The 114,355-nt window shown below is 71.0% G+C and carries 93 protein-coding genes, 1 other RNA gene and 4 pseudogenes (2 of these 98 only partly in view); 28 read left to right on the top strand and 70 right to left on the bottom strand.

Annotated features, from left to right (window positions below; genetic code table 11):
* The 7 genes from H9L41_RS22545 to H9L41_RS22575 all read left to right on the top strand — a co-directional run.
* On the top strand, positions 1-1,397 hold the 3' portion of the coding sequence (locus tag H9L41_RS22545) for an Ig-like domain-containing protein (protein ID WP_028447546.1). The gene continues 271 nt to the left of window position 1, outside the view; 1,397 of the gene's 1,668 nt are visible here — the last part of the coding sequence; its start codon lies off the left edge, out of view; the stop codon is at positions 1,395-1,397.
* Between the two features lie 188 nt (positions 1,398-1,585).
* Complete coding sequence (locus tag H9L41_RS22550) at positions 1,586-2,233, top strand: hypothetical protein (RefSeq protein WP_187523603.1); 648 nt, start codon at positions 1,586-1,588, stop codon at positions 2,231-2,233.
* Positions 2,200-2,766: a hypothetical protein gene (locus tag H9L41_RS22555; RefSeq protein WP_187523604.1), complete on the top strand. Its 567-nt coding sequence runs from the start codon at positions 2,200-2,202 to the stop codon at positions 2,764-2,766. The genes H9L41_RS22550 and H9L41_RS22555 overlap by 34 nt, the downstream gene beginning before the upstream one ends.
* A gap of 43 nt (positions 2,767-2,809) precedes the next feature.
* Complete coding sequence (locus tag H9L41_RS22560) at positions 2,810-3,235, top strand: hypothetical protein (protein WP_187523605.1); 426 nt, start codon at positions 2,810-2,812, stop codon at positions 3,233-3,235.
* A 17-nt stretch (positions 3,236-3,252) separates the two neighbouring features.
* Positions 3,253-3,765: a hypothetical protein gene (locus tag H9L41_RS22565; RefSeq protein WP_187523606.1), complete on the top strand. Its 513-nt coding sequence runs from the start codon at positions 3,253-3,255 to the stop codon at positions 3,763-3,765.
* A 73-nt stretch (positions 3,766-3,838) separates the two neighbouring features.
* Complete coding sequence (locus H9L41_RS22570) at positions 3,839-4,861, top strand: heme-binding protein (protein WP_028447543.1); 1,023 nt, start codon at positions 3,839-3,841, stop codon at positions 4,859-4,861.
* A 26-nt stretch (positions 4,862-4,887) separates the two neighbouring features.
* A complete protein-coding gene (locus tag H9L41_RS22575) occupies positions 4,888-5,832 on the top strand; it encodes a hypothetical protein (RefSeq protein WP_028447542.1) in 945 nt (314 codons plus the stop codon).
* Between the two features lie 406 nt (positions 5,833-6,238).
* On the opposite strand, the gene H9L41_RS22580 is transcribed toward H9L41_RS22575, so the two are convergent.
* The gene (locus tag H9L41_RS22580) at positions 6,239-9,178 is read right to left on the bottom strand and encodes a sensor domain-containing protein (RefSeq protein ID WP_084300532.1); all 2,940 of its coding nucleotides are present in this window, start codon (positions 9,176-9,178) and stop codon (positions 6,239-6,241) included.
* Between the two features lie 252 nt (positions 9,179-9,430).
* Between H9L41_RS22580 and H9L41_RS22585 the strand changes: the two genes are divergently transcribed.
* From H9L41_RS22585 to H9L41_RS22595, 3 genes are all read left to right on the top strand, one after another.
* Positions 9,431-10,342 carry a LysR family transcriptional regulator gene (locus H9L41_RS22585; protein WP_028447541.1) on the top strand — a complete coding sequence of 304 codons (912 nt, stop codon included), beginning with the start codon at positions 9,431-9,433 and terminating at the stop codon, positions 10,340-10,342.
* A gap of 317 nt (positions 10,343-10,659) precedes the next feature.
* Positions 10,660-11,055, top strand: coding sequence for an alpha-pore-forming tripartite toxin MakABE regulator (gene makC, locus H9L41_RS22590; RefSeq protein WP_028447540.1), 396 nt, complete (start codon positions 10,660-10,662; stop codon positions 11,053-11,055).
* 94 nt (positions 11,056-11,149) lie between these two features.
* Positions 11,150-11,515: a DUF8788 domain-containing protein gene (locus H9L41_RS22595; protein ID WP_028447539.1), complete on the top strand. Its 366-nt coding sequence runs from the start codon at positions 11,150-11,152 to the stop codon at positions 11,513-11,515.
* Positions 11,516-11,596: 81 nt separating this feature from the next.
* Here H9L41_RS22595 and H9L41_RS22600 read toward each other — a convergent pair whose 3' ends face one another.
* The 18 genes and pseudogenes from H9L41_RS22600 to mraZ all read right to left on the bottom strand — a co-directional run bounded on the left by H9L41_RS22600 (position 11,597) and on the right by mraZ (position 30,444).
* Positions 11,597-11,779 (bottom strand): hypothetical protein, encoded by a 183-nt coding sequence (locus H9L41_RS22600; protein WP_028447538.1) that lies wholly within the window; start codon positions 11,777-11,779, stop codon positions 11,597-11,599.
* 185 nt (positions 11,780-11,964) lie between these two features.
* Positions 11,965-12,882, bottom strand: a complete 918-nt coding sequence (gene lpxC / locus H9L41_RS22605) for a UDP-3-O-acyl-N-acetylglucosamine deacetylase (protein WP_028447537.1) — start codon at positions 12,880-12,882, stop codon at positions 11,965-11,967.
* Positions 12,883-13,162: 280 nt separating this feature from the next.
* Complete coding sequence (gene ftsZ / locus H9L41_RS22610) at positions 13,163-14,347, bottom strand: cell division protein FtsZ (RefSeq protein WP_051319303.1); 1,185 nt, start codon at positions 14,345-14,347, stop codon at positions 13,163-13,165.
* Positions 14,348-14,427: 80 nt separating this feature from the next.
* Positions 14,428-15,665: pseudogene (gene ftsA, locus H9L41_RS22615) on the bottom strand (cell division protein FtsA).
* A gap of 100 nt (positions 15,666-15,765) precedes the next feature.
* Positions 15,766-16,503: a cell division protein FtsQ/DivIB gene (locus H9L41_RS22620; protein WP_028447534.1), complete on the bottom strand. Its 738-nt coding sequence runs from the start codon at positions 16,501-16,503 to the stop codon at positions 15,766-15,768.
* A 170-nt stretch (positions 16,504-16,673) separates the two neighbouring features.
* A pseudogene (locus H9L41_RS22625) lies at positions 16,674-17,560 on the bottom strand (D-alanine--D-alanine ligase).
* A gap of 134 nt (positions 17,561-17,694) precedes the next feature.
* Complete coding sequence (gene murC / locus H9L41_RS22630) at positions 17,695-19,113, bottom strand: UDP-N-acetylmuramate--L-alanine ligase (RefSeq protein ID WP_028447532.1); 1,419 nt, start codon at positions 19,111-19,113, stop codon at positions 17,695-17,697.
* The gene (murG, locus tag H9L41_RS22635; protein WP_034607757.1) at positions 19,110-20,171 is read right to left on the bottom strand and encodes an undecaprenyldiphospho-muramoylpentapeptide beta-N-acetylglucosaminyltransferase; all 1,062 of its coding nucleotides are present in this window, start codon (positions 20,169-20,171) and stop codon (positions 19,110-19,112) included. The genes murC and murG overlap by 4 nt, the downstream gene beginning before the upstream one ends.
* A gap of 122 nt (positions 20,172-20,293) precedes the next feature.
* Positions 20,294-21,454, bottom strand: coding sequence for a putative lipid II flippase FtsW (gene ftsW, locus H9L41_RS25315; protein ID WP_034607874.1), 1,161 nt, complete (start codon positions 21,452-21,454; stop codon positions 20,294-20,296).
* A gap of 46 nt (positions 21,455-21,500) precedes the next feature.
* Positions 21,501-22,874 (bottom strand): UDP-N-acetylmuramoyl-L-alanine--D-glutamate ligase, encoded by a 1,374-nt coding sequence (murD, locus tag H9L41_RS22640; protein ID WP_028447529.1) that lies wholly within the window; start codon positions 22,872-22,874, stop codon positions 21,501-21,503.
* Positions 22,875-23,037: 163 nt separating this feature from the next.
* Positions 23,038-24,123, bottom strand: a complete 1,086-nt coding sequence (gene mraY / locus H9L41_RS22645; RefSeq protein ID WP_028447528.1) for a phospho-N-acetylmuramoyl-pentapeptide-transferase — start codon at positions 24,121-24,123, stop codon at positions 23,038-23,040.
* Position 24,124: 1 nt separating this feature from the next.
* On the bottom strand, positions 24,125-25,525 hold the full coding sequence (locus H9L41_RS22650; RefSeq protein ID WP_211236916.1) for a UDP-N-acetylmuramoyl-tripeptide--D-alanyl-D-alanine ligase: 1,401 nt from the start codon (positions 25,523-25,525) through the stop codon (positions 24,125-24,127).
* Positions 25,522-26,019 carry a glutamate ligase domain-containing protein gene (locus tag H9L41_RS26350; RefSeq protein ID WP_265584075.1) on the bottom strand — a complete coding sequence of 166 codons (498 nt, stop codon included), beginning with the start codon at positions 26,017-26,019 and terminating at the stop codon, positions 25,522-25,524. Before H9L41_RS26350 ends, H9L41_RS22650 begins: the two co-directional genes overlap by 4 nt.
* Complete coding sequence (locus tag H9L41_RS22655; protein ID WP_265583884.1) at positions 25,920-27,032, bottom strand: Mur ligase family protein; 1,113 nt, start codon at positions 27,030-27,032, stop codon at positions 25,920-25,922. Before H9L41_RS22655 ends, H9L41_RS26350 begins: the two co-directional genes overlap by 100 nt.
* Entirely contained in the window at positions 27,029-28,789 is a 1,761-nt protein-coding gene (locus H9L41_RS22660) for a peptidoglycan D,D-transpeptidase FtsI family protein (RefSeq protein ID WP_028447525.1), read from the bottom strand. Before H9L41_RS22660 ends, H9L41_RS22655 begins: the two co-directional genes overlap by 4 nt.
* A pseudogene (gene ftsL / locus H9L41_RS26355) lies at positions 28,789-29,063 on the bottom strand (cell division protein FtsL). Before ftsL ends, H9L41_RS22660 begins: the two are co-directional and overlap by 1 nt.
* Entirely contained in the window at positions 29,060-30,001 is a 942-nt protein-coding gene (gene rsmH / locus H9L41_RS22670; RefSeq protein WP_028447523.1) for a 16S rRNA (cytosine(1402)-N(4))-methyltransferase RsmH, read from the bottom strand. Before rsmH ends, ftsL begins: the two are co-directional and overlap by 4 nt.
* Positions 29,998-30,444 carry a division/cell wall cluster transcriptional repressor MraZ gene (mraZ, locus tag H9L41_RS22675; protein WP_028447522.1) on the bottom strand — a complete coding sequence of 149 codons (447 nt, stop codon included), beginning with the start codon at positions 30,442-30,444 and terminating at the stop codon, positions 29,998-30,000. Before mraZ ends, rsmH begins: the two co-directional genes overlap by 4 nt.
* Before the next feature lie 270 nt (positions 30,445-30,714).
* Between mraZ and H9L41_RS22680 the strand changes: the two genes are divergently transcribed.
* The 3 genes from H9L41_RS22680 (at position 30,715) to msrP (ending at position 32,465) form a co-directional block, all read left to right on the top strand.
* A complete protein-coding gene (locus H9L41_RS22680) occupies positions 30,715-31,056 on the top strand; it encodes a hypothetical protein (protein ID WP_157462095.1) in 342 nt (113 codons plus the stop codon).
* Positions 31,057-31,063: 7 nt separating this feature from the next.
* The gene (locus H9L41_RS22685) at positions 31,064-31,249 is read left to right on the top strand and encodes a protein MIGRI (RefSeq protein WP_028447520.1); all 186 of its coding nucleotides are present in this window, start codon (positions 31,064-31,066) and stop codon (positions 31,247-31,249) included.
* Positions 31,250-31,538: 289 nt separating this feature from the next.
* Positions 31,539-32,465 carry a protein-methionine-sulfoxide reductase catalytic subunit MsrP gene (gene msrP / locus H9L41_RS22690; RefSeq protein ID WP_028447519.1) on the top strand — a complete coding sequence of 309 codons (927 nt, stop codon included), beginning with the start codon at positions 31,539-31,541 and terminating at the stop codon, positions 32,463-32,465.
* Between the two features lie 217 nt (positions 32,466-32,682).
* Here msrP and rnpB read toward each other — a convergent pair.
* Positions 32,683-33,170: RNase P RNA component class A (rnpB, locus tag H9L41_RS22695), an RNA gene on the bottom strand.
* 153 nt (positions 33,171-33,323) lie between these two features.
* Positions 33,324-34,358, bottom strand: coding sequence for a dihydroorotase (gene pyrC / locus H9L41_RS22700; RefSeq protein WP_028447518.1), 1,035 nt, complete (start codon positions 34,356-34,358; stop codon positions 33,324-33,326).
* Between the two features lie 82 nt (positions 34,359-34,440).
* Here pyrC and H9L41_RS22705 point away from each other — a divergent pair, with 82 nt between their 5' ends.
* Positions 34,441-34,893 carry an SRPBCC family protein gene (locus H9L41_RS22705; protein WP_169730226.1) on the top strand — a complete coding sequence of 151 codons (453 nt, stop codon included), beginning with the start codon at positions 34,441-34,443 and terminating at the stop codon, positions 34,891-34,893.
* Positions 34,894-35,056: 163 nt separating this feature from the next.
* Here H9L41_RS22705 and H9L41_RS22710 read toward each other — a convergent pair whose 3' ends face one another.
* The gene (locus tag H9L41_RS22710) at positions 35,057-35,293 is read right to left on the bottom strand and encodes a sulfurtransferase TusA family protein (protein WP_028447516.1); all 237 of its coding nucleotides are present in this window, start codon (positions 35,291-35,293) and stop codon (positions 35,057-35,059) included.
* A 35-nt stretch (positions 35,294-35,328) separates the two neighbouring features.
* On the bottom strand, positions 35,329-35,916 hold the full coding sequence (locus tag H9L41_RS22715) for a HutD/Ves family protein (RefSeq protein ID WP_051319301.1): 588 nt from the start codon (positions 35,914-35,916) through the stop codon (positions 35,329-35,331).
* Positions 35,917-36,072: 156 nt separating this feature from the next.
* Here H9L41_RS22715 and pip point away from each other — a divergent pair, with 156 nt between their 5' ends.
* The gene (gene pip, locus H9L41_RS22720; protein ID WP_028447515.1) at positions 36,073-37,032 is read left to right on the top strand and encodes a prolyl aminopeptidase; all 960 of its coding nucleotides are present in this window, start codon (positions 36,073-36,075) and stop codon (positions 37,030-37,032) included.
* 267 nt (positions 37,033-37,299) lie between these two features.
* Here the strand turns inward: pip and H9L41_RS22725 are convergent, their stop codons facing one another.
* From H9L41_RS22725 to glnK, 6 genes are all read right to left on the bottom strand, one after another.
* Positions 37,300-38,676 (bottom strand): EAL and HDOD domain-containing protein, encoded by a 1,377-nt coding sequence (locus H9L41_RS22725; RefSeq protein ID WP_028447514.1) that lies wholly within the window; start codon positions 38,674-38,676, stop codon positions 37,300-37,302.
* Between the two features lie 289 nt (positions 38,677-38,965).
* Positions 38,966-39,844 carry a phosphoribosylaminoimidazolesuccinocarboxamide synthase gene (locus H9L41_RS22730; RefSeq protein ID WP_157462093.1) on the bottom strand — a complete coding sequence of 293 codons (879 nt, stop codon included), beginning with the start codon at positions 39,842-39,844 and terminating at the stop codon, positions 38,966-38,968.
* Positions 39,845-39,918: 74 nt separating this feature from the next.
* Entirely contained in the window at positions 39,919-41,055 is a 1,137-nt protein-coding gene (locus H9L41_RS22735) for a 5-(carboxyamino)imidazole ribonucleotide synthase (protein WP_028447512.1), read from the bottom strand.
* Positions 41,055-41,522 (bottom strand): 5-(carboxyamino)imidazole ribonucleotide mutase, encoded by a 468-nt coding sequence (purE, locus tag H9L41_RS22740; RefSeq protein WP_034607755.1) that lies wholly within the window; start codon positions 41,520-41,522, stop codon positions 41,055-41,057. Before purE ends, H9L41_RS22735 begins: the two co-directional genes overlap by 1 nt.
* Before the next feature lie 328 nt (positions 41,523-41,850).
* Positions 41,851-43,416, bottom strand: coding sequence for an ammonium transporter (locus tag H9L41_RS22745; RefSeq protein WP_028447510.1), 1,566 nt, complete (start codon positions 43,414-43,416; stop codon positions 41,851-41,853).
* Between the two features lie 22 nt (positions 43,417-43,438).
* Positions 43,439-43,777 carry a P-II family nitrogen regulator gene (glnK, locus tag H9L41_RS22750; RefSeq protein ID WP_028447509.1) on the bottom strand — a complete coding sequence of 113 codons (339 nt, stop codon included), beginning with the start codon at positions 43,775-43,777 and terminating at the stop codon, positions 43,439-43,441.
* Positions 43,778-44,015: 238 nt separating this feature from the next.
* Between glnK and H9L41_RS22755 the strand changes: the two genes are divergently transcribed.
* Positions 44,016-44,297, top strand: a complete 282-nt coding sequence (locus H9L41_RS22755; RefSeq protein WP_028447508.1) for an accessory factor UbiK family protein — start codon at positions 44,016-44,018, stop codon at positions 44,295-44,297.
* A 170-nt stretch (positions 44,298-44,467) separates the two neighbouring features.
* Here H9L41_RS22755 and hemL read toward each other — a convergent pair whose 3' ends face one another.
* From hemL to H9L41_RS22785, 6 genes are all read right to left on the bottom strand, one after another.
* Complete coding sequence (hemL, locus tag H9L41_RS22760; protein ID WP_028447507.1) at positions 44,468-45,748, bottom strand: glutamate-1-semialdehyde 2,1-aminomutase; 1,281 nt, start codon at positions 45,746-45,748, stop codon at positions 44,468-44,470.
* Positions 45,749-45,845: 97 nt separating this feature from the next.
* The gene (locus H9L41_RS22765; protein ID WP_028447506.1) at positions 45,846-46,316 is read right to left on the bottom strand and encodes a CYTH domain-containing protein; all 471 of its coding nucleotides are present in this window, start codon (positions 46,314-46,316) and stop codon (positions 45,846-45,848) included.
* Positions 46,317-46,374: 58 nt separating this feature from the next.
* On the bottom strand, positions 46,375-46,785 hold the full coding sequence (locus H9L41_RS22770; protein ID WP_028447505.1) for a CopD family protein: 411 nt from the start codon (positions 46,783-46,785) through the stop codon (positions 46,375-46,377).
* A 2-nt stretch (positions 46,786-46,787) separates the two neighbouring features.
* Positions 46,788-47,615, bottom strand: coding sequence for a M48 family metallopeptidase (locus H9L41_RS22775; RefSeq protein WP_028447504.1), 828 nt, complete (start codon positions 47,613-47,615; stop codon positions 46,788-46,790).
* Between the two features lie 61 nt (positions 47,616-47,676).
* A complete protein-coding gene (locus H9L41_RS22780) occupies positions 47,677-48,537 on the bottom strand; it encodes a J domain-containing protein (RefSeq protein WP_028447503.1) in 861 nt (286 codons plus the stop codon).
* Between the two features lie 61 nt (positions 48,538-48,598).
* Positions 48,599-48,763 (bottom strand): rubredoxin, encoded by a 165-nt coding sequence (locus tag H9L41_RS22785; protein WP_028447502.1) that lies wholly within the window; start codon positions 48,761-48,763, stop codon positions 48,599-48,601.
* 75 nt (positions 48,764-48,838) lie between these two features.
* Between H9L41_RS22785 and thiD the strand changes: the two genes are divergently transcribed.
* The gene (thiD, locus tag H9L41_RS22790; RefSeq protein WP_028447501.1) at positions 48,839-49,687 is read left to right on the top strand and encodes a bifunctional hydroxymethylpyrimidine kinase/phosphomethylpyrimidine kinase; all 849 of its coding nucleotides are present in this window, start codon (positions 48,839-48,841) and stop codon (positions 49,685-49,687) included.
* Positions 49,684-50,310 (top strand): thiamine phosphate synthase, encoded by a 627-nt coding sequence (gene thiE / locus H9L41_RS22795; RefSeq protein WP_028447500.1) that lies wholly within the window; start codon positions 49,684-49,686, stop codon positions 50,308-50,310. The genes thiD and thiE overlap by 4 nt, the downstream gene beginning before the upstream one ends.
* Before the next feature lie 398 nt (positions 50,311-50,708).
* On the opposite strand, the gene ybgF is transcribed toward thiE, so the two are convergent.
* Positions 50,709-51,467 carry a tol-pal system protein YbgF gene (gene ybgF, locus H9L41_RS22800; protein WP_028447499.1) on the bottom strand — a complete coding sequence of 253 codons (759 nt, stop codon included), beginning with the start codon at positions 51,465-51,467 and terminating at the stop codon, positions 50,709-50,711.
* Between the two features lie 115 nt (positions 51,468-51,582).
* Positions 51,583-51,921 carry a peptidoglycan-associated lipoprotein Pal gene (gene pal / locus H9L41_RS22805; RefSeq protein WP_308419674.1) on the bottom strand — a complete coding sequence of 113 codons (339 nt, stop codon included), beginning with the start codon at positions 51,919-51,921 and terminating at the stop codon, positions 51,583-51,585.
* Here pal and H9L41_RS25330 point away from each other — a divergent pair.
* Complete coding sequence (locus H9L41_RS25330) at positions 51,841-52,158, top strand: hypothetical protein (RefSeq protein WP_265583886.1); 318 nt, start codon at positions 51,841-51,843, stop codon at positions 52,156-52,158. The genes pal and H9L41_RS25330 overlap by 81 nt on opposite strands.
* Here H9L41_RS25330 and tolB read toward each other — a convergent pair.
* The 8 genes from tolB to ruvC all read right to left on the bottom strand — a co-directional run bounded on the left by tolB (position 52,133) and on the right by ruvC (position 58,940).
* Positions 52,133-53,440 (bottom strand): Tol-Pal system beta propeller repeat protein TolB, encoded by a 1,308-nt coding sequence (tolB, locus tag H9L41_RS22810; RefSeq protein ID WP_034607754.1) that lies wholly within the window; start codon positions 53,438-53,440, stop codon positions 52,133-52,135. The genes H9L41_RS25330 and tolB overlap by 26 nt on opposite strands.
* Positions 53,430-54,263 (bottom strand): energy transducer TonB, encoded by an 834-nt coding sequence (locus H9L41_RS22815; RefSeq protein ID WP_051319299.1) that lies wholly within the window; start codon positions 54,261-54,263, stop codon positions 53,430-53,432. The genes tolB and H9L41_RS22815 overlap by 11 nt, the downstream gene beginning before the upstream one ends.
* Positions 54,263-54,670 carry a protein TolR gene (gene tolR / locus H9L41_RS22820; RefSeq protein ID WP_028447497.1) on the bottom strand — a complete coding sequence of 136 codons (408 nt, stop codon included), beginning with the start codon at positions 54,668-54,670 and terminating at the stop codon, positions 54,263-54,265. Before tolR ends, H9L41_RS22815 begins: the two co-directional genes overlap by 1 nt.
* 10 nt (positions 54,671-54,680) lie before the next feature.
* Positions 54,681-55,565 carry a TraB/GumN family protein gene (locus H9L41_RS22825; RefSeq protein WP_028447496.1) on the bottom strand — a complete coding sequence of 295 codons (885 nt, stop codon included), beginning with the start codon at positions 55,563-55,565 and terminating at the stop codon, positions 54,681-54,683.
* Positions 55,562-56,248, bottom strand: coding sequence for a protein TolQ (gene tolQ, locus H9L41_RS22830; RefSeq protein ID WP_084300527.1), 687 nt, complete (start codon positions 56,246-56,248; stop codon positions 55,562-55,564). The genes H9L41_RS22825 and tolQ overlap by 4 nt, the downstream gene beginning before the upstream one ends.
* A gap of 109 nt (positions 56,249-56,357) precedes the next feature.
* The gene (gene ruvB, locus H9L41_RS22835; RefSeq protein ID WP_028447494.1) at positions 56,358-57,398 is read right to left on the bottom strand and encodes a Holliday junction branch migration DNA helicase RuvB; all 1,041 of its coding nucleotides are present in this window, start codon (positions 57,396-57,398) and stop codon (positions 56,358-56,360) included.
* Between the two features lie 91 nt (positions 57,399-57,489).
* On the bottom strand, positions 57,490-58,089 hold the full coding sequence (ruvA, locus tag H9L41_RS22840; protein WP_028447493.1) for a Holliday junction branch migration protein RuvA: 600 nt from the start codon (positions 58,087-58,089) through the stop codon (positions 57,490-57,492).
* 284 nt (positions 58,090-58,373) lie between these two features.
* The gene (gene ruvC / locus H9L41_RS22845; RefSeq protein ID WP_034607753.1) at positions 58,374-58,940 is read right to left on the bottom strand and encodes a crossover junction endodeoxyribonuclease RuvC; all 567 of its coding nucleotides are present in this window, start codon (positions 58,938-58,940) and stop codon (positions 58,374-58,376) included.
* Positions 58,941-59,009: 69 nt separating this feature from the next.
* On the opposite strand from ruvC, the gene H9L41_RS22850 reads away from it, so the two are divergent.
* A complete protein-coding gene (locus H9L41_RS22850; RefSeq protein ID WP_028447491.1) occupies positions 59,010-60,443 on the top strand; it encodes a PAS domain-containing protein in 1,434 nt (477 codons plus the stop codon).
* Between the two features lie 265 nt (positions 60,444-60,708).
* Here H9L41_RS22850 and H9L41_RS22855 read toward each other — a convergent pair whose 3' ends face one another.
* The gene (locus H9L41_RS22855) at positions 60,709-61,605 is read right to left on the bottom strand and encodes a cell envelope integrity TolA family protein (RefSeq protein WP_028447490.1); all 897 of its coding nucleotides are present in this window, start codon (positions 61,603-61,605) and stop codon (positions 60,709-60,711) included.
* A 182-nt stretch (positions 61,606-61,787) separates the two neighbouring features.
* Between H9L41_RS22855 and H9L41_RS22860 the strand changes: the two genes are divergently transcribed.
* Together H9L41_RS22860 and dksA are read left to right on the top strand one after the other, a co-directional pair.
* A complete protein-coding gene (locus tag H9L41_RS22860) occupies positions 61,788-62,093 on the top strand; it encodes a c-type cytochrome (protein WP_028447489.1) in 306 nt (101 codons plus the stop codon).
* Between the two features lie 185 nt (positions 62,094-62,278).
* Entirely contained in the window at positions 62,279-62,695 is a 417-nt protein-coding gene (gene dksA, locus H9L41_RS22865; protein WP_028447488.1) for an RNA polymerase-binding protein DksA, read from the top strand.
* 114 nt (positions 62,696-62,809) lie between these two features.
* Here the strand turns inward: dksA and H9L41_RS22870 are convergent, their stop codons facing one another.
* The gene (locus H9L41_RS22870; protein WP_028447487.1) at positions 62,810-63,019 is read right to left on the bottom strand and encodes a hypothetical protein; all 210 of its coding nucleotides are present in this window, start codon (positions 63,017-63,019) and stop codon (positions 62,810-62,812) included.
* 115 nt (positions 63,020-63,134) lie between these two features.
* On the opposite strand from H9L41_RS22870, the gene aroG reads away from it, so the two are divergent.
* Positions 63,135-64,193, top strand: a complete 1,059-nt coding sequence (aroG, locus tag H9L41_RS22875; RefSeq protein WP_034607751.1) for a 3-deoxy-7-phosphoheptulonate synthase AroG — start codon at positions 63,135-63,137, stop codon at positions 64,191-64,193.
* 266 nt (positions 64,194-64,459) lie between these two features.
* Here aroG and H9L41_RS22880 read toward each other — a convergent pair whose 3' ends face one another.
* The 6 genes from H9L41_RS22880 to H9L41_RS22905 form a co-directional block, all read right to left on the bottom strand.
* Positions 64,460-65,116, bottom strand: coding sequence for an amino acid ABC transporter permease (locus tag H9L41_RS22880; RefSeq protein WP_028447485.1), 657 nt, complete (start codon positions 65,114-65,116; stop codon positions 64,460-64,462).
* A gap of 403 nt (positions 65,117-65,519) precedes the next feature.
* Positions 65,520-66,305, bottom strand: a complete 786-nt coding sequence (locus H9L41_RS22885; protein ID WP_028447484.1) for a transporter substrate-binding domain-containing protein — start codon at positions 66,303-66,305, stop codon at positions 65,520-65,522.
* A 54-nt stretch (positions 66,306-66,359) separates the two neighbouring features.
* Complete coding sequence (locus tag H9L41_RS22890) at positions 66,360-67,511, bottom strand: trans-sulfuration enzyme family protein (protein ID WP_028447483.1); 1,152 nt, start codon at positions 67,509-67,511, stop codon at positions 66,360-66,362.
* Between the two features lie 269 nt (positions 67,512-67,780).
* Positions 67,781-69,148 carry a pyridoxal-phosphate dependent enzyme gene (locus tag H9L41_RS22895; protein ID WP_034607749.1) on the bottom strand — a complete coding sequence of 456 codons (1,368 nt, stop codon included), beginning with the start codon at positions 69,146-69,148 and terminating at the stop codon, positions 67,781-67,783.
* 228 nt (positions 69,149-69,376) lie between these two features.
* Entirely contained in the window at positions 69,377-69,892 is a 516-nt protein-coding gene (locus H9L41_RS22900) for a hypothetical protein (protein WP_028447481.1), read from the bottom strand.
* Positions 69,893-70,067: 175 nt separating this feature from the next.
* Positions 70,068-70,784 (bottom strand): autoinducer binding domain-containing protein, encoded by a 717-nt coding sequence (locus H9L41_RS22905; protein ID WP_028447480.1) that lies wholly within the window; start codon positions 70,782-70,784, stop codon positions 70,068-70,070.
* Between the two features lie 278 nt (positions 70,785-71,062).
* Between H9L41_RS22905 and H9L41_RS22910 the strand changes: the two genes are divergently transcribed.
* Together H9L41_RS22910 and H9L41_RS22915 are read left to right on the top strand one after the other, a co-directional pair.
* Positions 71,063-71,509: a DUF4902 domain-containing protein gene (locus tag H9L41_RS22910; protein ID WP_211236915.1), complete on the top strand. Its 447-nt coding sequence runs from the start codon at positions 71,063-71,065 to the stop codon at positions 71,507-71,509.
* Positions 71,510-71,637: 128 nt separating this feature from the next.
* The gene (locus tag H9L41_RS22915) at positions 71,638-72,210 is read left to right on the top strand and encodes an acyl-homoserine-lactone synthase (RefSeq protein ID WP_028447479.1); all 573 of its coding nucleotides are present in this window, start codon (positions 71,638-71,640) and stop codon (positions 72,208-72,210) included.
* Between the two features lie 179 nt (positions 72,211-72,389).
* On the opposite strand, the gene H9L41_RS22920 is transcribed toward H9L41_RS22915, so the two are convergent.
* The 3 genes from H9L41_RS22920 to H9L41_RS22930 form a co-directional block, all read right to left on the bottom strand.
* The gene (locus H9L41_RS22920; RefSeq protein WP_028447478.1) at positions 72,390-72,848 is read right to left on the bottom strand and encodes an Hsp20 family protein; all 459 of its coding nucleotides are present in this window, start codon (positions 72,846-72,848) and stop codon (positions 72,390-72,392) included.
* A gap of 168 nt (positions 72,849-73,016) precedes the next feature.
* A complete protein-coding gene (locus tag H9L41_RS22925; RefSeq protein WP_028447477.1) occupies positions 73,017-73,775 on the bottom strand; it encodes a LytR/AlgR family response regulator transcription factor in 759 nt (252 codons plus the stop codon).
* Between the two features lie 46 nt (positions 73,776-73,821).
* Positions 73,822-74,919, bottom strand: a complete 1,098-nt coding sequence (locus H9L41_RS22930) for a sensor histidine kinase (RefSeq protein WP_051319297.1) — start codon at positions 74,917-74,919, stop codon at positions 73,822-73,824.
* 114 nt (positions 74,920-75,033) lie between these two features.
* Here H9L41_RS22930 and H9L41_RS26360 point away from each other — a divergent pair, with 114 nt between their 5' ends.
* Positions 75,034-75,438 (top strand): DUF1761 domain-containing protein, encoded by a 405-nt coding sequence (locus H9L41_RS26360; RefSeq protein ID WP_084300525.1) that lies wholly within the window; start codon positions 75,034-75,036, stop codon positions 75,436-75,438.
* 1,866 nt (positions 75,439-77,304) lie between these two features.
* The gene (locus tag H9L41_RS22940) at positions 77,305-79,074 is read left to right on the top strand and encodes an EAL domain-containing protein (protein WP_051319296.1); all 1,770 of its coding nucleotides are present in this window, start codon (positions 77,305-77,307) and stop codon (positions 79,072-79,074) included.
* A 149-nt stretch (positions 79,075-79,223) separates the two neighbouring features.
* On the opposite strand, the gene H9L41_RS22945 is transcribed toward H9L41_RS22940, so the two are convergent.
* The 14 genes and pseudogenes from H9L41_RS22945 to H9L41_RS23020 form a co-directional block, all read right to left on the bottom strand.
* Positions 79,224-80,975, bottom strand: coding sequence for an FAD-dependent monooxygenase (locus H9L41_RS22945; protein ID WP_051319295.1), 1,752 nt, complete (start codon positions 80,973-80,975; stop codon positions 79,224-79,226).
* Positions 80,968-82,605, bottom strand: coding sequence for a cyclic peptide export ABC transporter (locus H9L41_RS22950; RefSeq protein WP_028447475.1), 1,638 nt, complete (start codon positions 82,603-82,605; stop codon positions 80,968-80,970). The genes H9L41_RS22945 and H9L41_RS22950 overlap by 8 nt, the downstream gene beginning before the upstream one ends.
* A gap of 6 nt (positions 82,606-82,611) precedes the next feature.
* Positions 82,612-83,751: an alpha/beta fold hydrolase gene (locus tag H9L41_RS26365; RefSeq protein ID WP_373282130.1), complete on the bottom strand. Its 1,140-nt coding sequence runs from the start codon at positions 83,749-83,751 to the stop codon at positions 82,612-82,614.
* Between the two features lie 98 nt (positions 83,752-83,849).
* Positions 83,850-86,966 (bottom strand): annotated as a pseudogene (locus H9L41_RS22960) (AMP-binding protein); the annotation flags it as partial.
* The gene (locus tag H9L41_RS22965) at positions 86,963-92,830 is read right to left on the bottom strand and encodes a non-ribosomal peptide synthetase (RefSeq protein WP_187523609.1); all 5,868 of its coding nucleotides are present in this window, start codon (positions 92,828-92,830) and stop codon (positions 86,963-86,965) included. The gene H9L41_RS22965 and the pseudogene H9L41_RS22960, both read right to left, overlap by 4 nt.
* Positions 92,770-99,036, bottom strand: a complete 6,267-nt coding sequence (locus H9L41_RS25345) for a non-ribosomal peptide synthetase (RefSeq protein WP_265584077.1) — start codon at positions 99,034-99,036, stop codon at positions 92,770-92,772. Before H9L41_RS25345 ends, H9L41_RS22965 begins: the two co-directional genes overlap by 61 nt.
* Positions 98,919-100,604, bottom strand: coding sequence for a condensation domain-containing protein (locus H9L41_RS22985; RefSeq protein WP_187523610.1), 1,686 nt, complete (start codon positions 100,602-100,604; stop codon positions 98,919-98,921). Before H9L41_RS22985 ends, H9L41_RS25345 begins: the two co-directional genes overlap by 118 nt.
* Positions 100,605-100,673: 69 nt before the next feature.
* Positions 100,674-101,618, bottom strand: coding sequence for a TauD/TfdA family dioxygenase (locus H9L41_RS22990; RefSeq protein WP_028447473.1), 945 nt, complete (start codon positions 101,616-101,618; stop codon positions 100,674-100,676).
* Entirely contained in the window at positions 101,618-108,133 is a 6,516-nt protein-coding gene (locus H9L41_RS22995) for a non-ribosomal peptide synthetase (RefSeq protein ID WP_187523611.1), read from the bottom strand. The genes H9L41_RS22990 and H9L41_RS22995 overlap by 1 nt, the downstream gene beginning before the upstream one ends.
* Positions 108,134-108,210: 77 nt before the next feature.
* A complete protein-coding gene (locus H9L41_RS23000) occupies positions 108,211-110,070 on the bottom strand; it encodes a non-ribosomal peptide synthetase (RefSeq protein WP_051319293.1) in 1,860 nt (619 codons plus the stop codon).
* A gap of 22 nt (positions 110,071-110,092) precedes the next feature.
* Positions 110,093-111,277 carry an acyl-CoA dehydrogenase family protein gene (locus H9L41_RS23005; protein ID WP_051319292.1) on the bottom strand — a complete coding sequence of 395 codons (1,185 nt, stop codon included), beginning with the start codon at positions 111,275-111,277 and terminating at the stop codon, positions 110,093-110,095.
* Positions 111,278-111,299: 22 nt separating this feature from the next.
* On the bottom strand, positions 111,300-112,445 hold the full coding sequence (locus tag H9L41_RS23010) for an acyl-CoA dehydrogenase family protein (protein WP_028447470.1): 1,146 nt from the start codon (positions 112,443-112,445) through the stop codon (positions 111,300-111,302).
* 200 nt (positions 112,446-112,645) lie between these two features.
* Positions 112,646-112,864 (bottom strand): MbtH family protein, encoded by a 219-nt coding sequence (locus H9L41_RS23015; protein ID WP_028447469.1) that lies wholly within the window; start codon positions 112,862-112,864, stop codon positions 112,646-112,648.
* 485 nt (positions 112,865-113,349) lie between these two features.
* Positions 113,350-113,928: a hypothetical protein gene (locus H9L41_RS23020; protein ID WP_051319291.1), complete on the bottom strand. Its 579-nt coding sequence runs from the start codon at positions 113,926-113,928 to the stop codon at positions 113,350-113,352.
* Between the two features lie 140 nt (positions 113,929-114,068).
* On the opposite strand from H9L41_RS23020, the gene H9L41_RS23025 reads away from it, so the two are divergent.
* Positions 114,069-114,355, top strand: partial view of a helix-turn-helix transcriptional regulator gene (locus tag H9L41_RS23025; protein WP_028447467.1) — the 5' end (the start) only. It continues 709 nt past the right edge of the window; the window shows 287 of its 996 coding nt (coding positions 1-287); it begins with the start codon at positions 114,069-114,071; the stop codon falls past the right edge of the window.

Consider the following 114,355-nt stretch of genomic DNA (forward strand, 5'->3'; position numbering starts at 1 on the left):
GCGACGTGCCGCTCGGCGGCGACCCGGCGCAACGGGCCGCACTGCGCCGCACGCTCGACGAGGAGCGCTTCAAGCTGGTCTGCACCCGCAACGACGGCACCGACCTGTCGACCTCGTGGGTCGCGGTGACGGCCGACGACCGGCTGGTCAGCTCGCTGCCCGACCATACCGAAAGCTATCCGCCGGCCTTCCTCGCCGGCGTCCATCCGATCAAGGCCATCCTCGGCGACGCGGTGCGCGGCTTCGCGCTGACCGAGGACGGCCACGTCCGCGCGTGGTACCGCGCCGGCACCGACCAGCCGCTGCCGGACGACTTCCCGCAGGGCCGGGTGCGCGCCATCGCCGGCTCCTTCTTCGAATACCAGGCGCTGCTCGACGACGGCACCGTCTACGAATGGTGGCGCGCCGGCGTCAACACCGGCGGTTTCGTCGAACTCGACGGCCGCCGGCTCGACCGGGTGCGCGAGATCGCCGGCAGCACCGCACTGCGCGAGGACGGCAGCGTGGTGGCCTGGCTGACCATGTACGACATCAAGCCCCACGTGGTCGGCGGCCTGCCGCCGATCGCCGCGCTGGCCGGCAACTATGGCCTGCTCGAGGCCGACGGCACGCTGCACCTGCTCGAAGCCGCGGCGCGGCGCTACCGCAAGGCAGGCGGGCCGGTCGCCGGCAAGCGGGTGCTGCGCTTCCACGGCACCGGCGATTTCCGCGGCCGCGGCCAGCTCGACGGCCGCGGCATCGGACTGGCGCTGGCCGTCGTCGCCCGGCCGCGCATCGCCCGGCTGGCGGCCGCCGGCGGCATCGACGGCCAGCAGGCCGCGATCGGCCGGCCGTTCGCGCAGCCCTTGCGGGTGCAGGCGCTCGACGCGCACGGCGCAGCGCTGGCCGGCCGCGCGGTGCGCTTCTGCGTGCGCAGCCTGACCGGCAGCGGCTTCGACGGCGCGCCCTCGATCGCCGGCCTCGAGGTGGTCACCGACGCCGCCGGCTACGCCACCCCGCCGCTGCTGCACGCCGGCCCCGTCGCCGGGCCGGTGCAGATCGAGCTGGCCGACGCCGACGGCGGCGGCGTGCTGCTGACCCTGCAGGCGACGGTCATCGCGGCGCGGCCGGCGACCGACTGGATCGCCGGCGCGGCGATCGAGCGCCACGCCGGCGGCGACCGGCAACTGGCCGCCAAGCCGGGCGGCCCTCGCCACGCAGCGCCTCCCGGACCGTTCCGCATCAACCTCGACGGCAGCGCCGACGGCGGCATCGAGCTGCGCGCGCAGTTCGACCAGCGGGTGAAGCCCGGCGCGGCCTACCACGACGTATGCCACGCGGCGCATCCCTCGCCCGCCTATCGCCGCGAGGGCGACGGCGAAGAAGCCGGTCCGCGGCACTGCGCCATCGCGACCTGAAGCCGGCGGCAGCGCGGCGCAAGCCCGGCCGCCGAGGCCCAGGCCACGGCCGCCCTCGCGTCGTTCTTCGCGCCGATCGATTCAAACCATGACAGGCCGCTGCTCCATGGAGCAAGGGCCGGGGACGGCGCGCGCCTGCTGCCGCCCCGATGCCTGGCGGCGGGTATTCGAAGGAAGGAAGGGACGGAATGCGCAATACCCCGGCCCATGTTCGCAAGGCATTCGATCGGCGACGGCGAGACGGCCCGGCGCCGAGGCGGCACCAGCAGCAAAAAGCCGGCGTTCCGCAGATTCGACGCGGACTCGCAGGTTTTCCCAGGCAGCGGAATCAATCGACAGGAATGGAGCAAGAGATGGCAAACGAAAGCTTCGACGTCAATCAGCTCGAATATCTCAAGCAAATGATCGGTACCTGGAAAGGGCGCGGTTTCAGCCAGATCCAGCTACCCGAAGACGGCAAGACCCAGGCCAGCCGCGACAGGCTGAATGCGCAAAACGCATACCTGAAATCGACTACGCCGGCACATCGGAGCAAGTTCAACACCACGCAGGAAACGCTGACCTTTTCGGCGGTCGATCACCCGTTCTCCCGGATCGGGAGCGGCGACGAGCAATCGCCGCTGTTCGCGCTGCGCTACCTGCAGGACATCGTCGATCCGGACCCGCGGCTGAACGACCCGCTGTTCAAGGATCACCTGCACCACGAACCCGGCTATTGGCTCTATGCCCGGGCGCCGGTTCGATCCGGCTGCCCGCCGATCTGGACGGCCGGACGCCCAACAAGACCAAACCCGGCTTTTCCATGCGCAACGGCCACGTCGTCCGCCAGGCGATGATTCCGCACGGCAATGCCCTGGTCGCGATCGGCAATATCGCGGGTTTCACCGGCGCACCGGATTTTTCCGCGCTTTCGACCCAGCCGAGCGATCCGAACAACGGAGCCAACGTACCGGTCAGCGGAGATCAACTGAAGCTGCTGGACCGGTATGCGGTGGAAGTGCTCGAGACCAATTCCTTCCCCGCCGAAATGACCACGGCCGAAAAGATCGAATTGGCCGGCAACCCGGCAAAACTGCTCGAGCACGACCTGGCCCGGCTCAAGCTCGGCGGGGACACCGTCGTCAGCACGCTGCAGATCCACATGGTGGCCGCGAGCACCGGCATTTCGAACATTCCTCATCTGCAGAGAAATGCCAACGTGCAGGCCAACCGGGGCACGGCCCGTTTCAGCGCGACCTTCTTCCTGGAATCGATCCAGACGAAGGAAGGCCACCAGCGCCTGCAATTGCAGTATTCGCAAACGCTCTTCCTCGATTTCACCGGCTTTTCCTGGCCGCACCACACGGTCGGCACGCTGATCAGGCAATGAGCCGATCGCCGCGCATCCCCGCATTCATTTCAAAGGAATCAACATGGCCGAATCTCCCCTCCGCCCGGATCTCGGCGCCTTGGCCGACCTGCCCGGCGTATGGCGCGGCACCGCGCTGTCGATCGTGACCCTGCCGAGCTCGACGCCCCAGCCGCCCTTCGTCGTCAGCCTGGAGCGCAGCAAGGAAACCCTGCAGGTCGAGCGCATCCCGGATACGCCGAACAGAAGCAATGTCACGCTGATCACCACGACCGGGCGGGCGGCCAATCCCGACCTCGACATCGCCATCGGCGGGCTCAGCTACCGCAAGACCTGCGAAATCGCTTCGCTCGGCGTGGCGGGAAAAGCCGCAAGGACGAAGAGACCGGGCTCCTGCTCGGGATTCCCAAAGCGATCTCCGCCAGCGAGACCACGGCCGACCGGCCCGACGAATTCGCCGTTTCTCCCTACCTGGTTCGGCACGCGCTGATTCCGGACGGCTATGCCTTGAGCCAATGGGGCCGCGACAGCCGGACCGACAAGAAGCCCGACATCCCGAACCTCGCCTGGACGGCCAACGGGATCGCGATCACCGACGGCAGCCTGGCCGCATACCGGCACGACCTGGCGGTGCCGGTGGGCAAGCAGATCGACGACCTGGTCGACAGCGTCGATGGATTCCTGACGAATCCCAATCATTACCTGCAGCACGCGGTCGGCAAGAGCGGCCACGACCTGTCGTCAACCGTCACCGTCGACCTGGCGCTGCGGGCGGCGGCGCAAGCCGCCACCTTCGCCGCGAACGTGCAGGTCCGCAGCGCCAGGATCAGCTACTGGATCGAAACCGTGCACGGCGGACCGGACCGCATGGTGGTCGCCCGGCAGTTGCTCTACTCGCAGACCGTGACGCTGAGCATCGACGGCAAGGACTACGACCAGGTCACGGTCGGGGTCCTGCTCAAGGACGCCGAATCGGCGCCGCCGGCCAGCCAGGCCAGCCAGGCCAGCCGCAGGCGCTAGCCGAGGGCCGGCTTCCGCCGGGCGTTCACGGCCCGGCGGAGCGCATTCCATTCCGCGGACAAGGAGCAGGAAAGTGGCAAACGAGACATTCGACAAAGCCCGGCTCGGCGGCCTGGCCGAGCTGGCCGGCAGTTGGGCGGGAGAGGGCTTCAGCCAGATCCAGCTGCCGGAGAATCCCAACGTCGACCAGGCCAGCCGGGATCGATTCGAGGCACAGCGCGCCTTCCTCGGGAAAAAGGGCCTGCAGCCGCCGACCCGCCACCGCAGCAAATTCAATGCGACGGACGAGACCCTGGCCTTTGCCATGGTCGAGCATCCGATCGCCTGGCTCGGCGAGGGCAGCGACGCCCCTTCGCTGTTCGGCCTGCGCTACCTGCAGAACATCCGCGACCCCGGGCTGGACGAAACCATCCACCACGAGCCCGGCTATTGGCTCTACGCCAGCGGCGCAGCGCCGTTCGCCTTTCCCGACCATCGGCTCGAAGCGCCCAACCGGGGCCGGTCGGACCGGCTGGGCTTCCAGTTCCTGCCCGGCCACGTCGTCCGCCAGGCCATGATCCCGCACGGCAACGGCGTGCTGGCCAGCGGCACGCTGGCCGCCTTCAAGGGCGCGCCCGAATTTCCCAGGCTGTCGACCATCGGCCTGGCGGCGCCGGGCGTCGGCGTGCCCGGCGCGCAGACGATGAGCGTCGAGCAGATGGAAGCGCTGAACGAGCAGGCGCTGACGCTGGCGACCAATACCTTTCCCGCCGGCATGGACGACACGGACACGCTGGCCATGCTGGCCGATCCGAACCTGTTCCTGGCCCGCGCGCAGCAGACGCTCGCAGCCAGGCGGCACCAGGTCCAGCACACGCTGCAGCTGCACGTCGTGGCCACGCCGAGCGGCATGTCGAACATCCCCTACCTGATGCGCAACGCCGTCGTGCCGAGCAAGGCGCAACCCTTCTCCGCCACCTTCTGGCTGCAGCAGGTGGTCGACGAGCACGGCAAGCCCTACGCCCTGCTGCAGTACTCGCAAACCATCTTCCTGCAGTTCGCCGGCTTCAACTGGCCGCACCACGTGGTCGCCACGCTGACCCGCAACGCCGCCTGACCGCGCAACAGACGAGGAAACCCGCCATGTCCGACACCTTCCCCACGCCGACCCTGGGCGCGCTCGCCGATCTGCCCGGCGCCTGGCAGGGCAGCGGCCTGATCGTCGCCACCCGGCCCGATCCCGCGAAGGCGCATCCTTTCCTGGTCACCATCCGCCAGGTCGACGAGAAGCTCGATATCGAACGGATCCCGGACACGCCCAACCGCAGCAACCGCAACCTGGTCGCCAGCGGCCCCAGCGATCCGGTCAGCCGGGACACCGACATCCTGTTCGGCGGCCTGCGCTACCGGCGCCTGATCGAATCGCGCGAGCCGGGCCTGCCTGCCCGGCGCACCGACGAGGAAAGCGGCCTGCTGCTCAATATCCCGCAGGCGGTCGAAACGCTGCCCGAGGGCGAGACCTGCGAGGGCTATACCGTCTGCTCCTACCTGGTACGCCACGCGCTGATGCCCAACGGCTACAACCTGACGCAGTGGGGCCGCGAGAGCCGCTACCAGCGCAAGCCCGACATCCCCGATCTCGCCTGGTCGGTCCAGGGCCGTTCGATCGCCGATGCCGACCTGGCCGCCTACCGTACCGAGCTGGCGGCGACCTTCGGCAAGGAGATCGACGGCTTCGAGGCGCTGCTGCGCAATCCGCACCGGCTGCTCCAGCAGCGGGTCGACAAACCGGGCGGGATCGCCGTGCCCGCCACCGTGGCGCTGAACCTGTCGGCCGACAGCTCGGCCGACGGCGATCCAACCGTCGCCCGGGATTCGCGCCAGATCGCCACCCTGCCCAACCAGGCGATCACCGTCGTCAAGGCGACCACGGCCTACTGGCTCGAGACCGCGCAGCAGGGCACGGCCGACACGCTCTTGTACTACTCGCACCAGACCTGGTTCCGCATCGGCGGCGTCGACTACCCGCAGATCACGGTCGGCGTACTGAGCAAGCCGGCGTCGCGTGTCACGCGGCGGCTGCACTAGCAGGCCGGTGAGAAACTCCGCCAGCCGATCACCAGGGGGAAAACCAGCCAAACCGGGCAGAGCCGCTCGAAAGAAAGACGCTCCGGACGCCAATTTCGTCACCGCGCCGGAAATCATCGACTACGAAAAGCACTACAGAAGCTTGAGGGCGGACGAGCAGAACAAGGCAGGCCAGGAGCGACGGGGCATATTCTTCGCGCAATCCCTCGCGTTCTGGAACAAGGCCCATGCCCCCGTGGCGCCGCTCAGGCGCCGGGAGAACAAGAAACGGAAATGGGCCGATCCAGCACGGCCGGGGCGGCGGCGCGGATGCATCCGGCATCCGCGCCGAGCCGGGATCGCGTGGCGGGCCGTCGCGGTGCCGGGGCAATGCACGGCATCCGACTCGTTCGCGGCACCGCGGACGCTACCCGGCCACCATCCCGCTGCCCTCCGCCAGCGCCGGCGACACGCCGGCCAGCCAGTCCTCCAGCTGGTCGGCCGGCATCGGCCGCGCAAAGTGATATCCCTGCGCCACCTCGCAGCCCTCCTCGCGCAGGAAGGCCAGTTGCTCGGCCGTCTCCACCCCTTCGGCCACCACTGTCAGGCTCAGGCTCTGGCCGATGCGCACCACCGCGCTGGCCAGCGCCCGATCCTGCGGATCGTCGCCGAGCGCGCGCACGAAGCTCTGATCGAGCTTGAGCTCGCGGACCGGGAAGCGGCGCAGGTAGCTGAGGCTCGAATAGCCGGTGCCGAAATCGTCGACCGCCAGCGTCACGCCGCTCGCCACCAGCCGCTGCAGCGCCTCCAGCGTGCCCTCGTCGCGCATCATCATCAGGCTCTCGGTGATCTCCAGCGTGAGGCATTCGGCCGCCACGCCGTTGCGCGCCAGCGTGTCGGCCACCATGGCCGGCACGTCGTCGTGGCGGAACTGGCGCGCCGACAGGTTGACCGCCACCCGCGGCACCGCCAGCCCGGCCGCCTGCCACTGCGCCAGCTGCCGGCAGGCCTGGTCGAGCACCCAGCGGCCGATCGCGTCGATCAGCCCGCTCTCCTCGGCCACCGGGATGAACTGGGCCGGCGACACCATGCCCCACTCGGGATGGCGCCAGCGTACCAGCGCCTCCAGCCCGTACAGCCGGCCGTCCGGGATGCCGGTCTGCGGCTGGTAGTGCAGCAGCAGTTGGCCCAGCGCCAGCGCGTCGCGCAGCGCGGCCTCGATCTCGAGCCGGCGCGCGGCGCCCTCGTTCATGTCGCGGCGGTAGAAGCAGTAGGTGTCGCGGCCCTTCTCCTTGGCCCGGTACATGGCGGCGTCGGCGTGGCGCAGCAGGGTGTCGTAGTCGCCGGCGTCGGCCGGGTAGAGCGCAATGCCGACGCTGGCCGAGGCCGTCAGCGTCAGCCCGTCGAACGCCATCTTCTCGGCCACCGCGCCGATCAGCTTCTCGGCCACCGCGGCCGCGCCGGCCATGTCGCAGTCGGGCAGCAGCAGCACGAACTCGTCACCGCCGAGCCGGCAGACCGTGTCCGACTCGCGCACCGTGTCCTCGAGCCGGCGCGCCACCGTGCGCAGCATGCGGTCGCCCACCGCGTGGCCGAGCGAGTCGTTGACCGTCTTGAATCGGTCCAGGTCGATGAACAGCAGCGCCAGCGAGCCGTCGTCGCGCTGCGCGCGCGCCAGCGCCAGCTCGACCCGGTCGGCCAGCAGCGCGCGGTTGGGCAGGCCGGTGAGGCCGTCGAAGAAGGCCAGGGTATGGACCCGCTGTTCCGATTCGAGCCGCTCGATGGCGATGCCGATCAGCCGCGTGCAGGCTTCGACCAGGCGCAGGTCGAAGGCATCCGGCCTGCCCTCCTCGCCGTAGTACAGCGCGAAGGTGCCGAGCACCCGGCCGTCGCCGGCGCGGATCGGGCTGGCCCAGCAGGCGCGCAGGCCGGCCGCGCGCGCCAGGTCGCGGTAGCCGTCCCACAGCGGGTCGGTCTCGATGCTGCCGACCTCGACCGCGCGGTTGTAATAGGCCGCGGTGCCGCAGCTGCCGGCCGCGGGGCCGATCTGCAGGCCGTCGATCGCGGCCATGAAGCCGCCCGGCAGGCTCGGCGCGGCGCCGTGGCGCAGGCGGTCGCCCTCCAGCAGCAGGATCGAGCAGCGCACCGCCGGCGACAGCGCCTCGACCTCGCGCGCGCAGCGGTCCATCACCTGGCCCAGCGACTGGCCGGCCGCCATGCTCTCCAGTACGCGGTGCTGCAGGTTCAGGAGGCCCTCGGCGCGCGCCTGGTCGACGATGTCGCGGCCATAGGCGACGATGAATTCCTCGGTCTCGAACGCAAGGTGGCTGGCGTAGACCTCGATCGGCACGCGACCGCCGGCGGCGGTGCGCATCACCGCCCGCCAGCTGCCGCTGCCGCTGGTCTTGACCTCGTTCCAGCGCCGCTGCCAGGCGGCGAGGTCGAGACCGATCTCGAAATCCCACAGCGGCCGGCCGGTCAGCGCGTTGTGCGGCAGCCCCAGGATGCTGCCGGCGTAGAGGTTGGCCTCGCGCACCGTACCGTCGGCGGTGAGCCAGACCACCGCCAGGTGGGCGCGCTCGACCGTGTGGCGGGTCAGCCGCAACAGGCGCTCGGCCTCGGTCTGGCGGCCGATGTCGTGGATGATCGAGTACAGCAGCGTGCGGCCGCCGACCGAGATCGGATTCGAATGCACCTCGACGTCGCGCAGCTCGCCGTTCTTGAGCCGGTGGCGGAACAGGAAATGGCTGCGCTCCTCGCGCCGCGCGCGCGCCATCTCCTCGGCCACTTCGGCCGGCGTCAGGGTATTGATCTGGTCGATGCGCAGGCCGGCCAGCTCGGTCGCCTCGTAGCCGTAGAACGCGCGCGCGGCGGCGTTGCTGGCGACGATGGCGCCGCTGGCGGGATCGATCATCAGCTTCACCGCGCGGCTGTGCTCGAACACCTCGCGGTAGGCGCGCTCGCTCTCGCTGAGCGACTGCTCGGCGGCGCGGCGCCAGCCGATGTCGCTGACGAAGGCGAAGCAGCCGCCGTAGCTGCCGTCCGGCGCGAGCAGCGGGGCGGCCGACAGCTCGGCATGCAGGATGCCGCCGTCGAGCCGGCGGAACACGAATTCGTGGGTCTCGCGCACGCCGCTGCGGCGCCGCGCGACGTTGCGCTGAGCGATCTCGCGCTCGGCCTCGTCCATGAAGTCCCACAGCGGCCGGCCCAGCATCTGCGCCGGTTCGCCGCCGAGCATGGCGGCCATGCGCGCATTGAGGTAGCAGGTACGGCTGTCGGCGTCGATCACCCAGACGCCTTCTTCCGCCTCTTCGACGAGCTGCCGGAAGAAGGCCTGGTCCTGGATCGGATCGAACGGAACGGTCATCGGGACGCGGGGTGGAAGGGACTTTCTGTTTATAGGCGTTGCGGCGCCGCTTGCCGAGGCGCCGCCGGCGGCTTGCCGCAACAGTCGCGGGCTCGCGGCGCGGTCCGGAGGGCGCCGCGCCGACGCGGGATTCGCACCGCTCCCGTGGGCCTGCTAGAGTGCGGCGGCCGGCCGGCGGCGGAAATCCGCCCGGCCGGCGTCATCCGAATCCCGCGTCAACCGCCCCCGCGTTGACTGAACCGGCATGCGCACATGAGCCTCTCGCTCAAGAACATCCGCTACTTCATCGCCGTGGCCGAGGCCGAATCGATCACCGGCGCGACCCAGTCGCTCAACATCTCGCAATCGGTCATCACCGAGGCGATCAAGTCGCTCGAGGCCGAGCTCGGCGCCACGCTGTTCCAGCGCCACGCGCGCGGCATGGTGCTGACCCACGCCGGCCACCAGTTCCTGCGCCACGCCCACCAGATCCTGGCCGCGGTGCGCAACGCCCAGCAGGCGCTGTCGGCGCGGCCGGACACCATGGTCGGCCGGCTCAACGTCGGCGTCACGCCGATGATGACCGGCTACTTCCTGCCCTACCTGCTCGACCGCTACCGCCGCGTGTTCCCCAAGGTCGAGATCCAGCTGATCGAGGACCGCCGCGACTACCTCGAGCACCTGCTGGTCAACGGCGAGCTCGACGTCGCGCTGCTGGTGGTCTCCAACATCGAGAACCGCCAGGCGCTCGAGGCCGAGACGCTGATGGAGGTGCCGTGGCGGGTCTGGCTGCCGGCCAACCATCCGCTGCGCGAGCTCGGCAGCCTCGCGCTGACCGAGATCGCCGACGAGGCGCTGATCATGCTCAAGATCGACGAACTCGAGGAAAGCACCCACGCCTGGTGGCGCGCGGCCGGCCTCAAGCCGCGCACCACGCTGCGCACCGAGTCGGTCGAGGCGGTGCGCTCGCTGGTGGCGACCGGCGCCGGCCTCGCCATCCTGCCCGACCTGCTGTACCGGCCGTGGTCGCTCGACGGCGACCGGCTCGAGGTGCGCAACATCCTCGAGGAAATGCCGCGGCTGGCGATCGGCGTGGCCTGGCGGCGCGGCTCGCGCAGCTCGGAGGCGACGCAGAACTTCCTCATCGTGGCGCGCGAACACAGCCGCACGCACGGGCGCAGCTAGGCATCCAACGCCGCCGCGGCCGTCTCGGCGGCGTCCCGCCTTTATACCCACGCCTTGTCTACCGCAATTCCGGCCATGCCCGATCTGCATAAGGTGTCGTTACCACCGGATTAACCTCGAGCTAACCTCGGGCTACTGGTGGCCGCCACCGCCCCGCGGCTAGATTGGCCTGGCCGGCGGGGAAACGCTGCCCCGCTCCGGCGATACGCATCGCTGCAAGACCAACAGACGACGTCATGCCGAGACCTGCCGGGTCGGTCCAGACGCGCAGATGCAGCGGCGCACTCACCCAACTTATAGAGGCAAGGAGAATCGAAATGGCACAAGTGAACGTTCTGCTGGTGGTCGACGTCGAGGGCGCGCTGTCGAGCGGCGACCTGCAGAGCAACATCTACCTGGTCGACAGCAACAAGTACGTCGGCAGCGGCGGCGAGGGCAGCAGCGAACTGACCACCCAGCTGTACAACACCGACACCATCGTCTGGAGCGTCGCCCCGGTGCAGCCGGGCGCCGAAGTCGCGATCGCCGGTTTCTTCGGCGATGCGATCAACGACCACGTGATCTCGCCGACCCAGGCCACCGATGCCGACGGCAACGGCTACTGGCAAAGCCGCATCGGCCTGGTGACCGGCCGCTACCAGTACTCGGCGACGCTGCAGTTCGAAAGCAAGCAGCTGTCGTTCGACCCCTTCCTCAGCATCCTGCAGAAGTAAGCGCCCGGCCGCCGCGCGGCGAGACGGGGCCGGCCCGAACGGCCAGGCCCCGCCGGCACGGCGGCCCCATCGTTCGAGAGGAAGGAGGATTCCGATGGCCCATGTCTACGTCCTGCTGGCCGTCGACGTGCAGGCGGCGCTGCTGAACGGCATCGCCGGCAACGTTCAGCTGGTCGACAGCCGCAAGCACACCGGCGACGCGGTCACCGCGCTGCATCCCGGCGACAGCATCGCCTGGCGGATCGCCCCGCTGCAGCCGGGCAAGACGGTCGCGATCGAGGGCTTCGCCGGGGCGGCGGTCGCCGACCAGGTGATCGCACCCGAGCGGACCGAGGGCAAGCCCTACTGGCACAGCCGGGTCGGCCAGGAGAGCGGCAGCCATCCGTACACGGTGGCGCTGCAGCTCGAGGGCAAGCCGTTCAGCTTCGACGCCACGCTGCAGGTCAAACACAAGCATTGAACGCAGGCAGGCCTGCGATGACGCCCGACCGGACCCGTTCCGGTCGGGCTTTTCACATTGCGGGGACGGAAGGCGGCCGGCTCAGCCGGCCAGCCGCTGCACGAACAGGCCGACCACGATCACCACCACCACGGCCATCGCCGCACGCCACAGCCAGCTGCGGGCGGTGCGCCAGCGCGGTTCGCCGGTGCGCTTCTCCTGCCACAGGCAGAAGCCCCAGCCGACCACGAACAGCACGAAGAGGATGCGCAGGAAGGCAAACATGGCGTTAGGGTGTGTCCACAGTAATTTGATGGCCGCGCCGGGCCGAGTTTGGGGCAAGAGCAGGCACGGCGAGCGCAGCTTAACGGGTCGAGTCGGTGAGCCGTAACGACGTATTGCCCCCCAAATCGGCCCAGCCCTTCGGGTCCGCCCGGCGAACGCGGTCGTCAAATGACGGTGGGCACACGCTAGATGCTGGCCTGGACGTAGCGATGGAAAGCGGACGGCGCCTGCTCGGCCTTGTCGAAGGTCGCGTATTCCCAGGCGGTGGGATCGGCCAGCAGGTTGCGCAGCAGCTTGTTGTTCATGGCATGGCCCGACTTGAAGCCTTCGAAGGCGGCGATCAGCGGGTGGCCGAGGATATAGAGGTCGCCGATCGCGTCGAGCACCTTGTGGCGCACGAATTCGTCGTCGAAGCGCAGGCCTTCCTGGTTCAGCACCTTGTACTCGTCGAGCACGATGGCGTTTTCCATGCTGCCGCCGCGGCCGAGGTCGTTGGTGCGCATGTACTCGACCTCGTGCATGAAGCCGAAGGTGCGCGCGCGCGCCACTTCCTTGATGTAGGAGGTTTCGGCGAAATCGAGTTCGGCGGTCTGCGCCGATTTCTGGAAGGCCGGGTGCTTGAATTCGATGGTGAGGCGGACCTTGTAGCCTTCGTGGGGCAACAGGCGCACCCACTTGTCGCCCTCGACCGCCTCGACCGGCTTGAGCACGCGCACGTAGCGCTTCCTGGCCGGCTTCTGCTCCTTCACGCCGGCCTGCTGGATCAGGTAGAGGAAGGGCGCGGCGCTGCCGTCCATGATCGGCATCTCCTGCGCGGTCACGTCGACCAGCACGTTGTCGATGCCGAGGCCGGCGAAGGCCGACATCAGGTGCTCGATGGTGCCGATGCGGACCTCGTCGCGGACCAAGGTGGACGACAGCCGGGTGTCGTTGACCAGGTCCGGGCCGACCTTGAAGGACGGCTGGCCGGGCAGGTCGACGCGGCGGAACACGATGCCGCTGTCGGGCGCCGCCGGCGACAGGGTCAGCTCGACCTTGTCGCCCGAGTGCAGGCCGACGCCGACGGCGCGGATCGTGGAGTTGAGGGTACGTTGGTAGATCATGGGCAGGCTCGATCCAGGAAAAGCCCGAACGCGGGCCGCGCCCTCTCTCCCCGTGGAGAGAGAGCCGGGGCGAGAGCGCGGCGCTGCGTCGGGGCGTGGTCAGACCCCGATTTTGCCATATGACAAAATCGGTCCTGATTGAACCTCGCTATCGAGGAGATACTGCGTGAAACGTGAAATGTGACTCGCCGCTACGCGGCTTCAGTGAAACGTGGGGTTCAGCGCGGCAAAGCCGCGCCACCTTTCACGTTTCACTTTTCACGTTTCACCTGCATCTCACTCAATCCGCCTGCTTGCGCAGGAACGCCGGAATGTCCATGTCGCCGCCGGCGAACACGTTGCCGCGCGGCGATTCGACCGCCGCGCCGGTACGGCCGGCGCCGCGGCCGTTGCGGAACACCGCCGGCTGGTCGTACTGCTCGTAGTCCATCGCGATCGGACCGTCGTCGGTGCCGGTGCGCTGCACCACGTGCAGGTTCGGCGTCTTCTTGGCTTCGCGGCCGGCGCCGAGGCCGGTGGCCACCAGCGTCACGCGGATGCTGTCGCCCATGTTCTCGTCGAAGGCGGTGCCGAAGATGATGCGCGCGTCCTCGGCCGTGTAGGCCTTCACCGTGTCCATCACCTCGTGCACTTCCTTCATCTTCAGGCTGTAGTCGGCGGTGATGTTGACCAGCACGCCGCGGGCGCCGTTGAGGCTGATGTCTTCCAGCAGCGGGCTGGCGACGGCCGCCTCGGCCGCGATGCGGGCACGGTCGACGCCTTCGGCGTGGGCCGAACCCATCATGGCCATGCCCATCTCGGTCATCACCGCGCGCACGTCGGCGAAGTCGACGTTCACCAGGCCCGGCACGTTGATGATCTCGGCGATGCCGGCCACCGCGCCCTTGAGCACGTCGTCGGCCGCCTTGAAGGCGTCCTTGAACGAGATGTCGTCGCCCAGCACCTGCATCAGCCGCTCGTTCGGGATGATGATCAGCGAGTCGACGTACTTCTGCAGTTCCTCGATGCCGTTCTGCGCCGCCTTCTGCCGCTTGCCTTCGAAGGCGAACGGACGGGTGACCACGCCGACGGTGAGGATGCCCATCTCGCGCGCGACCTGCGCCACCACCGGTGCCGCGCCGGTGCCGGTGCCGCCGCCCATGCCGGCGGTGATGAAGATCATGTCGGCGCCGCTGAGCAGCTCGGCGATGCGTTCACGGTCTTCCTCGGCCGCGGCGCGGCCGATATCGGGGTTGGCGCCGGCGCCCAGGCCCTTGGTCAGCGTGCCGCCCAATTGCATGATGTGCTCGGCGCGGTTGCGCTTGAGCGCCTGCGCGTCGGTGTTCGCGCAGATGAATTCGACGCCGGTGACGCCCGCGTCGATCATGTGGTCGACGGCGTTGCCGCCGCAACCGCCGATGCCGACCACCTTGATCCTGGCGACCGGCACCACGTCCTGTGCTGCTTCGAGAAACGAAATAGGCATGGTTCTCTCCTTGTGCCCGAACTAATCAAAAATCAAAAGCCATTCAAAACGGCCGGCCGATTGGCGCGACCGCAAACCACTCAGAAATTGCCCTGGAACCAGGTCTTCATCTTGTCGAGCAGGCCGCCGATACCGGCCCCTGCATCGACTTGAATCCATTGCGCTGCGCCTGCTGCTTGCCCAGCAGCAACAGGCCGACGGCGGTCGAGAAGCGCGGGTTCTTCACCACTTCGCTCAGGCCGCCGACGTACTGCGGCACGCCCAGGCGCACCGGCAGGTGGAACACTTCCTCGCCGAGCTCGACCATGCCCTGCATCTGGGCCGAGCCGCCGGTGATGACGATGCCGCTCGAGAGCCGCTCCTCGAAGCCCGAGCGGCGCAGCTCGGCCTGCACCAGGCTGTAGAGCTCCTCGACGCGCGGCTCGATCACCTCGGCCAGCGTCTGCCGGCTCAGCTGGCGCGGACCGCGCTCGCCGACGCCGGGCACTTCGAGCAGCTGCTGCGGATCGGCCAGCTGGCGCAGCGCCACGCCGTGGGCGCGCTTGATGTCCTCGGCCTCCTTGGTCGGGGTGCGCAGCGCCATGGCGATGTCGTTGGTGATCTGGTCGCCGGCGATCGGGATCACCGCGGTATGGCGGATGGCGCCGTCGCAGAACACCGCGATGTCGGTGGTGCCGCCGCCGATGTCGATCAGGCAGACGCCGAGCTCCTTCTCGTCCTCGCTCAGCACGCTCATGGCGCTGGCCAGGGGCTGCAGGATCAGGTCGCTCATCTCCAGGCCGCAGCGGCGCACGCACTTGGTGATGTTCTGCGCCGCGCTGATCGCGCCGGTGACGATGTGGACCTTGACCTCGAGCCGCACGCCGCTCATGCCCAGCGGCTCCTTCACGTCTTCCTGGCCGTCGATGATGAATTCCTGGGTCAGGATGTGCAGGATCTGGTGTTCGGTCGGGATGTTGACCGCGCGCGCGGTCTCGATCACCCGGTCGACGTCGGCCTGGGTGACCTCCTTGTCCTTGATCGCCACCATGCCGTGCGAGTTGAAGCTGCGGATATGGCTGCCGGCGATGCCGGTCAGCACCTCGCGGATCTTGCAGTCGGCCATCAGCTCGGCCTCTTCGAGCGCGCGCTGGATCGCGCCGACGGTGGACTCGATGTTGACCACCACGCCCTTCTTGAGGCCCTTGGACGGCGCCTGGCCCAGGCCGACGATCTCGAGCCGGCCGTCCGGCAGGATCTCGGCCACCAGGGCGACGATCTTGGACGTGCCGATGTCGAGGCCGACCAGCAGGTTCTTGGTTGTGTTCGGTTTGTTCACCGTGATTCTCCAGACGCTCTTGCGTATCCATTGCGCCCGCCGCCGAAACCGGGCCGCGGGCCGAAATCCGTTCGCCGCCGAGGGCGATCCATCTTCATGTTCATGCCGCCCCCGCCGGCTTGGCCGGCTTGGGCGGCGGCGTGTAGCCGGGCAGCCGTACCGCGAAGCCGTTGGGGTAGCGCAGGTCGACGTAGGTGATCGGCCGGTTGATCACCGCCAGCGTGCGCGGGTAGACGTCGACGAACTTGGCCAGCCGCATCTCCGGGTTGTCGCGGCCGACCTCGACCACCAGCCCGCCGTCGAGCTCGAGCCGCCAGGCGCGCCGCGCCGACAGCCACAGGTGGACCGGGCGGCGATTCACCGCCTGCAGCTGGTCGCGGAAGGCGACGTAGCCGCGCGCCATCTCGGCCTCGCTGCCCTCCGGGCCTTCGAGCACCGGCAAGGCGTCGTTGCTGGCGGCGTCGAAGCGTTCGCCCTGGGTGTTGAGCAGGCCGACCGTGCCCCAGCGCGCCAGCGCGACGTGTTCCTCGATGTTCACCTCGAGCCGGTCGGGCCAGCGCCGCCGCAGGTTGACCTGCCGCACCCACGGCAGCTTCTCGAAGGCGACGCGGGTCTTCTCCAGGTCGAGCGTGAAGAAGGTGCCCTTCAGTTCGTTCTTGACCACGTACTGCAGCTGCTCGCGCGTGATATGGGCCAGGCTGCCCTCGACCTTGATCTGCCGTACCGGGAACAGCGGCGAGTGCACCACCACCAGCAGCGCGGCGTAGAGGAAGAGCAGGACGGCCAGGCCAATCAGCAGATTGGCGAGCCAGTTGAGGAGCTGGGGCTTATCCCACATGGCGGCCTCCCGGCTCCGGGAAGGGGAAGGGAGAAGGGGGAAGGGTGCGTCGCTGCGCGACGCCGCCGTCCTCTGCCTATCGTTCCCTTGCATTGCGTAACCCTTCACTGACCTATCCTCGATTCGTTGACCGCCGACCTGCTTACCCTTCCCTCTTCACCCTTCCCCCTTCACAACGTCGTATCGAGTATCCGCAGCACCACATCCTCATAACTCATCCCCGCCGCCCGCGCGCCCATCGGGACCAGGCTGTGGCTGGTCATGCCGGGGCGGTGTTGGCTTCGAGCAGGTAGGGCTCGCCGGCCTCGTCCATCAGGAAGTCGATCCGGCCCCAGCCGCGGCCGCCGATGGCCCAGAAGGCCTTCTCGATCAGCGGCTCGATGCGCGCCGCCTGCTCGGGGCTCAGGCAGGGGCAGCGGTAGACCGTGTCGTCGCGGAAGTACTTGGCCTGGTAGTCGTAGAACTCGGTGGCCGGCTCGATCTTGATCGCCGGCAGCACCACATAGCCCGCCACCGCGTCACCCAGGATCGGCACGCTGTATTCGCCACCGCCGACGAACTTCTCGGCCAGCACTACGCGGTCGTACCTGCGCGCTTCCTCGTAGGCGGCGCGCAGCTCGCTCACCGCCTTCACCTTGGTGACGCCGATGCTCGAACCCTCGATGTTCGGTTTGACGAACAGCGGCAGGCCGAGCCGGGCCGCCACCGCGTCGAGGTCGCTGGCATCGTCGAGCAGTTCGAAGTCGGGCACCGGCAGGCCCAGGCCGCGCCAGATCAGCTTGCTGCGCAGCTTGTCCATGCCGATGGCCGAGGCCATCACGCCGCAGCCGGTATAGGGCAGGCCCATGGTCTCGAGCACGCCCTGCAGCGTGCCGTCCTCGCCGAACGGGCCGTGCAGGATCAGGAAGGCGCGGTCGAAGCCCTCGTCGCGCAGCGCCTGGATCGGCTTGTCGCGCGGGTCGAACGCATGCGCGTCGATGCCGCGCTCGAGCAGAGCCTCGAGCACGCCGCCGCCGCTCATCAGCGACACCTCGCGCTCGGCGCTGGTGCCGCCCATCACGACGGCGACCTTTCCATAGCGCTGCGCGCTGCCGGGAAGGGGAAGGGGGAAGGGGTGGGCTGAGCCATTTCAAACTTCCGTGCGTTCGATCAGGTCGTTCATTGCGTACAAGGTCGGGGCTGCGCGAACGCTCACCCTTCCCTCTTCCCCCTTCCCTCTTCCCCGGCAATCAATTTCGCCGGCACTGCACCGATCGACCCCGCCCCCATCGTCACGATCACGTCGCCGTCGCGCGCATGGGCCAGGATCGCGGCCGGCAGCTCGGCGATGTCCTCGACGAACAGCGGCTCGAGCTTGCCCTGCACCCGGACCGCGCGCGTCAGCGCCCGGCCGTCGGCCGCCACGATCGGGGCCTCGCCGGCGGCGTAGACCTCGGTCAGCACCAGCGCGTCGACGCTCGACAGCACGCGGGCGAAATCCTCGAAGCAGTCGCGCGTGCGGGTATAGCGATGCGGCTGGAAGGCCAGCAGCAGCCGCTTCTCCGGATAGGCGCCGCGCACGGCGGCCAGCGTGGCCGCCATCTCGACCGGGTGGTGGCCGTAGTCGTCGATCACCAGCGCATGGCCGCCGTCGGGTAGCGCGGCCTCGCCGTAGCGCTGGAAGCGCCGGCCGACGCCGCCGAATTCGCCGAGCGCCTGGGCGATCGCCGCCTCGTCGGCGCCGACCTCGAGCGCCACTGCGATGGTCGCCAGCGCGTTCAGCACGTTGTGGTGGCCGGCGGCGTTCAGTTCGATCGGCAGGCGGTGCTCGGTGCCGTTGCGCCACACCGCGTCGAAGCGCATGCGGCCGCCCGGCAGCGCCTCGATGTGCTCGGCGCGCAAGTTGGCGTCCGGGTGGACGCCGTAGGTGGTCACCGGCTTGGAGACCATCGGCAGGATGGCGCGCACGTTCGGGTCGTCGAGGCACAGCACGGCACGGCCGTAGAACGGCAGCCGGCTGAGGAAATCGAGGAAGGCCTGCTTGAGCCGGACGAAATCGTGGCCGTAGGTGTCCATGTGGTCGGCGTCGATATTGGTGACCACCGCCAGCACCGGCTGCAGGAACAGGAAGGAGGCGTCCGATTCGTCGGCCTCGACCACGATGAAGTCGCCGCGGCCGAGCTTGGCGCCGGTGCCGGCCGCGGTCAGCTTGCCGCCGATCACGTAGGTCGGGTCGAGCCCGGCCTGGCCGAGCACCGAGGCGATCAGGCTGGTGGTGGTGGTCTTGCCGTGGGTGCCGGCCACCGCGATGCCCTGGCGGAAGCGCAGCAGCTCGGCCAGCATCATCGCGCGCGGGATCACCGGCACGCCGCGCGCGCGCGCGGCCAGCACCTCGGGGTTGTCGGCCCGCACCGCGGTGGAGGTCACCACCACGTCGGCATCCATCTGGTGGGCCGCGTCGTGGCCCAGGCAGATGCGCGCGCCGGCGGCGGCGAGGCTGGCGGTGACCGGCGATTCGCCGAGGTCCGAGCCGCTGATCTCGAAGCCGAGGTCGAGCAGCACGCCGGCGATGGCGCTCATGCCGGCGCCGCCGATGCCGACGAAGTGGATGCGTTTGACCTTGTGTTTCATCGTGCCAATTCCTCGATCAGCCGGGCCACGTCCTGCGTGGCCTCGGGCTTGGCCACGCCGCGGGCGGCCTGCGCCATGCGGCACAGCGCGCCGCGGTCCAGCCCGGCCAGCAGGGTGGCCAGCGCGTCGGGCGTCAGTCGTTTCTGTTCCAGCAGCAGCGCGCCGCCGGCTTCCACCAGGAAGCGGGCGTTGTGCAGCTGCTGCTGGTCCTTGTGATGCGGATAGGGCACCAGCACGCTGGCCGCCCCGGCGGCGGCCAGCTCGGCCACCGTGATCGCGCCGCTGCGGCAGATCACCAGGTCGGCCGCGCCGTAGGCGGCCGCCATGTCGTCGATGAAGGCGCGGCAGTCGGCCGCTACGCCGAGCTCGGCGTAGCGCGCGCGCAGCGCCTCGATCTGCTTGGCGCCGGCCTGGTGCGTCACCTGCGGCCGGTTCGCCTCCGGCAGCCGCGCCAGCGCCTGCGGCACCGCGTCGTTGAGCGCCTGCGCGCCGAGGCTGCCGCCGACCACCAGGATGCGCAGCGGGCCGCCGCGGCCGGCGAAGCGCTCGGCCGGGGCGGGCAGCGCGGCGATCTCGGCGCGGACCGGGTTGCCGGTCCAGGTCACCTCGCGGCCGAAGTCGGCGCCGAAGGAGCCGGGGAAGCCCGACATCACGCGGCCGGCGCGGCGCGCCAGGAAGCGGTTGGCGAGGCCGGCCACCGCGTCGGCGGTATGGATCGCCAGCGGGATGCGCAGCAGCGAGGCCAGCATCGCGCCGGGGAAGGAGACGTAGCCGCCGAGGCCCAGCACCACGTCGGGCCTCCTGGCGCGCAGCACGCGCCAGGCCTGCCACAGCGCGCGGCCGATGGTGACCGGCGCCAGCAGCAGCTGGAGCTTGCCGCGGCCGCGCACGCTGCGGAAATCGATGCCGGCGAAGTCGACGCCGTGCCTGGGCACCAGCTCGGCCTCCATGCCGGCGCGGGTGCCGAGCCAGAACACCCGGTCGCCGCGTGCCGCCAGCGCGCGCGCGATGGCGAGGCCGGGGAAGATGTGGCCGCCGGTGCCGCCGGTGGTGATCATCACCGTGAGAGGGGTAAGGCGTGAGGCGTGAGGGGTGCGCGTGTCGGCCGCAGCTGGGGCGCCACCGGCCGTGCCCGCGTCGACGGGCTGGGGCTGGTTCAACGTGATCGCGTCGGGACGGTTCATACCGTGTACCCCCGCATCAGCTGTCGATTCTCCCAGTCGATGCGCAGCAGCACCGCCAGCGCGACCAGGTTGGCCAGGATGCCGGAGCCGCCGAACGACAAGAGCGGCAGCGTCAGGCCCTTGGTCGGCAGCACGCCCATGTTCACGCCGATGTTGATCACCGACTGCACGCCGAGCCAGATGCCGATGCCCTGCGCCACCAGCGCCGAGTAGTAGCGTTCGAGCTTGGCCGCCTGGATGCCGACCGCGAAGGCGCGGAACACCAGCCAGGCGAACAGCGTCACCACCACGCTGATGCCGACGAAGCCGAATTCCTCGGCGATGATGGCCATCAGGAAGTCGGTGTGCGCCTCGGGCAGGTAGCTGAGCTTCTCGACCGAGCCGCCGAGGCCGACGCCGGCCCATTCGCCGCGGCCGAAGGCGATCAGCGAGTGGCTGAGCTGGTAGCCCTTGCCGTACGGGTCCTTCCACGGGTCCATGAAGCCGATCACGCGCGCCATGCGGTAGGGCGAGATCAGGATGAAGCCGACCAGGCCGATCGCCAGCATCACCGCCAGGCCGGCGAACAGCCGCCATTCGAAGCCGCCGAGGAACAGGATGCCCATCGCGATCGCGGTGACCACCGCCAGCGCGCCGAAGTCGGGCTCGGCCAGCAGCAGCGCGCCGGTCACCAGCATCACCACGAACATCGGGAAGAAGCCCTTGACCAGGCTGTGCATGTAGGCGGCCTTGCGCACCGTGTAATCGGCCGCGTACAGCACCACGAAGAACTTGGCGAGCTCGGACGGCTGCAGGTTGACCACGAACAGGCTGAGCCAGCGGCGCGAGCCGTTCACCTCGCGGCCGATGCCGGGGATCAGCACCAGGATCAACAGGCCCGCGCCGAGCAGGAACAGGTAGGGCGAGTACTGCTGCCACACCCGCGTCGGCACCTGGAAGGCGACGAAGGCCGCGCCGAAGCCGATGGCGAGGAACACGCCGTGGCGCAGCAGGAAGTAGCTCGAACGGAAACCGGTGTCCTTGTCGACCTCGGCCGCGGCGATCGAGGCCGAATAGACCATGACCAGGCCGATCGCGAGCAGCAGCAGCACCGACCAGACCAGCGACTGGTCGTAGCCGTGCATCACCGGGCGGCGCTTGAGGGCCTGGTAGAACATCTTCATGCGCGGGCGCTCCCGCCGCGGACGCGGATCATCGGAGCGCTCACGCCTGCAACCCCTTCACCGCCGCCACGAACACCTCGGCGCGGTGCGCATAGTTGCGGAACATGTCGAGGCTGGCGCACGCCGGCGACATCAGCACCGCGTCGCCCGGCTGCGCCTCGGCGGCGGCCAGGCGGACCGCCTCCTCCATCGAGCCGGCGTTCACCAGCTTCACGCCGCCGGCGGCCAGCGCCGCGCCCACGGCCGGCGCGTCGCGGCCGATCAGGACGGCGGCGCGCACGCGGCCGCCGCAGGCGGCGGCCAGCGGCGAGAAATCCTGGCCCTTGCCGTCGCCGCCGGCGATCAGCACCACCGGCTGGGTCATGCCCTTGAGCGCCGCCTCGGTGGCGCCGACGTTGGTGCCCTTGGAATCGTCGTAGTAGCGCACGCCGCCGATCTCGGCGACGAACTCGACCCGGTGCGGCAGGCCCTTGAAGGCCTTGAGCGCCGCCACCAGCGGCAGCGTCGGCAGGCCGATCGCACGCGTCAGCGCCAGCGCGGCCAGCGCGTTGGCGGCGTTGTGCAGGCCGGCCAGCGGCAGCTCGGCCGCCAGCATCAGGGCGAAGTCGCCGCACAGCAGCTCGTGGTCGCCGCCGACCGGCCTCAGGCCGTACTCGGTCGGCGTGCGCGGCGCGTCGGTGCCGAACCAGTAGACCTGGCGGCCCGGCCGCACCATGCCGCGGCAGTAGCCGTCCTCGCGGTTCAGCACCATGGCGCCGAGCCCTTCGAAGATGCGCGCCTTGGCCATCGCGTAGTGCAGCATCGAGTCGTAGCGGTCGAGGTGATCCTCGCTGACGTTGAGCACGGTGGCCGCGTCGGGCGCCAGGCTGTAGGTGGTCTCGAGCTGGAAGCTCGACAGCTCGAGCACCCAGACGTCGGGCCGCGGCCGCGTGCCGGCCTCGATCTCGGCCAGCGCGTCGAGCACCGGCAGGCCGATGTTCCCGGCCACCACGGTGGCCAGGCCGGCCGCCTCGCACATCGCGCCGACCATGCTTGTGACGGTGGACTTGCCGTTGGAGCCGGTGATGGCGATGACCTTGGACTTGGCGCCGTGAAAGGCGCGCGCGCGCGCCAGCAGCTCGACGTCGCCGATCGCCTCGACGCCGCGCGCGACGGCGGCCGCGACATGCGGATCGGCCAGCGCCACGCCGGGGCTGACCACCAGGCATTCGGCGCCGGCGAAGCTGGCGTCGTCGAACGGGCCGAGCCGTACCGGCACATCGGGCAGCGCGGCGCGCAGCTCGTCGAGGCCGGGCGGCGAGGCGCGGCTGTCGACGACGCTGACGCGGGCGCCGTGCGCCGCCAGCCAGCGGGCGGCCGACAGGCCGGTGGCGCCGAGGCCGACGACGGTGATGGGTTTGTCCTGGCAGTTCATTGCTTGGTCCCCGTTAGGCGTGAGGGGTGAGGCGTGAGGGGTGCGCGCATCGCAATGGCGAAAGCGGACCGGTCATGGCCCGCGTTTCCGCATCGGTTCATTTCGATCACATCAGTCGTGGTCATCGCACACCTCATCCCTTACACCTCGCTCCTCACACGCATTACCGCAGCTTCAGCGTGGCTAATCCGGCCAGCACCAGCAGCATCGTGATGATCCAGAACCGCACCACCACCTGCGTTTCCTTCCAGCCCTTGAGCTCGTAGTGGTGATGCAGGGGCGCCATGCGGAACACCCGCTTGCCGGTCAGCTTGAAGCTGGCGACCTGGATCATCACGCTCAGCGCCTCGACCACGAACACGCCGCCCATGATGAACAGCACGATCTCCTGGCGGACGATCACCGCCACCGTGCCGAGCGCGGCGCCGAGCGCCAGCGCGCCGACGTCGCCCATGAACACTTCGGCCGGGTAGGCGTTGAACCACAGGAAGCCGAGGCCGGCGCCGGCCATCGCGGCGCAGAACACGGCCAGCTCGCCGGCGCCCGGGATGTGCGGCAGCAAGAGGTAGGCGGCGAACTTCGCGTTGCCGGCCACGTAGGCGAAGATCGCCAGCGCGCTGGCCACCATCACCGTCGGCAGGATGGCCAGGCCGTCGAGGCCGTCGGTCAGGTTGACCGCGTTGGAGGTGCCGACGATCACGAAGTAGGTCAGCACCATGAAGCCGACCGCGCCGAACGGGTAGGCGACGTGCTTGAAGAAGGGCACGATGAATTCGGTGTTGGCCGGCAGCGTGGCGGTATTGGCCAGCACGTAGCCGGTGATCAGCGCGATGATCGACTGCCAGAACATCTTCTGCTTGCTGGACAGGCCCTTCGGATTCTTCAGCGCGACCTTCTTGTAGTCGTCGACGAAACCGATCACGCCGGTGCCCATGGTCACCAGCAGCACCACCCAGACGAAGCGGTTGCCGAGGTCGGCCCACAGCAGCGTGGTCAGCCCGATCGCCAGGAGGATCAGCGTGCCGCCCATGGTCGGCGTGCCGGCCTTGACCAGGTGGGTCTGCGGACCGTCGTCACGCACCGCCTGGCCGACCTTGAGCTCGGTCAGCTTGCGGATCACCCACGGCCCGAGCAGGAAGCTGATGAACAGCGCGGTCATGGTGGCCAGCACCGCGCGCAGCGTGATGTAGCCGAAGACGTTGAATGCGCGGACGTTCTCGCCGAGCAGATTGGCCAGCCAGAGCAGCATGTCAGGCCTCTCCCTTGTCGTTTTCCGTTGCGGCCGCCGCCAGCGCGTCGACCACCTGTTCCATGCGCATGAAGCGCGATCCCTTCACCAGCACCGCGGCGTCCGCCGCCAGCTGCGGCCGCAGCGCGGCGGCCAGCTCGGCATGGCCAGCGAACCAGCGCGCGCCTTCGCCATAGGCCTCGACCGCGTGGCGCATGCCTTCGCCCACCGCGTAGAAGCCGGCCAGGCCGCGGCCGCGCGCATAGGCGCCGATCTCGGCGTGGCGCAGCGCCACGTCGTCGATCTCGCCGGTATCGCCGAGCACCAGCCAGCGCGCGCCGGGCAGGCCGGCCAGCACGTCGATCGCGGCGCGGATCGAATCGGGGTTGGCGTTGTAGCTGTCGTCGACCAGCAGCGCGCCGTTGAACGCGCGCTTGAGCTGCAGCCGGCCCTTGGCGCCGGCGAAGGTCGCCAAGCCCGCCGCGATCTGCGCCGGCGCGAGCCCCAGCGCATGGCAGACGGCCGCCGCCGCCAGCGCGTTGCGCACGTTGTGCAGGCCCGGCGCCGGCAGTTCGACCGCCGCCTCGCCGGCCGGCGTGACCAGCACGAAGCGACTCGACAGCGGCGCCTGCGCCAGCTCGCGTGCGCGCACCTCGCCCTGCTCCAGGCCGAAGCCGAGCTGGCGATGGCCGGCCGCCAGGCCTTGCCAGTAGCCGGCGAATTCGTCGTCGAGGTTGATCACCGCGCAGCCGTCGGCGGCCAGGCCCTCGAAGATCTCGCCCTTGGCCTCGGCGATGCCGCGGGTCGAGCCGAAATGGCCGATATGGGCGGTGCCGGCGTTGTTGACCAGCGCCACCTCGGGCCGTGCCAGCCCGGTCAGGTAGCGGATCTCGCCGTAGTGGTTCATGCCCATCTCGATCACCGCGTAGCGGTGCCCGGGCCGCAGCCGCAGCAGCATCTGCGGCACCCCGATGTGGTTGTTCAGGTTGCCGGCGGTGGCCAGCACCGCGGCGTCGCCGGCGACATGGCGCAGCACGGCGGCCACCATCTCCTTGACCGTGGTCTTGCCGCTCGAGCCGGTGATGGCCGCCAGCGGCAGCGCGAAGCGCGCGCGCCAGGCGGCGGCCAGCTGGCCGAGCGCAGCCAGCGGATCGGCCGCCACCAAGAGCGGCGCGCGGTCGCCGAGCGCCGCCAGCGCCGGGTGGTGGGCCTCGACCAGCGCGCCGACGGCGCCGCCGGTCAGCGCCTGGGCGACGAAGTCGTGGCCGTCGAAACGGTCGCCGCGCAGCGCGACGAACAGGTCGCCGGCGCGCACGTCGCGGCTGTCGGTCGTCACGCGCGAGAAGGCCGCGGCGGCGCCGTGGCCGGGCGGCAGGCCCAGCGCGGCGGCGGCTTCGGCGAGCGTGAGCATCGCATCGTTCATTTCATCGGCTTCCAGGCCGCCAGCGCGGCCAATGCCTGTTGCTCGTCGCTGAACGGCGCCTTCACGCCGTTCGCGTCCTGGTATTCCTCGTGGCCCTTGCCGGCGATCAGCACCACGTCGCCTGGGCCGGCCAGCTCGATCGCGGCGCGGATCGCGGCGGCGCGGTCGCTCTGCACGCTGAAGTCGCCGCGCTGCGGGATCTCGGCGTCGGCGCCGTCCACCCCGTCGAGGATGTCGCGGATGATCAGCTTCGGGTCTTCGGTGCGCGGGTTGTCGCTGGTCACGATCACGGTGTCGGCCAGCTCGCAGGCGATGCGGCCCATCACCGGCCGCTTGCCGCGGTCGCGGTCGCCGCCGCAGCCGAACACGCAGTACAGCCGGCGCCGGCTCGGCATCACCTCGCGCAGCGTGGCCAGCGCCTTCTCCAGCGCGTCGGGCGTGTGGGCGTAGTCGACCACCACCAGCGGCTTGACCCCGCCGCCGAGCCGCTGCATGCGGCCCTTGGCCGATTCGATGCGGCCGAGCACGGCGACCGCGTCGTCGAGCGGCACGCCGCCCGCACCAGCACGCCGAGGCAGGCCAGCAGGTTGTAGGCGTTGAAGCGGCCGATCAGCGGGCTGACCAGCTCGGCGCGGCCCCAGGGCGAGACGATCGAGAGACGCAAGCCGTCGAGGCCGGTCTCGACCCTCTCGGCGCGCAATTCGCCGGCGTCGAGGCCGTAGCCGAGCGCGAGGCCGTCCGGCAGCGTGCGCAGCAGCTCGGCGCCGAAGCCGTCGTCGGCGTTGATCAGCGCGGCCTGCAGCCCTTCCCACTCGAACAGCTTGCGCTTGCTGGCGCCGTAGGCCTTCATGCTGCCGTGGTAGTCGAGGTGGTCGCGCGTGAGGTTGGTGAAGATCGCGCTGTGGAAGGCCATGCCGTGCGCGCGCGCCTGGTCGAGGCCGTGCGAGCTGACCTCCATCGCCAGGTGGCTGGCGCCGGCGGCGCGGTAGCCGGCCACCAGGTTCTGCAGCCGTACCGCGTCGGGCGTGGTGTGGCTGGCCTCGGCCAGGTCGTCGAGAAAACCGTAGCCGAGCGTGCCGACCAGCGCCGCCTTGTGGCCGAGCAGGCCCCAGGCCTGCGCCAGCCAGTGGGCGCAACTGGTCTTGCCGTTGGTGCCGGTCACGCCGACGCAGTGCATGGCGCGGCTCGGATCGCCGAGCAGGTGGCCGGCGACGATGCCGGCCTGGGCGCGCAGCTGCGGCACCGCCAGGTTGGGCAGCGCGGCGTGCTCTGCCGGCCAGGCGTAGTCCTCGGCCTCCCACAGCACGCAGCCGGCGCCCTTGGCGATGGCCGCGGCGATATGGTCGCGGCCGTCGGCGTACTCGCCGCGGTAGGCCAGGAAGACGTCGCCCGGCTGGACAAGGCGGCTGTCGGCGACCACGCGGTGGCCGGCATTCAAGCCAGGAGCCGCGATCGCATCGATCGCGGCCCAGTCCGGCAGAGGCAGGTTCCAGCTCGTCGGCTTCACGTTTCCTCCTTCACTTCCGGCTCGTTCGGATCGGGCAGCAGGATATTGTTGAGCGGCGCGTCGGGCGGCACGCCGAGCATGCGCAGGCTGCCGGCCACCACGCTGGCGAAGGCCGGCGCGGCCACCGTGCCGCCGTAGCGCGAGTCGCCGCCCGGTTCGTCGATCATCACCGCGACGATCAGGCGCGGGTCCGAGATCGGCGCGATGCCGATGAAGGACGAGACGTAGAGGCGGTCGCCGCCGTAAGCGCCGCCGACCAGCTTCTTGGCGGTGCCGGTCTTGCCGCCGACGCGGTAGCCGACCACCTGGGCGCGCGTCGCGGTGCCGCCGGGCTGGGTCACGGTCTCCAGCATGCGGCGCACCTGCTGGGCCACTTCGGCGCTCATCACGCGGCGGCCGGGCAAGGGCGCCACCAGCTTCTGGAAAGTCACGGGCCGGATCTCGCCGTCGGTGGCGAAGGCCTGGTAGGCCTTCGCCATCTGCAGCAGGCTGACCGACAGGCCGTAGCCGTAGGCCATGGTGGCCTGCTCGACCGGCCGCCAGGTCTTCCACGGCCGCAGCCGGCCGCTGGCCTCGCCGGGGAAGCCGCTGTGCGGCAGTTCGCCGATGCCGATCGAGTCGTAGAAGTTCCACAGGTATTCGCGCGGCAGCTCCATCGCCACCTTGGCGGTGCCGATGTTGCTCGACTTCTGCACGATGCCTGCCAGCGTCAGCGGGCCGTAGGCATGGGTGTCGCGGATGGTGTTGGGGCCGATCGTCAGCGAGCCGTTGCCGGTGTTGATCACGCTGTCGGCGCGGAACTTGCCGCTCTCGATGGCGGCCGCGATGCTGAACGGCTTCATGGTCGAGCCGGGCTCGTACAGGTCGGTGATGGCGCGGTTGCGGCGCGCCGCCGGGTCGAGCTTGACGCGGTTGTTCGGGTTGTAGCTCGGCAGGTTGGCCAGCGCGAGCACCTCGCCGGTGCGGGCGTCGAGCACCACGATGCCGCCGCCCTTGGCCTGGTTGACCTCGACCGCGTTCTTCAGCTCGCGGAAGGCCAGGTACTGGATCTTGCGGTCGATCGACAGCGTCAGCGTCTGGCCGTCGCGCGGCTTCTCGATGCTGGTGACGTCCTCGACGATGTAGCCGCGGCGGTCCTTGATGACGTGCCGGCTGCCGGGCTTGCCGGCCAGCATGCTCTCGCGCGTCAGCTCGAAGCCTTCCTGGCCGCGGTTGTCGATGTCGGTGAAGCCGATGATGTGGGCCATCACCTCGCCGGCCGGGTAGTAGCGGCGGTATTCGGTCTGGCGCGAGATGCCGGGCACGCCGAGCGCCAGCACCCGCTGGGCCGCCTCCGGGCTCATCTGGCGCTTGAGGAAGACGAAGTCGCGCTTCCTGTCGCCGAGCTTCTTGGCCACCTCGGCGGCCGGCATGCCGAGCGTGCGCGCCAGCGCGGCGACCTGCTCGGCGCTCGGCGCCGGCATGTCGGACGGGCTGGCCCAGATCGACTGCACCGGCGTCGAGATCGCCAGCGGCTCGCCGTTGCGGTCGGTGATCATGCCGCGGTTGGCCTCGAGCGTGAGGCGGCGGCTGAAGCGCGCTTCGCCCTGCTCGCGCAGGAAGTCTTCCTTGTAGCCCATCAGGTAGCCGGCGCGGCCGACCAGCAGCACGAACAGCAGCACCAGCGCGCCGAGCACCAGCCAGGCGCGCCACAGCTGCAGCTTGAGCGCGTGGCCGCCGTTGCGCTGGCTGCGATAGCCCAGGGTCGCGGTCGCCATCAGCCGCCTCCCCGCTTGAGCGGCACGACCTGGGTATGGCCGGCGTCGGGCACCCGCATGCCGAGGCGGCTGGCCGCCTCCTTTTCGATGCGCGAATGCATGGCCCAGGTGCTCTGCTCGAGCTGCAGCTGGCCCACTCGACGTCGAGCCGGCGCGCCTCGGTCTGCGCCTTCTGCAGCTCGATATAGGCGCGGCGCGCCTTGTGCTGCGAAGTGACCACGCCGAGCGCGCAGGCGATCACCACGCCCAGGAGGAGCAGGTTCAGACGCGTCACCGCGGCGCTCCCGTGCGCTCGGCCACGCGCAGGATGGCGCTGCGCGCGCGCGGATTGCCGTCGACCTCGGCGGCGCTGGCGCGCACCGGCTTGCCGACCAGCTTCAGCGGCGCCTCGCCGATGTCGGCGGCCCGTACCGGCAGCCGGCTGGGCAGCTTGTCGGCCTGCGCCGCGTCGGCCATGAAGCGCTTGACGATGCGGTCCTCCAGCGAATGGAAGGCGATCACCGCCAGCCGCCCGCCGGGCGCGAGCCGGCGCAGCGTCTGCGGCAGCGTCAGCGACAGTTCTTCAAGCTCGCGATTGATGTAAATCCGTACAGCCTGGAAGGTGCGCGTCGCCGGGTCCTGGCCCGGCTCCCGGGTGCGGACGACCTTTGCCACGAGCGCGGCAAGCTTTCCTGTCGTGTCGATGGGCTGTTCCTGCCGAGCCGCAACAATCGCGCCTGCAATCTGTTGAGCAAACCGTTCTTCGCCATAGTCCCTGATCACCTCCGCGATGGCGGCCTTGTCGGCCGCCGCCAGCCATTCCGCCGCCGTCTGGCCGCGGGTCGTATCCATGCGCATGTCCAAGGGCGCGTCGAAGCGGAAACTGAAGCCGCGCGCGCCGTCGTCGAGCTGGGGCGAGGACACCCCGAGATCCATCAGCACGCCGTCGACCTGCGCGATGCCGAGCGCGTCCAGGCCGGCGTCGAAGGCGGCATAGGGCTCGTGCACGATGGAGAAGCGCGGGTCGTCGATGCTGCGGGCGTCCGCCACCGCCTGCGGATCCTTGTCGAAGGCCACCAGCCGGCCGGCCGGGCCCAGGCGCGACAGGATCAGGCGCGAGTGGCCGCCGCGGCCGTAGGTGCAGTCGACGTAGATGCCGTCGGGACGGATGTTCAACCCGTCCACCGCTTCGGCGAGCAGCACCGTGCGGTGGCTGAAAACCGCCTGGGTCACAGCACGAACCCGTCGAGCTGGGCCGCGATGTCGGCCGGCGACATGGCCAGCGCGGCAGCGGTCTGTTCGTTCCAGCGGGTCTCGTCCCACAGCTCGAACTTGCTGCCCAGGCCGACCAGCGCCACCGAGCGGTCGAGCCGGGCGAAGCTGCGCAGCGCCGAGGACACCAGGATGCGGCCGGCCGAGTCCATCTCGACCTCCTCGGCGTGGCCGAGGATCAGCCGCTGCAGCGCGCGGGCCTGGGGATTGAAGGCGGGCAGATTGTTGAGCTTGTCGCGAACGGGTTCCCAGGCAGGCTGCGGATAGATCAGCAGGCACTGGCTGGGGTCGACGGTCACGGTCAGCCGGCCGCCGCAACCCTCGTGCAGGGCGTCGCGATGCTTGGCCGGAATGGCCAGACGCCCTTTGCTGTCGAGGTTGAGGATGGCTACGCCGCCGAACATGTGTACCGCCGTTCCCGGATGGGGAAAGCGACCGTTTCCGGTCGCCCGATTCTTTGGGGCGCTGAAACACGTTTCACCACTACGCCCCACTACGCCCCACTATATAGTCTCGAATTGACACGGGTCAAGCGGGTGCTTTGGGATTTTTTGTTTTGCTACAATCACTTACGCTGCTTTTGCGAATCGATATGCTTTGGAAATAATCCTTTGCAAATAAAGGTTTACAATTCATTCCGAATGCAAAACTTCAACTTTCCGGCCGACCGCCCTATGTCCACGAAGATTCGCCTGATTGCAGCCCTGGTTTTATTGGGCCTGGCCGCCTGCTCGCAGCTCGCCGAAACCGGCAAGGTCGTTTCCGACAACAACGGCGCATTGGCCGACAGCGACGTGCGCTATCTGGGCCAGAAGCGCTATCAATTGCGGGTCAAGGGCTCGTCGCTGCTGCTCGATGGACTGGTGGAGCAGCAGTTCCGCCAGCGCGCCACCGAATTCACCGGCAAGCTGGGCTGCAAGCGCTGGCTGCTGCACGAATACCGGGCCGGCACCGAGAACACCCTGCTCGGCGCGCGCCAGTACGCCGAAGGCATCGTCGAATGCGTGATGCAGTAGCCGCGCGATGCTGCCCAAGCTGATCCGCCTGGCGCTGTTCGCGGCGCTGGTGCTGCTGGTGTGGAACGCGGTGCTGAAGCCGGAGACGCGGCGGCGCATCCGCGGCCACGTCGAGGTGCTGGCGCTGGCGCTGCTGGGGTCGTCGCTGCTGATGGCGGGCTGGCACTGGTGGCAGCACGGCTTCGCCGGCTAGGCCGCGCCGCCGTTGCAGGAGCGGCTTCAGCCGCGAATCGTCCAGCTTTCACCGGCCGACGCGGCCGCTGCCGATGCTTCGCGGCTGAAGCCGCGCCTACGCAAGCCGCCGGTTGAGCGTCGTAGGTCGGGCTTTATGCCCGACAGCGACCTCGATCGACCGCGCCGTCGGGCATAAAGCCCGACCTACCGAATGCATCCGTCCTCGGTCGGTGGCGTACCGGCCGACAGATCGCCCGAACAGCGCCGACCAAGGCAGGTCGAAGCAGTCACACGCGAGGAGCCCCGCCATGCCGACCTACCGCCCGCCGCGGATCGCCGCGAGCGAAATCACCCCCGAATCCGTCTACCTGAGCCGCCGCGACTGGCTGAGCGGCAGCGCCGCACTGGCCGCCGCGGCGCTGCTGCCTCCCGAAGCCGCCGCCGCTGCGCTGCCGACCTTCTACAAGAGCCGCTACAGCACCGCCGAGCCGAAGAACAGCGAAGCCGAGATCACCGGCTACAACAACTTCTACGAATTCGGCACCGACAAGCGCGACCCGGCGGCCCATGCGCATACGCTGAAGCCGAGCCCGTGGAAGGTCGAGGTCGGCGGCGAGGTGGCCAAGCCGCGCACCTTCGATCTCGACGCGCTGCTCAAGCTGGCGCCGCTGGAAGAGCGGATCTACCGGCTGCGCTGCGTCGAGGGCTGGTCGATGGTGATCCCCTGGGTCGGCTTTCCGCTCGCCGCCCTGCTCAAGCAGGTCGAGCCGACCGCGCGCGGCCGCTACGTCGAATTCACCACCCTCATGGCGCCCGAGCAGATGCCGGGCCAGCGCGACGACGTGCTCGCCTGGCCCTATGTCGAGGGCCTGCGGCTGGACGAGGCGATGCATCCGCTGGCCATCCTGGCCGTCGGCCTGTACGGCCGGCCGCTGCCGAACCAGAACGGCGCGCCGATCCGGCTGGTGGTGCCGTGGAAATACGGCTTCAAGAGCATCAAGTCGATCGTGAAGATCCGCCTGGTCGAGCAGCAGCCGATCAGCAGCTGGACGCGCGCCAATCCGACCGAGTACGGCTTCTATTCGAACGTGAATCCCGAGGTCGACCATCCGCGCTGGAGCCAGGCGACCGAACGCCGCATCGGCGAGTTCTTCAAGCGCAAGACGCTGATGTTCAACGGTTACGACGAGGTGGCGGGGCTGTACAAGGGCATGGATCTGAAGCGGAATTTCTGAGGCGCGCCAGGCGCTCCGCAGGCCGGGCTGCATGCCCGACGGCGACCTTGGCCAACGGCGCTGTCGGGCATGCAGCCCGACGTGCGACAGCGGCCGGGCAAGCTTTGGCAGGACGGAACTCAGGGCCTGCAACGCCAATCGCCAATCGCCGCCGATCGGGCGGACAAGACGAAACGGCCACCCGCGCAAGCCGGTGGCCGTTTCGTCTCGGAATGGTGGGCGAAGTCGGCCTGTAAGCCGGGTCCTGTGACGCGGCGGTCCGCATCCGAAGACGCGTGCCGCCACCGACAGTCATTCATCTAGGACGTACATTGCTGCACGTCTCGAGCAACCTACCCGCAGGCTCGGGGGCCCCGTCAGCGCCTGCCTATTTGGTCTTGCTTCGGATGGGGTTTAGCCTGCCGTCCGTGTCGCCACGTCCGCGGTGGTCTCTTACACGACGGTCGTCCGGGCTTGCGCCCGTACAACCGTCCGCCCCTTTCGGGGTACGCACCTTTTGGCTACGCCAGTCGCCCGGCTTCGCCGAAAGGCGCTACGCGCCTTTTCACCCTTGCCTGTGAATGCTTGCGCAAACCATCGGCGGTTCAGCTCTCTGTTCCACTTTCCGTCGCCTCGCGGCGCCCGGCCGTTAGCCGGCATCCTGCCCTGTGAAGCCCGGACTTTCCTCCCCGTGGCAAGCCACGCGGCGACTGTCCGGCCAACTTCGCCCAATCAGTCTACCACCGCGGTCAAGCCCCCCCTGCCCACAGGACCGTCACAGCGCCTGTAGGAGCGGCTTCAGCCGCGAATGGTGGGGCGTCCACCGGCGCTTTCGCGGCTGAAGCCGCTCCTACGCGATCGATCCAGGCTCCGCGGCATTCAGGCCAGCCGCCAGCCCACCGTCTCGCCCGCGCGCAGCGGCACCAGCGTGTCGCCGGCCAGGTAGGGCAGCTCGGCCGGTACCGGCACGGCCTCCTTGACCAGCGTGATCTGGTCGCCGTTGGCCGGCAGGCCGTAGAACAGCGGGCCGAAGCGGCTGGCGAAACCCTCGAGCCGGTCGAGCGCGCCGGCCGCCTCGAAGGCCTCGGCATACAGCTCGATGCCGGCGTGCGCGGTATACATACCGGCGCAGCCGCAGGCCGCCTCCTTGGTGCTCTTGCCGTGCGGCGCACTGTCGGTGCCGAGGAAGAACTTCGGGCTGCCGCTGACGGCGACTTCGACCAGCGCCTCGCGGTGGATCTCGCGCTTGAGCACCGGCAGGCAGTAGTGGTGCGGCCGCACGCCGCCCTGGAACAGCGCGTTGCGGTTCATCAGCAGGTGGTGGGCCGTGATGGTGGCCGCCACGCGGTCGCCGGCGCTCCAGACGAAGTGGGCCGCCTGCTTGGTGGTGATGTGCTCGAACACCACCTTGAGGTCGGGCAACTGCTCGAGCAGCGGCTTCATCACCCGCTCGATGAACACCGCCTCGCGGTCGAACACGTCGATCGCCGGATCGGTCACCTCACCGTGCACCAGCAGCGGCACGCCGAGCTCGGCCATCGCCCGCAGCGTCGGCAGCACCTTGGCGACGTCGGTCACGCCGGCGTCGGAATTGGTGGTGGCACCGGCCGGGTAGAGCTTGAGCGCGTGGACGAAGCCGCTCTCCTTGACCCGGGCGATCTCCTCGGGCGGCGTCACATCGGTCAGGTACAGCGTCATCAGCGGCTCGAACGCGAGGCCGGCCGGCACCGCGGCCAGGATGCGCTCGCGGTAGGCGGCCGCGTCGGCCACGGTACGCACCGGCGGCTTGAGGTTGGGCATCACGATGGCGCGGCCGAAGCGGCGGGCGGTATCGGGCAGCACCGCGCGCAGCGCGTCGCCGTCGCGCAGGTGCAGGTGCCAGTCGTCGGGGCGGATCAGGGTCAGTTGGGTCATGATGTGCCGGGAAGCTAGTTTTGGAATGCCGCAATTATCCGGCCTGATGGCCGGCTTGTGCGATCCGGAGCGCATCGACGCCATGAAAATCCGCGAAACCGTCCGTCTGGACCACCCACCCGAAACCGTCTGGCCCTGGCTGGTCGAACCGGCGCGGCTGATGCGCTGGAACGAGCGGCTGCGGCGCTGCCTGCCCGAGCAGCCGCTGGTCGCCGGCGTGCGCTACAGCACCGAGTTCGGCTTCGCCGGCAAGCCGGCCACGCCGTTCTGGCTGGAGGTAGAGGAGCGCATCGAGAGCCGGCGGCTGGTGCTGCGCTACCGCTCGGGGCCGGGCGTGACGCCGCCGGTCGAGGCGCTCGAGCGGTTCGAACTGGTCGAAGCGGGAAAAGGCGGCTGCACCCTGCGCCACCAGGTGACGATCCGGGCCGAGGGCGTACCGTGCTGGGCACGCATGCTGATCGCGGTGATCAGCCGGCTGGGCAAGCCGAGCGGCCCGCATCCGCTGATCGCGCTGCTGGCCGAGGAGCGGAATTAGGCGTGCGAGGGAGCGGACGCGACGAGCGACAGCGAGGCTCCCCCGCGACGGCGGGGTGAGGGGGCTGGATTCGATCAGGAAGCGCCAAGGCCAGCGGCTTCGAACGCCCGGCTCCGCCAGGCACTGCACAGGCAGTCGCAGACCTCGATCGCCAGAGCGTCCATCACCGGCGCGTAATCCAGAACTGGTACTTGCCGTCGATCTGGGCTTGGTGCGTCAGCGCATGGCCAGTCTGGCGGCAGAAGGCCTCGAAATCGGACGGCGTGCCCGGATCGGTGCAGATCAGGTGCAGCACGGTGCCGCCGGGCAGGTCGGCCAGCGCCTTCTTGGCGCGCAGGATCGGCAGCGGGCAGTTGAGGCCGGACAGGTCGACGGAGAGCTGGGCTTCGGGCGCGGACATGGGGTGCGGATGGGGTCGGGCGGAAGAAGCGGCGATTATAGCGCCGGGGCCGGATGCGGCCGCAGCGCCACTTCGATCAGCACGCCGGCCTCGGCCGCCAGCCAGCGGCCGCGCTCGCCGGCCGCCAGCGCCAGCAGCATGCCGGCCGCGACCGTGCCGCCGTCGCCGTGCAGCCGGCCTTCGTGCAGATAAGCCAGCGTCGCCGTATCGCCGCCGAGCGCCAGCACCTCGCCCGCGGCCGGCCGCAGGATGCGCAGCGTCAATGCGCCCCAGTCGCGCGCGACCATCGCGTTGAAATCGCGCAATCCGCCGCCGAGCAGGCGGCAGTCGACCGGCGTCTCGCCGGCGAAGGCGATCGGCTGCAGCGGGCGGTCGAGCATCATCTCGTCGGCGGCGCCGTCGAAACGCAGCGCCATGCCCTCGCCGTCGAGCAGCATCAACGTGCGGTCGATGCCGGGGAAGGCCGAGAACGGCCCGCCCTGCGCCACGCCGGCGATCGACAGGCGCAGCGCGAAATCGTCCGGCCGCTGCGGATGCGGCAGGCGGTAGAGCTCGCAGGTGGTGCCGCCGCCGTTGCGCCAGGGCATCTCGCGGTAGTCGGTCTTGCTGCGCAGTTCGGCCATGGTTCGCTTCCCGTCGTATCGATCGCGCGGCATGATGCCGGCCGAGGCCGCGCCGGGCAAATCCGCCGGGCGACGACTCGCCGGGCGACGCATCGCCGGGCGGCACATCCACCGCCGCGGCCGGCATCGGCCCATCGCCACCGAGGACCCCAAGCCATGACCCTACGCGACACGCTCTATCCGCCGATCGAACCGAACCGCCACGGCATGCTGCCGCTCGACGAGCTGCACACCATGTACTGGGAGGAGTCGGGCAATCCGGCCGGCATCCCGGTGATCTTCCTGCACGGCGGCCCCGGCGCCGGCGCCAGCCCCAAGCACCGCCAGTTCTTCGACCCGGCCGTCTACCGCATCGTGATCTTCGACCAGCGCGGCGCCGGCCGCTCCACTCCGCTGGGCGAATTGCGCGACAACACCACCCAGCACCTGATCGCCGACATCGAGACGCTGCGCGCCAAGCTCGGCATCGAGCGCTGGCTGGTGTTCGGCGGCTCCTGGGGCTCGACCCTGGCGCTGGCCTACGGCGAGGCGCACCCGGAGCGCTGCCTGGGTTTCGTGCTGCGCGGCGTGTTCCTGTGCCGGCCGTGGGAGATCGTCTGGTTCATGCGCGGCATGCGGCAGTTCTATCCCGAGAACTGGGCGCAGTTCGCCAGCCACCTGCCCGAGATCGAGCAGGGCGACCTGCTGGTGCATTTCCACCGCCGCCTGAGCGACCCGGACCCGGCGGTCCACCTGCCGGCCGCGCGCGCCTGGAGCCTGTACGAAGGCCAGTGCGCGACGCTGCTGCCCGATCCGGCGGTGATCGCCAACTTCAGCAACGACACGGTCGCGCTCGGTGTCGGCCGGATCGAGGCGCACTACTTCGTCAACCGCATCTTCCTGCCGGAGAACGCGCTGCTGGACAACGTCGGCCGCATCGAGCACCTGCCGATGATCACCGTGCAGGGCCGCTACGACGTGCTGTGCCCGCCGGTCTCGGCCTGGGAGCTGCACCAGGCCTGGCCGGGCTCGAAGCTGGAGATGGTGGCCGACGCCGGCCACGCGGCCTGGGAGCCCGGCATCGCGCGCGGGCTGGTCAGGGCTTGCGAGGAGATGAAGCAGAAGTTGGCGGGCTGATTCGGCGGTCTTGCATTTAAGCCCCTCTCCCACCGGGAGAAGCACCCGCTCCCGCCATGCGGGAACGGGGAGGTGAGGGAGCGCCGGTCGATCATTCACAGCGGGCCTCAAGCCCTCAACCGCCGCGCCCTCACCCTGCCCCCTCCCGGAGGGAGAGGGTTACACGGCAGTGCATCCGCCACGGAAATCGCATCGAACCCGCCAACGCAAAAGGCCGCACGGATATCCGTGCGGCCTTTTGCGTTGGCGATGGAGGATCGTCGCGACCTAAACCACTTCCTCCACCCACAACATCGCCTCGACCTGCGCCCGGTTCGCATCGTTCTTGCTCACGCCGGCCGCCTGGAACAGCCGCGGATCGTCGGGCAGGTCGCCGTCCTCGCAGGCCAGCGCCAGCTGCAGGAGCGGCGAATACGGCCCGTCCTGGCCCAAGAGCGCGCTGTTGATGTCGGCCGGCAGGTTGAGCTTGTCGATCAGCTTGTCCATCGGCTGGCGCAGCAGCGTCTCCAGCATCGAGAACATGCCGGTGGTGAACAGCTGGTCCTGCACCTCGCGGCGGAACTGCTTGGCGCCCAGCGTCTCCATCATGCGGCCACGGATCAGCGCGGTCTCGAGCAGGATGTCCTGGTCGCCCTCCTGCCGCTCGTGCGCGAACAACAGCAGCGTGAGCCAGCGGTACAGCTGCTTGTGGCCCAGCACCACCAGCGCGCGGTCGAGCGTATCGACCTTGGTCACCAGCCCCGAGCCGGGCGAATTGACGTAGCGCAGCAGCTTGAAGCTCAGCATCGGGTCGTACTTCATCGCGCCGGCGATCACCATCGGATCGGCCTCGGCGCGCACCAGGTTGAGCACTTCCAAGAGGCGCAGATAGCTGGCGTCGACCGCGTCGGCCTCCGACAGCTCCTTGCGGCGCAGATAGCTGCCCTGCAGGAAATGCACCTGCAGCTGGCGGCAGACCTGCAGCTCCTCGAAGAAATGGATGTCGGCGACCATCAGCTCGGCATCGGGCGCCGCGTTCGCCACCGCCGAGATGATCTTGGACAGCTCGGTGATGTCGCGCTCGGCCACCGACAGCCGGTGGTAGTCGGCCAGCGTGAACAGGCCGATCAGCGTGGGCTCGAGCGGGAAGTTGTCGAAGCCGAGCTGGAAGCCGCGCGTCTTCAGCGATTCCAGCAGCTCGATGTGCTCGAAGGCGTTCTGGAAGAACTCGGCGTCGTAGCGCAGCATCAGCACGAAGCGGCCGCGCGGCAGCTTGTCGAGCAGCGCGCTCTGCAGCGCCCAGACCGAAACGTCGAGGAAGATGCGCTTGCTGCCGAAGGCCTTGGTCGATTCCTCGGCCAGGAAATTGCGCAGCAGCACCTCGTCGTACAGCTTCCACACCGAGTGCGCCATCTTGTCCTTGCGGCGCAGCACGCTCTCGCGTAGGCGGAAGTCGTAGCCGACCACCTTGAGGTCGCGGTCGACCACGATCTCGCGCTGCAGCATGGTCTCGGTCGGCGCGCCGGCGACGAAGCCGGCCTGGCCGGGCGCCGCGCCGAGCGCGTTCACCGCCGGGATGGTCGGCGGCGGCGCGAAGTGGGGGGATGGCGGCGGCGGTTCGTGCTCGCCGCCGCCGAAGATTTTCTTGATCAGTCCGAAGACCATGGGAGCCTGCCGTTTCGAAAACCTGTCGGCTACAGCATAGCGGTTGGCCGGGCCGGCCCCAAGCCGGGCAGGTCACGTAGCGGTTACGGCTCGAACACCCATGGAGGTCGGACGCGACACGACGGTCGAAGTAGACGACAACGAGCGCAGCGAGGCTCCCTCGCGGCGGCGAGGGCGGGGGAGTCGGAGTGAATCAGGGGCTCACCGAGGTTCAGCCCGAACCAAACGCAAACGCCCGGCTCTGCCGGGCGCTGTACCGCAGTTCAAGCATCCACTACCGCAGCCACCTTCAAGCGGTGAGCTTGTGCAGGGCCTCGCGGTACTTGTCGGCGGTGCGGTCCGCGACCTCCCGCGGCAGCGCCGGCGCTGGCGGCGTCTTGTTCCAGCCGGTGCTCTCGAGCCAGTCGCGCACGAACTGCTTGTCGTAGCTCGGCGGATTGCTGCCCGGCGCGTACTGGTCGGCCGGCCAGAACCGGCTCGAATCGGGCGTCAGCGCCTCGTCCATCAGCGTCAGCGTGCCGTCCTCGTCGAGGCCGAATTCGAACTTGGTGTCGGCGATGATGATGCCGCGCGTGGCGGCATATTCGCTGGCGGCCAGGTAGAGCTTGATCGCGGTGTCGCGCACGCGGCCGGCCAGTTCGGCGCCGATCTGCGCTTCGAGCGTGGCGAAGCTGACGTTCTCGTCGTGGTCGCCGACCGCCGCCTTGGTCGACGGCGTGAAGATCGGCGCCGGCAGCTTGGACGCCTCGGTCAGGCCGGCCGGCAGCGGCATGCCGCAGATGGTGCCGGTGGCCTTGTAGTCCTTCCAGCCCGTGCCGGACAGGTAGCCGCGCACGATGGCCTCGACCGGCACCGGCTTGAGCCGCTTGACCACCACCGCGCGGCCCTCGACCTGCGGCAAGTCCTCGGCCGCCACCACGTCCTCGGCGCGCTCGCCGGTCAGGTGGTTGGGCACCACGCTGGCCAGCTGCTCGAACCAGAAGTTGGAGATCGCGGTCAGGATCTGGCCCTTGGCCGGGATCGGCTCGTTGAGGATCACGTCGAAAGCCGACAGGCGGTCGGTGGCGATCATCAGCATGCGGCGGTCGTCGATCTCGTAGAGGTCGCGCACCTTGCCGCTGTAGATCTTCTTGAGGCTTTTGAGGTTGGTGGTGGTGATGCCGGTCATGGCGGTCTTTCCCATGGCTCGGGCGCACGGCCCGACTTTGCGATGGGCCGGGCATGGCGCCCGGCCTGCTTGGATTACAGCGTGTCCTTCAGCGCCTCGGCCTGCTCCAGCGCCGCGTCGGCGTCCTGCGCCAGCACGCAGAAGTGGCCCATCTTGCGGCCCGGCCGCGCTTCCTTCTTGCCGTAGAGGTGCAGGTGGGCATTGGGCGCCTGCATCAGCACTTCCCAGTTCGGTTCGCCGCCGTCGTCGCGCCAGACGTCGCCGAGCAGGTTCACCATCACCACCGGCGACAGCAGGTCGGGCCGGCCCGGATGCAGGCCGCACATCGCGCGCACCTGCTGCTCGTACTGGCTGGTGACGCAGGCGTCGATCGTGTAGTGGCCGGAGTTGTGCGGCCGCGGCGCGATCTCGTTGACCACCAGGCTGTCGTCCTCGAGCACGAAGAACTCGACCGCCAGCACGCCGACGTAGTCGAGCGCCTCGGCCAGCTGCCTGGCCATGGTGCGCGCCTGCTCGGCCAGCGCCACCGGCACGCGGGCCGGCACGATGCTGACGTCGAGGATGCCGCGGGCGTGGCGGTTCTCGGCCACCGGGAACACCGCCACCTCGTGGCTGCTGGTGCGGGTGACGATGGCCGACACCTCGCTCGCCAGCGGCAGCATCTTCTCCAGCACGCAGGGCTGGCCGCCGAGGTCGGCGTAGGCGGCGCGCGCCTCTTCGGCGGTCCGCACGCGCATCTGGCCCTTGCCGTCGTAGCCGAGGCGGGCGGTCTTGAGGATGCCGGGCAGGTAGGGCGCGAGATCGTGGTTGAGGTCGGTGACCGTCTCGAGCGCGAGGTAGGGCGCGGTGGCGAGGCCGGCCTTGCGGATCCAGGCCTTTTCCTGGATGCGGTCCTGGGCGATCGCCACGCAGTCGCCCGAGGGGCTGACCGGCAGGTACTTGGCCAGCCAGCGCATCGAATCGGCGTTGACGTTCTCGAATTCGGTGGTGACCGCGGCGCAGGTCTCGGCCAGTTCCTTGAGCGCGGCGTGGTCGTTGTAGGCGGCGCGCAGGTGGACGTCGGCGAAGTCGGCGGCCGGCGCGTTGCCGTCCGGATCGAGCACGGTGACGCGGTAGCCCATGGTCTTGGCCGCGATGGTGAACATGCGGCCGAGCTGGCCGCCGCCGAGGATGCCGAGCATGGCCGGCGGCAGGATGGGGGTGCGCGCCATCACTCGATCTCCGGCAGCTCCATGGCCAGCACGGTCTTGCGCTGGTCGTCGCGGAAGCGGTTCAGTTTCTGCCGCAGCTCGGCGTCCTCGTTGGCCAGCAGCGCGACCGCGAACAGGCCGGCATTGGCCGCGCCGGCCTCGCCGATGGCGAAGGTGGCGACCGGGATGCCCTTGGGCATCTGGACGATGGACAGCAGCGAATCCTCGCCGCGCAGGTACTTGGACGGCACCGGCACGCCGAGCACCGGCACCACGGTCTTGGCCGCCAGCATGCCCGGCAGGTGGGCAGCGCCGCCGGCGCCGGCGATGATGGCCTTGAGGCCGCGCGCATCCGCGGTCTCGGCGTATTCGAACAGGAGCTCGGGAGTGCGGTGCGCGGAGACGACGCGCGCCTCGAAGACGATGCCGAAGGCTTTGAGCTGACGGGCGGCGTGCTGCATCACCTCCCAGTCCGAGTTGCTGCCCATCACCAGGCCAACTTGGATGTTCACGGGTTTAATCCCTTGTTTCAAAAAGCGGATTCTACAGAATTTCGGCAGGCCGCCAAAACCGGCCATGCGCGGGCCTCGCAGGCCAATGACGTCAAGGACTTGCGATGCTCGAAGGCCGCGATCGGCAGGCGCGGCGCGCAATGGAAACGGCCCGTCCAACCGGACGGGCCGCCTGCCGGACGCGCCCCTTTGCGGGTGCTCCGTCCTGGCTTGTCGTGCTCCTCGTACTGCTCCCCAATGTGCCGGAGGGCTCGGCGGCTCGCTCCCCTTGCTCGCCGCCGGTCCGCCCGGCAAAACCGCGGTATTACAGGTTGTAGGCCTTCTCGCCGTGCGAGGTGACGTCGAGGCCCTCGCGCTCTTCGTCTTCCGGTACGCGCAGGCCGATCACCAGGTCGACCAGCTTGTAGGCCACCACCGACACCAGGCCCGACACCACCAGCGTGGTCAGCACGCCCTGGGTCTGGATCCAGACCTGGGTGCCGATCGAGTAGTCCGGTGCCACGCCGTTGGCGACGTAGTCCCAGATGCCGGTGCCACCCAGGGCCGGATCGGCGAACACGCCGGTCAGGATGGCGCCCAGGATGCCGCCGACGCCGTGCACGCCGAACACGTCGAGCGCGTCGTCCGCACCCAAGAGGCGCTTGAGGCCGTGCACGCCCCACAGGCAGACCACGCCGGCCAGGAGGCCGATGGCCATCGCGCCGCCGACGCCGACGAAGCCGCAGGCCGGGGTGATGGCGACCAGGCCGGCCACCGCGCCGGAGGCTGCGCCCAGCATAGAGGGCTTGCCCTTCCAGATCCATTCCACGCCGGTCCAGGCCAGTGCGGCCAGGGCGGTGGCGACCCAGGTGTTGATGAAGGCCAGCGCGGCGATGCCGTTGGCTTCGAGCGCCGAGCCGGCATTGAAGCCGAACCAGCCGAACCACAGCAGCGAGGCGCCGACCATGGTCAGGGTCAGGTTGTGCGGCGTCATCGCTTCGCGGCCGTAGCCCACGCGCTTGCCGACGAAGTAGGCGCCGACCAGGCCGGCGACGGCGGCGTTGATGTGCACCACGGTGCCGCCGGCGAAGTCCAGCGCGCCCTTGGCGAACAACCAGCCGGCCGCTGCGGTGGCCGCCTCGGCCGCCTTGGCGTCGGTGTAGACGTCCGGACCGGCCCAGTACCACACCATGTGCGCCATCGGCAGGTAGCTGAAGCTGAACCAGATCACCACGAAGGCCAGCACCGCGGCGAACTTGGCGCGCTCGGCGAAGGCACCGACGATCAGGCCGCAGGTGATGGCCGCGAAAGCGCCCTGGAACACCACGTAGATCAGCTCGGAGATCACCACGCCCTTGGACCAGGTGGCGGCCACCGAGTCGGGCGTCACGCCCTTGAGGAACAGCTTGCTGAAGCCACCCGCCACGGCGTTGAGACCGCCGCCGTCGGTGAAGGCCACGCTGTAGCCGTAGACCACCCACAGCACGCTGATCAGCGAGAACACCACGAACACCTGCATCAGCACGCTGAGCATGTTCTTGCCGCGCACCAGGCCGCCGTAGAACAGCGCGAGGCCGGGGATCGACATCAGGATCACGAAGGCGGTGGCGACGAAGATCCAGGCGTTGTCGCCCTTGTTGACGACCGGCGCGGGCGCGGCGGCCGCCGGAGCGGCAGCGGCCGGTGCGGCTTCGGCGGCGGGTGCCGCGGCGGCCTCGGCCGGCTTGGGGGCATCGGGCGCGGCCGGGGCGGCGGGCGCTTCGGCTGCCGGGGCTGCGGCTTCGGCCGTGGCGGCGGGCGCGGCCGCCGGGGCCTCTTCCGCCCAGGCCGAGCCGGCTGCGCCGAGGCTCATGGCGCCGATCAGCGCCAATGCGGTAAGCAGTTTTTTCATCTCTGTCCTCCCTGGGCGGGGCTTAGAGCGCGTCCGCGCCGGTCTCGCCGGTGCGGATGCGGATGACTTGTTCGAGATCGAACACGAAGATCTTGCCGTCGCCGATCTTGCCGGTATTGGCCGACTTCTCGACGGCTTCGATCACCTGCTCGAGCAGGTCGTCCTTGACGGCGATCTCGAGCTTGACCTTGGGCAGGAAATCGACCACGTATTCCGCACCGCGGTACAGCTCGGTGTGGCCCTTCTGACGGCCGAAACCCTTGACCTCGGTGACGGTGACGCCCTGCACGCCGATGGCGGAGAGGGCTTCCCGCACCTCGTCAAGCTTGAACGGCTTGATGATGGCGCTAACGAACTTCATCTTCGCTCCTTGGAAGTTGAAAACCGGGAACTCGGTGGAATCCGGTTAGCACGCCCCGTGCCATGTTTATATTTCCTTTCAGATCAAATACATGGCCTGAATGCCGAGGGAATTCCCGCACGCCTCGCACCCTGTTGGTGCACCATCTTGGGCAGTGCAAGACGATGGTGCGCCGCCCGGTCCGACGGCGGGATTTGCTAGACTTGCAGCCGATTCTTCCAATTTTCAGGAGCACACCATGCTTGCCCAGAAGCTGTTCGACGAAGTGAGCGGCAAACTGTCCGAGGTCCTCTCCACCGGCCCGGCCCGCGACATCGAGAAGAACGTCCGTGCCGTGCTGACTGCCGGCTTCGCCAAGCTGGACCTGGTCACCCGCGAAGAATTCGAAGTCCAACAGGCGGTGCTGGCCAAGACGCGCGAGACGCTGGCCAAGCTCGAGGCGCGCATCGCCGCGCTGGAGGCGCATCACTCGGCGGCCGCGCCGGCCGGCGAAGTGGACAATCCGCAGGACGATTTCTGATCCTTCCGCCGTCTGGTCACGTCGGCGGAAGCCGCCTCATGCAAGAGCGGCTTCCGCCGCGAACGGGTTCAGCGCAGACCTGAAGCAATTCGCGGCGGAAGCCGCTCCTGCAACGGCACACCAAACAAAAAAGCCGCCCGAGGGCGGCTTTTTTGTTTGGGCTCGACGGCTCAGCCCAACTTGGCGAACACTCGCGCCGCCGCAGCGAGCGTCTCGTCGATATCGGCCTCGCTGTGCGCGGCCGAGACGAAGCCGGCCTCGTACAGCGCCGGCGCGAGGTAAACGCCCTCGCCGAGCAGGCCGTGGAAGAAGGCGTTGAAGCGCGGCTTGTCGCTGCCCATCACCTCGGCGTAGCTGCGCGGCGGCTCGGCGGTGAAATAGACGCCGAACATGCCGCCGACCGCGTCGGCCGAGAAGGTCTGGCCGGCGGCGCGACCGGCCGCCTGCAGGCCGTCGGCCAGCCGGCGGGTGCGCGCGCCGAGCGCGTCGAAGAAGCCGGGCTGGCGGATCAGCCCGAGCGTGGCGAGGCCGGCAGCCACCGCCACCGGGTTGCCGCTCAGCGTGCCGGCCTGGTAGACCGGGCCCAGCGGCGCGATCTTGGCCATCACGTCGGCGCGGCCGCCGAAAGCCGCCAGCGGCATGCCGCCGCCGACCACCTTGCCGAGCGTGGTCAGGTCCGGCTTCACGCCGTGCAGGCCTTGGGCGCAGCCGAGGCCGACGCGGAAGCCGGTCATCACCTCGTCGTAGATCAGCAGCGCGCCGTGCTTCTCGGTCAGCGCACGCATGGCGGCAACGAACTCGGCCGTCGGCCGCACCAGGTTCATGTTGCCGCAGAACGGCTCGACGATGATGGCGGCGATCTGGTCGCCCTGGGCGGCGAACACCTGCTCGAGCTGGGCCACGTCGTTGTAAGACAGCACGAGGGTGTGCTCGGCCACCGAGGCCGGCACGCCGGCGCTGGACGGGTTGCCGAAGGTCAGGAGGCCCGAGCCGGCCTTGACCAGCAGGCTGTCGGAATGGCCGTGGTAGCAGCCTTCGAACTTGATCAGCTTGTCGCGGCCGGTGAAGCCGCGCGCCAGCCGGATCGCGCTCATGGTGGCCTCGGTGCCGCTCGACACCAGCCGCACCTGTTCGAGCGAGGGCAGCAGCTCGCACAGCAGGTCCGCCAGGTCGATCTCGCGCTCGGTCGGCGCGCCGAAGCTCATGCCCTCGGCCGTGGCGCGCTGCACCGCCTCGACCACCGCCGGGTGGGTATGGCCGAGGATCAGCGGGCCCCAGGAACCGACGTAGTCGATGTAGCGCTTGTCGTCGGCATCCCAGACATAGGCGCCGTGGCCGCGCGCGAAGAAGCGCGGCGTGCCGCCGACCGCGCCGAAGGCGCGCACCGGCGAATTGACCCCACCGGGGATATGGCGCTGGGCGCGCTGGAACAGCTGTTCGTTCTTGCTCATGGTCTTTCCTGCGGGATGGGGCCGCCGGCCGCGATGGGTGCCGGCGGCGGTGCGTTCGTGGGCCGGGATGCGGGCGATCAGGGGCGCGTCGGCCATCTCAATCGCGGCCCCAGCTCGGCCAGGGGTGCTTGCTCAGGTAGGCGTTGGTGTAGCGCGGGTCTTCGGTCACCTCGTCGCCGAGCCAGTCGGGCCGCGCATAGGCCTCGTCCTCGCCGGCCAGTTCGACCTCGGCCAGCGTCAGGCCCTCGTTCAGGCCGAAGAATTCGTCGACCTCCCACAGGTGGCCGCCGTGGAGGATGCGGTAGCGCTTCTTCTCGACCAGCAGCGGGCACATGGCGGCCAGGATGGTCTCGGCATCGGCCAGCGGGATCGGGTATTCGAACTCGTGGCGCGACACGTTGCTGATATTGGACTTGAGCGTCAGCCAGGCCTGCTCGCCCTTGATGCGCACGCGCACGGTGCGCTCGCGCTCGACCGACAGGTAACCCTGCTTCAGCCACTCGCCCTCGGTCAGGCCGCGCCAGCTGTCGTCCTTGAGGTGAAAACGGCGTTCGATTTCTTTTGCCATGCGGATGGCCTTCGCTGTGCCGCTCGGCGCGGCGGATGAGGCGCCTGGGCGCCGGGGATCAGAACGGCTTGACCACCACCAGGATGACGATGGCGAACATCAGCAGCGCCGGGATCTCGTTGAACCAGCGGTACCAGACATGGCTGCGCGCGTTGCGGCCGGCAGCGAAGTCGCGCAGCAGGCGGCCGCACATCACGTGGAAGGCGACCAGGCCCAGCACCAGCGCCAGCTTGGCGTGCAGCCAGCCGCCGCCGAAGCCCCAGCCGAGCCACAGCCACAGGCCGAAGCCGATCGCGAGGTGCCCCAGGCCAGTGGTGAAGCGCAGCAGCTTGCGCGCCATCAGCAGCAGGCGCTCGCGGGTGGCGGCGTCGTCGACCATGGCCAGGTTGACGTACAGCCGCGGCAGGTAGAACAGCCCGGCCATCCAGCTGATGACGAAGATGAGATGGAACGCCTTGACCCACAGCATGCTCAGCGTTTCCCCCGGGCGGCGTCGTACAGCGGCAGCACCTTGGGCATATTGGCCTGCAGGTCGGTGATGCGGGTCTGGTTGGACGGATGGGTGGACAGGAACTGCGGCGGCTGGCCCTGGCTCGCCGCGCTCATCTTCTGCCACAGGCTGATCGCGGCGCGCGGGTCGTAGCCGCCGCGCGCGGCCAGCTCGATGCCCATGGCGTCGGCCTCGGATTCGTTGTCGCGGCTGTTGGGCAGGTTCAGCGCCAGGTTGAAGCCGTCGAGGCCCAGGCTCAGGTACTGGTCGTAGCGGCCGCGGGTGAAGGCGGACACCAGCTGGGCGCCCATCTGCTGGGCGTAGACCTTGCTCATCCGCTCCCGGCCGTGCTCGCGCAGCGCGTGGGCCATCTCGTGGCCCATGATGGCGGCGATCTCGTCGTCGCTGAGCTTCAGCTTATCGATGATGCCGGTGTAGAACATGATCTTGCCGCCCGGCGCGCAGTAGGCGTTGAGCTCGGGGCTGTCCTCGACGTTGACCTCCCACTTCCAGCCCAGCGCGTCCTTGCGGAACACCGCCACCTGCGGGATCAGCCGCTGCGACACCGCGCGCACCCGCGCGGTCGCCTGGGCGTCGCGGTTGAGCTTGCCCTTCCCCTTGGCCTCGGCCAGCGAGGCGTTGTAGCCCTGGGCGGCCATCTGGTCGACCTGGGCCGGCGACAGCAGCACCAGCATCGACTGCTTGCGCTCGACGCCGATGGCGCCGCCCTCGGTGGTCTGCACCTGCTGGCAGGCGGCCAGCGTGCAGGCGGCCGCCAGCGCGGCGATCAGGCGTAACGGCCCGGCCATGTTCGATCCTTCCTCGCGGCCCGCGTCGGTTGCAGCGGCGGCGCGCCGGCCCCGGCCGCGTTCAGCGGGCATAGCGCTCGGCGTTTTTGATCCGCTCGAGTTCGTATTCGTTCTTCACCAGTTCGCGCGCCTCGCCGAAGCGCTTCTCGCGCAGCAGCTTCTCCATCAGCTCGCGCCGCTCGCGCTCGACCCGTTCGGTGGCGTTGCGGCGCTCCTGCTCCTGCTGCCGGTTCGCATCTTCGGCGGCGCGCTGGCGCGCCCGTTCCTTGTCGCGCTCCTCGCGCTCGGCCTGGCTCTGCGCCTGGCGCTGCTCGTAGGCGATCTTGTCGTTCCATTCCCGGTTCTCGCGCTCGCGCCGCTCGGCCGCGCGCTCGGCCTCGTACTTCGCCTGCCGCGCCTTGGCGTCCAGGTCGACGTCCAGGCCGCCGCTTTCGCCCTCGGCCGCGGCGCGCTCGTAGGCGGCGGCGCGCTCCTCCACCTCGCCCTGCGCCTCGATCGCGCGGCGCTGGGCCGCTTCGGCCACCTCGCGGTAGGAATCCATCATGCGGGCCTGGCGCCAGTTGAAGTAGACGTAGGCGACAACGAAGACCGTCAGCACGCCCAGGCCGATCAGCAGCATGCGCGAATGGCCGCCGCCGTCGTGCGACTCGCGGCCGCGCGCCCCGCCGCCGGTGGCGGCGAGTTCGACCAGGCGCGCCTGGCCGGCCTGCAGGCTGGCGTCGTAGACCGAACGCCGCAGCGGGTTGGACAACTGCTGGTAGGCCTCGTCGAGCTGCTGCTGGCGATCGCGCGCGGCGCGCTCGTCGGTCATGTTCGACAACTGCGCGGACAGCGCCTTGTAGGCTGCGTCGAGCTGGGTCTGGCTGGCGTCGGGCGCGACACCGAGCAGGGCGTAGAGTGTCTTGCCGGAGGGACGGGTCATGGCGTCGGGGCGGGTCGGGTTCAGGCGGAAGGGGCGGGGGCGATGCAGGTGGCCGGATCGGTCAGATCTCGACCATTTCGAAGTCTTCCTTGCGGGCGCCGCAGTCCGGGCAGGTCCAGTTCATCGGCACGTCGTCCCAGCGAGTGCCGGGCGCGATGCCGTCTTCGGGGCGGCCGGCGGCTTCGTCGTAGATGTATCCGCAGATGAGGCACATGTATTTTTTCATGATCGGTGTCGGGGCTTGGGGAAACGATTGGGCTAAAATTCTAACGCATTCCCCTTCCCGCCACCTCCCCTTCCAATGACCCAGACCCCACCCATCGTCCTCGTATTCGCCGGCAACGATCCGTCCGCCGGCGCCGGCCTCGCCGCCGACATCCTCACGCTGTCCGCGCTCGGCTGCCATCCGCTGCCGGTGGTCACCGCGGTCACCGTGCAGGACACCGCCGGCATGGAGGACTTCCAGGTGGTCGAGGCCGACTGGGTGAGCGACCAGGCGCGGCTGCTGCTCGAGGACATGCCGGTCGCCGCGATCAAGGTCGGCGTGCTGGGCAGCGTGGAAAACCTGACGGTGGTGGCCGAGATCGCGGCCGACTATCCCGACATCCCGCTGATCCTCGATCCGGTGTTCGCCACCGGCGGCGGCGACGAATTCGCCTCGGAAGAGCTGATCGCCGCCATGCGCGAGCTGCTGCTGCCGCATACCACGGTGCTGACGCCGAACAGCCTCGAGGCGCGCCGCCTGGCCAGCGACGACGCGGACGAGCAGGAAGGCCTGACGCCCGACGAGGCCGCGCTGCGCATCCGCCAGTTCGGCCCCGAATTCGTGCTGGTGACCGGCACCCACGAGAACACGCCGACGGTGAACAACGTGCTGTACAACCGCTCCGGCCGCGTCCGCGCCGACAGCTGGGAGCGGCTGCCGCACAGCTACCACGGCTCGGGCTGCACGCTGGCCTCGGCGCTGGCCGCTTTCCTCGCCAACGGCATGGAGATGTCGCAGGCGGCGCGCGAGGCGCAGGAATTCACCTACCACGCGCTGAAGAACGCCTACCGGCCCGGCATGGGCCAGATGATCCCCGACCGCATGTTCTGGGCTCGCGGCAGCGGCGAGGACAGCAAGGACGAGGGCGAGGGCGAGCCGGCGTGAGCGCGCGACTGCCGCGCGGGCTGTACGCCATCACGCCGGACCAGCCCGACACCGACCGGCTGCTGGCGACGGTGACGGCCGCGCTGGCAGGCGGTGCGGCGGTACTGCAGTACCGCAACAAGCTGGCTGATGCCGCGCTGCGGCAGGAGCAGGCCGCGGCGCTGCTGCGGCTGTGCCGGCCGGCCGGCGTGCCGCTGATCGTCAACGACCATCTCGACCTCGCGCTGGCGCTCGACGCCGACGGCGTCCATCTCGGCGGCGACGACGGCGAGCTGGCCGCCGCGCGCGCCGCGCTCGGCCCGGACCGGCTGCTCGGCGCCTCGTGCTACGACCGTTTCGCACTGGCCGAAACGGCGGTGGCGGCCGGCGCCGACTACGTCGCCTTCGGCGCGGCCTACCCCTCGTCCACCAAGCCGGCGGCCGTGCACGCGCCGCTGGCGCTGTACCGCCAGGCGGCGGCCACGCTGCCGGTGCCGGTGGTGGCGATCGGCGGCATCGACGCCGGCAACGCCGCGCCGCTGGTCGAGGCCGGCGTGCACAGCGTGGCGGTGATCGGCGCGCTGTTCGGCGCAGGAGACGTGGCCGCGATGGCGCGTCGACTGACCGACCTGTTCGCCGGCTGAGCCTCCCCTGATCGGCGCTGGGTTCGCAGGTCGGGCTTCATGCCCGGCAGCACCGGCCGACGACTGCGGTCGGGCATGAAGCCCGGCCTACGGGGACGCACCAGGCCTTTCCCGGCCGCACGGCGTGCAATCGGATGGCGTCGCGGCGAGCGCCCGGCAGCCGTCGAGCGACGTTCCGGATCTGACGAGAACTCCGAACACAGGGGCAGGAGCAGCTTCAGCCGCGAATGGCGGCCGCTCATCGGCACGTCCTCCCCTGCCATTCGCGGCTGAAGCCGCTCCTGCAAGGCGATCGCCTCCTGGCGCGATCGCTCCGGCGCATAGGAAAACGGCACGGTTCGCACCGTGCCGTTCTTCGTGGCTGATCCTCGCCGCCCATTCGGGCCGCGGCGAACGGATCAGAGCTTCTTCAGCTGCTTCTCCGCTTCCTTGGCCGCGTCGGAACCCGGGTAGGCCGATACCACTTCGCGCAGCGTCTTGGCCGCGCCCTTCTTGTCGCCCTTCTCCAGTTGCAGGCTGGCGATCGCGCGCAGCGCGTCGGGCGACTTGGCGTGGTCCGGGTATTCGTCGACCAGCTTGCGCCAGGACAGCGGTGCAGCCTTGGCGTCGCCGGCCTGGGCCTGCGCCATGCCGAGCCAGAACAGCGCGTTGGGCGCCGCCTGGGTGCCGGCGTAGCGCGTGCCGATCGCGCTCAGCGCATCGATCGCGCCCTTGAGCTTGCCCTCGCGGTAGAGGTTGTAGGCGCCCTCGTAGGCGGTGGCGGCTTCGGCTTCGAGCTGGGCGGCCTGAGCCTGGGCGGTCGGCGTCTGGCCGCGCGGCTTGCCTTCCTCGACCGCGCGCAGGCGGGTGTCGAGGTCGACGTAGAGATCCTGCTGGCGCTTCTGCAGGTTCTGCAGATTGAAGGCGGCGACCTCGAGCTGGCCGCGCAACTGGGCGATCTGCTGGGTCAGTTCGCCGATCTGGCCCGAAATCTCGACCAGCTTCTGGCCGGTGCGGTTGTCGAGCTGCTCGAGCCGGCTGTTCTGGTCGACCAGCCGCTGTTCGTGGTTCTGCCGGATCTCGGCGATCTGCTTGCGCGCCTCGTCGTCGTCGAACAGGCCGGCGTGGGCGGGCAGGACCAAGGCGGCCAAGGCAAGGGGAAGGAGCCGGTTCGGCATGGTGCGATCCTCTGATGGCGATAGGAGCCCCGGCGAAGGCCGGATGTGAAATGCCCCGTGGCGGGCACGGGGCATATGGTAAGCCACACGGCCCGCTCGCGCGGGCAGCGCCGGCTTATTCGCCGTTGTAGATCACGTCGGCGCGACGGTTCTCGGCGTAGCTTTCCTCGTCGCGGCCGGTGGCGCGCGGCTTCTCTTCGCCGTTGCTCACGGCTTCGACCTGGCTGTCCTTGGCGCCGAGCAGCGAGAAGGCGCGGCGCACGGCTTCGGCGCGCTTCTGGCCCAGGGCCAGGTTGTATTCGCGGCTGCCGCGCTCGTCGGCGTTGCCCTCGAGGCGGACCGAGCGCGACGGGTTGGCGGCCAGGTAGCGGCCGTGGGCCTCGACCAGCGCCTGCTGGTCGCCGCGGATGTCGTACTTGTCGTAGTCGAAGTAGACGCCGCGCTTGGACAGGATGTTGGCCGGATCCTTGAGCGGATCGAGGCGGGCCGGCTGCTGCGGGGTCGCCGGGGCGGTGGTGCCGCGGGTGTTGTCGACGCTGGGCTGGGCCGGCGCGACCGGGCGGTCGTCTCGGCGTTCTTGGGCGAGCTGGCGCAGGCGGAGAGCAGGCCGAGCAGGGTCAGGCTGACGAGGGCTTTTTTCATTTTAGGCTCCTGGGTTCAAACGATCATGGATTGGAGGATAGACGAGTGACCGCGAGTTGCGCAGGGAACGGTCCCCAGGCCGGCTCGCGTGCATTGCCGTCCACCGAGAGGCGCTGCTTGACCTGGCCGTCGATCGAGACGGTGGCCAGCGTGCCGCGTCCACCGGTTTCGGTGGCGTAAAGGATGAGCTTGCCGTTGGGGGCGAAGCTCGGCGATTCGTCGTAGGTGCCGTTGGTCAGCGTCAGCGTCTGGCGCGACGCCAGGTCGAGTGTGGCGACCACGAAGCGGCCGTTCTCGCGCCGCACGAAGGCGAGGGTCTTGCCGTCCGGCGAGAACTGCGGCGAAACGTTGTAGTTGCCCTCGAAGCTGACGCGCTGCGCCTCGCCGCCGCCGGCGCCGACCAGGTAGATCTGCGGGCTGCCGCCGCGGTCGGAGGTGAAGGCGATCTGGCTGCCGTCGGGCGAGAAGCTCGCCTCGGTGTCGATGGCCGGCGTGCGCATCAGCCGCTGCGCCTCGCCGCCGCCGGCCGGCACGCGGTAGAGCTGCGAGATGCCGTCGAGCGTCAGCGTCACCGCCAGCGTCCGGCCGTCGGGCGAGAAGGCCGGCGCGCTGTTGCTGCCCTTGAAGGCGGCCACCGGCTTGCGCGAGCCGGCGTAGAGATCCTGCACGAACACGATCGGCTTCTTGCGCTCGAAGCTCACGTAGGCGAGCCGGCCGCCGTCGGCCGACCAGGTCGGCGACAGGATCGGCTCGTTCGAGGCCATCACGGTCTGCGGGTTGTGGCCGTCGGCGTCGGCCACCTGCAGGCTGTAGCGCGCGCCCTGCTTGAGCACGAAGGCGATGCGGGTGGCGAACACGCCGCGGTCGCCGGTCAGCGTCTCGTAGATCAGGTCGGCCAGCTGGTGGGCGGTGCGGCGCAGGTCGCTGGCGCGCGAGCGGACCTCGACGCCGACCAGCTGGCGGCTGTTCACCGCGTCGTAGAGCCGCAGCCGGATGGCGGCCGAGCCGTCGGCCTCGATCCGCACGCTGCCGGTCGCCAGGCTGTCGGCGCCGCGCGATTTCCAGTTGGCCAGCTCGCCCATGGCGTTCTCGGCCACCGGCGCGCTGCCGCTGTCGACCAGCTTGAAGCGGCCGCTGCGCTCGAGGTCGGCGCGGATCACCTCGGTCAGCGGCTCCTTGAGCCCGCTCTCGCCGGTGAAGGCGCTGACCGCGATCGGGAACTGGCGCGCACCGACGCCGGTGATTTCGAAGGTGACGTCGGCGCGCGCGAAGCCCGCCAGCAGCGTCAGGGAGAGAAGGGCGAACAGCGCCCGGGAGAGATCAATTCGCATCGCGGAGTCTGTAGGTGAAGGTGTTTTGTCGAATCGAACCGAAGTCCACGCCCGGCGGCAGCGGCGGGTATTGCCCGGTCCGCATCACCGCCTTCTCGACCGCCTGGTCGAACGCCGCATTGGCGCTCGGTCTGACCACTTCCGCCCGCAGGATCGACATGTCCGGCAGCAGGGTCACGCGGATCTGCACGCTCGGGTTGTCGGCCCCGTCATCCGGATAGGTCATGTTGCGGCGGATTTTGTTCCGGACCAGGCCCAGATAGGCTTCGAACGCCTTGGCGTTGGCGGCTGCCTCGGCCGCCTGCTGGCGCGCGGCCAGCGCGGCGAGCGAGGCGCTGGCGTCCAGCGGCGGCCGTTCGAGCTTGCCGGCCTTGTCGCTGGCCTGCTTGCCCTGGCCGACCTCGGCCTTGGCCGGCTGCTTGACCGGCGTCGGCTTGGGCTCGGGCTTCCTGGTCGGCTCGACCTTCTTGGGCGGCTCCGGCCTGGGCGTCGGCTTGGGTTCGGGCTTCGGCGTCGGCTTGGGCTTCTCGGGCTTGACCGGCTTGGGCCGTTCTTCCTCGATCTCGGGCTCGAGCTGCGGCGGCGCGAGCTCCGGCTCCGGCTCGACCTCGGGTTCGCGCGGAGGCGGCGGCTTGACCGCCTCCGGCTCCGGCGCGGGCGCCGGCTCCAGCGCGCCGGCCCACAGCTCGACCTCGACCGGCGCGGCCGGCCTGGTCTGCCACTGCACGCCGAAATACAGCAGCACGCCGATCAGCAGGTGCATGCCCAGCGCCAGGAAGAGGGAGAGTCCGCGATGCTCCTCGCGGAGGGCCGTCGCCTGCATTACTTCTCCGGCTGCACCGCCAGGCCGACGCGCTGCACGCCGTTCTTCTTCAGCACGTTCATGACCTTGATCACCGCGTCGTAGCGCACTTCCTTGTCGGCGGCGATCACCACCGGGCGCTCCTGCGTCAGCGACAGGCTCTTCACCATGGCCAGCAGCTCGGCGCTGTCGGCCGGCTTCTGGCTCTTGCCGCCGTCGACCAGGGTCAGCGCCTCGTTCTTGTCGATCTCGACGCGCAAGGGCTTCACGTCGAGCGCGCGGTCGGCGCGGTCGACCGCCGGCAGGTTGACCACCCCGGGCTGCATCATCGGCGCGGCCACCATGAAGATGACCAGCAGCACCAGCATCACGTCGATGTAGGGGACCACGTTGATCTCGGCCTTGGCGCGGCGGAGGCGGCGTGCCATGGAAGGCTCCTTATCTCTTCTGCGTCACGCGGAAGCCGCGCGACTTCAACAATTCGACGATGCTGCCCGGCCCGGCCAGGTGGCCGGCGCCGACGATCACCAGCGGCGGCACCGGGCCGGCCAGCGCGGCGATGCGCTCGGCCATGGCGCGGTTGCGCGCGTCGAACAGCGCGACGGCGACGCGGCGCATCGCCGGCCCGTCGCCCAGGCCGTCGTCGACCTGGCGGCGCAGCGTGGCGGCATCGCCGCTCTGCCAGGCCGCCACCATCGCGTCGAGTTCGGACCGCATCTGCCCGTTCGCGATCGAATCGGCGGTGGTGTCGAGGAAGGCCAGCTGCTCCTCGGCGCCGAGCCCGTCCAGCAGTTCGAACTGGCTGCGCACCGATTCGAGCTCGACCACCTGCTTGCCGTCCTTGCGGGCGCGGCCGAGGTAGTGCAGGTCGATGCCGTACTGCGGGTCGAAGCCGAGCTTCTGCATCTCCATCGCGCTCAGCGTCATGGCCAGGAACCACGGCTTCATGCGCAGCGCGGCCGGGGCGGCGAGGCCGGTACGGGCCAGCGCGGCGTCGAGCCGGCGGCGCTGCGGCGCGGCCAGCCGCGTCTCCAGCGTCTCGCCGGCCGGCAGCATCAGCATCGGCAGCAGCGGCACCAGCGCGGCCGGATCGCCGATGTCGGCCTCGACCGCGATGGTGCCGGCCCGCCGGTAGGCGGCCTCGATCGGCGCCGGCAGCGGGTAGAACTCGGCCCGGCCCAGATGGATCGAGCCCAGCAGCGCGACCTTCTGGCCGCCGCGCTCGGCTTCCCACAGGAACAGTCCCGTCGACGCGGCCAGCGCCGAGCCGGCCAGCAGCGACAGGCACAGCGGCGCGAACAGGCGGACGAGGCGGCGGATCACTTGGTGGCCTGGCGCTGCAGGATGTTGCAGAACTCTTCGATGAAGCTCTCGAAGCGGTTGGCCAGCTTGTCGACGTCGTGCGAGAAGCGGTTGTAGGCCAGCACCGCCGGGATCGCCGCGAACAGGCCGATGGCGGTCGCCACCAGCGCCTCGGCGATGCCGGGGGCGACGTGCGACAGCGTGGCCTGGCCGACGTTACCGAGGCTGCGGAAGGCGTTCATGATCCCCCACACCGTGCCGAACAGGCCGACGTAGGGCGATACCGAGCCGACCGAGGCGAGGAAGTTGGTATGCGCGTCGAGCCGGTCGACCTCGCGGGTGAAGGCGGCCTTCATGGCGCGGCGGGTGCCTTCCATCAGGTGGCCGAGGTCCATGCCGGCCTGGCGGCGCAGCTTGAGGAATTCGGCGAAGCCGGCCTCGAAGATCTTCTCCATGCCCACGCTGTGGCCTTCGCGGCTCAGCTGCTGGTACAGCGCGTTGAGGTCGGAACCGCTCCAGAACGCCGATTCGAAGGCGTCGGTCTTGCTGCGCGCGTAACGCAGGCCGAACCACTTCGAGAAGATGTGCCACCAGGACATCATCGACAGGAACAGCAGGATGGCCATCACGATCTGCACCACCACGCTGGCGTTCAGGATCAGGCTGAAGATGGACAGGTCGTCGGTGGTCAGCGTGGCTTCCAAGGCGGGATTTCCTCTGGTCTTACTGTCGTTGTCGCGGTCCGGCTCGCGTAGAGCCGGGGATTATCGGATGGCGAAGCTGATCGCTTGCTGAACGGTCGAGGCCGCCGGCTCAATGGCCGGGCGGCTCGTGCGGCTCGAGCCCGAAGTGCTGGTAGGCCAAGAGCGTGGCCATGCGGCCGCGCGGGGTGCGTTGCAGCAGACCCTGCTGGATCAGGTAGGGTTCCAGCACGTCCTCGATGGTGTCGGGCGATTCGCCGATGGCGGCCGCCACGTTGTCGAGCCCGACCGGGCCGCCGCCGAACTTCTCGATCACCGCCGACAAGAGCTTGCGGTCCATCACGTCGAGCCCGGCGTGGTCGACGTCGAGCATCGCCAGCGCGGCGTCGGCCGCCGCGCGGGTGACGCGGCCGTCGGCCTTCACCTCGGCGAAGTCGCGCACCCGGCGCAGCAGCCGGTTGGCGATCCGCGGCGTGCCGCGCGAGCGGCGGGCCACCTCGAAGGCGCCCTCGGCGTCGATGTCGACCTCGAGCAGCGCGGCCGAGCGCGTCACGATGCGGGTCAGCTCGGCGGCGGTATAGAACTCGAGCCGGGCGACGATGCCGAAGCGGTCGCGCAACGGGTTGGTCAGCATGCCGGCGCGGGTGGTGGCGCCGACCAGGGTGAACGGCGGCAGGTCGAGCTTGACCGAGCGCGCCGCCGGGCCTTCGCCGATCATGATGTCGAGCTGGAAGTCCTCCAGCGCCGGGTAGAGGATTTCCTCGACCACCGGCGACAGGCGGTGGATCTCGTCGATGAACAGCACGTCGTGCGGTTCGAGATTGGTCAGCATGGCGGCGAGGTCGCCGGCGCGTTCGAGCACCGGGCCCGAGGTCTGCCGCAGGTTGACGCCGAGTTCGCGCGCGATGATGTTGGCCAGCGTGGTCTTGCCGAGGCCGGGCGGGCCGAACAGCAGCACGTGGTCGAGCGCCTCGCCGCGCTTCTTGGTGGCCTCGATGAAGATCTCGAGCTGGCCGCGCGCCTTTTCCTGGCCGACGTATTCGTCGAGCAGCTTGGGCCGCAGCGCGCGTTCGAGCGCCTCTTCCTGGCTCGACTGGCGGGCGGGCGTGACGATGCGCTCGGGCGCGCTGCTGAGATTGTCGGACTGGATCATCGCGGGCCTGCGGCCTGTGGACGGCAAAGGCCATCATTATAAAGGACAAAGGCATGCGGCCGCCCGCCGGCCCGCGCCCTGCCCGGCGGCATCAGCCCTTGGCGAGCGAGCGCAGCGCCAGCCGGATGCCTTCGTTGATGTCGACGTCCTCGGCCAGCGGTTTCACCGCGGCCGCCGCCTCGCGCTCGTTGTAGCCCAGCGCCAGCAGCGCGTTGACCACGTCGTCGCGCGGGATGGCCGGCTTGGCCGGCACCGGCGCGGCGCCGGGCCGGGTCAGCAGCGGCGTGGTGCCGGCCAGCTTGCCGCGCAGTTCGAGGATCAGCCGCTCGGCGGTCTTCTTGCCGATGCCGGGCACCCGCGCCAGCCGTGCCGCGTCCTCGCGCTCGACCACCGCGGCCAGCTCGTCGGCGGTCAGGCCCGACAGCACCGCCAGCGCGATCTTGGGGCCGATGCCGGACACCTTGATCAGCTGGCGGAAGGTCTCGCGCTCGATGCGGCTGGCGAAGCCGAACAGCAGCTGGGCATCCTCGCGCACCACGAAGTGGGTGTAGAGCGCGGTCTTCTCGCCGGCGTGCGGCAGCAGGTAGAGCGTCGACATCGGCACGTCGAGCTCGTAGCCGACGCCGTGGACGTCGAGCAGGATTTGCGGGGGGTGCTTTTCCAGCAGGGTGCCGGTGAGTTTGCCGATCATGGGAGGGATTCCTGGCGGGGTGCACTGCGACGGGGACGAGGCGCGAACGATACACGGCTGCCGCGCGGCAAGCATCGCGGGAGTGAGGCGGCCATGCGGGCCCGGATGGTACGCCCGAGCGTGCCGTACCCGCCGAAAGCGCGCTGCAGCCACGCGCGAAGCGAGGCGACCTCGCGACGGCGAGGACGGGGAATAGGGATCGAACCGGGGGAGCGCCGCGGGTCGAGTCTGCGGTGACGCCGAGCGCACGGCTGCGCCGGGCGCCTGCACGACCGGTCGAGCCCTCAAAGACGCGTCCAACGGCCCCGGCGCGACTGGATACCGGCGCGGCCGAGGCCGCCGGTGGCATGGTTGGCATGGGTCAGCGCGCAGGCCAGCGCATCGGCCGCATCGGACTGCGGCTCGCCATTGAGCTTGAGCAGCCGCTGCACCATGTGGCTGACCTGCTCCTTGGCGGCGTGGCCGTTGCCGACCACCGCCTGCTTGACCTGCAGCGCGGTGTATTCGCTGACCGGCAGGTCGGCCAGCACCAGCGCCGAGATCGCCGCGCCGCGCGCCTGGCCCAGCAGCAGCGTCGACTGCGGATTGACGTTGACGAACACCTGTTCGATCGCCGCCACATCGGGCCGGTGCAGCGCGCAGACCTGGGCGATGCCGTCGAGCAGCACGCGCAGCCGCTCGGGCAGCGAGCCCTCGCCCGAGCGGATGCAGCCGCTGGCGACATAGGTGCGCGCCTGCCCCGCCACGTCGATCACGCCGAAGCCGGTGGTGCGCAGGCCGGGGTCGATCCCGAGGATGCGCAGGCCCGCCGCGCCGACGCTTGGCGCGCCTTGGTCATCGTTACTTCTCATTGGAATTCAAGTTCCGGTGCTATCCTGCCGATTATATCGTTCATTGCTGATTTACCTCGTCAAGTCATCGTGATCGTCCGGAAGTATTTCCCCAGCAACCCCAGCCTCAGCAACGAAGCCATGATCGACGGCTTCAAGCAGGGCAACGCCATCCTGGCCGGACTCAGGACGGTGGCGTTCGCGCTCACGCTGGGGCGCGACCGGTTGCTGCACCTGTCGCATTCGGCCAGCGAGCTGTACGGCGAGCCGGTCGGCGTGCTGGCCGATCACCCGAACTTCTGGCTCGAGGCGATCCATCCCGAAGACAAGCCCGCGGTCTGGCTCGGCCTGGACAAGCTGCGCGACATGCCGGGCAGCGAGATCGAATTCACCTACCGGCTGGTCGCCAGCGACGGCGACATCAGCTGGGTTCGCCAGCGCTGCCGCATCGCGGCCAACGAGGCCGGCGTGCCGGTGCGCATCGACTGCGTGGTGTCGCCCTGCCTGCCGCCGGCTCCGGCGGCGCCGCGGCACGAGATCGGCAACGCGGTGTTCAGCGCCTGCGGCGACGCGCTGCTGGTGCGCGACGCCGCCACGCTCGACGTGGTCGACGCCAATACCGCCGCGCTGGCGCTGCTGGCCTGCAGCCGCGCCGAACTGCTGCGCCAGCGGCTGGCCGATTTCTCGGCGCGCACCGAAGGTTTCGACGTACGCGCCGAGACGCCCTATCTCGACGCGGTGCGGCGCGGCCAGGTGCAGCGCTACGACTGGCTGGTGACGCCGCGGGTGGGCGAGCCGCGCTGGGTCGAGGCGGTCAGCAGCCCGCTGGTCCACCTGGGCCGGCCCTGCCTGCTCACCGTGCTGCGCGACATCGACAGCCGCCACCGCGAGCTCGAGCGGCAGACCCTGGCCAGCGAGCTGATCGAACGCAGCCGCGACATCGTCGCCTACGCCGACCCGGCCGGCCAGCTGCATGCGCTCAACCCGGCCGGCCGCGCGCTGATCGGCGTGGCGAACGAGGCGGTGCGCGACTTCTTCGTCACCGACCTGGTACCGGCCTGGGCCCAGCCGCATTTCCTGCAGACCTGCGTGCCGATGGCCACCCGCGACGGCGTGTGGCAGGGCGAGCTGGCGCTGGTCAGCCGCGACGGCCGCAACCTGCCGGTGATGCTGACCCTGCTGGCGCACAAGCGCAGCGGCGCGCTCAAGGGCTACAGCCTGATCGGCCAGGACATCGCGCCGTGGAAGCTCAAGGAGCAGCGCCACAAGCGCGACAAGGAAACGCTCGAGGCCGACAAGCTGCTGCAGGAGAAGCTGCTGGAGAACGTCAGCGCCGGCCTGTTGCCGCCGCTGGACCAGTTGCGCCAGATCGTGCAGATCCTCGAACGCAACCCGGCCGAAGTGAGCCGCGCGCTGCCGCACCTGAAGCGCGCGATCGAACAGGCCCACCGGCTGGCCAGCGCGACCCACGAGTTCCTCAAGGCCGGCGCGCAACGCGACCTGCCGGACAACAAGGGCCATTGAGCCCGCCGTCCGCTCCGTTTCGCCCATTTCCCCATCACCCGCGGTCAATCCGGTCCAGCGCGCGCGACCGTACCGGCGGGCCGCCATACCGAATTCATGGCCGACCGGCGCATGCGAGGCACGTGCAGGAGCGGCTTCAGCCGCGAATGGCGGCCGTGGCGCAGACGTTCGGAAATGGAGTGGAAGTCCGGCAATTCGCGGCTGAAGCCGCTCCTACGGGCTCGCGCTGCATGCGCAGCGCTCAGTGGAACGCAACAGCGGCCGATCAGTTGATCTGGGTATCGCCGCGGCTGAAGGTCCAGGTCCGCGTGATCGACAGGATGTCGGCCGGCTTGCCGACGTTGTCGAGGATGCCGGCCGGCAGCCGGGCGTAGGGCGAGGACATGCGCACGATGCGGGTGGTCGCCTGCTCGAGCGCCGTGTCGGTGCTGCAGCCGGTGCAGCGGTTGAACGACACGCTGCGCAGGGTGCCGTCGAGGTTGATCTCGACCGTCACCAGCAGCTTGCCGTAGAGCCGGTCGCCGCGCGCATTGGTCGGGTAGTTGAGATTGCCGACGCGCTCGATCTTGATCCGCCAGTCGTCGACGTACTGCGCCTCGACCGCGCTCTTGGCGCGGGCCCCCACCGTGGCGGTGCGCGGGCGCTTCTGGTAGGCGTCGACCTCGCGCGCGATCTCGCCTTCGAGCCGCGCGATCTCGCTGGCCTGCTGGCGCATCGCATCGACGTCGATGCCGGTCTGCGCCGCGACCTGGGTCTTGCGCACCTCGGTGGCGGCGATCCTGGGCGCGTCGCGCAGGTCGGACAGCAGCTTGCGCTGCTGGCTCTCGTTCTCGGCCTGCCGCTTGGCCGCCAGCGCCAGTTCCGGGCTCGGGTCCTCGACCTGCTGGGCCGGCAGCGGCGTCTTGATGCGGCGGTTCTCGTCGGTATTGCCGCCGCCGTCGAGATTGGCCTGGGCCAGCACGTCGGGCTTGACCGGCGCACGCACCGAGCGCGCATTCACCAGCACGATGTCGAGCGGCATGCGGTTGAACAGCGTGCGCGGATCGACCGGCGAAAACTTCACCAGCCCGATCGCCAGGACATGGACGAACAGCGACAACCCTACGGTGAAGGTGAACAGTCGGTTGTCGGCGGGCGGGCTGTCGAGGGCAACGGTGGGCATGCGTCGGGCGGTGTTCTGGCGGGCAAATCGCGCGGCAGTGTAGCACAGCGTCATCAGCGAATTGCGCGCCCTCTGGGCCGGGTCTAACATCATCGACCGATCGCGCGGGAACGAAGCCGAGAAGCCCCCGCCCGAACCGACGCTTCCCGCCGCCCGAGCGGCCTTCGCTGGAGATCCCCCGAATGAAACGATTGCTCGCCGCCGCCCTCCTCTGCGCGCCGTTGCTGGCCCAGGCCGCGCCGGACGGCCTGGCCCTGGCCGCCAAGTACAACTGCCTGGCCTGCCACCAGGTCGACAAGAAAGTGGTCGGGCCGGCCTACAAGGACGTGGCCGCCAAGTACCGCAACGACAAGACCGCCGAGGCCAAGCTGGCCGCCAAGGTGAAGCAGGGCACCGTCGGCGCCTGGGGCCAGATTCCGATGCCGGCGCAACAAATCGGCGATGCCGACCTCAAACTGATCGTCCAATGGATATTGGCGCAGAAATGACATCGGACGGGGCCGGGTCCGCAGCCGCGATCCGCCCATCCGTCGGCCGCGGAACCTTCGCCTTCGCCGGCCGAACAATCATGGTTGCAACGGTGGATGCAGCCCGTTAAGCTCGCGCCCCGCATCCGAATTGGTTCTGTCCCGGCCCGCCGGGACGCCGTCAACCCAGCTGGAGAAGTAGCACCATGGCCAAGAAGCTCCTGACTGAGGAAGAAATCCTCAACTGGCAAGGCGACGATTACATGAACGAGGATCACCTCGCGTTCTTTCGTCAGCGCCTGCTGGACATGAAGGCCGAGTTGCTCGCCAACGCCAACGCGACCAGCCAGCACCTGCAAGAGCAGGAAGCCACGCCCGACCCGGCCGACCGCGCCACGCTCGAAGAAGAGTACGCGCTGGAGCTGCGCACCCGCGATCGCGAGCGCAAGCTGTTGCTGAAGATCGATTCGACCGTCCGCAAGATCGACGAAGGCAACTATGGCTACTGCGACGACACCGGCGAGCCGATCGGCCTCGCGCGGCTGGTGGCCCGGCCGACCGCTTCGCTCACCATCGAGGCGCAGGAACGCCGCGAGCGGCTGAAGAAGCAGTACGCCGACTGAGTCGGCAGCACCGCAACACCCCGGACCGAGCCGGCCTCCCGCCGGATCGCTCCCGCCCGACCGCCGGCCGCACGCCGGCGGTTTTGCTTTTCCGGGACCGGCGACCGGTGCTTTCTAGCGCCGGCGCCAGTGCCGCAGCAGGCGCACCGCCGCCAGCGCCGCCAGCAGCAGGCCGGCCTGCACGGCCATCCGCGACCCGGCCGGGCCGAGCGCGTCGCCGCCGTAGCGCCATTGGTACCAGGCGGTCGTGGCCAGGCTATAGGCCGCCAGCGCGGCCAGAACGGCCGCGGCCGACGTCACGATCCAAGCCAGCCAGCGCCGCATTGCTCGTTCTCCCGCCATATGCGGCGCCAGGCTTGGCGCCGCGAACAAAGTTATTTGCGCCGCTTCCGGGCTGTGGCTACCCTAGTCGGCCCGATCCCCAACCGTCTGCGCCGCCATGCTGTTCAAGACCGACGACGTCCGCATCAAGGAAATCAAGGAGCTGCTCCCGCCGATCGCGGCGCTGGAGAAGTACCCGGTGACGGAAGTCGCCACCACCACCACCTTCCAGGCGCGCCAGGCGATCCATCGCATCCTCGCCGACGAGGACGATCGCCTCCTGGTGGTGATCGGCCCGTGCTCGATCCACGACCCCGAAGCGGCGCTCGATTATGGCCGGCGCCTCCTGGCGCTGCACGAGGAGTTCGCCCGCGACCTCCTGATCGTGATGCGCGTCTATTTCGAGAAGCCGCGCACCACGGTGGGCTGGAAGGGCCTGATCAACGATCCGCACCTCGACGGCAGCTTCGACATCAACAACGGCCTGCGGCTGGCGCGCAAGCTGCTGCTCGACCTGAACGACATGGGCGTGCCGGCGGCGACCGAATTCCTCGACATGATCACGCCGCAGTATTTCGCCGACCTGATCAGCTGGGGCGCCATCGGCGCGCGCACCACCGAGTCGCAGGTGCACCGCGAGCTGGCTTCCGGCCTGTCGTGCCCGGTCGGCTTCAAGAACGGCACCGACGGCAACCTGAAGATCGCCATCGACGCGATCCGCGCCGCCAGCGTGCCGCACCACTTCCTGTCGGTGACCAAGTTCGGCCACTCGGCCATCGTCGCCACCGGCGGCAACCCCGATTGCCACGTGATCCTGCGCGGCGGCAAGACGCCCAACTACGGGGCCGAGCACGTCGCCGGCGCGGTCAAGGACCTGGCCGGCGCAGGCCTGCCCGAGAAGGTGATGGTCGACTTCAGCCACGCCAATTCGAGCAAGGACTTCCGCCGCCAGATCGCGGTGGCCGAGGACGTCGCGGCGCAGATCGCCGGCGGCAGCCAGGCGGTGTTCGGCGTGATGGTGGAAAGCCATATCCACGAAGGCCGCCAGGACCTGATCGAAGGCAAGCCGCTGCAGTACGGCTGCTCGATCACCGATGCCTGCCTGGGCTGGGACGACAGCGTGAAGGTGCTGCAGACGCTGGCCGCCGCGGTGGCCGAGCGGCGCAGCAAGCGCTGAAGCGGCCGACCGCCGCACCCATGAAAGACGCCGCTCGATGCGGCGTTTTTTCATGGGTGCCGTTCGCGATGCGCGCGCGTAGACATGCTGCACGGCGATGCGCGCGTAGGAGCGGCTTCAGCCGCGAATGGCGAATGGCGAATACCGGATACCCGATACCCGATACCCGATGCCCGATGCCCGATGCCCGATGCCCGATGCCGGCTTCGCCGGTTCGCGGCTGAAGCCGCTCCTACAGGGGCGCTTACGGGCGATCCCCCGGTGGTTCAGGCTCGCAGGGCCAGCTTGCGCTCGAGCCGGCGCTGGCCGCGTTCGAGCAGGAAGCTCATCAGCCAGTAGATCGCGGCGGCGGCCAGGTAGAGCGGCAGCGGGCGGAAGCTGGTCGAGATCAGTTCCTTGGTCGCCAGCATCAGCTCGGTCACCGCGATCACCGACACCAGCGAGGTGTCCTTGACCAGGCTGATCAGGCTGTTGCTGAGGCTCGGCACCGCCAGCCGCAGCGCCTGCGGCGCGACGATCCAGCGCAGCGTCTGCAACCGGTCGAAGCCGAGGCTGTAGGCGGCCGCCCACTGGCCGGCCGGCACGCCTTCGACCGCGCCGCGCAGGCTTTCCGACAGGTAGGCGCCGACGTTGAGGCTCAGCGCCAGCACGCCGGCCGTCAGCGGGTCGAACTGGATGCCGATGCTCGGCAGGCCGTAATAGATGACGAAGACCTGCACCAGGAGCGGCGTGCCGCGGAAGGCGCTGACGTAGACCGCGGCGACGCGCGCGAGCCAGGCCGGCCCGAGCAGCCGCGGCAAAGCCGCCAGCGCGCCGACCGCCAGGCCGCCGACCATGGCGGCCAGCGCGAAGCACAGCGTCCAGCCGGCCGCGCGCAGCATGATGGGCAGGGATTCGGCGAGCAGGGGGAGGAGATCGTTCATGGCGCGTCTCGGCTGGAGCGATGCGGCTTATTGAAGCAGGTCGCCGGGGAGGCGGCGAGGTTTCGTGGCGGGTGGACCACGGCGATAGCGCGGCCGAACACGGGCGCATGCCGCGCGGCACCGTCTTGGAAACGGTCGGGAATGGAAGGGGGCTGAACGTGCCGGCAACCCCATCCCCACCCCGGCCCTCCCTGAAAGGGGAGGGCGTCGCGTAGCCAACGGTTGGCATGGCCCCTGCACCGGCAGACGCGACCGCATCGCCGCGCCCCTTCAAGGGGGCGCGGGGCGGCCGGCGCAGGCTGGGAGATGGGGTTGCGCGCTCCGCCCCCATTCCCACCCTGGCCTTCCCCATGAAGGGGGGAAAGGTGGCGCCGCCCGGCGCCGACGCGGGTCCGCGCGGTAATTACTTCAGGGCCACCGGCGCCACGCTCACGTCGCGCTCGAAGTACTTGACCGAGACGCGGCGGAAGGAGCCGTCGGCCTTGATGTCGGCCAGCGCCTTGTCCAGCGCGGCGCCGAACTTCGGGTTGCCCTTCGGATAGGGAATCGCGTTGCTCTCGGCCTTGCCGACCGGCGCACCGCCCTTGAGCGGCAGCCTGGTCTGCTTCACCAGGTAAGGAATCAGCAGGCTGTCGTTGAGCGCGGCGTCGATGCGGCCCAGCGCCAGGTCCTGCAGGTATTCGGGCGCGCCCGGATAGGTCTTCACCTCGACGCCGGCGACCGACCTGGCCAGCTCGGCGTAGTTGCTGCCCTGCCCCACGCCGATGGCGTGGCCCTTGAGGTCTTCGAGGCCCTTGAAGGCGCGCTTTTCATCCTTGCGCACGATCAGCTGCGCGCTCGACACGACGTAGGGCTGGCTGAAGTCGAACACCTCGCGGCGTTTGTCGGTGGCGGCCACCTGGTTGACGATCACGTCGTACTTGCCCGCCTGCAGGCCGGCCAGGATGCCGCTCCATTCGGTGGTGACGAACTCGGGCTTGACGCCGAGCTTGCCGGCCAGCAGTTCGGCGATCTCGACGTCGAAGCCGGTCAGCTTGCCGCCTTCCTTGTAGTTGAACGGCGGGTAGGTGCCTTCGACGGCGATGCGCAGCGTGCCGCGCTGCTTGACGGCGTCGAGCAGGTCGGCGGCGCTGGCGGTGGCGGCCAGCGCCACCGCCAGCAGGGAGGACAGCAGGGTGCGTCGTTTCATGGGTGTTCTCGCAGATCGTTATCGTTGGTTATCGGGCGTGGAGCGGGGAGACGGTCACAGCGCGGCGAAGCCGCGTTCGAGGTCGGCGCGCAGATCGTCGACGTGCTCGACGCCGACCGACAGCCGCAGCAGGTTCGGCGTCACGCCGCGGCGCAGGCGGTCGGCCTCGGGGATCGAGGCGTGGGTCATCGCCCACGGCAGGTTGACCAGGCTTTCGACGCCGCCGAGGCTTTCGGCCAGCGTGAACAGCTCGAGCGCGGCCAAGAAGCGGCGCACGCCGGCCTCGTCGGACGCGATGCGCACCGACACGATGCCGCCGAAGCCGCGCAGGAACTGCTGCCTGGCCAGGGCGTGCTGCGGATGGCTGGCGAGGCCCGGATAGATCACGTCCTCGACGCCGGCCCGGCCTTCGAGCCACTCGGCCAGCACCAGCGCGTTGGCGCTGTGGCGCTGCATGCGCAGCGGCAGGGTCTTGAGGCCGCGCAGGGCGAGGAAGCTGGAGAACGGGTCGAGCACGCCGCCGACCGCGTTCTGCAGGTAGCCCAGCCGCTCGGCCAGCTCGGGCGTGCGCACGATGGCGGCGCCGCCGATCACGTCGGAGTGGCCGTTCAGGTACTTGGTGACCGAGTGCAGCACGATGTCGACGCCGTATTCGAGCGGCCGCAGCAGGTAGGGCGTGGCGAAGGTGGCGTCGACCGCCACCAGCGCGCCGACCGCATGGGCCGCCTCGACCGCGGCGGCCAGGTCGGCGACGTGCAACAGCGGATTGGTCGGGATCTCGATCCACACCAGCTTGGTGGCCGGCGTGACGGCCTCGCGCAAGGCCGCGGCATCGGCCGCCGGCACGTAGCGCACGGTGTGGCCGGCGGTGCGGTTGCGCACCCGCTCGAACAGGCGCCAGGCGCCGCCGTAGAGGTCGTCGACCGCGACGATCTCGCTGCCGGCGTCCAGCAGTTCGAGCACCGTCGACATGGCGGCGAGGCCCGAGGCGAAGGCGAAGCCGGCCGCGCCGCCCTCGAGTTCGGCCAGCGCCTTCTCGAAGGCGCCGCGGGTCGGATTGCCGCTGCGCGCGTACTCGTAGCCCGAGTGCTCGCCGGGCGCGCGCTGGGCATAGGTCGAACTGGGGTAGATCGGCGGCATCACCGCGCCGGTGGCATCGGGCGTGTAGCCGGCGTGGACGCTGAGGGTGTCGAGGTGTCGGGTCATGGTCCGTCCTTGTTTGTCGTTGCATGCTCAGGCGAGCGGGCTAGTTCGGGCGATTCAGCCTGCGTCGATGGCGCCGGTTCCGCTACGCCCCCTGGTTGCAGGAAGCGCTGACGAGCGCCAGCGAGGCTCCCTCGCGGCGGCGAGGGCGGGGGGAGTCGGGATCGATCAGGGATAGCCGTTGGTCGCCCCGGCACGAACCGCAAACACCCGGCTCCGCCGGGTGCCGATCGGCAGGCAGGACAATCACGTTCGCATCCCGAGGCACTAGGCTATCTCCAGCGCTGCCGCCAGTGATTGATCAGGTCGGCCTGGGTGATGAGGCCGACGAAGCGGCCGCGCTCGACCACGATGGCGACGTGGCCGTCGTTGAAGGTGCGCAGCAGCTTCTCGATCGAATCGCCGGGCGCCAGCGTCTCCAGCTCGGTGCTCATCGCCTGGCGTACCGGCAGGCGGAAGTGCTCGGGCTCGTCGTGCACCGCCAGCAGCACGTCCCATTCGTCGATCAGGCCGACGATCTCGGCCTCGCCCTCGATCACCGGCAGTTGCGACACGTCGTGGCGGCGCATGCGGGCGTAGGCGTCGGCCAGGGTCTCGTCGGGCCGGCAGGTGACGGTGGCGCCGAGGTCGTGGCGGCGCGTGATCAAGTCGGTCAGGTCGCCGTGGCGCGGCAGGTTGACCAGGCCCTGGTCGATCAGCCAACCCTCGTTGAACTGCTTGGACAGGTACTTGTTGCCGCTGTCGCAGACGAAGCTGACCACCCGCTTGGGCTCGGTCTGGGCCCGGCAGTAACGCAGCGCGGCGGCCACCAGCGCGCCGCTGGACGAGCCGGCCAGGATGCCCTCGACCTCAAGCAGCTGGCGCGCGGTGGCGATGCTCTCGTCGTCCGGGATGCGGTAGGCGCGGTGCACCGCGCTGAAATCGGCCAGCGGCGGGATGAAGTCCTCGCCGATGCCCTCGACGCGCCAGGAGCCGGCCTCGCCGTAGCTGCCGGTCTCGACGTAGTCGGCCAGCACCGAGCCGGCCGGGTCGGCCAGCACGAATTCGACCTCGGGCGCGGCGCGCTTGAAGAAGCGCGTCAGGCCGGTCAGCGTGCCGCTCGAGCCGACGCCGACCACCACCGCGTCGAGATCGTGGCCGACCTGCTGCCAGATCTCCGGCCCGGTGCCGTGCTCGTGCGCGGCCGGGTTGGCCGGGTTGTTGAACTGGTCGATGTAGAAGGCGCCGGGCGTCTCCAGCGCGATGCGGCGGGCGTAGTCCTGGTAGTAGAGCGGATGGCCCTTGACCACGTCGGAGCGGGTGATGACGACCTCGGCGCCGAGCGCCTTGAGGTGGAAGATCTTCTCCAGGCTCATCTTGTCCGGCACCACCAGCTTGAGCTGGTAGCCCTTGCGCGCCGCCACCAGCGCCAGGCCCAGGCCGGTATTGCCGGCGGTCGCCTCGATGATGGTGCCGCCCGGCTGCAACCGGCCGTCGCGTTCGGCCGCCTCGATCATGGTCAGCGCGATGCGGTCCTTGATCGACCCGCCGGGGTTCTGGTTCTCGAGCTTGAGGAAGAGTTCGCAGGGGCCGGTGTCGAGCCGGGTGAGACGGATCAGCGGCGTCTGGCCGATCAGGCCGAGCAGGGGGTCGAAGGACACGGGTTTGCCTCGTCTGGAAATAGGAGCGCGCACGCCGATCGTGTCGGCGTCCGGCATAGGACAGAAGCGAGGATAAACCCGTTCTCATAATTCCATAAAGGAATTAAGAGCAATCAGTTAATTCGAATACGTAATTTAATCGTAAGCCGGGGAAGCGCGTCCATGCGCGGATCGGCAAGGGCTAGCGGCGGTGACGGCCGGGGATGGAGATCCGTCGGGCGCGGCCGCTCAGTCGCCGCGCACCAGGCTGCGGATCGCGGCCAGCGCGCGCAGCTCGCCGCGCACGAAGCGCTCGACGTCGCTGCGGCGCAGCACCGCGCCGGTGCCGACCACCTCGTCGGGCGACAGGCCCAGCGCGGCGCACAGCGCCAGCGCCTCGGCATCGGCCAGCTGCGGCTCGGCCTGGCGCAGCGCGGCCGGGCCGTAGCCCTGGCGGCAGGCCGCCACGCCGAGGTTGGCGTCGGCATCCTCGGCCGGCAGCAGGGCCAGGCCGAACTGCGGCTCCTCGGCCTCGATCATCGCCAACAGGTCGCTGGCCGCCAGCGGCTCGCCGATCGCCACGCAGTGCTCGGTCAGCACGCCGGCCATCGGCGTCAGCACCAGCTGGGCCTCGCCGGCCACCGCCAGCCGCACCAGCGGCACGTCGGCCTGCACTTCGCTGCCGGCCGAGACCAGCCATTCGGTCACGACCGCCGGAGCGAGCAGGTCGTCGGGTGCGCAGACGAGGTGGGTGGTGGTCGGCATGGAAGAGGGAAACCTGTTCATTTCGTTGCGGGCCCGTGCTGGCGGCCATTCCGGCCGCTGGATGACTCAAGCATATCGCGGTTTGCTAATTTTTCCGCCTGCCGCCGGCCCGAAGCGTGCTGATCGGGCAGGCCGCTGCGCCGAAAGTGCCGTCCCGGCCGACGGACGGGACCGGCTAGAACGCCAGCAGGCCCAGCAGCGCGGCCTTCACCACCGCCGCCGTCTTGTTGGCGGCGTTGAGCTTGCCCAGCGTGCTGCCGATGTGGAAGTTCACCGTCCGCTCGGTGATGCCGAGGATCTGCGCGATCTCGCCCGAGGTCTTGCCGTCGGCGGTCCAGCGCAGCACCTCGATCTCGCGGCCGGACAGCCGCGCCTCGCGCTCGGGCGGCACGCGGTCGCGCAGCTGGCGCGACATGCCGGCATGGGCCAGCGTGGCCAGCGTCGACAGCCTGGCGCCCTTGTCGCGCAGCTCGTTCGGGCCGATCGGCTCGGCCGAGCGCGCCAGCGTCAGCATGCCGACCAGGCCGCTGCCGTCGCGGCTGGACTGCGCCCAGCCGTGGCGCAGGCCGTAGGCGCGCGCGTCCTCCCACAGCGGGGCCGCATCGGCGAACACCCGGTCGGACCAGGTGATCGGCAAAGGCGAGCGTACGCCGTGCTGCACCGTCGGGTCGACCCCGAGATAGTTGCACGCGGCGTAACGCGACTGCCAGGCGCGCGGATAGTTGCTGATCAGCTCGATCCGCAGCGCGGTCAGCGGCAGCGGCATGCGCAGGCCGTAGGCGCAGTAGTCGAAGCCGAGCGCGGCGGCCGAGCGGGCCAGGTGGTCGAACAGCGCCTGCGGGCTCTGCATCGTGTCCAGCGTATGCAGCTGGTCCTCCAGCCAGGGACTCATGCATTCCTCCTAATCTCGATCCCGGCGCCTCGAGGCGCTCTGGCGGCCGGCGGACCGGAGTCGGGCCGTCGCCGCAAGGCGAAAGGATGAGCCATTTCCGACCGATCGTCCCGCCGTCACGACCCTGTCAACTTTTACAACTACCCGCGCCGGCGGGCGATGAGTACAGTCAGCCCGCATCCACGCGGCTCGCTGCCCCCGCGCGAGCGCGAGCACCAGAACGCCGCCGCGCTTACCCCGCCGCGCATACCCGAGCGCCGCCGAGACAGCCGATGATATTGAAACAGCCTGTCCTCCCCACCGCAGCCGCCGCCCGTGCCGGCCTGCCGATCGCCCTGTGCAGCGACGGCTACGTGCGCCTGCGCCTGCCGACGCTGCTGGCGCTGCCGCTCGCGCACCTGCTGTCCGACCTCGACGATACCGCCGAGGGCGTGCGCGGCGAGGCCGCGGTCCACAGCGCCATCGGCGGCTACACCGAGTGGATCGGCGCCGGCCCGCCGGCGATCACCCTCGGCTGGGACTGGCGGCTGGACGGCCGCGAGGGCCAGCCGTGCTGCGTGCGGACCGGCCCGCCGCGCAGCAACGTGATGCTGTGCGACCGCCACGGCGCCGACCTCGGCGCCGGCCTGACCGAGCGGCTGCTGGCCGCGCTGGTCGACGTGCGGCCCTGGCAGGACACCGTGACGGCCGCCATCGCCGCCCGCTACGCCACCCGCGGCGCCTGACCTCCCGGGCGGGCATTCGCGCCACTGGCAGACCTGCCAGGGCCCGACCTGACAAGGTTGACAGTTACCGGATTCCCGACGCGACCGCTAAATAGCGCCCGACTAAAGCAACGGCTTACGAGGGCGATATGAACGTTTTGTCAGGTCCATCCAGCGCATTTCCAGACCACTTCATCCAACAGGTCGCCAACTACCGCCACCGGGTCTTCATCGAGCTCCTGGGCTGGCAGATGCCGACCCGCGAAGCGCTCGATCTCGAGCTCGACCAGTTCGACCGCGACGACACCGTCTACGTGGTGGCGCACGACGCGCAGCGGCGCATCAACGGCTGCGCGCGGCTGTTGCCGACCACCCGCCCCTACCTGCTCGGCGAGGTGTTCCCGCAGCTGCTCAACGGCCTGCCGCCGCCGTGCACGCCCGAAGTGTGGGAGTTGTCGCGCTTCGCCGCGGTGGACTTCAACGGCCAGAGCGCGGTCGGCCGCGGCCAGTTCTCGTCCGACATCACGCTGGCGCTGCTGCACGAGGCGGTCGCCTGCGCGGCGAGCTACGGCGCCAAGCGGCTGATCACCGTCTCGCCGGTCGGCGTCGAGCGGCTGCTGCGCAAGACCGGCCTGCGCAGCCACCGCGCCGGCCCGCCGATGGTGATCGACGGCCATCCGCTGTTCGCCTGCTGGATCGAGATCGAGCCGGGCGAGGCGTGATCGCTCGGGCCGGGCGGACAACGATGTAGGAGCGGCTTCAGCCGCGAACGCGCCGGGTGAGCACCGGCACCGGTTCGCGGCTGAAGCCGCTCCTACGGGCTGCGCCGGTGGCCGCCAACGCGGCATATGAAGAAGGCCGGGAAACTCCCGGCCTTTTTCATTGGCTGCTGGCGGCTGCGTCAGGCGACGCGGCGCTCGAGCAGGTGGACGTTGTCGCCGTCGATGGCGATCTTGCGCGGCTTCAGCGCCTCGGGCACTTCGCGCACCAGGGCGATGTTGAGCAGGCCGTTGTCGAGCGAGGCGCCCACCACCTTGACGTGGTCGGCCAGGCGGAAGCGGTGCTCGAAATCGCGCGTGGCGATGCCGCGGTGCAGGAAGGTCGACTTGGGCGCGTTCTCGGCGCGCTGCTTGCGGCCGGCGACGCGCAGGGTGTCGCCCTCGGTCTCGATCTCCAGCTCGGCGCGCTCGAAGCCGGCCACCGCCATCGAGATGCGGTACTGGTCTTCGGCCAGCAGCTCGACGTTGTAGGGCGGGTAGCTGGGCTGGGCATCGCTGCGCAGCGCTTCGTCGAACATCCGGGCCAGGCGGTCGTAGCCGATGGCGGAACGGTAGAGGGGGGTGAAGTCGTAGCTGTGCATGATCATATCCTTTGAAAATCAAGCGATAAGGTTGGTCTGCGGGCCTCCATCGAGCACCCGCATGGACAAGATGCGATCCCCGTTCCGCTTTTCAAGACCCCCCATCGCAGCAGCCGCGCCATCCGCCGAACGGACTCGCCGCAGCCCCCGGCCGAAGCGCTTGCCGGCTCACTGCCCGATCCACGACCGGAACGCCCCGGCACGCTCCTGGCTGACCAGCACCGCCGCGTCGGCCTTGGGCGCCAGCGCCAGTTCGAGCCGGCCCTTGCCGACCGGGCGGAAGCGGGCGACGGCGCGGGCCGCCACCAGGTACTGCCGGTTGGCGCGGAAGAAATGCGCCGGGTCGAGCTCGGCCTCGATCTCGGCCAGCGGCCGGTCCACCAGGTAGCGCACGCCGTCGCAGCCGACCAGGAAGGTGAGCTTGTCGGCCGAGATGAAATAGGCCGCCTGCTCGACCGGCACGGTGACGAAATCGCTGCCCTTGCGCACCACCAGCCGCTGGCGGTGACGGCTCGCGCTCGCACCGCCGCCCAGGCTGGCCAGCAGGCGGCCGAAATCGGCCGAGAAGTGGCGGCGCAGCCGCGCGTACTTGGCGAAGGCCGCCGCCAGCGCCGCGTCGCCGATCGGCTTGAGCAGGTAGTCGATGGCGTTGCCGCGCAGCGCCTCGAGCACGAATTCGTCGTAGGCGGTGGTGAAGATGGCCGGGCAGGCCGGCCCGCCGTCGCGGAACAGCTCGAGCGACAGGCCGTCGGCCAGCTGGATGTCGAGCAGCAGCAGGTCGGGCGCGTCGTGGCAGCCGAGCCAGGCCGCCGTCTCGCCGACCGAGGCGGCCCAGCCGACCACCCGGGCCTCGGGCGCCACCCGGCCGATGGTCTCGACCAGGCGCTCGCGCGCGGGCGGTTCGTCTTCGGCGATGAAGAGCCTCATGGTTTTCCCGAGCTTGCCGCCGGCCGCGGGCCGGCCGGCTTCGCGGTCATTGTAGGCGGCCCCGGCCCGGTGGGACTCGCTGCCCCGGCAGCGCGACCGGCACCGCCACCCGGAACGCCGCGGCATCGTGCTCGACCGCGATGCCGCGCCCCAGCGCCAGCCGGCAGCGCTCGTCGAGATTGGCCAGGCCCAGGCCCGAGGAGGGACGCAGGCTGCGGCGCGGCCGCACCGGGTTCTCCGCCCGCACCGCGCCGCCGGCCCAGTCCAGCCGGAAGGCCAGCGGCGCGGCCTCGGCCAGCTGGTTGTGCTTGACCGCGTTCTCCAGCAGCGTCTGCAGCGCCAGCGGCGGCACCAGCCAGCGGCCGGCCTCGGTCTCCAGCGCCGGGTCGAGTTCGAGCCGGATCGCCGCGCCGAAGCGCAGCGCCAGCAGGTCGAAATAGGTGCGGACGAAGGCCAGCTCCTCGTCCAGCAGCACCAGGTCGCGGTCGCGGCTGGCCAGCACGTAGCGGTAGACCTCGGCCAGCCCGTCGCAGAAGGCCCGCGCCCGTTCGGGCGCATGCGGGATCAGGTGGCCCAGGGTATTGAGGCTGTTGAACAGGAAGTGCGGATCGACCTGGGCCTTGAGGCCGGCCAGCTCGGCCTCGGCGCGGCTGCGCTCGAGCCGCTCGACGCGCAAGAGGTCGGCCTCGCGCTCGCGGATCAGGAACACCGTCTCGTAGGCGTGGGTGACGAACACCACGCAGATGACGTTGGTCAGCGCCACCACCCGGATCGCCGCGCCGTCGGCCGGCAGGCCGGCCAGCGCGTACCAGCCGTACAGCCAGGCCACCGTCAGCGGCGCGGTGTACAGCACGTTGGCCGCCACCAGCATCGAGAGCTTGCGCACCGGGTTGCCGAACCAGTCGAAATGCTCGCGCTGCTTGAACAGCAGCCAGCGGTTGCCGAGCCAGATGGCGGCGGCCAGCGCGACGAACCAGCCGAAGCCGAGCCAGAACGCTGCCTGGCCCGGTCGCAGCGGGCCGTACAGCCCGGTCAGGAAGGGGATCGAGACGCCGAAGCCGGGAATGCCGACGGCCATCAGCGGCCGGTCGTCGAAGCCGACGCCGGCGGGCGGTTTCAGGCGCAGGAAATCGGGCTTGGGCAAGCGGATGTCCGGTTCGGGTCGGGATGGCGTTGCCGGGACGGCGGGCGCTGCCTAGCTTGGGGCCTGCCGGGCGGCCCCGCCCGGCCTTCGACCCCTTGCCAGGAGAGCACCGAGATGGACCCGTCCCAACTGAATTATGCCGCCATCGCGGTGGCGGCACTGGTCAGCTTCGTCATCGGCGGCGTGTGGTATTCGCCCATCCTGTTCGCCCGCGCCTGGCTGCGCGAGGCGCGGCTGGACGAGGCCGAGATCCGCCAGGCCGACATGGCCAGGGTGTTCGGCCTGTCCTTCGCCTGCACGCTGGTGATGGCCTTCAACCTGGCCGCCTTCATCGGCCCCAAGGCCACGCCGGCCTTCGGCGCCTTCGCCGGCGCGGCGGCGGGCCTGGGCTGGGTGTGCATGTCGCTGGGCGTGATCTACCTGTTCGAGCGGCGGCCGCTCAAGCTGTGGCTGATCAACGGCGGCTACCAGCTGCTCACCTATACGCTGATGGGCCTGATCCTCGGCGCCTGGCACTAGCCCGCGCCAGTTCAGGACTTCGTCGAGCACCCAGCGCTGCAAGGCCGGCGTGTCGGCCAGGTCGCCCGGGTAGAGCCGGGCCGGCACATGGCCCTGGTTGGCGCCGCGCGCGCGGTGGCGCCAGACCTTGAGCGGCAGCCACATCTGCAGGCCGCTGGGCAGCGTGTAGGTGCCGATGTCGATATAGGCGGTGTCGCCGCTGGTCGGATGGCCGGCGTGGATCACCCGCGGCAGGCGCAGCACTTCGTCGGCGAAATCGAGGCAGGAGCTGGCGCAGCGGCTGTCGGTCAGCAGCACGATGCGGCCCTCGAACGGCACCGCCCGGGCCGGCTGCGCCGCGGCCGCCGTCGCCGTCGCCGCAGCCGCCGGTACGACCTGGCGCAGCCAGGCCTCGCCGGACCGCAGCGCGGCCTGCATGCGGCGCTGCAGGTCCTGCACCAGCCGCAGCGACAGGTCGTCGGCCGGCAGCAGCGCACCCATCTGTGCCGCCCGCCCGTCCAGCACGCCGGCGGCGAAGGCCGACACGCGCCATTCGGCGTAGGGCAGCCCGGCCGGGGCCGGCGCAGCCCGGTCCTGGCCGGCCGGCCCTCGCAGCGCCTGCGCGATGCGGAAGCCGAACTGGCCGTTGCCGCCGTTGTTCTGCCGCGCGTCGAGCACCACGGTCGCCTGCGCCGGCAGCCGGTGCAGCGCCGCCAGCATCGCCTCGTAGCGCACCAGCGCCGCCGCGTCGGGCTGGAAATCGTTGACCGTCGCCCAGTACACGCCGGGCCGGATCTGCTCGACGCCCTGCTGCGCGCGCGGCCGCGCCAGCGCCCGGAACAGGCCGTCGCCGTCGGCCTGCCAATGCAGCGCATAGGACTTCTCGCCGCCGTCCGGCAGCCGCAGCTCGCACGACCGGACGTCGCGCCGCCGCAGCAGCGCCGCATTCGGCGAATCGACGGTCAGCGCGCTCAGCAGCTCCGACTGCACGCCGGGCAGCTCGGTGCGGCGGTCGAGGAAGGGTGCGATCTCGCGCTCGATCAGCGCGGCGACCGCCTGCCCGTCGCAGCGCAGCAGCCGGGCGCCGGGCGGCGGCAACTCGACCGGCCACCGCTCGGCCCGGCGGGCGACCGTGAAGCCGTCCGGCCGCCATTCGGCGACGAAGCCGGCCCAGCGCCAGGGCCGTTCGGCCGGCTTGCCCCAGGCCTGCAGGTGGCCGTCGCGGAATCCGGCCAGGTAGAAGCGCACCAGGGCGAGCTGATCTTCCGGGCTTTCGACCTGCTCCAGCCGGGCGCGCGATTCGGCCAGGCCGCGTTCGAGCCAGTCGGCGAAGGCGCGCCCTTCGGCCGTGCCGCGGTCGAGCTGGCCCGGATGGGCCTCGACCAGCAGCGCATGGATCGCCTGCAGATCGCGCTCGGCGGCCTGGCGGGCTGTTTCGGCCGCGGCGTGCGCCGGGCCGGCGGCCAGCATGAGCAGGCCGCTCAGGAGCAGGGAAAGAAGGCGCATGAACGGGATTCGGACGCGGCGAAAGGGCGCGCAGGATACGCCGCCGCGACGCGTCTTGCACCCGCTCGGGCGCGCTCGCCATCGCGGCCGTCCCGCCCGCCGCAGTGCCGCCATTCATCGAAAATATTGCTGCATCGAGGCGACCGCCCCGGGCCGGCATGCCTTGCGCCTGCGGCCTTCGCGCCGGACGGCGCAGGCCGGCCGACGGCCCGCGGCGGCGATCCATCCGCCCGGCGTGCCGGACAGGCGGGGCGGTCATGGCCTAGGCTGGGTGCACAAGAAGCCACGACGGCACCGCCAGCGTGCCGTATCGAAGAAAAAGCAGCCCCTGGTCAACCACGCGGTCGACGCACCCGCCAGCGGCGGGGGCAGGAGGAAACCATGCTCGAATCCAGTTTGCCGCCCGGCAGCGCGCGGCCTTTTCCGCTGCGCGCGCTCAAGGGCGAAAACAGCCACGACCGGCTCACCGGCCTGCCCAGCCAGGCGCTGCTGGTGGAACGCCTGCGCTGGAGCCTGAGCGAGGGCGACGCCGGCCAGCGGGTCGGCGCCGTGCTGGCGCTGCGCGTCGACGGCTTCCACCTGATCAACGACGCGCTCGGCCACGCCACCGGCGATCGCCTGCTCAACGCCATCGCCGGCCGCATCCGCGGCCTGGTGCGCGAGCAGGACATGGTCGCCCGGCTCGACGGCGTCGAGTTCGCCGTGGTCCTGAACGGCCCGATGCAGGAGGACGCCGCGCAGGCCTTCGCCGAGCGGCTGCAGTTGGGCATGACCGAACCGTTCGAGCTCGACGACGGCCAGGAGGTGTTCGTCACCTGCTGCATCGGCATCGCCCAGGCCACGCGCGAGGGCGGCCACGCCGAGCAGTTGCTGGCCCACGCCTGCCTCGCGCTGCACCACGCCAAGCAGGGCGGCCGCAACCGGATCGGCCTGTTCTCCCAGCCGCTGCTGCAACGCGCGCGCGAGACGCTGAGCCTGGAGGCCGAGCTGCGGCGCGCGCTGGAACACGGCGATTTCGAGCTGCACTACCAGCTGGCGGTCGACCTGTGCTCGGGCGCCGCCGCCGGCGCCGAAGCGCTGCTGCGCTGGCGCCACGCCGAGCGCGGCCTGATCGCGCCGGCCCGCTTCATCCCGGCGGCCGAGCGCAGCGGCCTGATCATCCCGCTGGGCAACTGGGTGATCGAGCAGGCCTGCCGGCAGATGGCCGAGTGGCAGCAAGCCGGCATCGCGCCGCCGCGCATCGCGGTCAACCTGTCGCCGCGCCAGCTTTCGCATGCCGGGCTGCTGGCCGACATGCGCGGCATCCTGGCCCGTAGCGGCTGGTCCGGCGAGCGGCTGGAATTCGAGCTGACCGAGAGCACCCTGGTCGAATGCGAGCGGGCCGACCGCCTGCTGCGCCAGCTGGCGGAGCTGGGCATCACGCTGGCGGTCGACGACTTCGGCACCGGCTATTCCTCGCTGGGCTACCTGAAGCGGCTGCCGATCCACAAGATCAAGATCGACCAGGCCTTCATCCGCGACCTGGCGATCGACGCCGACAGCGCCTCGATCGTGCGCGCGGTGATCTCGATCGCCCGCGACCTGCAGAAGCAGGTGGTGGCCGAAGGCGTGGAGACCGAGGCGCAGGCGGCCTTCCTGCTGCGCCACCACTGCCAGGTGGTGCAGGGCTTCCTGTTCAGCCAGCCGGCCGCCGCCGCGCAGATCGCCGAATCGCTGCAGACCCGCCAGCCGCCGCGCCAGCTGCTGCCCGAGCACGCCAGCCGCACCGTGCTGCTGGTCGACGACGAGGTGCAGGTGCTGCGCGCGCTGCAGCGCAGCCTGCGCAGCGAGGGCTACCGCATCCTGACCGCCAGCCGGCCGGAGGAGGCGCTGGAGCGGATGGCGCGCGAGCCGGTCAGCGTGGTGCTGACCGACCTGATGCAGGGCGTGCGCGGCGTGACGCTGCTGCGCCAGGTGAAGCAGCTCTACCCGCTGACCGTCCGCATGATCCTGACCGGCCACGCCCAGGTCGATGCGCTGAGCCTGGCGATCAACGAAGGCGCGGTGCAGAAGTTCCTGTTCAAGCCGTGGGAGAACGACGTGCTCAAGCAGTACCTGCGCGAGGCCTGCGTGTTGCAGGAGATCCAGGCGCAGCAGGGTTGCCCGGCGTGAGGTGCCCCCGGCGCAGGGCGCGTGCCGTGGTTTGCTGAACCCGCCCTCACCCGGCCCTCCGGGCCACCTTCTTCCGAGACCGGGCAACTTGGACTGCCGCCCGCGCGCGGGAGAAGGAAGGGCGCCTCACGTTCAGGATAAATCCCGAGCTAGCGCGCCAGGACGGCCTGCACGGCGGCCAGCAGCCGGTCCGCGGCGCCCACGCCGGCGGACGCCGCGCGCCAGGCGACATGACGGTCCGGCCGGACCAGCAGGCAACCCGAATCGTCGATGCCGCGCAGCCGCCGCCACGCACCGTCCGCATCGGCGAGCTCGCAGCCAGGCCCGATCGCATGGCAGTCGAGCGCGATGCCCAACGCCGCCCTCACCCGCTCCGCCGCATCCCGCCAGGCTTCCCCGGCCGGGCCGACCAGCAGGCTGAAGCGTCCCTGCCCGGCCAGGTCGAGCGTCGACAGCCGCGTGCCGGCGCGCTCGAGCCAGGCGTGCGGCAAGCAGGCGCCGGGGAAGGTCGTTGGCTGGTAGTACAGCTCCGGGTCGCGTTCGGCCGGCTCGGGCCGCGCCTCGCCGCGGACGACGGCGGACGAGGCATAGACCTGGCCCAGCTCGACCCCGTGGCCGTTGAACTGGTAGTTCTGCAGCGCCACCGCGGCCGCCAGCGTCGCCCGCCGTTCGCGGCCGCGCGCGGTATCGGATTCCAGCTCGGCCAGGTTGCGGCGGCTGTCCTCGGCCGGCTGGCCGTGCCAGAAGCCCAGCGCCTCGAACACCGGCGCCATCTCGTGCTGCGACTTGATCGCGCGCTCGACCACCTGGCGCGCGACCGGTCGCCGCTCCGCGTCGTAGCTGTCCAGCAGGTCGGCGCCGGCCCGGTCCTGCAGCACCATGGCCAGCTTCCAGGCCAGGTTGTAGCTGTCCTGGATCGCGGTATTGCTGCCCAGGCCGTTGGTGGGCGGATGGCGGTGGGCGGCGTCGCCGGCCAGGAAGATCCGGCCCCGCCGCATCGCCGTGGCCACCATGCGGTTCACCTGCCAGGTGTTGGCCGACTTGATGCGGATCGGCAGGCCGGCGTCGCCGATCACGATGCGCGCGCGCTCGGCCAGCGCCGTCTCGCTCAAATCCGGCTCGCCGGCCGCCGGCGCGTAGAGGAACACCAGCACCCACTCGTTCCAAGGCTTCACGCACACCAGCGCGCCGTCGCACAGGCCGCGCCGCTCGTCCGGCTGCACCAGCCAGTAGAGCGCGCCGGGCCGGTGGGCGCAGTACTGCGCCAGGTCCGCCTCGATCCAGCAGCTGACGAAATGGGCCAGCCCGGTCTCGCCCTCCAGTTCGAAACCCGCCTGCGCCGCGACCGTGCTGTTGCCGCCGTCGGCGCCGATCGCATAGTCGGCGCGCACGCGGATGCGGCGGCCGTCGCGGCGGTCGACCAGCTCGGCCGTCACGCCGTCCGGGGCCTGCTCGATGCGGACCAGCTCGGTGTCGAACAGCACGCGCGCGCCGTGGCTGCGCGCGGCGTCGAGCAGGATCGGTTCGAGCCGATGCTGCGGCAGGTTGCACAGCTCGCACGGGCTGGCGGCGGCGTAGTCGGCCCGGCGCGCCTCGCCGGCGCCCCAGGAATCGAGCCGCGCCAGCTCCATGCCGGCCAGCGTGGTGGCCCAGACCGTGTTGCGCATCAGCCGGCTCGGCGTGGCCGCGGCGCGGGCGCGGTCCTCCAGGCCGAGGTCGCGCAGCACTTCGAGCGTGCGCTGATTGGTGATGTGGGCGCGCGGCGTATTGGCCACGCCGGGATGGCGGCTGATCGCCAGCACCTCGACGCCGTGGCGGGCCAGCAGCGCCGCGGCCGCGAGGCCGGCCGGACCGGCGCCGACCACCAGCACCGGCAGGCGGATTTCGGCCGGATCAGACACAGAGATCCTCCTCCGGCTGGCGCTGCGCCTGCTTGAGCTGGCCGTCCTCGAGCTTGACGATGCGGTCGGCGCAGGCGAAGTAGGCGTCGTCGTGGCTGACGATCAGCACCGTCTTGCCGCGCCGCTTCAGCTCGGGCAACAGCTCGGTGTAGAACACCCGCTTGAAGGCCGGGTCCTGGTCGGCCGCCCATTCGTCGAACAGGTAGATCGGCCGGTCCTCGAGGTAGGCCGACACCAGCGCCAGCCGCTTGCGCTGGCCGCTGGACAGCGCGACGGTGGAGAACTTGCCGTCGGCAACCTGCACCTTGTGCGCCATGCCGAGCTTGTCGAGGTAATGCATGGCACGCGCCTGCAGCTCGGGCTGGCCGGCTTCCAGCAACTGCTCGAACAGGTGGAAATCGGCGAACACCGCCGAAAAGTGCTGGCGGTAGTGCGCCAGGTTGGCGGCCGTCACTTCCTGGCCGTCGAGCGCGATCGACCCGCGTTCGGGCGGATACAGGCCCAGGATCAGCATGGCCAGCGTGGTCTTGCCGCTGCCGTTGCCGCCGACGATGAAGACGATCTCGCCGCGCTCGATGGCGAGGTCGATCGGGCCGAGCATGAACTGGCGGTCCTCGGTCGGGCCGGGGTAGTGGTGCACCACCTGGCGCAGCGCCAGCAGCGGCCCGCCGCGGCGCTCGAAGGCCGGCGCGGCGGGCGGCGGCGCGGCGGCGTCGAGGTCGCCCTCGAGCTGGGCGATCTTGTCCAGCGCCACGCCGGCCTGGCGGATCACCGGCAGCGCGTACAGCATGTCGTTGATCGGCTTGATCAGGAACAGCAGGATCAGCGCGAAGGCGGTCAGCACCGCCGGCTCGGCCGCGATCCACAGCGGCGCGGCGAACACCACCGCGCCGATCAGGCCGTAGAACAGGATGTTGTTGAGGTTGGCGATCAGCGAATAGATGCCCATCGAGGCCAGGTAGAGCCGCTTGAACCCCTGCGAATCGGGCACCACCACCTCGGCGACGAACTGCTCGCCCTTGCGCGCATTGAGCTGCAGCTCGCGGCTGCCCTCGATCAGGTCGCGGAAATCCTGGTAGAGCCGGCCCATCTGTTCGCGCAGCCGGTACATGTAGCGCAGCGGCACGTATTCGGCGACGTGGTAGATCGCGAGGCCAACGCCCAGCAGCAGCGCGGCGGCCAGCGCCAGCGGCCACGACAGCCAGGCCATCCAGGCCATGCAGCCGGCCACCACGGCCAGGTTGCCGAACACCTGCGGCAGCATCTGGAAGGCCTGCACCAGCAGGTTGATGTCGTTGGTCATGATCGCCAGCAGCTCGGCGTGGCCCAGCGCCTGCAGCTTGCGCACCGGGGTGGCCAGCAGCTTGCGGCTCAGCGCCACGCGCAGGCGGTGGACCGCGTCCTGGGTCAGGTGGATCAGCACCAGCTCGGACAGCAGCTTGGTGGCGAAGAAGGCGGCGCACAGCCAGGCGAAGCGGCCGCCCAGCCCGGCGGCCGCGCCCTGGGCCGACACGCCGTCGCCGATGGTCTTGGCGAGGCTGGCGCCGCTGGCGCCGTTGACGAGTCCGGCCAGCGCCGCCAGCAGCATCAGCGGCCAGGATTGGCGGATCAGGTGATGGATGACTTTCATGATTTCCTAGAGTGAGTGCGCCGGCAGCTCGGCGGCTGCGGCCTGCGCCGGCATGGCCGGGCTGTCTTCGATGAGGCGGACGATCGAGCGGGCGATGGCGGCCTCGTGTTCCTGCAGGATCGCGAGATGGCGCGCCGGCCGGGTCTCGACGGCGAGCTCGCCGTAGCGGCTGCCGAGCCAGCTGTTGCCGGCCGCGGCGAATTCCGTGCTCTGGACGATCCGCGCCGGCCAGGCCGGGCTGCCGTCGGCCCAGTGGCCCAGGGCCAGCCGTGCCGCGGCGCGCTCCTGCCAGTAGCGCCGGGTCGCCAGCACGTGGCAGCGCTCGGCCAGGTAGCGCTGGCGCAGGATGGCGCGCCAGATGTCGCGTTCATGGCCGCCGGCCAGTTCCATCGCACCGATCGCCAGGTCGATGCAGGCCTCCAGCCCGAGCGCGTCGAAGGCAGCGGCCGGCGGCGCCGCGCCGCGCGCATAGGTCTCGCAGATCGCCTTGAAGAACTCGCGCCGCAGCCGTTCCTCGCAGAACGGCGCCGGCGGCTGGCCCAATGGAACGACGGGGGTGTCGACGAAGCACAGCCGCAGGTCGGCACGGCCGTGCCGGTGCAGCAGCCGCGCCAGCTCCAGGCCGATCAGGCCGCCGACGCAGTAGCCGACCAGGGTGACGGGGCCGGCGCAGCGGCGCAGCAGCTGGGCCGCGTAGCGCTCGGCCATCGCGGCCAGGCTGTCCAGCGGCGGCCGTTCGTTGTCGATGCCGTCGTGGTGCAGCGCGAACACCCGGACCGACGCCGGCAGGCGCCGCGCCAGGCCGTTGAACACCTCGGCGCTGCCGCCGGCGCCCGGGATCAGGACGACGTCGTGCGCCGCCGTCGCGGTCGCGCCGTCGAGCCTCGCCAGGTTGTCGTCGAGCAGCGTCCAGCTGCGCTCGCGGGCCGCCGGCGCGCGTTCCGCGCCGGGGTCGATGCGGCGGGCCAGTTGCGCCACCGTCGGGCACTCGAACAGCGACAGCATCTGCCATTCGCCGGGCAGCACGGCACGCAGCCGGACCGCCAGCGACAAAGCCAGCAGCGAATGGCCGCCGAGCGCGAAGAAGTCGTCGTGCACACCGACGCGTTCGAGCTTCAGCACCTCGGCCCACAGCCGCGCCAGCACCGCTTCGGTCTCGTTGCGCGGCGCGACGTAGCCGGCCTCGCCGCGCCGGCGTTGCGGCGCCGGCAGCGCGTTGCGGTCGAGCTTGCCGTTGGCGGTCAGCGGCAGCGCGTCGAGCGACACGTAGTGGGCAGGAACCATGTAGTCGGGCAGCGTCTGCTGCAGCCGGCTGCGCAACTCGGCCGCGGCCGGGACTTGCCGGCCCGGCTGCGGCACCAGGTAGGCCACCAGCCGCTTGTCGCCGGGTTCGTCCTCGCGTGCCAGCACGGCCGCTTCGCTGATCTCGCCCTGCGCCAGCAGCGCCGCCTCGATCTCGCCCGGCTCGATGCGCAGGCCGCGGATCTTCACCTGGCGGTCGATCCGGCCCAGGTACTCGATCTCGCCATTCGGCACGTAGCGCGCAAGGTCGCCGGTCCGGTACATGCGCGCGCCAGGCTGGCCGAACGGGCACGGCAGGAAGCGCTCGGCCGTCAGGTCCGGCCGGTTCAGGTAGCCGCGCGCCAGGCCGTCGCCGGCGATGTACAGCTCGCCGGCCACCTCGACCGGCACCGGCTCGAAGCGGTCGTCGAGGATGTAGGCCTGGCCGTTGGCGATCGGCCGGCCGATCGGCACCGAAGTATCGAAGCCGACATCCGCCGGTAATGCATGGACGCAGGAAAAGGTGGTGCACTCGGTCGGGCCATAGCCGTTGCTGAGCATGCCGCCGGCGGCGAGGAACTTGCGCACGTGCGGCACCGACAGCGCCTCGCCCCCGCCAGCAGGTGGCCCACCGTGGCCAGCTGCGGCAGCTGGTGTTCGACCAGCTGGTTGAACAGCGCGGCGGTCAGCCACAGCGTGTCGATGCCGGTGATCAGTTCGCCGATCCGTTCGAGCGAACGCGAGCCCGGTGGCGGCAGGACCAGCGTCGCGCCGTTGAGCAGCGGCGCCCAGATTTCGAAGGTCGAGGCGTCGAAGGCCAGCGGCGCCAGGTGCAGCACGCGCTGGCCGGGACCGAGCGCGAAGTAGTCGCTGTTGCAGACCAGCCGGCTGACGTTGCGCTGGGTCACCTGCACGCCCTTGGGCTGGCCGGTCGAGCCCGAGGTGTACATGACGTAGGCCAGGTGATCGGCCCGGGTCGTGAGGGGCGGCGGATCGGTCGGGCAACAGGCCAGTTCTGCTTCCAGCCGATCGAGCGCCAGCACCGTGATGCCTTCGAGCAAAGCAGCCTGGCCGCTTCGACGCAGGATCAGCGCCGGTGCGGCGTCGTCGAGCAGATAGGCCAGCCGCTGGTCCGGCAGCTCGGGATCGAGCGGCAGGTAAGCGCCGCCGGCCTTGAGGATCGCCAGCAGCGCGACCGCCAGGTCGAGCGAGGGCGGCAGGCTCAGGCCGACCAGCACGTCGGGGCCGACGCCGCGGCGGCGCAGCGCATGCGCCAGCCGGTTGGCGCGCGCGTCGAGCCCGGCGTAGCTCAGCGTGCCGTCGGCGGCGACCACCGCCGGCAACTCGGGCGTACGCGCCGCCTGTGCCTCGAACAACGTCGCCAGCCTGGCCTCGCGCGGATAAGGCCGCGCCGTGGCGTTCCAGTCGGCCAGCAGCCGCCGGCGCTCGCCCGCCGCCAGCAGGTCGTGATCGCCCAGCGGCCGCCCGGCATCGGCCGACATCGCGGCGTACAGCGCCAGCCATTGCGCCGACAGCGCCGCCACCCGCGCGGCCGCGAGCGTGCCGGCGTCGTACAGCCAGCGGCCGCCGTTGCCGTCGGCGGCGAGCTGCAGGCAGAGCCGCCAGCGGCCCTCGCGCCGGCCGGCCGGTACAGCGGCCACCAGTTCGGCCGGATCGACGATCTCCACCCGCAGCGGCCAATCCTGCGCCGCGACGACTTGGCGCAGGGCCGGCTGGCGCTGCAGCAGGTCGCGCGCATGGCCGCCGTGCCGGCGCAGCAGCGCCAGCCGCTCGGCCACGGCCGCGCGGTTCGGCGCCAGGCCCTGCCGCAGGTCGATCCGCAGCCGCAGCGGCAGCAACGGTGCGAAGAACGCGCCGAGGCCGTCCTGCGCATCGCTCGAATCCGGCCCGGCATGGGCCAGGTCGACCTCGGCCGTGCGGCCGATGCGGGCGAGGCAGGCGGCATAGGCGGTCAGCAGCGCCGCCAGGTCGTGCGGCCGGCCGGCCGGCAGCGCGACCGGCAGCACGCGGCGGTCGGCTGCGGCGCCGGCCGCCGCATGCGGCAGGTCGAACGGCACGGCATGCTGCAGCTGCGAGGTCCAGAACGGCTCGTGCCGGCACAGCTCGGACTGGCGCCGACCGAGCCATTCGGCCCGCTCGCCGTCCAGGACGGCCAGCGTGCCGCCCTGCCCCACCGGCACTTCGGCCGCCGGCAGCGGCCGCCCTTCGAGGGTCGAGAAGCCGCCGAGCCGGACGTCGCGCGTCGCGGTCGCCACCACCAGGGCGTCGGCCGACTGCGACAGCACCGTGCCGGGCGGCCGGCCGCTGGCGCCATCGAGCACCTCCAGCGCGGCGACGCTGGCGAAGCCGCCGGCGTGGGCGATCTTGGCCGTGCCGAGCGGGTTCGGGTAGGCGCCGAACTGCAAGGCGCGCACCAAGGCCGACAGCCGCTCGGCCGGCTGGCGCCAGTCCAGGCAGCCGCCGGCCTCGGGCCGGCGGTCGGCGGCGAAGAAGCTGCGCCGGTCCGCGGCCTGCGCCTGCCGCCGCAAGGAACCGCGCTCCAGCGCCTCGACCAGCGCGGCGAAGCCGCCCAGCGCCGCGTCGTAGCACTTGGCGTTCAGGCTCAGCGCCGTCTCGCTCGCGGCGAGGTCGAACCAGACCTGCTGCAGCAGCTCGCCGGCATCGACCCGCTGCGTCATCGCGTGCCAGGTGACGGCATGGCGGCGCTCGCCGTGGATCAGCGCCCAGGAGGTGGCGTGGGTGCCGGCGTAGCGCGGCAGCGGCCCGTCGTGGTAGTTGGCGGCCAGCCGGCGCGGCGCAGCCAGCAGTTCGGGGCCGAGGATGGCCGGGTTGACGATGCTGAACAGGCAGTCGAACGGCTGGCCGGCCAGCAGCGGCAGTAGCGCCGCCGGCTCGGCCGCGCAGGCGATGCCGTGCCGCTGCGCCCACTGCCGCAGCCGCGGCTCGCGCGACACCAGCGCGGCGACGGCATGGCCGCGTTCCAGCAGCAGTTCGGCGCAGGCCTGCGGCAGCGTGGTCTCGCCGATCAGCACGCAGCGCAATGGCCGGTTCGGCGTCATGGCTGCGTCCCGGCGGATTCGGTCGCCGGCTCGATCGCAGGCGCGGACAGCGCGGCGGCGATCAGGCGCAGCGCGGCGACGCACTCGGCGGCGAAATCCGCCATGGTCCGCTCGCCGTACATGCAGCGGCAGTAACTCCAGCGCACGCCGAGCCGGCCCTGGTGCACCGCGGCGCTGCCGAACGGCCGGAAGCGCGCCCGCATCGGCCCCTCGTCCGGCCCGCGCGACTCGGCCGCCGGCGCCAGGCCCGCCGGGCGGCCGCCGTCGGCCTGGCGGACATGGGCCGGCACGAAGATGAATTCGAGCTGCGCCTCCGGCAGCGCCTCCATCTGCGCGCGCACCTGCGGATCGTCGTGCAGGTAGCGCAGCAGGCCGTAGTGCGGTTCGCGGCCGCGCTGCGCCTCCATCTGCCGGCGGACCGCCCCGAGCGCCTCGGCCACGTCCGCGCAGCCGGTCAGGTCGAGCGGCAGCCGGGTGTAGTGCATGCACCAGCCGACCGTGCGCGACAGGTCGATGCCCTCGTCGAAGTCCACCGTGCGGCCGTTGTTGCCGCTCAAGAGATGCAACGCGGGCGAGCCGGTCCAGCGGCCGTAGGCGAACACCAGCGCGCAGGTCGTCACCTCGGCCAGGCCCAGGCCCGGATGGCGGGCCAGCGCCGCTTCCAGCTCGCGCGTCTCCGCCGCCGTCAGCGCATCGCTCACCGTGCCGATCTCGGCCACGCCGCGGTCGGGTGCCAGTGCCTGCGGCCGCGTCTCCGGCGGCAGCGGCCGGAACCGTTCCCAGCGCCGGTCGCGCCACCAGGCCAGGTCGGCGACCACTTCGGGCTCCTGCGCGCGCGCCTGCCAGGCCTCGGCCAGCGCCTTCATCGAGGTGGTCTTGGGCGGCAGCGCCGGCACCTGGCCGGCCGCCAGCGCGAGGCAGGCCCGGCGCAGGTCCTCGACCAGGATCTCGCAGCCGAAGCGGTCGATCAACAGGTGGTGGACGACCAGCAGCAGGCGCGGCTTGCGGCCCGCGCCGAGGTTGAAATAAACGGCGCGGAAGGCGATCCGGCGGATATCGAGCGCGGCCTGCCGCACCGTGCAGATCGACTCGATGCAATCGCGCACCCCGGCGTCGGGTATGCCGGCCAGGTCGACCTCCTCCCACCACGGCGCCATCCGGCTCGGCAGCTGGAAGCGCTGGCGCCAGCGGCCGTCGGCCTGCTCCAGCACGCAGCGCAGGCCGTCGTGCTGTTCCAGCAGCTGGGCCAGCGCGCGCAGCACCAGCGGCGCGGCGAAGCCGCCGTCGAGTTCGAACAGGTCGGAAGCGTTCCAGTGGTTCAGGTCCAGCCGCTTGAGGAATTCATAGGCGTTGGGCAGCAGCGGCGCCGGGCCGGCGACCAGCTCGCGCGCGGCGAATTCGGCCGGCGCGGCGGGCTGGGCCAGGCAGCGGGCGATGACGTCGCGCCAGCCGGCCTCGATCGCCGCGGCCAGCGCCGCCATCTGCGCCCGGTCGTGGCGCAGGCCGTTGTAGTCGAGCGTCATCCGCAGGCAGCCGTCGCGCACGCCGCCGTTCAGGCCCAGCGCATGGCTGCGCGGGTGGCGCGGGCTGACCGGCTCGCCGGCGAATTCGGCCACCGGCCGCAGCGCCGGCTCGGCGCCGGCGCTGCCGTCGAACTGGCCGAGGTAGTTGAACACCAGCGCGGCCGGCTCGTCGGCGGCCAGCCGCGGCTCGGCCAGCCGGCGCAGGATGCCGAAGCCGATGCCCTGGGCCGGCACCGTGCGCAGCTGCTCCTTGACCGCCAGGATCGCCTCGGCCGTCCCGCCGTCGCCGATGTCGAGCCGGACCGGGTAGGCGCTGGTGAACCAGCCGACCGTCTCGCTCAGGTCGATCGCCTCGCCCAGCTCCTCGCGGCCGTGGCCTTCCAGCAGCACGCGGAAACGGCGGATGCCGGCCCAGCGGCGCAGCCCCAGCATCAGGCCGGCCAGCAGCAGGTCGTTGATGCGGGTGCCGTAGGCCGGCTGGCAGCGCGTCAGCAGCGCCTGGGTGTCGTCGGCCGACAGCGCCAGCGGCAGCGTGGCGGTGGCGGCCATGCTGTCGTCGGCGGCCTGCTGCCCGGCCGGCAGCGGGTCGACCGGCTGCGCCAGCGTCTCGAGCCAGTACGACCGTTCGCGCTGCAGCGCGCGGCTGGCGGCATGGCGGCGCAGGAAGCGGCCCCACTGCTGGCCCGACGCGCCCTTGTCCTCCAGCCGCAGCGCGCCGCCGCCCCGGCGGCGCTGCTGCAGGCACTGCTCCAGGTCCTTCAGCAGGATGCGCCAGGACACGCCGTCGACCGCCAGGTGATGGATGGCCAGCAACAGCCGGCCACGGCCGCCGTCGGCGTCGAACCAGACCGCGCGCAGCAGCGGCCCGTCGGCCAGCGACAGGCCGGCCTGCTCCGCCCGGCCGCGCGCGGCCAGCGCCGCCAGCCGCGCCTCCTCCGCCAGGCCGCGCAGGTCGTGGTAGCCGATCGCCTGCGCCGCCATGGCCGGCTCGAACGGCCGGTAATGGCCGCGCCACGAGCCGTCCGCCGCGGCGAAGCGCAGCCGCAGCGCGTCGTGCCGCGCCAGCAGCGCCGCCACCGCGTCGTGCAGCAGCGCCAGGTCGAAGTCGTCCGGCACCGTCAGCACGGCCGACTGGTTGAAATGATGCGGCTCGGGGCTGCCCTCGGCGAAGAAATCGAGCTGGATCGGCAGCAGCGGCAGCTCGCCCTCGACCGGCCCCTGCGGCGCCGCGGCCGGCCCGGCGGCGGCGACGTGCGGCAGCAGCGCGGCGATGGTCTGGTGGGCGAACAGCTGCTTGGCGCTGAACACGATGCCGGCCTGGCGCGCCCGCGCGACCACCCGGATCGACAGGATGGAGTCGCCGCCGATCGCGAAGAAATTGTCGTCGACGCCGACGCGCGGCAGGCCCAGCACCGCCTGCCAGATCTCGCACAGCGTGCGCCCGGCCTCGTCGGCCGGCGCCGCGTAGCCGTCGCGCAGCGGCTGGCCGAAGTCGGGCGGCGGCAGCGCCTTGCGGTCGATCTTGTCGGTCGCCGTCAGCGGCATGCGGTCGAGGAAGACGAAATGGGCCGGGATCATGTAGGCCGGCAGGCTGCGGGCCAGGTGCTCGCGGACCGCGGCCGGGCCGACCGGCGGCGCGGCCAGGGGGGCCAGCGCGGCCAGCAGGCGGTCGGCGTCGGCCAGGCCATCGTCGAAGGCGCCGGCGTCGAGCACCAGCAGCCGTTCGATCGGCGCCGGATCGAGCCGGCGCCAGGCGGCCAGCGCCTCGGCGGCGTCCGGCAGCGCGCCGGCGCCGGTCGCGGCCGGCAGCGGATGCTCGACCCAGATGCAGGGGTCGTAGTAGCAGGCCTTGTCCTGTTCCAGCAGCACCTGCACCGGCGCCAGCGTATCGGCCAGCGCCTGCGGGCCGGAGCGCTCGAAGCGCCGGCCGCTCCAGCCGGCCCATTGCGCCAGGCTGCCCTCGACGTACTGCGAGCGCTCGCTCCAGCCGACCACCCGGCCGCCGGCCTCGCAGTGCAGCCGCAGCCAGCCGTCGGCCAGCCGGCCATCGGCCCGGCGCAGTTCGGCGTAGTCGGCGATGGCCATCTCCTGCCGGGCGGTCTTGCCGATCGGGCGCAGCGCCACCAGCAGGCGGGCGAAGCCGCGGCTCCGCGCCAGCAGCCGGAAGGCGTCGACGATCAGGCCGGCCAGCTTGCGTTCCTTGTGGCGCGGATCGATCACGCCGGCCAGCACCACCAGGGTGTCGGGCGCCAGGCCGCGGCGCTGCTCGGCCACCGCCCGCGCCAGCGCGCCGTCCCAGCCGTCGGGCAGGCCGTCGCGGCTGCCGTCCCATTGCAGCGCCACCGCGTTGCCGACGCCGACGGTGGCGTCGAAGCTTTCCTGGATACGGATCTGCAGCTCGGGGAAGGCGCGGTACATCGCCTCCCAGTGCGTCCCGAGCAGCGGCGCGCCCTCGAAATAGGCCGGCCAGGCGTCGCGGTGCAGCGCGTCGAACTCGGCGCGGCCGTGCGGCTGGCTGGCCAGCGGGTGGACCCGGTAGGCGCGCCCGGCGCCGTCGCGCAGCGCCAGCTCGCGCGCGAGACTCACGACGCCGATCGCCGCGCCGCCGTCGCGCTCCAGCCGGCAGGCCGCCGCCAGCACGCCGTCGGCCGGCGCCAGCCGGCGCACCCGGTAGCGCTCGCCGCTCGCCGGAAGCGGCGGATGGTGGCCGACCGCGCGCACCAGGTAGGCCGCCAGCGCATCGGCCGCGCCGTGCCGCACCGGCACGACCACCGCCTCGCCGATGGCGGGATGCGCCAGCAGCGCCGCCTCGATCTCGCCGGCCTCGATGCGGAAGCCGCGCACCTTCAGCTGTTCGTCGACGCGGCCGAGGTATTCGAGATTGCCGTCGGCCAGGTAGCGCGCCGCGTCGCCGCTGCGGTACATGCGGCCGCCGGGCCGGGCGTCGAACGGATCGGGCAGGAAGCGTTCGGCGGTCAGCCCCGGCTGGTTCAGGTAGCCGCGCGCCAGCGCGTCGCCGGCCACGTACAGCTCGCCGGCCACGCCGACCGGCACCGGGTTCAAGTGCGCATCGAGCAGGTAGAAGCGCGTGTTGGCCTGCGGCCGGCCGATCACCGGCCGGGCCGGCGAATCGGCCAGCGCGGCCAGCGCCACGTCGACCGTGCATTCGGTCGGGCCGTAGGCGTTGAAGAACTGCTTGCCCTCGATCGCCTGCAGCGCCTGCCACAGCGGCGCGTCGACGGCCTCGCCGCCGAACAGCACGATGCGCGGCAGCGCGGCGGCCTGGCCGTGCTCCAGCAGGTAGCGCAGCTGGGCCGGGCTGGAATCGAAGGCGTCGAGCCGATGCTCGGCGAAGAAGGCGCCGAGCGCCTCGGGCGCCAGCCGCGCCGCCTCGGGCACGATGTAGAGCGCGTGGCCGTCGAGCAGCAGGATCAGCTCGGCCACCGAGGCATCGAACACGTAGGGCGCGTTGAGGCTGGCGCGCAGCCGGCCGCCGCCGAGCCGGCGATGGATGCCTTCGAGGTGGGCCCAGGCCAGGTTGACCACGTTGCGGTGGGTGACCTGCACGCCCTTGGGCCGGCCGGTCGAGCCGGAGGTGTAGATCACGTAGGCCAGCTGGTCCGGCAGCGTCCGCCCGACCGGGTCGAGATCGGACCAGGCCGCCAGCTCGTCCGCCTGCGCATCGAGGCAGAACGCCGCCTCGACCAGCCAGCGCTGGCGGGCCAGCACGCGCTGCTGGGTCAGCACCCGCACCGGCGCCGCGTCGGCCAGCAGGTCCTGCAGCCGCTCGGCCGGGTGGTCCGGGTCGAGCGGCAGGTAGGCCGCGCCGGACTTGAGCACGCCGAGGATGGCGACCACCGTCTCCAGCGAACGCTCCAGGCACAGCGCCACCAGCCGCTCGGGGCCGGCGCCGCGGCTGCGCAGCCAGTGCGCCAGCCGGTTGGCGCGCGCGTTCAGCTCGGCGTAGCTGAGCCGCTGGCCGTCGAACACCAGCGCGGTCGCCGCGCCGTCGCGCGCGACCTGCCGCTCGAACAGCCGGTGCCAGCTCTCTTCCTGCGGATAGGGCCGCGCAGTGTCGTTCCAGCCGTGCAGCAGCTGGTCGCGCTCGGCCTCGCCCAGCATGGCCAGCTCGGCGATGCGGCGCCCGGGCGCGGCGACGACGGCATCGAGCAGGCGGCGGAAATGGCCGGCCATGCGCGCGATGGTGGCCTCGTCGAACAGGTCGCTGTTGTACTCGAACAGCGCCAGCAGTCCGTCGGCGGTCTCGACCAGGCCCAGCGTCAGGTCGAACTTGGCCAGGTAGCGCTCGAAGCCGAACGGCTCGAGCACGAGGCCGGGCACGTCGAGGGGCCGCCCGCCGGAACGCCGGTCGGCGTGTTCTGCAGCACGATCATCGCCTGGAACAGCGGCGAATAGCTGGTATCGCGCAGCGGGTTCAGCGCCTCGATCAGCTTCTCCAGCGGCAGGTCCTGGTGCTCGTAGGCGGCCAGCGTGGTGTCGCGCACCTGCTCCAGCAGCGCGTCGAAGCGCGGGTTGCCGGCCAGCCGCGTGCGCAGCACCACGGTGTTGGCGAACAGGCCGATCAGCGGCTCGAGCTCGGCCCGGCCGCGGTTGGCGATCGGCGTGCCGAGGCAGATGTCGTCCTGGCCGGCATGACGCGACAGCAGCAGGCTGAAGGCGGCCGTCAGCGTCATGAACAAGGTCGCGCCATGGCGCCGGCCGAGCGCCTGCAGGCCGGCCACCGCGGCGGCCGGGATCGGCAGCGGCAGCTTGGCGCCGTTGAAGGTCTGCACTTGCGGCCGCGGCCGGTCGAGCGGCAGCGTCAGCTGGGCCGGGATGCCATCGAGCGCGCGCGTCCAGTGGTCGAGCTGGCGCTGCAGCGCCTCGCCCTGCAGCCATTCGCGCTGCCAGCGGGCGAAATCGGCGTACTGGATGGCCGGCTCGGCCAGCGGCGCAGGCAGGCCGTCGCGGCCGGCGCGGTACAGCGCCGCCAGCTCGCCGAGCAGCACGCCCATCGACCAGCCGTCCGACACCAGGTGGTGCAGCACCAGCAGCAGCACGTGGCTGTCGGCCGCCAGCCGGAACAGCCGGCCGCGCAGCGGCGGGCCGGCGGCCAGGTCGAACGGCGCGCGCGCCTCGTCCTGCAGCAGCCATTCGAGCTTGGCCTGGCGCTCGCCGGGCGGCAGCGCGCCGAGCTCGACCAGCGGCAGTGCCAGCTCCAGCCGCTCGGCCACCCGGGCCAGCGGCTCGCCGCCCGTCGCGACGAAGCGGGTGCGCAGCGCGTCGTGGCGGCGCACCACCTCGTTCAGCGCCCCGCGCAGCGCCGCCGGGTCGAGCGGGCCGCTCAGCCGCAGCGCCAGCGGCATGTGGTAGAGCGCGCTGCCCGATTCGAACTGCTCGAAGAACCACAGCCGCTGCTGGGCGAACGACAGCGGCGCGTCGCCGCCGCGCGGCCCGGCCGCGATGGCCGGCAGCGCCGGCATCGCCGGCCGCCGCTCGGCCAGGTAGGCGCCGACCGCCGCGACGGTCGGCGCGCCGAACAGCGTGCGCAGCGGCAATTCGACGCCGTAGCGCTGCCGCAGCTGCGAAACCAGCTGCGTCGCCAGCAGCGAATGGCCGCCGAGCGCGAAGAAATCGTCGTCGACGCCGACCCGTTCGAGCTTGAGCAGGCCGGCCCACAGCTCGGCCAGTTCCGCTTCCAGCGGGTTGCGCGGCGCAATCCACTGCGCGTCGTCCAGCCGCCGCTCGGGCGCCGGCAGCGCCTTGCGGTCGACCTTGCCGTTCGGCGTCAGCGGCAGCCGCGGCAGCGCGACGAAATGGGCCGGCACCATGTAGTCGGGCAGCGTGCGCTGCAGCGCCTGCCGCAGCGCGGCCGGCTCGGGCGCCGGCCGGCCGGGCCGGGCGACCAGGTAGGCGACCAGCGCGCGTTCGCCCGGCGCGTCCTCGCGCGCCAGCACCAGCGCCTCGGCCAGCTCGGGCACGGCCGCCAGCGCGGCCTCGATCTCGCCCGGCTCGATGCGGTAGCCGCGGATCTTGACCTGCTGGTCGAGGCGGCCGAGGTAGTCGAGTTCGCCGTCCGGCCGCCAGCGCGCCAGGTCGCCGGTGCGGTACATGCGCGCGCCGGACGGGCCGAACGGGCATGGCAGGAAGCGCTCGGCGGTCAGCTCGGGCCGGCCGAGGTAGCCGCGCGCCAGGCCCGCGCCGGCCAGGTAGAGCTCGCCGGCCACGCCGGGCGGCACCGGTTCCAGCGCCGCGTCCAGCACGTAGGCCTGGCCGTGGTCGATGGCCCGGCCGATGGCGACCGCGGCCGCGCCTTCGGCGACGCGGCTCCAGGTGGAATAGGTGGTGTCCTCGGTCGGGCCGTACAGGTTGTGGACGTGGGCGACGCCGGCCTCGCGGTAGAGCGCCTGCGCCAGCGCGTTCGGCAGCGCCTCGCCGGCCAGGTTGACGGTGGCGGCGGTCGGCGGGATCGCGCCGTGGCGCAGCAGCTCGGCGATGGCCGAGGGCACGGTGTTGATCAGCGTGACCGGGAAGTCGGCCGGCCGCGCCAGCAGGTCCAGCACGCTGTGCGCCAGCCAGACCGTGCCGCCGGAGGCCAGCGGGGCGAACAGCTCGAACACCGACAGATCGAAGCAGACCGAGGTGGCCATCAGCGTGCGCGCCAGCTGGGCCGGCGTGAACGCGGCGAGCGCCCAGTCGACGAACACCGCGGCGTTGCCGTGCGTGATGGCCACGCCCTTGGGCCGGCCGGTCGAGCCCGAGGTGTAGATCACGTAGGCGAGGTTGGCCGCCGCGACGGTGAGCGGCGGGTCGGTCTCGGGCAGGCCGGCCAGCATGCCGCCGGCGTCGTCGAGGCAGAAGGCCGGCACGGCGCCGTCGAACAGATCGCCCAGCGCACGCTCGGTCAGCAGCAGCTGCGGCCGCGCGTCGGCCAGCATGCCGGCCAGCCGCTCGCGCGGGTAGGCCGGATCGAGCGGCACGTAGGCGCCGCCGGCCTTGAGGATGGCGAGCAGGCCGACGATCAGCGCCGGCGAGCGCTCCAGGCACAGGCCGACCCGCCTGTCCGGCCCGACGCCCTGGCCGCGCAGCCAGTGCGCCAGCCGGTTGGCGCGCGCGTTCAGCTCGGCGTAGCTCAGCGTCTCGCCGCCGCAGACCAGCGCCGGCCGCTCAGGCGTGCGGCCGGCCTGGGCCTCGAACAGCGCATGCAGCGGCCGCGGCGCGGGCGGCGAGGCGGCCGGCGGGTTCCATTGCGCCAGCAGCCGGTGCGCTTGGTCGGGCCGCAGCAGCGGCAGGTCGGCGATCCGCCGCGCCGGGTCGGCCACGATGGCCTCGAGCAGGCAGCCGAAGCTGCCGGCCAGCCGCGCCACCGTGGCGGCGTCGAACAGCGCGCAGTCGTACTCGAACAGCATCTGCAGCGCCTCGCCGTCCTCGACCAGGTTCAGCGTCAGGTCGTACTTGGCCAGCTCGCGCTCGACCGGCAGCGGTTCCAGCGCCAGGCCGCCGAGCGCCAGTTGCTCGCGCGGGTTGTTCTGCAGCACCAGCATCACCTGGAACAGCGGCGAGTGGCTGGCCTGGCGCTCGGGCCGCAGCGCGTCGACCAGCCGCTCGAACGGCATGTCCTGGTGCTCGTAGGCCGCCAGCGTGGTGTCGCGCAGCTGCGCCAGCAGCGTCTCGAAGCGCGGGTTGCCGTCGAGCCGGGCGCGCAGCACCAGGGTATTGATGAAGACGCCGACCAGCGGCTCGATCTCGGCCCGGTTGCGGTTGGCGATCGGCGTGCCGATGCAGACGTCGTCCTGGCCGCTGTAGCGCGACAGTAGCACGCCGAAGGCGGCGGCCAGGGTCATGAACAGCGTGGCGCGATGGCGCTGGCCCAGCGCGAGCAGGCCGGCCACGGTGGCCGCCGGCAAGGCGAAGGCCAGCGTGCGGCCGGCATGGCTGCGCAGCGCCGGCCGCGGCCGGTCGGTCGGCAGCGCCAGCAGCGCCGGCGCGCCGGCCAGCTGCGCGGTCCAGTAGCCCAGCAGCGCGTCGAGCCGGGCGCCGGCGAAGTGCTCGCGCTGCCAGCAGGCGAAGTCGGCGTATTGCAGCGCGAGCGGCGCCAACGGCGCGGGCGCGCCGCTGCGTTGCGCCTGGTACAGCGGAGCCAGCTCGCGCAGCAGGATGCCGGTGGCCCAGCCGTCGGTGACGATGTGATGCAGCACCAGCGCCAGCACGTGGTGGCCCTCGTCCAGTCGCAGCAGGGTGGCGCGCAGCAGCGGGCCGGCCGCCAGGTCGAACGGCTGCCGGCTGCGCTCGCCGATCAGCCGCGCGCACTCGGCCTCGCGTTCGGCCGGCGCCAGCGCGGCCAGGTCGAGCGTTTCGAGCGGCAGCGCCAGTTCGGCCGCGACGATCTGCACCGGTTCGCCGCCGGCCATGGCGAAGGTGGTGCGCAGCGCCTCGTGGCGCTGCACCAGGCCGTTCAGCGCCGCGGCCAGCGCGGCGGCGTCCAGCTCGCCCGACAGGCGCACGGCGAACGGGATGTTGTAAAGCGCGCTGCGCTCGAACTGGTCGAGGAACCACAGCCGCTGCTGGCTGAACGACAGCGGGAAGGTCTGCCCGCCCTCGCGCCGGCGGGCCGCCACGGTCACCGGCGGCAACGCCGCCACGCCGGTGCCGCCGGCCGCGTCGAGCCGCTCGGCCAGCGCGGCCAGCGTGGTGGCCTCGAACAGCGTGCGCAGCGCGAGGTCGGCGCCGAAGGCCGCGCGCAGCTTGGAGGCCACCTGGGTGGCCAGCAGGGAATGGCCGCCGAGCGCGAAGAAATCGTCGTCGGCGCCGACCCGTTCGAGCTTGAGCACCTCGGCCCAGACGGCGGCCAGCTTTTGTTCGGTCGGCGTGCGCGGCGCCAGGTAGGCCCGCGCCGCGCGGCGCAGGTCGGGCGCCGGCAGCGCCTTGCGGTCGACCTTGCCGTTGGCGGTCAGCGGCAGCCGGTCGAGCAGCACCAGGTGGCGCGGCACCATGTAGTCGGGCAGGCGCTGCGCCAGCCGGGCCTGCAGCTCGGTCGCCGCCACCCCGCCGATCCGCGGCACCACGTAGGCGACCAGCTGCTTGTGGCCGGCCTCGTCGTCGCGCCCGACCACCACCGCGGCGGCGACCTCGAACAGCTCGGCCAGCGCCGCCTCGATCTCGCCCGGCTCGATGCGCATGCCGCGGATCTTCAGCTGGAAATCCTTGCGTCCCAGCACGCGGAACAGCCCGTCCGGCGTCAGGCAGCCGAGGTCGCCGGTGCGGTAGAGCACGTCGTCGCCGCCGGTGATCGGGTTGGGCACGAAGGCGGCGCGGCCGGCGGCCTCGTCGCCGTAGTAGCCCAGGCTGCGGTAGGGCGTGCGGATGCAGATCTCGCCGGCCTGGCCGGCGAAGCACGGCGCCAGGTCGTCGTCGAGCAGGACGGCCTGGGCGCCTGGGATCGGCCGGCCGACCGGGACATAGCCGTCGGCGACCGGCACGGCCGGCAGGCGGTGGAAGAACTTGGCCAGCGTGGTCTCGGTCGGGCCGTACAGGTTGACCAGCCGGGCGCGCTCGCCGAACACGCCGATCCAGCGGTTGGCATCGGCCGGCAGCAGCGGCTCGCCGGCCAGCAGCACGTGGCGCAGCTGCGGCAGCCGTTCGGCGCTCAAACCCAGGTCGAGCAGGGTGCGGAACAGCGTGGGCACGCAATGCACCAGCTCGACCGCCTCGCGTTCGAGCCAGGCGGCCAGCGCGGCGGCGTCGAGCACGGTATCGCGCGGCGGGATGCAGAGCGTGCCGCCGGCGCACAGCGCGGCGAAGACGTCGCGCAGGTAGACGTCGAAGGTCGGGATGGTCAGCTGGCTGACGCGGCTGGCCGGGCCGAGGCCGAATTCGGCGATCTCCCACTGGATGAAGTGGGCCAGCCCGCGCGTGCGGCCGAGCACCGCCTTGGGCCGGCCGGTCGAGCCGGAAGTGAAGTAGAGGTAGCACGGCGCGTCGGGCTCGACACGGACGGCCGGGCGCGCGGCCGATTGCAGATGGGCGAACAGGATGTCCTCCACCTGGGCCGCGGGGCCGGCGGCCGCCGCGGCATCGGCTGTCGCGGCATCGGCCGCCGAATCGTCCAGCAGCAGCAAGGCCGGCCGCGCCGCGTCGGCCGGATGGAGCGCATCGATGCGCGCCAGTTGGCCCTCCTGCGTCACCAGCCAGGCCGGCCGCGCCGTGTCGAGCATGTCGCGCAGCCGCTGCTGCGGATAGTCCGGGCTCAGCGAGACGAAGATCGCGCCGGCCTTGAGCGCGCCGAGCAGCGCGACCACGTGCAGCGCCGGGTCGTCGAGCAGCAGGCCGACCACCCGGCCGGCGACCGCGCCGCGCGCCAGCAGGCCGTTGGCGACCCGGTTGGCGCGGGCGTCGAGCTCGCCGTAGCTCAGCGGGCCGCCGTCGCTGCTCAGCGCGGCCTGCCGCGGCGCCGCGGCGACCGCGCGGTCGAACAGTTCGAGCACGTTGCCGGCGAGGCCGGGCAGCAGCAGGCCGTCGTCGCCGCCGCGCGCCAAGCCGGGCTGCAGCCGGGCCACGCGTCGATCGCAGCGGCGCGCTCGGCCGCGTCCTGCAGCGGCAGCCGGTCGATGCGGCCATGCGGATCGGCGGCGATCGCCTCCAGCAGGCAGCCGAAATGGCGGCCCAGCCGCGCGATGGTGGCGGCGTCGAACAGCTCGGTGCGGTATTCGGCCGAGCAGTGCAGGCCGCCGTCCTGCTCGAAGATCGCCAGCCGCAGGTCGTGCTTGGCGGTCGCCGTGCCCAGCTCGGCACGCCGGAGCGTCAGGCCCGGCAGCGCCAGCTCGCCCATCGGTGCGTTCTGCAGCGCCAGCATCACCTGGAACAGCGGCGCGTGGCCGCTGCTGCGCTCGGGCCGCAGCAGCTCGACCACCTGGTCGAACGGCAGGTCCTGGTGGTCGTAGGCGGCCAGCGTGGTCGCGCGCATCTGCTGCAGCAGTTCGACGAAAGTCGGCTCGCCGGCGAGATCGGTGCGCAGCACCAGGGTGTTGACGAAGAAACCGATCAGCGGCTCGATCTCGGCCCGGTTGCGGTTGGCGATCGGCGTGCCGAGGCAGATGTCCTTCTGGCCGCTGTGGCGGCCGAGCACGATGCCGAAGGCCGCCGCCAGCACCATGAACAGCGAGGCCTGCTGCTCGCGGGCCAACGCGTACAGCGCGGCGGCCGTCCGCGCCGGGACGGCGAAGTCCAGCGTGGCGCCGGCATGGCCCTGCACGCGCGGCCGCGGCCGGTCGGTCGGCAAGGCCAGCAGCGCCGGCGCGCCGGCCAGCTGCTGCTTCCAGTAGCCGGCCTGCCGCTCCAGCTCGGCGCCGGCCAGCCACTGCCGCTGCCAGTGGGCGAAATCGGCGTACTGCACGGCCAGCTCGGGCAGCGCCGCGGGCCGTCGCTCGACGTGGGCGGCGTACAGCGCCGCCAGCTCGTCGACGAAGACGCCGAGCGACCAGCCGTCGCCGACGATGTGGTGCAGCGTGCACAGGAAGAAATGGTCGTCCGCCGCCAGCCGCAGCAGCCTGCAGCGGATCAGCGGGCCGCGGCCCAGGTCGAACGGCGTGCGCACCTCCTCGTCGCCGAGCCGCAGCGCCTCGGCTTCGCGCCCGGCCGCCGGCAGGCCGGCCAGGTCGACCAGCGGCAGCGCCAGCTCGAGCCGCGCGGCGATCTCCTGGCGCGGCTGGTCGCCGTCCAGCACGAAGCGGGTGCGCAGCGCCTCGTGGCGCCGGACGATGCCGTTCAGGCCGGCTTCGAGCGCCGCGACATCCAGCCGGCCTTTCAGGCGCACCGCGATCGGGATGTTGTAGAACGGGCTGCCCGGCTCGAGCTGGTCGAGGAACCACAGCCGCTGCTGGGCGTAGGACAGCGCCAGCGGCCCGTCGCGGCCGACCGGCACCAGCGGCGCGCGCGTCTCGTCCAGGCCGAAGGTGCTGGTCAGGAAGGCGACGATGGCGTCCTTGTGCGCGCGGATGCGCGCCTGCGCCTCGGCCGGCAGCGCGCCGCGGGCGCTCTGGCTGCGCAGCTTGCCGTCGCGCACCGAGAAGCTGACCCCGAGCTTGCGCATCTCCAGCAGGAATTCCTTGACGTCCATGGTCCCCATCCCCCGTTTGGCAGGGCCGCGCTCGCCGCCGGGGCGCGTCCCCGGCCGGCGGCGCGGCGCTCAGTATTCGATTTCTTCCAGCTCGGCCGAGTAGTGCGCCGGCGCCGCGGCGCCGAGGTAGCCCATGCGGATGCAGATGCGCCGTTCCGCGTCGTCGAAGGCCGTGCGGCCGTGCATGGCGCGCCAGTTGTCGACGATCAGCACGTCGCCGGCGGCCAGCTCCAGCGTCACCGTCTGGCGCAGCGCCAGTTCGAGCAGGTCGGCGCGCAGGGCCGGGTCCAGCGTGGTGCCGTCGTCGAAGGCGGTTTGCGGGAACACGGCGATGCTGTTGGAGAAGGCGTAGCGGCCGTCGAGCAGGCTGTGCACCTGGGCCGGCACGCTGTAGTCGAAGTCGACCCGATCGCCGCTGCGCAGGCAGGCCGCACCCGGGATCGCCATCAGCGCGGCGAAGATCGCGTCATGGTCGGCGGTGCCGAACAGCGGGGCGAAGAAGTCCAGCGCGATCGCGCGGTAGCGATAGTGCAGGCGCTTGTCGAGGAACATGGCCCGCGCCGTTTCCGGCAGCGCGTCCCACAGCCGGACGCCGTCCCACAGCAGCGAGGCGCCGCCGGTGCGGGCCGGCCGCGCGCAGTAGAAGAACAGCAGGTCCGGCCGGAACGGCATGTAGGAGAACTCGGAATGCGGCCCGACGAAGTTGTGGCCCGGCGTCACCGAGCGGGTCTTGCCGCCGTCGCCGAGCGCCTCGCGGCTGTCGTTGCCGTTGTGGACGAAGCGCTCGGCCACGCTGCGGCTGAAGCGTTCGAAGCCGTCCTGCCCGCCGGAGAATCCGCGCAGCAGCAGCGCGCCGCTGCGCTGCACCACGGCGCGGGCGGCGGCGCCGTCGAGTTCGTCCAGCGCCTGGCCCGGTCGGGCGTCGATCATCGCGGCGAAGCCGTCGGCGAGTTCGGCCGCGGGAAGGGCTCGAAGACCGGCCTGCTGGCCGGCCGTCGCGATTGGGGCGTCCATCAGTACTCGACCTCCTCGATGTCCTCTGCCGGCCCGTCGGCGCCGGGCTCGGCGCACGGTTCGAGCAGGCTTTTCATCTCGTCGTAGCGCTGGGCCAGGCCGGCCACGGTGGCGCGCTCGAACAGCGCCTCCAGCGGCAGCTCGACGCCGAGCTCGCGCCGGCTGCGCGACATGATCCGGGTGGCCAGCAGCGAGTGGCCGCCGAGCGCGAAGAAGTCATCGTGCACGCCGACGCGTTCGAGCTTCAGCACCTCGGCCCACAAGCGCGCCAGCACCGCTTCGGTCTCGTTGCGCGGCGCGACGTAGCCGGCCTCGCCGCGCCGGCGTTGCGGCGCCGGCAGCGCGTTGCGGTCGAGCTTGCCGTTGGCGGTCAGCGGCAGCGCGTCGAGCGACACGTAGTGGGCCGGCACCATGTAGTCGGGCAGCGTCTGCTGCAATCGGCTGCGCAGTTCCGGCGCGGCCGGGACTTGCCGGCCCGGCTGCGGCACCAGGTAGGCCACCAGCCGCTTGTCGCCGGGTTCGTCCTCGCGCGCCAATACCGCCGCTTCGCTGATCTCGCCCTGCGCCAGCAACGCCGCCTCGATCTCGCCCGGCTCGATGCGCAGGCCGCGGATCTTCACCTGGCGGTCGATCCGGCCCAGGTACTCGATCTCGCCATTCGGCAGGTAGCGCACCAGGTCGCCGGTCCGGTACATGCGCGCGCCAGGCTGGCCGAACGGGCACGGCAGGAAGCGCTCGGCCGTCAGGTCCGGCCGGTTCAGGTAGCCGCGCGCCAGGCCGTCGCCGGCGATGTACAGCTCGCCGGCCACCTCGACCGGCGCCGGCTCGAAGCGGTCGTCGAGGATATAGGCCTGGCCGTTGGCGATCGGCCGGCCGATCGGCACCGAAGTGCCGGGCGCCGTTGCGTCGGGCGCCGCTGCGTCGGGCGCCGCTGCGCCGAATCCGGCACCCAGCGGCAGCGGATGGACGCAGGAAAAGGTGGTGCACTCGGTCGGGCCATAGCCGTTGCTGAGCTTGCCGCCGGCCGCCAGGAACTTGCGCACGTGCGGCACCGACAGCGCCTCGCCGCCCGCCAGCAGGTGGCCCACCGTGACCAGCTGCGGCAGCCGGTGTTCGACCAGCTGGTTGAACAGCGCGGCGGTCAGCCACAGCGTGTCGATGCCGGTGATCAGTTCGCCGATCCGTTCGAGCGAACGCGAGCCCGGCGGCGGCAGGACCAGCGTCGCGCCGTTGAGCAGCGGCGCCCAGATTTCGAAGGTCGAGGCGTCGAAGGCCAGCGGCGCCAGGTGCAGCACGCGCTGGCCGGGACCGAGCGCGAAGTAGTCGCTGTTGCAGACCAGCCGGCTGACGTTGCGCTGGGTCACCTGCACGCCCTTGGGCTGGCCGGTCGAGCCCGAGGTGTACATGACGTAGGCCAGGTGATCGGCCCGGGTCGTGAGGGGCGGCGGATCGGTCGGGCAACAGGCCAGTTCTGCTTCCAGCCGATCGAGCGCCAGCACCGTGATGCCTTCGAGCAAAGCAGCCTGGCCGCTTCGACGCAGGATCAGCGCCGGTGCGGCGTCGTCGAGCAGATAGGCCAGCCGCTGCTCCGGCAGCTCGGGATCGAGCGGCAGGTAAGCGCCGCCGGCCTTGAGGATCGCCAGCAGCGCGACCGCCAGGTCGAGCGAGGGCGGCAGGCTCAGGCCGACCAGCACGTCGGGGCCGACGCCGCGGCGGCGCAGCGCATGCGCCAGCCGGTTGGCGCGCGCGTCGAGCTGGCGATAGCTGAGCTGGCCATCGGCGGCGACCACCGCCAGCAAGCCGGGTGTGCGCGCCACCTGGGCCTCGAACAGCTCGGCCAAGGTGGCCTCGCGCGGATACGGCCGCGCGGTGGCGTTCCAGCCGGCCAGCAACTGGGCACGTTCGCCGGCCGGCAGGATGTCCAGCGCGCGGACCGGCCTCTCCGGTGTCTGCTCCAGGCCCTGCGCCAAGGCGGCCAACGCCGCCTGCATGGAGTCGTACAGCCGCTGCGCCGCGATGCCGGCGCCGGCCTGGACGGCCAGCACCATGGCGTCCGGCAGCTCGTCGACCGAGACCACGAAGGGCAGATCGGTGCGCTCCTCGGCATGGATCAGCGCGCCGCCGTCCATCAGGTCGGCGCCGAACTCCCCCTCGCCGCGGCGGCAGTTGAGCAGCGAGGCGAACAGCGGCTGCGGCGCGGCCACGCCGCTGCAGCGCTGCGCCAGCGACAGCGGCGCGTGCTCGTGCCGCAGCAGCTGCGCCAGCAGCGCATGGGTCCGCCGCAGGCCGTCGCGCAGGCCGACGCCGTCGACGCGCAGGCAGATCGGCAGCGTATTGATGCACGGCCCCATCACCTGCGCCGCGCCCTGCCCGCCCTGCAGCCGGCCGAACAGCACGGTGCCGAACACCACCTCCCCGCGCCCGGTCAGCCGCGCCAGCACCAGCGCCCAGGCCAGGTGCAGCAGGCTGGCCGTGCCGACCCGGCAGGTGCGGGCCTGCCGGCGCAGGCGCTCGACCAGCTCGGCCGGCAGCGGCCGCCGCACTTGGTCGAGCGCGCCGCCGGCCGGCAGCGCGGCCACGCCGAACGGCGCGGTGGTGGCGTCGACCCGGCCGAGCATGGCGTTGAAGAAGGCCTCGTGCTCGGCCGCATCGACGCCCTGCCGCGCCTGGGCGATGAAGTGGCGGAACGGCAGCGCGGCCGGCAGCAGCCGGGCTTCGCCGGCCAGGATGCGGCGCAGCTCGGCGAACATCCGCTGCAGGCTCAGGTTGTCGTCGATCAGGTGATGCTGCAGCAGGTGCAGCAGCCAGCGGCCGCCGGCCGCATCGCGGGCGGCGAAGCCGCGGATCATCGGCGCCTGGCCGATGTCGAGCCGGTAACGGGCCGGGTCGTAGCGCGCGCGCAGCTCCGCGGCGACGTCGCCGTCGGCTTCGACCTCTTCGATGCGCAGCGCGGCGCGGCGCAGCACCACCTGGACCGGCTGGTCGAGCGACTGCCAGACCACCACGGTGCGCAGGATGTCGTGCCGGTCGATCACTGCCTGCAGCGCGGCGGCGAAGCGGTCGAGCCGCTCGCGGTCGGCGAAGGCGAACTGCAGCGTGGTCAGGTAGGCATCGCCCTCGCGTTCGCGCAGGTGGTGGAACAGCAGGCCTTCCTGCAAGGGCGCCAGCGGGTAGATGTCCTGCACGTTGGCCGCACCGCCGGGCACCGCCGCGACGATCGCGGCGATGGCCTCGGCCGTCAGCGCCACCAGCGGCAGCATGTCGGGCGTGATCGCCTGCGCATCGGCCGGGATGCGGTTGGGCGGCACCGCCGCGGCGGCGAACCCGGCGCCGAGCGCGGCGGCCAGGCCTTCGATGGTCGGATGGGCGAACAGCGTGCGCACCTCGGCCGCCAGGCCGGCGCGGCGCAGGCGCTCGACCACCGCCACGGCCAGCAGCGAATGGCCGCCGAGCGCGAAGAAGTCGTCGCGCACGCCGACCCGTTCGAGCCCGAGCAGCTCGCGCCAGATCTGCGCCAGCATCGCCTCGGTCGCGTCGCGCGGCGCCAGGTCGTCCTGCCCGCCCTGCCGCCCGGGTGCCGGCAGCGCCTTGCGGTCGACCTTGCCGTTCGGCGTCAGCGGCAGCCGTTCGAGCACGATGAAATGGGCCGGCACCATGTAGTCGGGCAGGCGCTGCGCCAGCAGGCGGCGCAGTTCGGCGGCCGGCGGCACGGCATCGGCGGCGTCCGCCGGCACCAGGTAGGCGACCAGGCCGGCGTCACCGCCTCCCACATCACCGCCCCCCACGTTACCGTGGGTCATCACCAGCGCCTCGCGCACCGCCGGCAGCGCCGCCAGCGCCGCCTCGATCTCGCCCGGCTCGATGCGGAAGCCGCGCAGCTTGAGCTGGTGGTCGAGCCGGCCCAGGTATTCGATGCTGCCGTCGGCCAGGTAGCGCGCCAGGTCGCCCGAGCGGTACATGCGCGCGCCCGGCTCGGCGCCGAACGGGTCGGGGATGAAGGCGGCGGCGGTCAGGTCCGGCCGGCCCAGGTAGCCGCGCGCCAGGCCGACGCCGGCGATGTGCAGCTCGCCGGCCACGCCGGCCGGCACCGGGTTCAAGTGGGCATCGAGGATATGGATCCGGATGTTGGCGATCGGCCGGCCGATCGGCACGCAGGCGAGGCCGGCGTCGGCGCGGCAGGTCCAGGCCGTCACGTCGACCGAGGCCTCGGTCGGGCCGTACAGGTTGTGCAGCGCGACGCCGGGCAGCGCGGCGAAGAAGCGCCGCTGCAGTTCCGGCGGCAACGCCTGGCCGCTGCACACCACCCGCCGCAGCGAGCGGCAGGCCTCCGGCTCGACGCTGGCGAGGAAAACCTCGAGCATCGGCGGCACGAAGTGCACGGTGGTGATGGCCTGCTCGGCCATCAGCCCGGCCAGGTAGGCCGGCTCCTGCTGGCCGCCGGGCCGCGCCAGCACCAGCCGCGCGCCGTAGGCCAGCGGCCAGAAGAATTCCCACACCGAGACGTCGAAGCCGTAGGGCGTCTTCTGCAGCACCCGGTCGTCGGCGTCGAGCCGGTAGGCGGCCTGCATCCATTGCAGCCGGTTGAGGATGCCGGCGTGGTCGACGCCGACGCCCTTGGGCCGGCCGGTCGAGCCCGAGGTGTAGATCACGTAGGCCAGGTTGCCCGGCCGCAGGGCCGGCGCCGGGTCGTGGTCGGGCTGGGCGGCCAGCGCGGCCGCCGCGTCGTCGTCATCGAGGCAGAACACCGCCGGCGCGGCCGGACAGCCGGCCTGCAGATGGCGCTGGGTGAGCAGCACGACGGCGGCCGCGTCGGCCAGCATGCCGGCGCGCCGTTCGGCCGGCTGGTCCGGGTCCAGCGGCACGTAGGCGCCGCCGGCCTTGAGCACCGCCAGCAGGGCCACCACCATCTCGACCGAGCGCTCGAGGCACAGGGCCACCCGCGCATCCGGCCCCGCGCCCCGCGCCGCCAGCCAGTGGGCCAACCGGTTGGCGCGCGCGTTGAGTTCACCGTAGCTCAGGCGCCGGTGTTCGAATACCAGCGCGACGCGGTCGGGATGCTGCCGCGCCTGCCGCTCGAACAGGCGGTGGATCGCGCCGTCGGCCGGATAGACCGTCGCGGTGTCGTTCCAGCCGTCCACGATGAGCGCCCGCTCGGCCGGGTCCAGCAGCGGCAACGCCGACAGCCGCGTCTGCGGCGCCGCCGCCACGGCGTGCAGCAGCCGCACCAGCCGGCCGGCGATGCGCTCGACGCCGGCGCGATCGAACAATTCGGTCGCGTATTCGACGATGCAGTCGAGCTGGCCGCTGCGGCGCCGCTCGAACAGATTGAAGGTGAGGTCGAACTTGGCGATCGGCAGCAGCAGCGGCAGCGGCTCGGCCTGCAGCCCCGGCAGCGAGAAGCCGGCCTCGACGTTGTTCTGCAGCACCAGCATCACCTGGAACAGCGGGTGGTGGGCCAGCGAGCGGGCCGGGCTCAGCTGTTCGACCAGGCGGTCGAACGGCAGGTCCTGGTGGCGGTAGGCGGCCAGGTTGCCGGCGCGCACGCGCGCCAGCAGCTGCGCGAAGGTCGGGTCGCCGCCGGTGTCGGTGCGCAGCACGAGGGTGTTGGCGAAATAGCCGACCAGCGCGTGCAGGCTGTCGTCGGTGCGGCCGGCGATCGGGCTGCCCAGCGCGATGTCGTCGCCGCCGCCGAGCCGGGCCAGCAACGTCGCCAGCGCGGCCTGCAGCAGCATGAACAGCGTGACGCGGTGGGCCCGCGCCAGCGCCTGCAGGCCCTGGTAGAGCGCGGGATCGAGCGGGAATCGCAGGCTGTCGCCCTGGTGGCCGGCCACCGCCGGCCGCGGCCGGTCGAGCGGCAGCGCGGTCAGCTCGGGCAGGCCGGCCAGCGCCTGGCGCCAGTAGCCGAGCTGCTCGGCCATCCGGCTGGCCGGGTCGGCCGGATCGCCCAAGAGCTCGCGCTGCCACAGCGTGTAGTCGGCGTACTGCACCGGCAGCGGCGCCCAGGCGGGCGCCCGGCCGTCGCGGCGGGCGCCGTAGGCCGCGCCGAGATCGTCGGCCAGCGGCACGATCGACCAGCCGTCGCCGGCGATGTGGTGCAGCACCAGCAGCAGCACGTGGCGGTCGGCCGCCAGCCGGTACAGCGTGGCGCGCAGCGGCAGCGCGTGTTCGAGGTCGAATGGCCGCACCGCATCCTGCAGCAGCGCGTCGTCGAGCCCGGCGGCGGCGATGTCGCGCCGTTCGAGCGCGATCGCGGCGGCGTCCGGCGGCAGGATGTGCTGGTACGGCTGGCCGTCGCGGTCGCGGAACAGCGTGCGCAGGCTCTCGTGCCGCGCGACCACGTCGGCCAGCGCGGCGGCCAGCGCCGCCGGGTCGAGTTCGCCGTCGAGCCGCAGCGCCAGCGGGATGTTGTAGGTGGCGCTCGGGCCGTCCAGCCGGTCGAGGAACCAGAGCCGCCGCTGGGCGTAGGACAGCGGCACGGCCTCGTCCGCACCGCCGTCGTCGTATAGGTGTTGCACCGGCTTCCCCTCTCCTGCTGTGTTCTTGGCGGCCGCTGCCCGCGTGGCGCGGCCTGGCCCGTGTGGCCGGGCCGGTCTCAGGCGACCGGCGCCGGCTTGCGGTTGGCGCGCAGCGGCAGCGTCGGCCGGATGCGCGCCGCCGGCGCCTGGTCGAGCCGTTCGGCCAGCGCCGCCACGGTGGGCGTGGCGAACACGTCGTCCAGTTCCAGCTCCACGCCGAAGATCGAGCGGATGCGGCTGATCAGCCGCGTGGCGGTCAGCGAATGGCCGCCGAGGTCGAAGAAGCCCTGGTCGATGCCGACGCGGCCCAGCTCGAGCACCTCGCCGAACAGGCCGGCCAGCGTCTCCTCGTTCGGCGTGCGCGGCGCCGCCACGCCGCCGGCGGCGAAATCGGGCGCCGGCAGCGCGGCGCGGTCGAGCTTGCCGTTGGGCGTCAGCGGCAGCGCGGGCAGCGCCAGCACGGCGGCCGGCACCATGTAGTCGGGCAGCAGCTCGGCCAGCTGGCCGCGCAGCAGGGCGGCGTCGAAGCCGGTCTCGGCCGCCGGCACCGCGTAGCCGACCAGCAGCGGCTGGCCGGGCCGGTCCTCGCGCATCAGCACCGCGGCCTCGCGCACGCCCGGCAGCGCGGCCAGCCGCGCCGCGACCTCGGCCGGCTCGACCCGGTGGCCGCGGATCTTGACCTGCTGGTCGACCCGGCCGAGGAAGGTCAGGCTGCCGTCGGCCTCGCGCCGGGCCTGGTCGCCGGTGCGGTACATGCGGCCGCCGGGCGGGCCGGACGGATCGGGCAGGAAGCGCTCGGCGGTCAGCTCCGGCCGGCCCAGGTAGCCGCGCGCCAGGCCGGCGCCGGCGGCGTAGAGCTCGCCGACTTCGCCGTCCGCGACCGGCCGCAGCGCGGCATCGAGCAGATGGAGCCGCATGCCGCGGATCGGCTCGCCCAGCGGCGGCGGCGCGTCGCCGGCCAGCGGGCCGCTCATGCTGGCGCACACCGTGGTCTCGGTCGGCCCGTAGGCGTTGATCAGGCGGCGGCCGGCCGACCAGGCGGCCGCCAGCCGGCCCGGGCAGGCCTCGCCGGCGACCACCAGGGTGGACACGCCCGGCAGGCTGCCCGGCGCCATCGCGGCCAGCGCCGACGGCGGCAGCGTGGCGTGGGTGACGCCGGCCTCCGCGACCAGTTGCGCCAGCGCGTCGCCCGGCAGCAGGCGGGCCGCCGGCGCCAGCACCAGCCGGCCGCCCGACAGCAGCGCCAGGCACAGCTCGGACACCGCGGCGTCGAAGCTCGGCGAGGCGAACTGCAGCACGCGCGAATCCGCCGCGACGGCGAAGCGGCCGATCTGCCCGGCCGCCAGGTCGGCCAGGCCGGCGTGGCTGACCACCACGCCCTTGGGCCAGCCGGTCGAGCCCGAGGTGTAGATCACGTAGGCCGGATGCCCGAGCCGCAGCGGCTGGCGGCGGTCGCGGTCGTCCGGGGGGAGCGGCGAGGCCGCGGCCAGCTCCGCCGCCAGCTCGCCGGCATCGAGCCGCAGCGGCGGCACGCCCGGCGGCAGGCGCTGCGCCAGCGCGGCGACGGTCAGCAGGCAGGCCGGCGCGGCGTCGGTCTGCATGTAGGCCAGCCGCTCGGCCGGGTAGGCCGGGTCGAGCGGGACGTAGGCGGCGCCGGCCTTCATGACGGCGAGGATGGCGACCACCAGTTCGAGCGAACGCGGCAGCGCCAGCGCGACGCGCTGCTCGGGCCCGATGCCGCGCGCGATCAGCAGCCGGGCCAGCCGGTTGGCGCGCGCATCGAGCTCGGCATAGCTCAGCTCGGTGCCTTCGTAGACGGCCGCGACCGCATCGGGCGTGCGGGCGACCTGGGCCTCGAACAGCGTCGGCAGGACGGCCTGCGGCAGCGCGATCGCGTCGGGCTGGCGAGCGGCGGCGGGAAGTGGATTCGGATGCATGGGCGGGATTCCGGGTTGCCGTCTACAGGAAGCCGAACGACTCGCCCGGCACGCCGAGCAGCAGCAGCCCGGCGGCCTGCTGCGCCTTGCGCTGGGCCATCACGTGCTGGCAGGCGGTGTTGATGTCGCGCAGGTGGCGGTCGAGCGGCGACTGGCGCGCATAGATAGCGCTGGCGCCGAGCGCGTCGTACATCAGCTGCACGGCGGAACGCGAAGCCTGGAAGGCATGGGCGCGCGCCAGCACGACGTCGGCGCGCTCCTGCTCGTTCGGCTGTTCGCCGCGGCAGAGCCGGCTCCACAGCGTTTCCAGCGTGTCGTGCACATAGGCGCGCGCGGCGGCGTACAGCGTGCGGGCGTCGGCCAGCGCCAGGCCCAGCTGCGGCGCGGCCTCGCCGCGGGCGCGCAACGCGGCCTGGGTGGTCTCGACGGCACTGCGGGCGATGCCCAGCGCCACGCCGGGCATCTTGCTGCACAGGATGGCCGGCCAGCGGTAGTACGGCCCGTCGAGCACCGGCGCGTCGAAGCTGAAGAGATGCCGGTCGGGCACGAACAGCGCCTCGATCTCGACGTCGTGGCTGCCGGTGCCGCGCAGGCCGGTGGTGTGCCAGGTGTCGTGGATGCGCAATTGCTCGCGGCGGACCAGCACCATGCGGTGCAGCGGCTGGCCGGCTTCGCCCTGCAGCAGCGTCTCGCCGTCGTCGCCGACCAGCAGGCAGCCGCCGGCGAACCAGTCGGCGTGCAGGCAGCCGCTGGCGAAGGTCCAGCGGCCGCTGGCCACCACGCCGCCGTCGACGCGGCGCGCGCGGCCCTGCGGCCGGATCACGTTGGACATGCCCATGTCCAGCCGCGGCAGCACCTGGCGGGCCGCCTCGCGCTGCAGCCAGCCGCCGTACAGGCCGCCGTCCATCTGGATCATCGCGCACCAGGCCACGGCGGCATTGCCCAGCGCCAGCTCCTCCAGCACCACGTTGGCCTCGACCGGGCTCAGCTCGGGCCCGCCCCAGGCGCGCGGCGCCATCATGCGCAACACACCGGTGTGCCGCAGCGCCTCGACCAGGTCGTCCGGGATGCGGCGCAACGCATCGATCTCCTCGCCGCGCGCCTGCAGCGCGGGCCGCAGCGCCCGCACCCGGGCCAGGATGTCGGCGGCGTCCAGCGGTCCGGCCGTGTCCGGCGATTCGGTCTCCAGCGATTCTTCTAATACCACTTTAATTCCGCCCCGGTGATTGCTACATGCTGTAGGCGATGATTTCCTTCATCACCTCGTTGGCGCCGCCGTATATCTTCTGCACCCGGGCATCGGCATACATCTGCGCGATCGGGTATTCGAGGCAATAGCCATAGCCGCCGAACAATTGCAGGCATTCGTCGATGACCGTGCATTGCATGTCCGTCAGGTACCATTTGGCCATCGCGGCGATATCGGCCTCCATATCGCCGGCGATCATCCGTTCGATGCACCAGTCGATGAAAACGCGGCCGACCACGGCTTGCGTCTGCGCTTCGGCCAGCTTGAAACGGGTGTTCTGCAGATCGAACAGCGATTTGCCGAACAGTTTGCGTCCGCGCGCATGATCGGCCGTCAATTCGACCGCACGCTCGATCGCCGCGACGGCGACGATGCCGAGCAAGGTACGCTCGTAAGGCATCGCCTTGCCGATCTGGGAAATGCCTTTTCCCTCGATGCCGCCCAATACCGCATCGGCGGGAATGAATGCATCGTCGAAAAACAATTCGCAGGCATCCTGGCCGCGGCGGCCGATCAGCTCCAATACCGGGCCGCGCTGGAAACCGGCGAGATTCCCGGTTTCCACCAGTAAAAGCGAAATGCCGCCCTGGCTGGCCGCAGGATCGGTCTTGGCGGCCAATAGGACCAGGTCGGCCAATTGGCCATTGGAAACGAAGCTCTTGCTGCCGTTGAGCCGATATCCGCCGTCGCGGCGCACCGCCGTGGCGGCGATGTTCTGCAGGTCGGAGCCGGCAGCGGGCTCGGTCATCGCGATCGCGGCGATCCATTCGCCGCTGGCCAGCCGCGGCAGGTAGCGCAGCTTCTGCGCCTCGGTGCCGTGGCGGTGGATATGGTGGGCGGCCAGCGCATGCACGTGGCTGCCGAAACCGGCCTCGTCGGCCTGCACCAGCGCTTCCCACAGCACCGCCATATGGGCATAGCTGCCGCCGGCGCCGCCGTAGGCTGCCGGGATGTCGGCCAGCAGCAAGCCCATTTCGCCGGCGCGGCGCCATACCGTGCGGTCGACGCGGCGCTGCTCGCGCCATGCCGCCTGCCGGGGCACGATCTCGGCCGCGACGAAGCGCCGCACCTGGTCGCGATACAGCTCGAGATCCGCATCCATCCATGAAGAACGCAATGGCTTCATCCGCAAGTCCGATCCGTTCGATGCCGCAATCGAGATCCATATCGAAAGGCAAGCCGCCCCGACGCCTCGCAATTGCGGGCAATACCGTCATTGAATCGATAGGCGCAATAATCCGGCGGCGCACGCAGCCGACATGCGGCGAATTCGATTCGCCAACATCGGGTCTTTACGGTCGCGGATTATTTACCGATGGATCTCGATCAGGGAACCTGATCGGCCATTTGCCTGCGCAAGGACAATGGACGCATATCGGTCCACACGTCCTTGATGTATGCGAGACAGGATTCCTTTTCACCCTGTTCGCCCACTGCGCGCCATCCCAGCGGGATTTCCTTGTCGGCGGGCCAGATCGAATATTGTTCTTCTTCATTGACCACTACCTGATACGCCATCTTGTTTTCCGTATCGTCGACGCTCATCGCTTCCTCCTGATTGGCCCCACCACCCAAATCACTCAAGCTCTCGATACCGCGTGCTGCCCTTTCAATTGCCGCGACGCCTCATCCCGAGGCGGCATCAATATATTATTCGTCGCAATCGATGCGCCATTCCCATCGACGTGCAGCAGCCGCCACCGATATATGGATCGGATTGCCTGTCGTCGGTGCGTTTCGAGCGGGAAAACAGTGCCCGTCAAATTTCAAAAAGAATTTGACAGCGCTTATTATTGTTTGATCGGCCCACTTTGGCATAGCGCTCAAGTGGATGTCAAGTGGTACTAAAAGATGTGTTGCAGGCGATTCGTCCGCCCGGACGAATCGCCGTCGCGGGTGCCGAATGGCCGGCATGGAGAGCTGCCGAACAGCCCCCGTAGGAGCGGCTTCAGCCGCCAACGGCCAGGCCCGCGGCTGAAGCCGCTCCTACGGCCAGGCACGGGCGCCGGGACATCGCCCCGGTTCCCTCCTCAGGCCGCGCGCTGCCACTCCATCACCCAGTTGTGCGCCCAATTGCGGCCGCCGTCCTCCGACACGGCCTGGCGCCAGCGGCAGCTGCGTGGCGTGATGCGGTCCCAGATGCCGATCGAGAGGGTCTTGCGGCCGGCCTCCTCCTCCTCGGCCCAGAACAGGCCGGCGCCGTCCTCGAAGCTGCCGTTCAGGCCCGGCGGCGCCAGCACGCCGCTCTTGGCGTTGACCCAGAAATCGGACCACTGCCGCTTCTCGACGTCGAGCAGGCGCAGGCCCATGCCGCTGAAGTTGCGGGCCGGGATGCGCAGCTCCTCGACGCTGCCGACGCCGCCGAGGATGGTCCAGCAGGTGGCCTCGCCGTCGAAGCGGTCCCACTGCTGCGCGCCGGGCGGCAGCCGCCAGTGGCGGATCTTCCATTCGCCGGCCAGGAAGTCGAAGTCGCCCGGCTTGCCCGGCGTCGGCCTCGTGGGCAGCGGCGGCACCGGGTCCAGCGCCGGGGCGCCGTCGGCCAGCGCGGCGGCAGGCAGCAGGGCCGCGGCGCCGGCGGCCAGGATCAGGGTTCGGCGGGTCTCGTCCATTTCGGTCTCTCTCCAGTTGTCGTGAGGGCGGGGAGCCACACCGGCATGCCGCCGCGGGCGCTCCAGGCTGGAAGCGATGCTACGCTCCGATACCTGACAACCCATGACAGGTATTGCCGCCCTGCCCGCGCATTCCGACCATGCGATCCAGCCGACTGCTCTCGATCCTGATGCTGCTGCAATGGCGCGGCCGCCTGTCGGCCACGGCGCTGGCGCGCGAGTTCGAGGTCTCGGTGCGCACCATCTACCGCGACGTCGACGCGCTCAGCGCCAGCGGCGTGCCGGTCTATGCCGAGCGCGGCCGCCAGGGCGGCATCGCGCTGCACGAGGGCTACCGCACCCGGCTGACCGGCCTGACGCCCGGCGAGGCCGAGAGCCTGCCGCTGGCCGGCCTCGCCACCGTGGCGCACGACCTGGGCCTGGGCGC

The organism is Chitinimonas koreensis, from assembly GCF_014353015.1.
GTDB classification, from domain to species: Bacteria; Pseudomonadota; Gammaproteobacteria; order Burkholderiales; family Chitinimonadaceae; genus Chitinimonas; species Chitinimonas koreensis.

Excerpts from the sequence above, each read along its gene's own strand:
- H9L41_RS22780 (WP_028447503.1), bottom strand. The coding sequence starts at position 48,537 with ATGACCCGTCCCTCCGGCAAGACACTCTACGCCCTGCTCGGTGTCGCG.
- H9L41_RS22735 (WP_028447512.1), bottom strand. The coding sequence starts at position 41,055 with ATGGCGCGCACCCCCATCCTGCCGCCGGCCATGCTCGGCATCCTCGGC.
- H9L41_RS22710 (WP_028447516.1), bottom strand. The coding sequence starts at position 35,293 with ATGTCCGCGCCCGAAGCCCAGCTCTCCGTCGACCTGTCCGGCCTCAAC.
- murG (WP_034607757.1), bottom strand. The coding sequence starts at position 20,171 with ATGATCACCACCGGCGGCACCGGCGGCCACATCTTCCCCGGCCTCGCC.
- hemL (WP_028447507.1), bottom strand. The coding sequence starts at position 45,748 with ATGAGCAAGAACGAACAGCTGTTCCAGCGCGCCCAGCGCCATATCCCC.
- pyrC (WP_028447518.1), bottom strand. The coding sequence starts at position 34,358 with ATGACCCAACTGACCCTGATCCGCCCCGACGACTGGCACCTGCACCTG.
- ftsW (WP_034607874.1), bottom strand. The coding sequence starts at position 21,454 with ATGTTCTACCAGGCCCTCAAGCGCCGCCCGGTGATGCACGGCTACGAC.
- H9L41_RS22730 (WP_157462093.1), bottom strand. The coding sequence starts at position 39,844 with ATGACCGGCATCACCACCACCAACCTCAAAAGCCTCAAGAAGATCTAC.
- H9L41_RS22855 (WP_028447490.1), bottom strand. The coding sequence starts at position 61,605 with ATGCCCACCGTTGCCCTCGACAGCCCGCCCGCCGACAACCGACTGTTC.
- makC (WP_028447540.1), top strand. The coding sequence starts at position 10,660 with ATGGCACAAGTGAACGTTCTGCTGGTGGTCGACGTCGAGGGCGCGCTG.
- H9L41_RS22575 (WP_028447542.1), top strand. The coding sequence starts at position 4,888 with ATGTCCGACACCTTCCCCACGCCGACCCTGGGCGCGCTCGCCGATCTG.
- lpxC (WP_028447537.1), bottom strand. The coding sequence starts at position 12,882 with ATGATCTACCAACGTACCCTCAACTCCACGATCCGCGCCGTCGGCGTC.
- H9L41_RS22985 (WP_187523610.1), bottom strand. The coding sequence starts at position 100,604 with ATGGACGTCAAGGAATTCCTGCTGGAGATGCGCAAGCTCGGGGTCAGC.
- H9L41_RS22770 (WP_028447505.1), bottom strand. The coding sequence starts at position 46,785 with ATGCTGTGGGTCAAGGCGTTCCATCTCATCTTCGTCATCAGCTGGATG.
- ftsZ (WP_051319303.1), bottom strand. The coding sequence starts at position 14,347 with ATGCCTATTTCGTTTCTCGAAGCAGCACAGGACGTGGTGCCGGTCGCC.
- H9L41_RS22725 (WP_028447514.1), bottom strand. The coding sequence starts at position 38,676 with ATGGTCTTCGGACTGATCAAGAAAATCTTCGGCGGCGGCGAGCACGAA.
- mraZ (WP_028447522.1), bottom strand. The coding sequence starts at position 30,444 with ATGTTCGGCGGCGTAGCCATCCTCAACCTCGACAGCAAAGGGCGTCTG.
- H9L41_RS22595 (WP_028447539.1), top strand. The coding sequence starts at position 11,150 with ATGGCCCATGTCTACGTCCTGCTGGCCGTCGACGTGCAGGCGGCGCTG.
- H9L41_RS22600 (WP_028447538.1), bottom strand. The coding sequence starts at position 11,779 with ATGTTTGCCTTCCTGCGCATCCTCTTCGTGCTGTTCGTGGTCGGCTGG.
- pip (WP_028447515.1), top strand. The coding sequence starts at position 36,073 with ATGACCCTACGCGACACGCTCTATCCGCCGATCGAACCGAACCGCCAC.
- H9L41_RS23015 (WP_028447469.1), bottom strand. The coding sequence starts at position 112,864 with ATGAGCGTCGACGATACGGAAAACAAGATGGCGTATCAGGTAGTGGTC.
- H9L41_RS22775 (WP_028447504.1), bottom strand. The coding sequence starts at position 47,615 with ATGGCCGGGCCGTTACGCCTGATCGCCGCGCTGGCGGCCGCCTGCACG.
- H9L41_RS23010 (WP_028447470.1), bottom strand. The coding sequence starts at position 112,445 with ATGAAGCCATTGCGTTCTTCATGGATGGATGCGGATCTCGAGCTGTAT.
- tolR (WP_028447497.1), bottom strand. The coding sequence starts at position 54,670 with ATGGCACGCCGCCTCCGCCGCGCCAAGGCCGAGATCAACGTGGTCCCC.
- ruvB (WP_028447494.1), bottom strand. The coding sequence starts at position 57,398 with ATGATCCAGTCCGACAATCTCAGCAGCGCGCCCGAGCGCATCGTCACG.
- msrP (WP_028447519.1), top strand. The coding sequence starts at position 31,539 with ATGCCGACCTACCGCCCGCCGCGGATCGCCGCGAGCGAAATCACCCCC.
- aroG (WP_034607751.1), top strand. The coding sequence starts at position 63,135 with ATGCTGTTCAAGACCGACGACGTCCGCATCAAGGAAATCAAGGAGCTG.
- H9L41_RS22815 (WP_051319299.1), bottom strand. The coding sequence starts at position 54,263 with ATGCAGGCGACGGCCCTCCGCGAGGAGCATCGCGGACTCTCCCTCTTC.
- glnK (WP_028447509.1), bottom strand. The coding sequence starts at position 43,777 with ATGAAGTTCGTTAGCGCCATCATCAAGCCGTTCAAGCTTGACGAGGTG.
- ruvC (WP_034607753.1), bottom strand. The coding sequence starts at position 58,940 with ATGAGAAGTAACGATGACCAAGGCGCGCCAAGCGTCGGCGCGGCGGGC.
- ruvA (WP_028447493.1), bottom strand. The coding sequence starts at position 58,089 with ATGATCGGCAAACTCACCGGCACCCTGCTGGAAAAGCACCCCCCGCAA.
- H9L41_RS22550 (WP_187523603.1), top strand. The coding sequence starts at position 1,586 with ATGCGCAATACCCCGGCCCATGTTCGCAAGGCATTCGATCGGCGACGG.
- purE (WP_034607755.1), bottom strand. The coding sequence starts at position 41,522 with ATGGGCAGCAACTCGGACTGGGAGGTGATGCAGCACGCCGCCCGTCAG.
- H9L41_RS23020 (WP_051319291.1), bottom strand. The coding sequence starts at position 113,928 with ATGGACGAGACCCGCCGAACCCTGATCCTGGCCGCCGGCGCCGCGGCC.
- H9L41_RS22755 (WP_028447508.1), top strand. The coding sequence starts at position 44,016 with ATGCTTGCCCAGAAGCTGTTCGACGAAGTGAGCGGCAAACTGTCCGAG.
- H9L41_RS22580 (WP_084300532.1), bottom strand. The coding sequence starts at position 9,178 with ATGACCGTTCCGTTCGATCCGATCCAGGACCAGGCCTTCTTCCGGCAG.
- H9L41_RS22555 (WP_187523604.1), top strand. The coding sequence starts at position 2,200 with ATGCGCAACGGCCACGTCGTCCGCCAGGCGATGATTCCGCACGGCAAT.
- H9L41_RS22920 (WP_028447478.1), bottom strand. The coding sequence starts at position 72,848 with ATGCACAGCTACGACTTCACCCCCCTCTACCGTTCCGCCATCGGCTAC.
- murC (WP_028447532.1), bottom strand. The coding sequence starts at position 19,113 with ATGAAACACAAGGTCAAACGCATCCACTTCGTCGGCATCGGCGGCGCC.
- H9L41_RS22925 (WP_028447477.1), bottom strand. The coding sequence starts at position 73,775 with ATGAGGCTCTTCATCGCCGAAGACGAACCGCCCGCGCGCGAGCGCCTG.
- H9L41_RS22870 (WP_028447487.1), bottom strand. The coding sequence starts at position 63,019 with ATGCGGCGCTGGCTGGCTTGGATCGTGACGTCGGCCGCGGCCGTTCTG.
- mraY (WP_028447528.1), bottom strand. The coding sequence starts at position 24,123 with ATGCTGCTCTGGCTGGCCAATCTGCTCGGCGAGAACGTCCGCGCATTC.
- H9L41_RS22940 (WP_051319296.1), top strand. The coding sequence starts at position 77,305 with ATGCTCGAATCCAGTTTGCCGCCCGGCAGCGCGCGGCCTTTTCCGCTG.
- H9L41_RS26350 (WP_265584075.1), bottom strand. The coding sequence starts at position 26,019 with ATGCAGCGGCTCGGCGGCGGGGTCAAGCCGCTGGTGGTGGTCGACTAC.
- H9L41_RS22705 (WP_169730226.1), top strand. The coding sequence starts at position 34,441 with ATGAAAATCCGCGAAACCGTCCGTCTGGACCACCCACCCGAAACCGTC.
- murD (WP_028447529.1), bottom strand. The coding sequence starts at position 22,874 with ATGAACTGCCAGGACAAACCCATCACCGTCGTCGGCCTCGGCGCCACC.
- H9L41_RS22860 (WP_028447489.1), top strand. The coding sequence starts at position 61,788 with ATGAAACGATTGCTCGCCGCCGCCCTCCTCTGCGCGCCGTTGCTGGCC.
- H9L41_RS22900 (WP_028447481.1), bottom strand. The coding sequence starts at position 69,892 with ATGCCGACCACCACCCACCTCGTCTGCGCACCCGACGACCTGCTCGCT.
- H9L41_RS22785 (WP_028447502.1), bottom strand. The coding sequence starts at position 48,763 with ATGAAAAAATACATGTGCCTCATCTGCGGATACATCTACGACGAAGCC.
- H9L41_RS22680 (WP_157462095.1), top strand. The coding sequence starts at position 30,715 with ATGTCCACGAAGATTCGCCTGATTGCAGCCCTGGTTTTATTGGGCCTG.
- H9L41_RS22685 (WP_028447520.1), top strand. The coding sequence starts at position 31,064 with ATGCTGCCCAAGCTGATCCGCCTGGCGCTGTTCGCGGCGCTGGTGCTG.
- H9L41_RS22890 (WP_028447483.1), bottom strand. The coding sequence starts at position 67,511 with ATGACCCGACACCTCGACACCCTCAGCGTCCACGCCGGCTACACGCCC.
- ybgF (WP_028447499.1), bottom strand. The coding sequence starts at position 51,467 with ATGCCGAACCGGCTCCTTCCCCTTGCCTTGGCCGCCTTGGTCCTGCCC.
- H9L41_RS22585 (WP_028447541.1), top strand. The coding sequence starts at position 9,431 with ATGAGCCTCTCGCTCAAGAACATCCGCTACTTCATCGCCGTGGCCGAG.
- H9L41_RS22880 (WP_028447485.1), bottom strand. The coding sequence starts at position 65,116 with ATGAACGATCTCCTCCCCCTGCTCGCCGAATCCCTGCCCATCATGCTG.
- H9L41_RS22765 (WP_028447506.1), bottom strand. The coding sequence starts at position 46,316 with ATGGCAAAAGAAATCGAACGCCGTTTTCACCTCAAGGACGACAGCTGG.
- H9L41_RS22745 (WP_028447510.1), bottom strand. The coding sequence starts at position 43,416 with ATGAAAAAACTGCTTACCGCATTGGCGCTGATCGGCGCCATGAGCCTC.
- H9L41_RS22650 (WP_211236916.1), bottom strand. The coding sequence starts at position 25,525 with ATGAACGATGCGATGCTCACGCTCGCCGAAGCCGCCGCCGCGCTGGGC.
- H9L41_RS23000 (WP_051319293.1), bottom strand. The coding sequence starts at position 110,070 with ATGCATCCGAATCCACTTCCCGCCGCCGCTCGCCAGCCCGACGCGATC.
- H9L41_RS22715 (WP_051319301.1), bottom strand. The coding sequence starts at position 35,916 with ATGGCCGAACTGCGCAGCAAGACCGACTACCGCGAGATGCCCTGGCGC.
- tolB (WP_034607754.1), bottom strand. The coding sequence starts at position 53,440 with ATGCGAATTGATCTCTCCCGGGCGCTGTTCGCCCTTCTCTCCCTGACG.
- H9L41_RS26360 (WP_084300525.1), top strand. The coding sequence starts at position 75,034 with ATGGACCCGTCCCAACTGAATTATGCCGCCATCGCGGTGGCGGCACTG.
- H9L41_RS22990 (WP_028447473.1), bottom strand. The coding sequence starts at position 101,618 with ATGGACGCCCCAATCGCGACGGCCGGCCAGCAGGCCGGTCTTCGAGCC.
- dksA (WP_028447488.1), top strand. The coding sequence starts at position 62,279 with ATGGCCAAGAAGCTCCTGACTGAGGAAGAAATCCTCAACTGGCAAGGC.
- thiD (WP_028447501.1), top strand. The coding sequence starts at position 48,839 with ATGACCCAGACCCCACCCATCGTCCTCGTATTCGCCGGCAACGATCCG.
- H9L41_RS22620 (WP_028447534.1), bottom strand. The coding sequence starts at position 16,503 with ATGTGGGATAAGCCCCAGCTCCTCAACTGGCTCGCCAATCTGCTGATT.
- H9L41_RS22660 (WP_028447525.1), bottom strand. The coding sequence starts at position 28,789 with ATGGCGACCGCGACCCTGGGCTATCGCAGCCAGCGCAACGGCGGCCAC.
- H9L41_RS22560 (WP_187523605.1), top strand. The coding sequence starts at position 2,810 with ATGGCCGAATCTCCCCTCCGCCCGGATCTCGGCGCCTTGGCCGACCTG.
- H9L41_RS22885 (WP_028447484.1), bottom strand. The coding sequence starts at position 66,305 with ATGAAACGACGCACCCTGCTGTCCTCCCTGCTGGCGGTGGCGCTGGCC.
- H9L41_RS22950 (WP_028447475.1), bottom strand. The coding sequence starts at position 82,605 with ATGAAAGTCATCCATCACCTGATCCGCCAATCCTGGCCGCTGATGCTG.
- H9L41_RS22905 (WP_028447480.1), bottom strand. The coding sequence starts at position 70,784 with ATGAGTCCCTGGCTGGAGGACCAGCTGCATACGCTGGACACGATGCAG.
- H9L41_RS22915 (WP_028447479.1), top strand. The coding sequence starts at position 71,638 with ATGAACGTTTTGTCAGGTCCATCCAGCGCATTTCCAGACCACTTCATC.